We start from the raw sequence: 115,343 nt of genomic DNA, 5'->3' as shown, positions 1-115,343 counted from the left end.
CAATCGCTGGAATTCGTTTAGTAAGATAACCTACAATAACAATAGTTAAAATTGGAATACTGTAACTTCCGTTTACTTCCTGCAAATACCCAAAAAGCCCCTGGGGCGCATTGGCTATAAAAGGCGCAATAAGCATAGCTCCAATGGCCAGGAATATTCCAAAGCGTTTTCCTTGTTTTACTACTTTCGCTTCACTGGCTTCCTGGTTAAAATATTGTTTGTAAATATCTATTCCAAAAAGGGTAACCGAACTGTTTAATGCTGAATTGAAAGAACTCAAAATTGCACCGAAAAGTACAGCCGCAAAAAATCCTGTAAGCACCGGTGGTAGTACCGCATTTACCAAAGCAGGATATGCCTGGTCGGCATTCTCTAAATCGCCCTGAAACATATGCCAGGCAATAATACCCGGAAGAACTACGATAATTGGCCCGAGAATCTTTATAAAAGCAGCTAGCATTAGACCTTTTTGGCCTTCCCTAAGGTTTTTAGCCGCCAGAGCTCGCTGAATAATTGCCTGGTTGGTTCCCCAGTAAAATAATTGCACAAGCATCATTCCGGTAAATATTGTTGAAAAAGGAACCGAAGCTTCAGGCCCTCCAATAGAATTAAACTTCTCGGGATTAGAATCTACTAAAACTTCCAGCCCATTAATAATTCCGCCGTCTCCAATAGCCATAAGTCCAAAAATGGGAATTAACAAACCTCCTACGAGTAAACCTACAGCATTAATAGTATCTGAAACTGCTACAGCTTTTAACCCTCCAAAAATTGCGTAAATAGATCCTACGATCCCTATCCCCCATACCGTAAGCCATAAGGCGGTATTTGCACTAACTCCCAACATTTCAGGAATTCCGAACATCGTACTAATTGCTAATGCACCGGAATACAAAACAATAGGTAAGAAAATAATCATATACCCCGATAGGAATAGCGCCGAAACCAGGGTTTTGGTTCCTCTATCAAAACGTTTTTCTAAAAATTGTGGTACTGTGGTTAGCCCTCCTTTTAAATAACGTGGTAGTAAGAATAATGCGGTTATTACTATGGCTATGGCTGCAAGGGTTTCCCAGGCCATTACTAAAATTCCTTCACTAAAAGCCTGGCCATTTAAACCTACAATTTGTTCTGTAGATAAATTTGTGAGTAAAACCGAACCTGCAATAACTCCTGCAGTAAGGCTCCTTCCACCAAGAAAATATCCATCACTTGTACTTTCATCGGTTTTTCTGGTGGCTAAATAGGCAATTACAGCCACTAATAGGGTAAAACCAATGAATGATAAAATTCCAACCATAGCTTATTTAAAAATTTTGTTAAATATAAAATTATATATGAGTTTTGATCCTACTTAAGGCATAAACTTATTATTGACCGCTAACCGAGAAGTTATATGAGATCCAATTGTAGTACTGATCTCCCGGTTTTAAAACCGCTTCAGGAAAGTTTCTAAAATTAGGAGCATCAGGGAAATTTTGTGCCTCTAAACATAACGAAGGATATTCTTCAGCGATTTCGGTATGGTAATTCAAATCTTCCGGAAGGTTTTCTGGAGCATAAGCCACCAGTGCTTTTTGATTGGTTTTTACTTCCATCTTTATTCCGGTTAAAGGAGCAAAAAGCCTTGCCGCAACTTCATCTTTATCAGATTTTAAAACATAGGTATCATCCAGGCTCCTGTTTCCAATTAATTTACCTTCAATAAAGTTTTTAGGATGCTTTTTAAGTTTGGTTAAATTACCGGTAGGCAATAAGTTTTTATCTACTTCAAGGATTTTTTCAGCTTCAATCTTTAAAAAATGATCGCTTATACTGCCACCTCCATTAAGGTTAAAATAAGTATGATTGGTAAGATTAATCACAGTTTTTTTATCGGTTTTAGCCGAATATTCTATAAGCAATTCATCATTTTCAGTAAGCGTATATTTAACCTCAACCTGTAAATTCCCAGGATAATATTCTTCCCCGTCCTTGCTGAAATAAGTTAGTTTTACTGAAGGATTGGGCGCCACTTCCTCTTCTTCAATTTTCCATATTTTATACTGAAATCCATTCTCGCCGCCGTGAAGATGAACATTATTGGTTTCATTTAATTTATAGGTAGTATTATCCAACTGAAACTCCCCATTGGAAATTCTACCGGCATAACGCCCCACCGAAGCACCAAAACATTTATTATGCTCTTTATAGGCCGAAGTTATAAATTCTTCTGCCCGCGGGCTAACCACCACATTCACTTTATTCCCGGCCTTATCTTTTATTTTAAGGCTTATAACAGCAGCACCATAGTTAAGAACCTGGAGTTCACTCCCGTTATTATTAACAATAGCTACCGTTTTTAAATCTTCTTTTTGAGTTTTCAAATTATTTTTTTTAGTTGGTTTTACCGGAAATCCAGTTATCTACTTTTTCTTCCAGAATATTCAAAGGTAAAGCTCCATCTAATAGAATTACATCATGGAATTCCCTAATATCAAAATCATCACCTAGTTTTTGTTCTGCTTCTTCCCTTAACTCCAGTATTTTATTCATTCCTATTTTATAGGCTGTAGCCTGCCCCGGCATAACAATGTGTCGTTCTACCATTTTCACGCAGTCACTTTCTGCATTGGGCGTATTCGCTTTATAATATTCTATTCCTTCCTGCCTGGTCCATTTTTTAGCGTGAATTCCCGTATCTACCACTAGCCTGCAAGAACGCCAGAGTTCCATTGCCAATCTACCAAAATTAGAATAAGTGTCTTTGTAAAACCCTATTTCCTTTGGTAATAATTCGCTGTAGAGGCCCCAACCTTCCACATAAGCGGTGTAAAAACTAAACTTTCTAAACTGCGGAATATCCTCCAACTCCTGGGCTATGGCAATTTGCATATGGTGGCCTGGGATACCTTCGTGGTATGCCAAAGCTTCCATTTGGTAAGTAGGCATAGCAGCCATATCGTATAAATTAGCATAATAAGTTCCCGGCCTTGAACCATCTTTTGCAGGTTGTTGGTAAAATGCTTTCCCGGCACTTTTTTCTCTAAAAGGTTCTACCGCTTTTACTACCAGTTCTGCTTCAGGTTCTGTGAGAAAAAGTTCGACTAAATTCGCCTTCATTGTGTTTATAATTTCGGTAGCTTCAGCAAGATATTTTTGTTTACCAAGAGAATCGTTGGCGTAATAAAATTGCTCATTAGTACGCATAAACTCAAAGAAGTCCTGTAGTGTGCCTTCAAAGCCTACCTCTTCTTTTATTTTTTCCATTTCGCCGTGAATACGTGCTACTTCATCCAACCCTATTTGATGAATTTCCTGGGCCGAAAGATTAGTAGTTGTAGTTCTTTTAAGAGCATTGGCATAAAACTCGTCTCCTTTTGGAAATTTCCACGCGCCAGCATCATTATTTGCACGTTTTTGTTGAGTTTCCAGAAAAGAAATTAAATTTTCGTAAGCGGGTTTTACTTCTTTAACCAGAGCATTTTCAGCTTTTGAAATGAGTTCTTTTTCCTGCGCTTTTGTAATTTCCAGCTTAGATAGCTTAGATTTAAAGTCGTTGAGTAAGGCACTGTTTTCTACAGATTTGCCGAAGGGTTTGCCTTTAATTACATTTCTACTGGATTCCAAAACCCTGTCAAAAACAAAAACCGGCGGAACAATCCCATTTTGTTCCCTAATTTTTAGATTTCCAATAACCTCTTCCATAACCTTGGGAATCCCCTTTAGCCTGGATATATAAGCTTCGGCATCGCTTATAGAATCTATACGGTGCATATTAATTAAAAAAGCTGGCAGCTCGGCATGGCGCCCAAACATCTGGTTTACCGGATAATTATAAAACCGAAAATCATAATCGGCGACTTCATTTTCTAATTTCTGAAGGTATAAATCGTAACTCAAACGCGTTTGCTCGTTTAGGGCTGAAGCATCTACTTTCTTTAAATATTCTAAACGCTTTTTAGCTTTTTTTCGATCTTCGGCATATTTAAGGTGTGAAAAATCGTCCCACTTCCCATAATTGGTTTTTTGTCCCAATTGGGTTTGCATCATAGGCGATTCTTCCACGTCTTTTTGAAATTCTTTTTCAAAATATTCATTTAATTCTGCCGAATGTTCTGCTATTTCTTCTTCGGAATAATTTCCTTCTTTTTGACTACATGAAATACCTAAAAACAGGAAACTGATTAGAAGGATTTTATGAATAAATCTAATACTCATAGGCTATTCTTTTAATATTGAAAATTCTATTGCAGAATCTCCATAAATGGTGTGGGTTTGTTTCTGAAAATCTTCTTCTTCGGCTTCAAAAATATTTGGCACAAAAGTTTGAGGATTTCTGTCTATAAGCGGAAACCAGGTACTTTGCACCTGAATTTGTAATTTATGTCCTTTTTTAAAGGTATGGTTAATATCCTGCAGCGTAATATTTACCGGGGTCTTCTTGTTAGGCTCAAATGGCTCGGGATTTTCAAAACTGTTTCTAAATCTGCCTCGCATCACTTCACTACGCACCATCATATGGTAGTTGTCCATATCAAGATGGTCCATGGTTTCTTCGTAATCTTCTGAGTCGGCCGGGTAAACATCTATTACTTTTACCACCCAATCTGCCGCAGTTCCTGTGGTTGCCACGTTTAAACGTGCCAAAATCTCACCGGTAAGTTTCATATCTTCTTCCAGTACTTCGGTTTCAAAAACCAAAACATCTGGTCTCCTGGCGGCAAAACGCTGGTCGCCTGTCATATATTCTCTTGGAGTGAACACCGCTTTAATTTCATTATTATATGATACAGGTTTTGCAGGGTCACTTACAAAGCTTTCTTCATTATTGGTAGCTTCGTTGGTTAATTCCTGGTTATCTCCCAGGTAAAAAACTTTAGATTCTGCTTCTTTTGGAGGCCAGGCTTCATAAGAATTCCATTTTCGGGCTCCGGTATCGTAAACATAAGCTTCAGCTAGATCTACATCACCATCGCCGTCTTCTTTTAAAAAGTGGTTAAAGAATTTTGTTTCAATATTTCTTTGATAATTTTCAGAAATATTATCGCCAAAATAAACATTTCCTACAGCCTGCCTTTCGGTTTGTCTCGCCCAATCGCCGTGGCTCCACGGGCCAAAAACCATGATATTATAATTATCACTGGTTTCTTCAATTTTCTTGTAAGTATTAAAAGGACCGTAAAGATCTTCAGCATCAAACAATCCGCCCACAACCATTACGGCGGGTTCAATATCTTCTAAATGCTGAATAATCCCGCGACTCTGCCAAAATTCATCATAATTTGGATGCTCTTTTAGTTGTTGCCAAAATATATTGTCTTCTCCATAATATTCGTCCAGATTACTAAGTGGTCCCACATCTAAAAAAAACTGGTACTGATCCTGGGTACCAAGACCCGGCAATTCGTACCAGGCTTCGGTAGTAGGGCTGGTTTTGTCATATCCAAAAAGTGCGGTTGCTCTCCAGTAACTCAATAAATAAGCCCCATTGTGATGAAAATCGTCAAAAAAGAAATCACCTATTCCGGCTTGTGGAGATGAGGCTTTTAGAGCTGGGTGAGCATCTACTAAAGAAGCAACAGCGTAGTGACCGGGATACGAAATTCCCCAGGTTCCTACCCTACCATTATTATTATCTACATTCTCAATAAGCCATTCAATAGTATCATAAGTATCGCTGGATTCGTCAAATTCATTTCCAGATTTTTTCGGAATAATTGCCCGCATATTATCATACCTCCCTTCACTCATCCAGCGGCCCCGTACATCCTGGTAAACCACTATATTCCCTTCTTTCATCAGATATTCATTCGGGCTAATAAGCGAACGAAATTGATCTTTTCCATAAGGCCGGGAGCTATATGGAGTTCGTTGCATTAAAATAGGATATTCTTTAGTAGTATCTTTTGGGGAATAGATGGTAGTGTGTAACAAAGTTCCGTCCCGCATTGGGATATCTACTTCTGTTTTGTTATAATGTTCTTTTACATCATATTCTTCTTGTGAAATAAGATGAACGGGTAAAAAACTCAAAAACAGAAGAATAAAACTTAAACGGAGTAATTTCATAGTTAAGGGATATTTTAAGCCCCTAAGATAGAAATTACCCCGACAAACCTAAAGGAATTTTAGTCGATAATCGAGTTTTAAATGCGTCAAGGCCTGCTTCTAAATTAAAAACATTTTCCCTTTTATGCCTTCCTGGCTTAACCCGCTTTAGATTATTTTACCGCTGTCTCCTGGAATTTAGTAAGACCTTCTTGAAGCCAGGTAAGATATTCTGACTCGTTTGGCGTGTAACCAACAGGTTCGTTAAGAAGATTTACATCATTATCCAGCAACACATAAAATGGTTGGGAATTATTTTTAAAATTAAGGGTTTGAAAAGTTGCCCATTTATCACCAATAGTTTCAATAGGTTTTATTCCTCCTTTTGGTTTTAGATAATTAAACTGCGCTGCCTCGGGGAGTTCCTTTCTATCGTCTACATACAGGGAAATAAGAATATATTCTTCATTTAAAACGTCAAAAACTTCTGGATTACTCCAAACCTGCTCCTCCATTTTCCGGCAGTTTACACAGGCCCAACCGGTAAAATCCAGGATTATAGGTTTGTTTTGCTCCCGGGCGGCTTCAAGGCCTTTATCCCAGTCTTTGTATGCTTCCAGGCCTAAAGGTGCTTCGGTACCTTTGTCGTAAATGCTATAAAATAATGGTGGAGGAAAACCACTTAATAATTTAAGGTTGGCTGCAGAAGTATTGGTTAAACCGGGAATTAAATAAAGTACAAATAAGAAAGTAAGCACGCCCACACCAAATCTAACTTTACTGATTTTCTTTTTAGGCCCATCGTGAGGAAAACGAATAAATCCGAATAAATAAGCCATAAGTCCTAAACCTACAAGAATCCATATTCCAAGGAAAATTTCACGCTTTAGAAGTCCCCAATGTTCCACAAGATCGGCGTTAGAAAGGAATTTAAAGGCCAGTCCTAATTCTATAAAACCTAAGGTTACTTTTACCGTATTTAGCCAACCGCCACTTTTTGGCAAAGAATTAAGCCAGTTAGGAAATAGAGCGAAAAGTGCAAAAGGAAGCGCCAGCGCAAGACCAAAACCACCCATTCCCATAGAAAGCTGCATCGCACCACCATCACTGGTAAGCGATCCACCAAGGAGTGAACCTAAAATAGGGCCGGTACAGGAAAAAGAAACTAAAGCTAATGTAAGTGCCATAAAAAAGATGCCTACAAAACCTCCCACGCTAGAAGCTTTATCGTCCATCTTATTACTCCAGGAACTCGGTAAGGTGATCTCATAATAACCGAAAAAAGAGAACGCGAAAATGATGAAAATGATAAAGAAAATAATATTCAGCGTAACATTTGTGGAGATATTATTGAGAATTTCAGGATTTACACTGTCCAGTAAATGAAAAGGTAAGCTGAGCAAAACATAGATAATGAATATGAAAAAACCGTATAAAATCGCGTTAACCAATCCTTTTTGTCGGTTTTTAGCGCCCTTGGTAAAAAATGAAACCGTAAGCGGAATCATAGGAAAAACACAAGGTGTAAGCAAAGCGATTAAACCACCAATAAAACCAAGCAGAAAAATATTTAGAAAATTATTGCCCTCTTCCTCTTCAGGGGCAAATTTTTCCATTCCTGAAACATTAATGTTTAATGCTTCGGTAAGTTCTTTGTCTTTTTCAGAAATTTCCAGGTCGGTAAAACCTGCGGTTATTTCATTGTCTTCAAGAGAAATATTGAAACGTTCGGTTTCCGGAGGCAAACATTTTTCATCATCACAAACAGAGAAATAAATTTCGGCAATAATTTCAGGATCACTTTCAGGCTGTACTTTTATTTGTTGCCTAAAAACCGCTTCATCTTCAAAATAGGTGATATCGGCTTCAAAAACCTTGTCGTAAATAGGTTCTATATCTGGCTCTGTAGTTTCACCAATAAGTTCAAAATTTTCTTCAGTATTATTATAAGAGAAAGTCGTGGCGATAGGCGCAATATCAATATCGGCTTCCTTTTGCGAATATAAATGCCAGCCATCTTCAAGATTTGCAGTAAAAATAAGCGTGAAGATACTATCGTTTTCCTTTTCTACGGAAGCTTCCCAGCTTATGGGATCTGCCATTTGGGAATCTCCGCTCCCCTCGTCAAAATATTGTGCCTGTAATTGGATAAATGGAATAAAAAATAAGAGCAGACTCGCCAGATATTTCATAAACTGAAAGTGATTTTTATAATTTTTTGATCGGGTGAAGTAATTGAAAAACGCCTGTCGGCACGCTGATTAATCACCCAAACAATTTTTTCGCCAGAGCACAGCAACCAGCTGTTTTCTTTCTCGGGCAAAGATAATTTTTTGTCTTTAAAGAAGTCGCTTAACTTCTTCTTTCCTTTCATCCCAAAAGGATAAAATATATCGCCCTCCTGCCATTTTCTTACCATGAGCGGATAATCCAATTTTTCAGGATCTACATAAATACAATTTGAAGTTTTTTCTGTTATTTCTTTAACTTCTGAAAATGAAAAAGTTCCCATTGGCAACATTGCAAAATCTTCATTTTTCGCAATTTTATAAGTTTTATTTTCCGTTTTATCAATTTCGGTAAGCAGCAAATAATCCCGATCTTTTATTAACCTGTGTGATGCTGAAAAAACCATTTTTCCCGGTTGTGCATCTAATAAATTGTAAACATCGTTCCATTCGGTAAAGCCGAAAGATTTAAGCAATTGGTATAAAATGGCTGAAGTATTCGGTACTTTTTTAAGATAATTTATATCCAGGCTGTAACCGTATTTTGTTTTACCTATAATTTTTGGGTAGAGCAAACTCATATAATCCTCTACCAATTCCTCATTTTCTTTTAAATGAGATTGAGTTATTAAAAAAGTTTCTAAAAACTGCGGATTTATTTCTTCTAAAACAGGTACAAGCTCGTGCCTAATTTTATTCCGAAGGTATTTTGTAGAAGCATTCGTGCTATCTTCTCGCCAGGCAATATTATTATCTCTCGCGTAAGCTTCTATTTCTTTTCGGGAGAAATTAAGCAAAGGTCTTATTATCTTATTACTGTCAGCATTTATACCGCTTAAACCTTCCAGACCGGCACCTCGTAATAAATTAATAAAAAAAGTTTCTAAACTATCGTTCGCGTGATGAGCCGTGAGGGTATAATCAAATTGATGTTTTATTCTTAATTCTTCAAACCATTCATACCTAAGATCTCGTGCCGCCATTTGAATGGATAGGCCATTATCTTTAGCGTATTGCTCGGTATCAAAATTCTCTACAAAAAGCTTCACTTTTAACCTTTTTGCAAGGTCGGTTACAAAATCTTCATCGGCATCACTTTCTTCATCTCTAAGGTTAAAATTGCAATGTGCTAAAGCAAAATCAAGTTTAGCCGAATTACATAAATGGACCAGTACCACGCTATCTACCCCGCCGCTTACTGCAAGCAAAAGCCTGGTGTTACACAAGTACGGGAATTGAGATTTGATCTCATTTTTGAAAGCTTTTTCCATAGAAAATCAAAGATACGAAAAGCCCCTCCTAAATCCTCCCCGAAAGGGAGGACTTTAAAATACCTTTTTGGCCAAGATTATTTGAAATTCTTGAAAAATTTATTCTAAAGCATGCCGCATTGCGGCTGCCTTTAACAGGCATTCCTCATACTCTTTCTCCGGTTTAGAACCGGCAGTAATTGCGCCTCCAACCGAAAAAGACACATATTTTTTCGCCGAGTTATATAAAATACTGCGTATAACCACGTTAAAATCGAAATCGCCGTTTGGAGTAAAATAACCCACGGCACCACTGTAGAGTCCGCGTTTTGTTTCTTCCAGCTCTTCAATAATTTTCATTGCTGAAATCTTTGGCGCCCCCGTCATACTTCCCATAGGAAATGTTGCTCGTAAAGCTTCTACCGGCGGAATGCCGTCATCAAGTTCCGCAGAAACTGTAGAAATCATTTGATGCACTTGTTTAAAGGAATAAACCTTGCAAAGTTCATCTACATTTACACTGGCTATTTTCGCAATTTTAGAGAGGTCATTTCGCACCAGGTCTACGATCATCACATTTTCAGATTGCTCCTTCGGGTCTTTGGAAAGCTCCTCGGCAATTTTGATATCTTCTTCTGAATTCTGCGAGCGCCTGGCTGTGCCCTTTATAGGTTGGGAAATTAATTTTGATCCTGATTTCTTTAAATAGCGCTCTGGCGAAGCCGAAAGCAAATAATGTTCTTCCAGTTTGAGAAAAGTCGCAAATGGCGGGCCCGAGAGATCATTAAGGTCCTGAAAAACTTTAAAAGGCTCAATCTCTCTATTTTCAGCAAAAAATTCCTGGCAAAAATTTGCTTCATAAATATCGCCGCGCTGGATATAAGCGAGCATTTTTTCGACTTTTTGAAGATATTCTTCTTTAGAGATTCTAGCCTGTATTTTTGATTCCGGGTTTTCGGTTTCCGGTTTTCCGGTTTCAATCTGGTTTATTGATAGATTTGAAATCTCGGTAAAATCTTCTTCAATTTCATCGTCCAGCATATTTAAATAATGCATTTCCAACTGGTCTCCTTTCAGCAAGAATAGTTTTTGAGGCTGAAAAAAATAGAGATCCGGGAAATCCAATCCGTCGTGGTTTTTAGAAGAAAGTCTTTCCACGTCATTTTTAAGATCGTAAGACAGGTAACCGAAAATCCAATCTTTAGTGGTTTGCTGGTATTCCTGAAGTGTGGCAAAAGCCTGGTGGTAATCGGTTTTTATTGCGGTAAATGCGCCCACAGCCAGCAAAGCATCAAATTCGCCATGCTCCTGATGGTAATTATTGCTGTCCAGCCAGGCAATTTCTTCAAACTGCTTACTCCATTGCAAGAGTTGCTGTTTGAATTTTAACGGCTTTTCTAAAGTATAAGTTAGTTTAGTACGCACCTGGCTTCAATTTTGGGCGCAAAGGTAAGAACAATTTAACGTAGCACATATTTAAAATCTTTTGTGATTTTGCCAAAAATTTAATTGAAAACAAAGCCTTATTAAAGCAGAAAAAAAATTAACTAAAAATACTTTTGAAATCGCAGGAAAAAAGTTTAATATTAAGACAAGTCCTCCCAAGCGCAAAATTCAATATAAAGATCCAATATTTTCAATGTTTACAGATTCAGAAAAACTTACTTTAGCCGATATAGAAAACCTTGATTTCACTACTGTTATTTGGGTTGTGGCCCCACTTATGTTCTTTTTTGTTTTACTTGAATTCCTTATTGGTAGAAAAAAGTACAAAAATCTTTATTCGGGGAAAGATTTCCTGGCTTCTACAGCCATTGGGATTGGTAATTTAATCCTGAACGGGTTTATGAAAATAGGAGTCTTTATGGTGTTCCTTTTCTTTTTTAATCTGGCGCCGTTTAAAATTCCACATACCTGGTGGTCTTATGTATTATGTTTAATATTATTGGATTTTAGCAGGTATTGGGCACATAGATTTGCTCACGAACAACGTTTTTGGTGGTCTACACACGTGGTTCATCATTCTTCTGAACATTATAATTTATCAACTTCTTTTAGATTATCCTGGACGCAGAATTTAAAGATCATTTTCTTTTTACCGGTAGTATTGTTAGGCTTTCATCCCTTGGTGTTCTTTATTGTGCATCAACTGGAAGTACTTTATCAATTCTGGATTCATACCGAATTAATAAAAAAATTACCCCGGCCAATCGAGTATATCTTTACTACGCCCTCGCACCACCGGGTACACCATTCGGTAAATGAAAGATATCTGGATAAAAATTATGGTTCTACTTTTATATTCTGGGATCGTATTTTCGGAACTTTCCAGGAAGAAGATGAAAAACCCCGTTATGGTATTACCAAACCGGTAAACTCCTACAATCCTTTTTTCCTCGTTTTCCACGAATGGATTGAGGTTGGCAAGGATATCTGGAAGGCTAAATCACTAAAAGAAGCCTGGCTTATATTATTCGGAAGCCCGGTAGACAAACACAAGGAAGATATGGGACTTACAGGGAAATCTGAAACTGAATTGTCCAGTATTGGCAAGGCCAACGAAGAATTCAATATAAAAAAAGCGAGATAATTTTATTCTTCCAGTTGATGAGAAAAAGTGGTTAACACATCTTCTATTCCCATATCCAGTACTTCATTTAGCACCTTCCCGTCTTTAAAATTATCATTAAAGGAAGGTAAACTGAAGCTTTCTATCACCTCGCCGCCAAATCTTGGTAAAATCCCCTTAGTATATTCTAAAGCTGATGCGGCTCCACGTTTGCCGGGAGAAGTACTGATCAATAAAATCTTTTTTCCCTCAAGGAAATTACGGTCTAATCGGGAAAGCCAATCGATTATATTTTTAAAGTAAGCTGAAACATTGCCATTATGCTCATTCACCGCAATTACCAATGCGTCGTGGTCCTTAATAATATTATTAATTATGGTGGCGCCTATAGGCATACCCTTCTCCATTTCCCTATCGACGCTATAAATTGGTAATTCATACTGGGTAAAATCCTGAACTTTCACCTCGTGCCCCTGTATGCGATTAGCTACATGTGTTAATAACTGAAAATTAATGGAAGTACTACTATTGGAACCGGTAAAGGCAAGAATCTTTTTCATCTAAATGATTTTTATCAAAAATACCGAAATAAATGAAATGATTCCTTATTGATAGAATTGAAAAACTTGTGAGCTTTCATTTTATTCTAAGTTTGTAATTCCTCGTCACTCTGAACTAGGTTCAGAGCCTGCTCCGATTTCTATCGGAGGTCTTAGTTGAGTTTTACATTTATTCATCTTAGATGCTGAAACAAGTTCAGCAAGACGGTTTTTGAAAATAAAATAATTCAGAACTTTTATAGATTATTTCCCGTCCTGCCACGGGATTAGTTCAACTAACTAATTTAAAATTGCCAGGAGCAATTTTAAATTAGAGTTTCACTAACTTTGCCGGTTCATAAAAACTTCATTTAGTGACTTTTCAGGATTTAAATATTACCACTCCCCTGCGCAATGCGCTGGAAGATATTGGCATTAACACGCCTACACCTATTCAAGAGGAATCTTTTTCTACAATTATGTCTGGGAAAGATATGGTGGGCATCGCGCAAACCGGTACCGGGAAAACCTTTGCCTATATGCTTCCAATATTACGAATGCTTAAATATTCGGAACAAAAAAATCCGCGGGTACTGGTTTTGGTGCCTACGCGCGAACTTGTGGTGCAGGTAGTTGAAGAAATTGAAAAACTAACCGCTTATATGAATGTTCGTATCACCGGTATTTATGGTGGTGTAAATATGAACACGCAGCATCAATCGCTTTTACAGGGCCAGGATATTGTGGTAGCCACACCGGGAAGATTGTACGATCTTGTACTTAGACGCGCGCTTCAGTTAAAATCTATTCAAAAATTAGTGATAGATGAAGTAGATGTGATGTTAGACCTGGGTTTTAAATTTCAGATCAATAATATCTTTGAATTGCTTCCGCAGAACCGACAAAACATTATGTTTTCAGCAACAATTACTGAAAATGTTGAAAATCTAATCGAGGCTAATTTTAAAAGTCCGCAAACTATTTCTGTCGCTGCCAGTGGAACGCCCCTTGATAATATTAAACAAACCGGTTATAAAATCCCGAACTTCTATACTAAAGTAAATTTACTAAAACATCTTTTAGCCGATAAAGAAACCTACTCCAAGGTCTTGATCTTTGTGGCTTATAAAAGAATGGCCGACCGACTTTACCCGGAATTAGAACAGTATTTCCATGATGAATGCACGGTTATTCATTCCAATAAAACCCAAAATTATCGTTTGCGTAGTATCAAACAATTTGGCAGCGGATTTTGCCGAATTTTAGTTGCAACCGATGTTATGGCTCGTGGACTTGATATTGAATCGGTAAGCCACGTGATCAATTTTGATACGCCAAAATATCCTGAAAATTATATGCACCGAATTGGCCGTACCGGAAGGGCCGAAAAGGAAGGGAATTCGATATTAATGACTACGGAAGCTGAATTGGAATCACTTGAAAAAATTGAAGCTCTGATGAAAATGGAAGTTCCGCAGGAAGAATTACCTGCGGAAATTGAAATTTCTTCAGAATTAATTCCGGAAGAGCAACCTAAGGTTTTTGAAATTAATAACCCGGGGAAAAATAAGGACGAAAACGCTCCCGGCCCTGCTTTTCACGAGAAGAAAGAAAAAAACAGGAAAGAGAATCTTGGCGGATCTTACCGAAGAGAAATTGCCAAAAAGTATAAAAAGCCAAAAACTCGCGGGGATAAAAATGCGAACAGGAGAAAGAAAAAATAATTGTTGAAATGCACGAGTTACAGAACGAGTTCTTAAGTATTAACGTAAATTCCATTGGCGCAGAAATATCCAGCCTTAAAAACCTGGAAACCGGAATAGAACATTTATGGCAGGGAAATCCTGAATTTTGGGCAAGCCAGGCGCCTAATTTGTTTCCAGTAATTGGTGTCTTAAAAAACGGGGAATATATTTTTGACGGAAAAACTTATAAAATGCCTAAACACGGGTTTATTAGGTATAATGAAGAAATTAAATTCAAGGAAAAAACTTCAAATTCTTTAGCATTTCAACTGGAATATTCAGAAAAAACTTTAGAAATTTATCCATTTAAATTTAGGTTTGAAATCTCATTTATTCTGGATGAAAAAAGCCTGAAAATTAAACATCAAGTTTTCAATTTAGACGAAAAACCCCTTTATTTTTCACTGGGCGGGCATCCTGCGTTTAATACTCCTATTAGTAAAAATGAAGTTTACGAAGATTATTACCTGGAATTTGATCAAAAAATGGACTTACGAACCCATGTTTTAAGCAAAAATGGACTGGTAAGTTATAACACCGAGGGAATATTAGACAACGAAGATAAAATTAGACTACATAAAGAGCTTTTTGCCAAAGACGCACTGATTTTCAAAAATATTAGGTCTAAAAAAGTTGCATTAAAAAGTAAAAATTCTGGTGCAATTTTATCAGTAGAATATTCAGATTTTAAAAACCTGGGAATTTGGGCTAAACCGGGCGCACCCTATGTTTGCATTGAACCCTGGCTAGGAATTGCCGATATTGAGGGCACCGATCAAAACCTAAAAACCAAAGAAGGGATTGAAATTCTAGAAGCCAATAAAACTTTTGAAGCGTCCTATACGGTTAATATTCCTTAGCTTTTTTTTGCTGATGCATTTTTAAAAATTTTTTAACTTAACATACTGATTTTTAATCTCATTTTAGCATAAACTTCTGGGCATGAGTAAAAATGAGAAAAGAAAAAAGTACACTAAGAAAAGGTATGTCTTACCAGTTCTTATCGTCGTGCTATTGATTATTGGTAGGATTGCACTTCCCTATATTTTAGAAAATTATGTTACTAAAACCCTCAATAATATTCCGGGCTATGAAGGTAGTGTTTCAGATGTTGATCTTTCCCTTTGGCGTGGCGCTTACCAAATTGAAGGTTTAATCTTAATGGAAGAAAACTCCCAGGGAGAAAAACCGCTGTTAGACTTTCCTTATAGTGATATTTCAATAGATTGGCGCTCTTTGTTTAAAGGCAAAATTGTGAGTGAAATTGAGATGCAAGATCCTAATTTCAACTACATTTTTGAAAACCAGGAAAAGAAAGATGAAGCAGATGTTGAAGACTGGACTAAAGCTCTCACCAATTTAGTACCTATAGATATAAACCATTTTGTAGTACATAACGGAACTGCGAATTTTGTAGAAGTATCTACAGAGCCTCAAATTAGTTTGTTTTTAGAAAAAATTAGTTTAAAAGCACATAATCTCAGCAATGTTGTAGACAGGGAAAAAGAACTTCCTTCCCATTTATGGGCCAATGCTGTTTCTATGGGCGGTGGCGATGTAGGAATTCATGGAAATCTAAATTTACTAAAACAAATTCCCGATATGGATATGGAATTTAGTCTAAAAAAAGCTGAGGCTACATCGTTAAACGAAATTACCCGCCGCTACGCGGGAGTGGATTTTGAAAGTGGAACCTTTGAATTATACAGTGAACTTGCTATAGCCAATGGATTTCTGAAAGGTTATATAAAACCCATGTTGATTAACACTAAGCTTATTGAAAAAGATGATGATGGCGGAATTTTCAAGAAGTTATGGGAAGGTTTTGTCGGTTTTTTAAAGTTCGCTCTCAAAAACCAGGGCACTGATACTTTGGCCACCCGTGTTCCTTTAGAAGGAGACCTAAATAATGTTGAATCTGGCGTTTGGACAACAGTCTTAAATATCTTTAAGAATGCCTGGATTGAAGCTTTCAAAGGATCTATAGACGCCGATATTGAGTTTGAAGATGCAAAACAGGAAAGTGCAAAAGAATAACTCTTAATCGTTTTCCTGAAAAAATGAAATGCAAGACCTGCTCCATTGAATAATCTGGGCAGGTCTTATAAAATTTTGAACTAAATATAAAGTATTCTAAGGCCTCTACAATTTATCTTTATTTGCCGTTTTCTCTTTCTGGGTTTGATCCATAAACTCGCGCTCTTCACGGGCATTAGCTTTCCCGGTTTTTGTAGAATCTTCTTTATTCGGTTGCTTCTTGGATTTGCTTTTATCCCTATCGCGTTCTTTTTGCTTAAGATCACGGAATTCTTCCTGCTCCCGGTTTTTATCCTCCTTTTTTAAAGACTCCCAGTTCTCCTCCATTTTTTTAATATCTTCCTTCTTAGCCATTACAGTTTAATTTATTGGTTTTTGTAGATAAAAGATACAAATGGAATTTCATCAAACTCAGCTTACTGGCAGTTTTAACAAGAATTTATTTTTTAGGATAAATCCTTCAATTTTGTGGCATCAATATCCTGGTGAGAAGCATGGTGCACTACTTCTTCATTTTGCAGAATAATTAACTGCGGACTTTCGTGTCTCACACTCAACTCATCGGCCACCGCGTTAGAAACGTCACGATGCTTTCTTAGATCCAGAAAATAAAGTTTCGTATTTTCATTTTCTTCATATTCCCTTTCAAAATTCCTCAACACCATTTTACTAATTCCACAACTGGTGGAATGCTTAAAAATTCCTATCGTTCTTTCTTTAGATTCTTCCTTCGCAATGGTAATTTGGTCTTTATCGGTTAAATCTGTCCAGGGAAATTCAGCTTTTTCTTTCGCTTCATCCCCATCACTTTTAAAAATTTTATCTAGTAATCCCATAGTTATTTCTTTCGTATAAAATTAATTCTTAATAAATTTAATCTCCTTCTCAAATCAAAATTATTTTCAAAACTTTAACCCAAGTGTCAATTTGACGTTAATTTCTGAATAATAACAGCCATTTTGTCTTAATTTTTTAATGGTATATCAATTGCTTTATTCATTCAAAAAATAAACGACTATGAATTTTAATAATTTTACCATAAAATCCCAGGAGGCCATCCAGCAGGCACAACAACTTGCTCGGGAGTTAGGTCATCAGCAAATTGAAAATGAACACATTTTTAAAGCAATAAGTATTGTAGACGAAAATGTAGCGCCTTTTCTATTGAAAAAATTAAACATAAACGTCAACCTCTTCAACGAAATTTTAGATAAAACCTTACAGAGTTTTCCCAAAGTAAGCGGAGGCGATATTATTCTCTCACGCGAAGCAGGAAAAGCAGTTAACGAAGCTTCTACAATCGCTAAGAAGATGAATGACGAATATGTTTCTATTGAGCATCTTATTCTCGCAATTTTTAAATCTTCCAGTAAAGTAGCCCAGATCTTAAAAGACCAGGGCGCGACTGAGAAATCTTTAAAAGCAGCAATAGAAGAATTACGAAAAGGTGATCGTGTAACTTCACAAAGCGCAGAAGAAACCTATAATTCTTTAGATAAATACGCCAATAATTTAAACCGAATGGCCGAAGAAGGAAAACTGGATCCTGTAATTGGCCGTGACGAAGAAATTCGTAGAATTTTGCAAATCCTTTCCCGAAGAACTAAAAACAACCCAATGCTGGTTGGAGAGCCGGGAACCGGTAAAACGGCAATTGCCGAAGGTTTGGCACATAGAATTATTGCCGGCGATGTTCCAGATAACCTCAAAAATAAGGTGATTTATAACCTGGATATGGGAGCGCTTATAGCCGGGGCAAAATATAAAGGAGAGTTTGAAGAACGCCTTAAAGCAGTTATTAAAGAAGTAACTTCCAGTGATGGGAATATCGTGCTTTTTATAGATGAAATTCATACGCTTGTGGGTGCCGGTGGCGGCCAGGGCGCTATGGATGCCGCGAATATTTTAAAACCTGCTTTGGCTCGTGGAGAATTGCGTGCTATTGGTGCCACTACTTTAGATGAGTATCAAAAATATTTTGAAAAAGACAAAGCCCTGGAAAGAAGGTTTCAGAAAGTTATTGTAAATGAACCAGATACTGAAAGTGCAATTTCTATTTTACGCGGAATTAAAGAAAAATATGAAACTCACCACAAGGTTAGAATAAAAGACGAAGCAATTATTGCCGCGGTAGAATTATCTCAGCGTTATATTACCAACCGCTTCTTGCCCGATAAAGCCATTGATTTAATGGATGAAGCGGCATCAAAACTACGGATGGAGATTAATTCTAAACCCGAAGAACTCGATGTTCTGGATAGAAGAATTATGCAGCTGGAGATTGAAATTGAAGCAATAAAACGCGAAAAAGATGAAAATAAGCTAAAAATACTACGGGCTGAACTGGCAAACCTAAAAGAAGAGCGAAACGAGTTGCACGCGCGCTGGCAGAATGAAAAGGGCGTGGTAGATAATATTCAGAATTTAAAATCTGATATTGAAAACTTTAAAGTTGAAGCAGAACGTGCAGAGCGTGAAGGCGATTACGGGAAAGTAGCCGAAATTCGCTACGGAAAGATCAAAGAAGCCCAGGAGAAGCTGGAAGAATTGCAAAAAACCGTAACCGAGAATCAGAATGAAAAATCACTTATCCAGGAAGAAGTAACCAACGAAGATATTGCTGAAGTTGTGGCAAAATGGACCGGAATCCCGGTGACTAAAATGTTGCAAAGCGATCGTGAAAAGTTATTAAAACTTGAAGACGAATTACATAAACGTGTGGTTGGACAGGAAGAAGCCATAATTGCTGTAAGTGATGCGGTACGAAGAAGCCGGGCTGGTTTACAGGATCAAAAACGGCCAATTGGTTCTTTCTTGTTTCTTGGAACCACGGGAGTTGGAAAAACCGAGCTGGCTAAAGCGCTTGCAGAATACTTATTCGATGATGAATCTGCAATGACACGTATTGATATGAGTGAATACCAGGAAAGGCATTCTGTGAGTCGTTTGGTAGGAGCGCCTCCAGGGTATGTAGGTTATGACGAAGGTGGCCAGCTTACCGAGGCAGTGCGAAGAAAACCTTATTCCGTGGTGCTTTTAGATGAAATTGAAAAAGCCCACCCAGATACTTTCAATATCTTATTGCAAGTGCTGGATGAAGGAAGGCTAACCGATAATAAAGGACGCCTGGCCGATTTTAAAAACACCATTATTATTATGACTTCCAATATGGGAAGCCATATTATTCAGGATAAATATGAAAATATGAAAGACCTGGATACCGCAATGGAATCTGCAAAAACTGAAGTTCTGGCGTTATTGAAGCAAAACGTAAGACCAGAATTTATAAATAGGATAGACGATATTATAATGTTTAGTCCTTTAACGCAAAAAGATATCAGGAAAATTGTTTCACTTCAGCTTAAAGAGGTGAAGAAAATGCTTGAAAAACAGCACATTGTTCTTGATGCTACAGATGAAGCAATTAGTTTCCTTGCCAGTCGCGGTTTTGATCCACAGTTTGGCGCAAGGCCGGTAAAAAGAGTAGTTCAGCGGGAAGTTTTAAATAAGCTATCTAAAGAAATTCTCGCGGGAAATATTAAAACCGACAGTATTATTCTAATAGATGAGTTTAACGAGGAGTTGGTATTTAGAAATGAAACCAACCCGGTAGAAACCGAATAATTTTAGATGAAAATCAAAAAAAAAGGCTGGATAAAAATTTATCCAGCCTTTTCTCTTTTTCATAGTTGCAAATTACATACTATCAATTTCTCTTTTTAATTCTTCCTTAGTCTTACCAGTTTTTTCCTGTAAACGACCAAGCATTTCATCAAATTTTCCTTCAGAATAAGTGGTATCATCATCGGTCACATCACCATACTTTTGCTTAAACTGACCTCTAACTTGTTTCCACTTTCCTTCTAACTGATCATTATTCATAATATATGGTTTTAGGTGTTAATAATAATTTCAATTTACAATATGAAGCCAGCTTAAACTCTCAATAAACTCCCATATTTCTCTTAAGGATTTGTTATTTTTGAAGCTAAAATACCTTGATGAAAAGACTCCTTTTACTCCTGGTGGCTGTAAGCTTTTTTGGCTGCGCTACAACAAAAAATATTGACAATTCAAATATTAAATTGCGCTATTTAGACGATGTGGTACTCCCGCAAAATCTTGAAGTTGAAGGCACCATAGTGGGCGGACTTTCAGGTATAGATTTTCACAATGGCAGTTATTACCTTGTTTGCGACCAGGCTTCCAATCCGCGAGTTTATAAAGCTGAAATTCCCTTGTTGAACCGATCTATAGACACAGTTTTAATTACTGAAGTTATTAAATTGAATAGAAACCATGAGTTTTACAAACAACACACGCCCGATCTAGAAGGATTTAGATTTGATGCTGAAAAAAATGAATTAGTATTATCAGCCGAAGGTTCTATTCAAAATGGGAAAGATCCCTCCGTTTTTCATATTTCTACCAAGGGAGAATTTTTATCAGCTTACGAAATTCCGGAATATTTTAAAGCTTCGGGAGAACAAAAACCCAGAAATAATGGAGTTTTTGAAGGTTTAGCCCAAAGTTTTGATAAAAAAGCTTATTGGGTAGCAATGGAACTTCCACTGGAAAAAGATGGTCCTAAACCTAAAATCTATGCTACAAACTCGCCGGTAAGAATTACCAAATACAATAAAAATACGCAAAAGCCAGAACGACAATTCGCATATAAATTAGACGGAATTTCAAAGTTTCCAATTAACTGGTTTGCTGTAAATGGGGTTACCGAAATTTTGGAATATGCTGAAGATAAATTTCTTGTTCTGGAACGCGCTTATTCTGCCGGGTATGGCTCTAACGGGAATACGGTCAAGATTTTTGATGTAGATGCTTCAGAAGCTACCAATACTTTAGCACTGGAAAATCTTCGTAAATCTAATTACCAGTATGCTGAAAAAAGACTGGTTTTCGATTTTAAATCGGTTAAAAATTTCCTCACCGAGGAAACTATAGATAATATTGAAGGAATGACCTTTGGCCCCGATTTACTAAACGGAAAAAAATCTTTGTTGCTGGTTTCAGACGATAATTTTAGTAGCTTTAGTGATCAAATTACGCAGTTTATTCTTTTAGAACTGGAAATAAAATAAATATGAAACCATATCTTTTAGTTTTGAGTCTTATTTTTTTAACCTCCTGCAATTTTGAAGATAAAGAACCAGAGGAAATTATGGAAGCTGCCAAAGATCCTTCAGAAGCAATTACCACCTATTATTTTATTCGGCATGCTGAAAAGGATACCACAGATGCTCAAAACGAAGACCCCGAATTAACCGAAACAGGTGAAAAAAGAACCCAGGATTGGGTAAAAACCTTTAAGGATATAGATTTTGATCTTATATATAGTTCAGAATACAAAAGAACCTTAAATACCGCCCGGCCTATAGCTGAAGCTAAAAACAAAGAGGTTAAGTTCTACAATACAGAAAAATTAAACGATAAAGATTTTCAGAAAAACACAAAAAATAAAACAGTTTTGGTAGTTGGGCATAGCAACCTAAACCCCGAATGGGTAAATTACATCTTAGGAAGAAAAAAATACCAGGATATTGATGAAAAAGTTTACGGTAGTTTATTTATAGTAACCGTACATCCAGACGATTCAAGAACTTCACAAGTTTTATATGTGAATTAAAAAATGTAGTTTAAAAACTAAAAGCTTTCAAACTACATTTTTATATAATTATTACGAAAAATTATCCGTTTAGAATATTAATCGCTTTGGCGTTTACAAATTCTTTAAGTCCGAAGCCACCGTGTTCACGGCCGTAACCTGAATTTTTCACTCCGCCAAAAGGCATATTTGGTTGTGCAAGCCCGAATGAATTAATAAATACCATCCCGGTATCAAAGTGCTTACTGGCCAATTCTACGGCCTTATCTACATCTTCAGAGAAAATTCCCCCTCCAAGTCCAAAACGGCTATCATTAGCAATTCGCATTGCATCTTCATCATCTTTAGCTTTTATCAACGAAGCCACGGGTCCAAAAAGTTCATCGTCGTAAGCAGGTTGGCCCGGCTTTACGTTTGCCAAAACGGTAGCAGGATAATAAAAGCCATCACCATCGGGAATTTTACCGCCGCACAGTACTGCCGCTCCTTTCTTCACACTGTCTTCAACCTGTTCGTGCAATTCTTCGCGAAGATCTTCTCGTGCCATTGGCCCAAGGTCGCTCTCATCACTGGTTGGATCTCCAGCTTTTAAATTCTTCATCTTTTCTACAAAAGCTTCTTTAAATTCATCGTAGACTTTCTCGGTAACCACAAATCTTTTGGCAGCCACACAGGTTTCGCCATTATTATAAACTCTACCTTTTACGCACCATTCCACAGCTTTCTTAATATCGGCATCTTCAAGTACTAAATAAGCATCATTAGAACCGAGTTCCAAAACAGTTTTCTTAAGGTTAGCGCCTGCTTTTTCACCAATTATTTTCCCGGCTCCCGGGCTTCCGGTTAAGGTTACACCCCTCACAAGATCGTGTTCAATTATAGAATCTGACTGGTCGTGGTCTATTAAAAGCACTTTAAAAAGGTCTTTGGGCAAACCGGCTTCTTTAAATATTTTTTCGAGAAGTAATCCTGAACCGGTCACACTTTCAGCGTGTTTCAGTAAAACTCCATTTCCAGCCATAAGGTTGGCAATTGTATATCTAATTACCTGGTAAGCGGGGAAATTCCAGGGTTGGATTCCGTAGATTACTCCAATAGGTGAGTAAGTGATTATTCCGCGACCGCCATCTGGCAACTCACGTTCTTCATCTTTTAAATTTTCGGGACCATTGGCTGCTGTCCATTCACAAATTCCTGCACAAAGATCAATTTCCTGTTCTCCTTGCTTGAGTAATTTACCCATTTCGGCAGTCATTAATTTTACCAATTCGGCTTTGTATTCGGTTAGCTTCTCCCCTATTGCTTTAATTACCTCAGCTCTTTGTTTTGGAGATTTTTCACGCCATTTTAAAAATGCCTGGTGACATTCTTCCACGGCATCTTTTGCTTCCTGGTCTGTAAAATATTCGTAAGTGTCTAATTCTTTACCCGTGGCCGGGTTAATGGTTTTCAATGTTTTCTCTTTCATAACTATTTTTTTGGAAATTTAAAGTTATGAACTGAGGCAAAGAATGTGAACTAAGGCGTTGTTAAAGCTTTTAAAACAACACGTTAATTAGGAAGAATTAACAGGTGTGCGTAAGAATATTCTTCAGAATTTAATTCAAAAGATTGACTTCTATATTTCTGTTTTCAATTTTGGAGAGTAATTCCAGTTGCCGGGCTTCGTAAAGATCATCTAGTTCATTTAGAGGAGTATCCAAATCATCGGTTTTGTAATTCTCATAATCTACAAACCGAATGCCCTCTATAGTTCTGGGGTTGTAAGCCTTTCTAAATCGCAACCCGCCCTCATTAACTTCAAAACTATATGCAAGATAATCTACGTGGTAATTTTGGGTATTAATCCAATACATATAAACATCTTCGTGATCTGTACCACCACCTTCTGCATTAAAAGTAACCTTTATTTCATAATATTCTTTATCGTTAATGGTGTCTTTTCCTATTAATTCTTTATTTACTGCGGCATCATTTAAACCAAAAGGCAGCTGCACAAAATAATGAACCGAATTCACTGAATTTGCATAAACGTTTTTCATAGAATCTGAAAGTTGTACTGCGGTATCTTTGTAATAACGGGTAAAACCTTCATTCTTTACTACGTCCCGGTATTGGGTGCCGGTAGAATCGGCCAGGATGCGCTCTAATTCAAATTTCCCACCTTTTCTACTACTGCTATAGGAACCTTTTCTAAAATCGAAACTTATTTCGGCCTTTTTATAATTTTCTCCGCCTGCATTTTCAATGGCTTTATCTATAATTTGCTGCGCAGTTTCTTCATTAGAATTACATGCAAAAGTGAGTGCTATAATAAGTGCTCCTAAAAAGTATTTTTTCATCTTAAAAATTATAAAGATTACAGGCTGTTGAGATAACAAAATGGTTTGCAAAGGTAAATAAAATGATGAATTGACGGGTAACATTAGTCACACATAGCAGTTGTGATTTTCCTTATTTCATTTTCATTTTACTATTTTGCGGCTTCAAACTAAATACACCTATGAAAAAACAAATTTTACTTTTAGCATTTTTAATCTTTGGATTATTCACAGCCTGTGACACAGATGATGATTCACCAAATGAAACACCGCAAATTAATGAAGAATTACTGGGCATCTGGTATATAGACGCTCTAATTGTTGAAGGTGAAGAAACACCTTATAACGACCACGAAGATTGCGGTAAGGATTATGTTGAATTCAACGAAGACGGAACTTACAGACAGATTGATATATGGGGTTGTGAAGAAGACGTTGATGAGGAAGGAACATACACCGCGACTGGTAACACCATTAGTCTTACCGTTTCTGGAAATGATGTGGTTGTTATGGATATTGTTACCCTAAATTCTGAAACGCTCCTCGTAGAAGGAATGGATGATGTTGATGATGACGGGGAAGAAGAAGTGGTACAACAGAGGTTTACAAGGGAATAACGGCTAATCCAACGGAAATTCGATATAAAGTGTTACGAATTCTGTAAATACAGGTAATGTTTCTGTAAAGCTTCCTATTTTTGTTTCTTATGAAGAAGACCAGCAATACCATAAATATAAAAAATCGAAAGGCTCGGTTTGAATATGAAATCCTCGATAAATATGTGGCCGGGATAAAACTGGCCGGTACCGAGATAAAAGCCATTAGGCAGGGAAAAGCTTCTATAGCCGAAAGTTTTTGTGAATTTCAGAATCACGAATTATTCGTGATTAATATGCACGTTGAAGAATATTCTCACGCCACTCATTTTAACCATAATCCAAAAAGTGAGCGGAAACTCCTTTTGCAGCGCCGCGAATTACGAAAACTAGAAAAAGAAGTAAAGAATTCCGGACTTACCATTATTCCGCTGCGAGTTTTTATTAACGACCGCGGACTCGCGAAAATGCAAATAGCGCTTGCAAAAGGTAAAAAACTCTACGATAAAAGAGAGACTATTAAAGACCGCGAAAGCAAACGAAAATTAGACAGGATTAAGAAAGAATACAAATAAATCCTGGATGCAGCCGGCAAAACAGATTCTACCGCTAATCGTTTTTTCCCAGTTTTGCTGCACCTCGCTTTGGTTTGCCGGTAATGCGGTGATGCCTGAGCTTTACCTCAATTTTAATTTACAAGACGAAGCTTTAGGACATTTAACCTCTGCGGTACAATTCGGTTTTATTCTGGGCACGCTCTTCTTTGCTTTTCTTAGCCTTGCCGACCGGTTTCCACCTTCAAAACTCTTCTTTATCTCTGCGGTTTTTGGAGCAATTTTTAACCTAGGAATTGTTCTCGAAAACAACAATTTAAACTCCTTACTTTTACTGCGTTTTCTCACAGGATTTTCCCTGGCTGGAATTTATCCTGTAGGAATGAAGATCGCTGCAGATTATTATGACAAGAGCCTCGGGAAATCGCTCGGTTATTTGGTTGGAGCCCTGGTTTTAGGTACTGCTTTTCCGCATTTTTTAAAGACTTTCACCGGTACCGAAAACCTACCCTGGCGTTATGTTATTATTGCCACTTCCGGTTTCGCATTTCTGGGCGGATTTTTAATTTTTCTATTTGTTCCCAACGGTCCATTTAGAAAAGCAAAGGGCAAGTTTAAAGTTGATGCTGTTTTTAGCGTTTTTAAGAATAAAAATCTGCTTAGCGCTGCTTTTGGTTATTTCGGGCATATGTGGGAGCTCTACACTTTTTGGGCTTTTGTTCCAATTATTTTAGCGACTTATAAAATTTCGTTTCCCGAAAGTAATTTTGATATTCCGTTTTGGTCATTTATAATTATTGGAATTGGCGGACTTTCCTGTGTTTTGGGTGGTTATATTTCAGAAATTGCCGGGATAAAACGAACCGCTGCGACCGCTTTACTCCTATCGGGTTTATGTTGTATAATTTTTCCTTTCATTTTTCTACAGCCTTCAGCAACAATACTCATCTCATTTTTATGCTTTTGGGGAATTATGGTAGTCGCCGATTCACCTCTATTCTCAACATTGGTAGCTAGAAACGCCCCACCGGAAATTAAAGGCACAGCCCTTACCATTGTAAATTCCATAGGTTTTGCCATTACTATTGTGAGTATCCAGTTAATTACTTATTTGAATCAATTGGAACCGGTGTATAGTTTAAGTTTGCTTGCTATAGGACCTGCCCTGGGTTTGTGGGGATTATTTCAGAAAAAAGTACAGCTTTAGCAAACAGATAAATAGACTAAGCATAATTATTTTGCCTAATTTGGCCACTTCTTAAATTCATCATCATGCATCAAAAAATCATCATCATTTTTCTTATTCTTTCATATATTAACTTAACTGCCCAAATTACCGGCAAGGTTACCGATACGGAAAACGAAACGCTCCCCTATGTCAATATTTATACTGAAGATGGGAGATTTGGAACTACGACTAATGAAAATGGCGTTTATGAACTAAAAATAAATAGGCCGGGAGATTACAATTTAGTCTTTCAGTTTTTGGGTTATCAAACTCAGAAAAAAACTATTTCAATTGAAGAATTTCCCCACGAATTAGATATAAGCTTAATACCCGAAACTACCAGTCTGGATGAAGTAAATATTTCTTCAGGTGAAAATCCCGCAAACGCGATAATCAGAAAAGCGATAGATTTCAGAAAACGAAACGCCGAAAAACTTGAAGCTTATACCGCCGATTATTATTCCCGCGGATTATGGCGAATTAAAAATGCCCCGGAAAAAATACTGGGACAGGAAGTTGGCGATCTTGGCGGCGGACTCGACTCTACCCGAAGCGGTATCGTTTATTTAAGTGAAACAATTTCTGAAATTTCATACAAACGTCCCGATGATTTTAAGGAAAAGATTATTGCTTCTAAAGTGAGTGGCGACGATAATGGTTTCAGTTTAAACTCGGCGCAGGAATCTTATTTTTCATTTTATGAAAATACCATTGAGATTAATAGTGAAATGGTTTCTCCAATCGCAGAATATGCTTTTAACTATTACGATTATAAGTTAGATGGAATTTTTTATGATGAAAATGGGAACCTCATCAACAAGATAAAAGTAAGTCCGAAGCGTGAAAAAGACCGTGTTTTTTCAGGCCATATTTATATTGTTGAAGAGCTTTGGCAAATTTTTGGTGTAGAATTGCAAACCACCGGTCAGGCCATACAGGTGCCTCCCATTGAGACTTTAGATTTTAAACAGAACTACCGCTTTTCTAAAGAAAACGGGTTTTATGTTCAAATTTCACAAACGGTAGATTTTGAATTTGCCATGTTTGGAATTTCAGGAGATGGAAGATTTACAGCGGTTTACAGCGATTATAATTTTGACCCAGAATTCAATAAAAATGATTTTGGCAGCGAGATAATGTCTTTTGCCGAAGCTGCCAATAAAAAAGATTCGGCTTACTGGGAAAAATTGCGACCGGTGCCTTTAACAGATGAAGAAATTAACGATTATGTAAAGAAAGACAGCATTCAAACACTTAGAAATTCTAAGCCCTATTTAGATTCTATAGATAACGTGCGAAATAAATTCAATTTAACCGATCCTGTTTTCGGTTATTCCTGGCAAAATTCCCACAAAGACAGGTATTTTAATATAAGTTCCCCGCTTATGGGTACACACTTTAATACCGTGCAGGGCTGGAATACTTCTACCACCATTTCTTACCGCCAAAATGATAATGAAAATGAGAATTCCGGGGAATTCTGGCGTTTGTACTCTACACTTAATTATGGATTCAGTGATGACCGCTTTAGGATAAAAGGTGGGTTTCAGAAACAATTTAATAATTCCAGCAGGCCAGTTTTAAGTATTTCCGGCGGAATTGAAACCGCACAAATTAATGACAGAACTCCAATTTCTGAACGATTAAACGATATTACCACTATCTTTTTTGAAAGAAATTACCTGAAGCTTTACGAACGTTCCTTTGCTGAAATTGCTTATCAGCAGGAAATAATGAACGGGCTCTATTTTTTTGGAGACTTTAGTTATGAAAGCAGGAACCCATTAATCAACACTACCGATCAGGTAATCATTTATAATGACGATGTGCAATACACTTCAAACAATCCTCTGCAACCCGATAATTTGGGTTCGGTGCCATTTAGAGAACACGATATTTTTAAACTAAACCTTAATACCCGAATTAGGTTTGGACAAAAATATATGAGTTATCCAAGTGGGAAATTTAATATTAACAACGAGAAATATCCTACACTGTATTTAGGCTATGAAAAAGGTTTTGGTGCAAGTATAGAAGAATATAATTTCGATCAATTTAAAGCTTCGGTTACACAAACATTTAAACTGGGCAATAAAGGTGAATTTGGTTATAACTTAAATGGGGGAACGTTTTTAAATGCTGAAGATATGGCGTTTGTAGATTACCGCCATTTTATTGGCAATCAAACGCGGGTAAACAATGGATTCATCAATTTATCAAGGTTTAATCTTTTACCCTATTATGCGATGAGTACTAATAATACCTATGCTGAAGCTCACGCCGAACACGATTTTAAAGGCTGGATTTTAGGGAAAATTCCCTTTTTAAATCAGTTGAATTATAATTTAGTTGTTGGGGCGCACGCACTTTATACAGAAGACCAAAAACCTTATTCTGAATATTCTGTAGGTATAGATAATCTCGGTTTTGGAAAATACAGACTGCTAAGATTAGATTACGTGATCTCCAATATGGATGGCCAACGGGAAGGCGCTTTTATTTTTGGACTGAAGTTTTTGGGGGTATTGGACTAATTTTCTTAAAATTAAAGCCTTAATTTTTTGTTAAAAAAAGATGTATAGATATCTTCGCTATCACTAATCATCTTCAAAAAAAATGAAAAAATTATTATTAAGCTTTACACTTTTATGCTTTAGCCTATCATCTTATTCACAAAATTTTCAACCGGGATATTTTATCGATAATGAGGGAGAAAAAATAGAATGTTTAATTGATAATCCTGAAGCAATAAAAAATCCAGAAGGTTTTCAATATAAATTATCCCAAAATGATGAAATTAAAGACAAATCAATTGAGGAAGTAAAAGTCTTTGAAATATTAAATACACCCTATAAATTTGAAAGAGCCATCGTAAATTTAGATCTTTCTAAAGATGACCATAAAAATTTGGATGATAAGAGAGATCCTAACTACACTCTGGATACACTATTCCTGCAGGTTGCTATAGAAGGTAAAGCAAGTTTATATTCTTACAAATCTAAAAATCTCCCTGCAAGATTTTTCTATAGTATGGATAAGGGAAAAATCGAACCGCTAATTTTTAAAAAGTATTTAGTTGATGATACAAAAATAAGAACCAACAATAGATACAAACAGCAATTAATAAATAATCTGGAATGCCATTCTATAGATCCGGTACAATTCTCTAATTTAAAATATAAAGACAATTCATTAATTGAAATATTCACTAAATACAACAATTGTCAAGAAGAAAAATTCGTGAATTTTACCGATAAAAGAAGAAAAGGAGAATGGAACCTGGCCGTAAAAGCGGGAGTATATTATTCGGCTATAAAATTTGTACAAATGGGATCTTTTTCAAATGAACAAGATTCAGATTCATTCTTATCGCCACGATTAGGTGTAGAAATAGAATACATATTCCCCTTCCTTAATAATAAATTTTCTATTTTATCTTCTCCGTCTTTTCAATACAGCAAAACCTCAAATGAAACATTAATTTACAAAAAAGGATTTACACCCTCTAATCCAGACGCCTGGGCAGGAGAAAAGGAAGACTTATTTATAGATTATTCTCGTATAATAATTCCTTTGGGAATTAGGTATTATTATCATCTGGAAAAGGATATAAACCTATATCTTCAGGGTGCTGCTGTTGCCAATATCCTAACAGACCCTTCTGGAGCCTATAATTTGGAGAACTTTCAATCGAATTTTACATTTGAGAAAACTATTGCAGATCCTAATATAGATCTAGGGACTGGGATTAGGTACAAGAAAATGAGTTTAGAAATTATTTATTCAATAAATAATGTAATGAGAAATGAGGGCTTTAACGGTAAACTAAAAAATCCAATCACCTTAAATTTTGGTTATAATATTTTATAAAATAAAAACCTCACAGATTTTGAACCTCTGAGGTTTTTTTGAATGTCATAGAAATGAAAAATCTTTAAGAAGGTTGCTTCGTTCCTCGCAATGACGAGTGGAACATAGGTCGCCTATTCTTCTTCCCCGGAATTATCTTTATCGGCTGAATTTTCTTCTTCAGTGGTAGCAAAATCGGTAATGCCGTTTTTAATTAGAAGGTTATACCATTGAAAGATCTTTTTCATATCACTGGCATAAACCCGGTCTACATCATAATCCGGAAGAATTTCAGCGAAATAATTCTCCAATTCAGTTTTATTAGATTTATGGCTAATTGCTTCTCCTCCATCTTCCTTTTCTTTGATCTTTTCAAAGATTTCTGCAAGCGGAACTTCTTCCGTGTACGTATAAATAGCAATTTCGCTCAATAAACTTACGTTATGGCGAATGTTCACGGCCATTTTTTTTCCGTCAGGAATTGATTTTACAATAAATCCGCCACGACTTTGAGCGGTTAATTCATATAAACCGGGTTTTCCCGAAATCGCTAATATTTTATCTAATCCCATAAAGTGTGTGTTAAATTTTGGCTGGCAAATATCAGCTGCCAGAACTAATTATCAAAGTGATTACCGGCCTTTTTTCATTTCCGGAAAACGCATTTTATACTCTATTTTTATTTTCCCTTTTGAAATGCCGGCGAGTTTTCCTTTTAGCAAACGCTTTTTTAAGCTGGAAAGTTTATCGGTAAATAAAATTCCTTCAATATGGTCGTATTCGTGCTGAATTACCCGCGCTGCCAAACCGGTAAAAGTATCTCGATGTGAATTAAAATTCTCATCCTGGTACTCTATAGTAATCTTTGGCTTTCTAAATACGTCTTCTCTAATTTCAGGAATACTTAAACAACCTTCGTTAAAAGCCCATTCTTCCCCTTCTTCTTCCACGATCTTAGGATTAATAAAAACCTTTTTAAGTTTTTTGAGTTCTTCCCGTTCCTGCAGTTCCAGTTCTTCATCTTCTGCAAACGGACTTGAATCTACAAGGAATAACCGAATAGGGCGACCAATTTGTGGTGCTGCCAAACCTACTCCAAAAGCATTATACATGGTTTCCCACATATTATCTATTAACTCATCCAGTTTTGGATAATCTTCCGGAATTTCTTTACATTTTTTTCGTAAAACCGGATCTCCGTAAGCTACAATTGGTAAAATCATTTTTTTGATTTTATTTTTTTATAATAACCTTTTTAAAAAAGTCTTTTTAATGTTAAGCTGTCCCGAAACTTCAGGATGTTTCAGCTTCTAATTTATTATTTATCCTTATTTAATTATTCGTATAAATAAGTTTGCAGAATAATCGTCGCGCTTATTTCATCTATAAGTGCCTTATCTCTACGCTTTTTCTTTTTGAGTCCGCTGTCTATCATAGACTGAAATGCCATTTTTGAGGTGAACCGTTCATCTATTCTTTTTACCGGCATTTTCGGAAATTTTTTAGTAAAAACTTTTAAAAATTCCTGTATATACACCTCACTTTCAGAAGCTGAATCATCTTTTTGCTTGGGTTCTCCCACCAACACCAATTCAACATTTTCTGCAGTAAAATATTTCTCAAGAAATTCAAGCAATTCAGGAGTCTTTACTGTAGTAAGTCCCGAAGCAATCATTTTTAGTTCATCACTTACGGCAATACCGGTGCGTTTTGTCCCAAAATCAAGTGCCATAATTCGTGCCATCTGCAAAATTTGCGCAAAGGTAATGTTTATATTGCTTTACCACCAAAATTTAGCCTTAAGCTCTTATATTTGCTAAAAATCAAGAAAAATGGATCATTTAGAAGCTAAGATCAATGAAGCCTGGGAAAACCGGGATTTACTAAAAGAGACAGAAACCATAAAGGCCATTCGCGAAGTTGTATCTCTATTAGATGCAGGTAAATTAAGAACCGCCGAACCTACCAAAAACGGTTGGCAGGTAAACGAATGGGTGAAAAAGGGAGTGGTGCTTTATTTCCCTATCCAAAAAATGGAAACCTTAGAGGCCGGGATTTTTGAATACCATGATAAAATTCCATTAAAGAGAGGTTATAAAGAAAAGGGAATTCGAGTGGTTCCTAATGCTGTAGCACGACATGGAGCCTATATTTCCAGCGGAGTAATCATGATGCCGAGTTATGTAAATATTGGCGCTTATGTAGACGAAGGTACCATGGTAGATACCTGGGCTACCGTTGGTAGTTGCGCTCAAATTGGTAAAAACGTCCACCTTAGTGGTGGCGTTGGAATTGGTGGTGTTTTAGAGCCATTGCAAGCTGCACCGGTAATTATTGAAGATAATGCATTTTTAGGATCAAGAAGTATTGTGGTTGAAGGTGTTAAAGTTGAAAAAGAAGCCGTTTTAGGCGCGAATGTAGTGCTAACTGCTTCAACTAAAATTATTGATGTTACCGGCGATGAACCTAAAGAAATGAAAGGAATTGTACCGGCAAGATCGGTAGTTATTCCGGGTAGTTATACCAAGAAATTCCCTGCAGGAGAATATAATGTACCCTGCGCCCTTATTATTGGAAAACGAAAAGAGTCTACCAATAAAAAGACTTCGCTAAATGATGCTTTGCGCGAATATAATGTCGCGGTGTAATTTTAGCTATAGGAAAGCTACGAGTAGAATTGCCAATGAAAATACTTATAATTCAGCAAAAAATGATTGGGGATGTTCTTACATCCTCAATCTTATTTGAAGCCATTCGGAAGAAGTATCCGGAAGCTGAATTACATTATTTAATTTACCCGCATACTAAACCCGTAATAGAAAATAACCCTTTTATAGACAAGGTTATTTCGTTTCATCCACAGAAATACAAAAATCCATTTAATTTTCTCAAATTTCTTTTTAAGATTAGAAAAGAAAAGTACCAGGTGGTTATAGATGTTTACTCTAAAGCAAACTCAGCTATCATAACGGGTTTCACTAATGCTGAAATGAGGATTTCCTATAAAAAATGGTATACTTCATTTTTATATAACAGGGTATTTAATAGAAATATAAAGCCCGAAATAGAAGCTGGGGTGGCTATAGAAAAACGACTTCAGTTTTTAAAGCCTTTAAATTTAAGCCCAACTTTAGCTATAAAACCTAAAATATATTTAACTGAAGAAGAATCACTAAAGGCGAAAAGTATATTAGATGATAAAGGGCTTTTAGGTGAAACATCACTCTTTATGATTTCAGTACTGGGAAGTTCTTCAGAAAAGACCTATCCGGCTGAGTATTTGGCTGAATTATTAGATGTAATTGTACAGGAAACCTCTGGAAATCTTTTATTTAATTATATTCCTTCTCAAACAGAAAAAGCTTTAAAAGTTTATAATCATTGTTTGCCTGGAACGCAACAACATATTCATCTAAAGATTTTCGGAAAAAGTTTAAGGGAGTTTATGGCATTAACAAGCTATTGCGATGCAATGATAGGTAATGAAGGAGGTGCCATAAATATGGCAAAAGCAATTAATATTCCCACTTTCGCAATTTTTTCTCCTTCAATTAAAAGAATAAACTGGAATATTTATGAAGATGGACTAAAACAGGTGTCTACTCATCTTGAAGACTATTTTCCCGAAGAATTTAAAAACAAATCTAAACAACAGATACGCAAAAAAACTCCGGCACTTTACAAAAAATTTAAACCGCATTTTATTAAGCCTTATTTAATAAAATTTCTGGAAAGACTTAAATAATGAATTATAAATTCTTAATATATATAAGTTATAGCTATGCATTTCCCATTGGAGAGCCTTTAGAAAAGGAAATCCAAAAGCGGGGGTATGAGATAAAATGGTTTGCCGATGTAGAAGAAACCAAAGCAAAGTTTAGTAAAGAAAAAGTGGTTTTACAAAATATCCAGTCGGTTATAGATTACCAACCGCATATTATTTTAAGTATTACCAATAATATTGCCGATTTTCTGCCGGGTTTAAAAGTGCAGGTTTTTCATGGTATAGCTCCGAGTAAACGAAATTTTACCAAAGGGCATTTTAGAATTCGTGGTTTTTTTGATCTTTATACCACGCAAGGACCATTTACTACTAAACCCTTTAAATACCTACAAAAAAAACATCAGCATTTTGAAGTGGTGGAAACAGGTTGGCCAAAACTTGATCCTTTATTTCCGCTGGTAGAAGTGCCTCACGAGAAACCAACAATTTTAGTATCCTCCACTTTTAGCAAAAAGCTTAGCCTGGCTTATAACGACGAAGTGATTAAGGAAATAGAACGTATTTCTAAAAATGGAGAATGGCAATTTAAGGTTGTGCTTCATCCCAAATTACCACAGGAAAGGCTTGATAAATTTAGGGAAATTGAAAACGAAAACCTTAAGTATTATGACACCACAGATCTTATTCCGTTGTTCCAGGAAAGCGATGTGCTTTTAGCAGATTCAACCTCGGTGGTTACTGAATTTCTGCTTCAGGAAAAACCGGTAGTAACTTTTAGAAACAGCCAACCCGGACCCCATTTAATTAATATAACTGAAGTTAATAAAATTGAGAATGCCTTGCAAAATGCACTTGATCCTGATGTGAGTTTATTGGGAGAAATTCGAGAATTCAATGCAAACATGCATCCTTATAAGGATGGCAAATCCAGCGAACGACTTATTGAAGCTGCTATAGATTTCTTACACGCCGATAAAAGCTATTTAAAACCAAAACCATTAAATATTATTCGAAAACTAAAAGTGCGTAAAAACCTGGGCTTCTACCCCATAAAAACTTATCGCAAACCTCCTACCTATTAATTAAGGAGATATTTTTCAATGATTAAAATTCCGTAGATGAAATTTCGGTAGTAATTTAAACAGAAAATAACTTTATCCTGAAAATATTTAAATCCCAACTACTTATTTTTATAAACACCAATAAAGGCTTTAAAATCTTTGAAATATCTTTTACTTGTTAAGCTTAGCCTGTTTTTAAAGCTCAAAATTCTCCAGGAATTAAAGCTCACTAAATTCTCCATAATTTCTGCAGTTCGTTCTTTTGAAATATGGAATTCATAAAGTTTTTTAGGGTCTACATTTCCGTAGCCCGAAAATCTATTTACTTTATTTTTTGAGTGAATAATACTCAACCAGAGTCTTTGGTTTTTAATTCTGGTCATATTTTTTTCATATTTCCAGGAACCATGACGATTTCTAAACCAAACCGTTTTAAAATCTTCCTTTTTTTCTATGAGGCTAATAAAAGGGTTATTCAATTTTGTTAAAGCTCCTAAACGTGTGTTTTTTCCTGTTTCCAGGGTATAGCCATCAATGATATCAAGCGCCTGGTGATCTTGTTTTTTAAAATAGCTTTGCACTACATTGGTATAATTCTCATGAATACAATCATCATTATCTAGCCGGGAGGTAATTATATATTCCTGGGAATCGAGCTTATTAATATTATTTACAATTTCCGGTAAAAAATTATTCATTCCATCAATAAAAAATGGAAGAAAATTATCGTAAGATTTTCTATAATTTTCTACTTTTTCTTTATAAACTTCAGGAGTATTAATATCAAAGAAAACTAACCATTTAAAGTTTTGATTAGTTTGATTTTTAACCGATGTAAAACAAAAATTTTCAAATAAATCAAAGCGCTCTTCTAACCATTCTTCGGTGAGTACTTTTTCATTATTTTTTGTGGTAGTCCAGTCTTCAGCTCTTAAATTAAAGCGTGTAAGAATATAGTGTTGAAACATAATTGTAAATTAAAATTGACTCTCTAAAGTTTGAATTTTTTCTTAAATGCTTTTTTGCGAACAAAACTTTCCTGGAATTTTCTAATATAAAACCACATAGCCTCAAAAACCTCTTCTTCATTTTTATCAATTTGCTTCGCATATTCGTTGGCCATAATTCTCACCACCTCCTTTTCTTGCGTTAGCCTCGAGAAATTTTTCATTCGTTCTGAAAAATTAAGAGCTTTAAAATTCATTCTATTTAAATCTACCAGGAAAAATTTAGGATTCCCCTCATTTAACCTGATCAATGTATTGCCGGGTGAATTATCCAGAAACTCAATTTCTTTCTCGTGAAGTTCAAAAATAAACCGTGTAAATGCTCTTAAAATGGCTTCGTGACCGGATTTATTTAAATCAATCTCTCTGTATGTCAAATCATAACTCAGCTGCTCACTTAAATAAAAACTTCGTAAAAAAGAAAAAGCAGTGGTCTCTTCTACATAAGCAATAGGCTGAGGAGTACCTACTTTCTTACTCAATAAATATTCAGCATATTTAAAAGAACGTTCGGCTTTAGATTTTCTAACAAAGCGATAAGCTATTTTATTTACGGCATTGGGAATTTTAAAAGATTTCACGTTTACCTTAATTCCTTTTAATTCAAATAATTTCAGTTTATTACGCTTCCCGTCTACCAGCATGTCACCGGTTTCATTAAAATTGTGAATTAAATTTTCAATTTCAGCCTGGAGATGCCGGTGATTTTCTGAAGTTATAATTTTCATAGAAACTAATTAAGCTAAAATCGCTATAGCGGCAAATTTAGGATATAATATATCCAAAAGTATAAATAGCGACCAAATATTATGAATACAGCCGCGTTTTTGTTGAATTTGAATTCAAATAATGAATTAGGTTAAGCGAGATATGGTTTAGAATAATTAAACTACAAATTTAATATTATATTCGTCCCTAAAGTTAATATGACGAAATGAGCGCCGCAGTTGTGATTCCTGTTTACAAGCAAGAAATGTCTAAAATGGAAGAAATTTCATTGATGCAATGCTTAAAAATTCTTGGCGATTTTCCAGTATTTATTATTTGCCCAAAAAATTTTAATAAACAATCTTACGAAAAATTTAATCTAACTTTTGAAGAATTTGAAACTCATTATTTTAAAGGTATTTCTGGTTATAATAGCTTAATGTTAGCCTCTCACTTTTACGAACGCTTTCTAAATTATGACTATATTTTAATTCATCAATTAGATGCTTTTATCTTTAAAAATGAATTAGAAAATTGGTGTAGTAAATCTTACGATTATATTGGAGCACCCTGGTTGGCTACCAATAACCTTACTTCCAAAATCTTAAAACCTTTTCAATCTAAAAAGAAGAAAAAAAGGGCTCCTATTTTTTATAAGGTAGGAAATGGAGGGCTTTCCCTGCGTAAAACACAGGTTTTTTATCAAATTTCCAACGAACTTGCCCCTCTAATTAAAGAACAGCTTGAGAAAAAAGATGAAATTTATGCTATTGAAGATGTATTTTGGTCTTTAAAAGTACCTGAATATTTCCCAAATTTCAACATTCCCGACTATAAAATTGCTGCTGCATTTGCGCTGGATAGAAAACCTAAAATTGGTTTAAAAATAAATGCAGGCCAATTACCATTGGGTTGCCATGGATTTAATAAACCAAAAGTTGTTGATTTCTGGATGCCAATAATTAAAGCGCAATTTCAAAAGAAATAAGCTATAACAATTACTCTAACCCGGCCTTTGGCATTAAAATATTTGTAATTTTACCGTAGTTTTGTCCTTAATTTCAGTCCAAATAATCAATTATAAAATATGAATATTCTCCATCTTTCGGCTGTTAGAAACTGGGGCGGTGGGGAAAAACATATTGAGAATTTATGTTTGGAACTGGCTGAATCAAACCCGGAAGTAAACAATTTTGTTCTATGCAAAAAAGGTGATCTATTTGAAAAAAGCCTTCAAAATAATAACCTGCCGTATGCCGCTGCGCCTATTATAACCAATTTTGATTTTCGATATATTATTAAATTAATTAGCCTGGTTAAAACAAAGCAAATTAACCTTATTCATATTCACGATCCTACAGCATTGGCTTTTGCTGTATTCGCAGATAAGTTTACATCACTACCACCTTTTATCTTCAGCAAAAAAACCTCTTTTCCTATTAGAGATAGAAAACGTACTCTTTATAAATACAATTATCCAAAAATTAAAAAGATACTTTGTGTTTCCGAAAAGAGTAAAAAGATAATTGGAGAAAATATTAATGATTCTTCAAAACTTGTGAAAATCTATCACGGTTTTAGACTGGAAAGAGAGCAATTTAAGAGCAAGAGGGAAGACCTCTTAGCCGAATTGAATATTCCGAAAGAGAAAACCATTATAGGAAACATTGCTAACCATATTTGGCCAAAAGACCTGGAAACTTTTCTAAAAGTCGCGCACCATTTAATTTATACCGAAAACCGCACAGATCTTTACTTTGTACAAATTGGATTTTATTTTAGGGAAACCCCGCATTTGTTGAAACGACTGAAAGAACTAAGACTGGAAGACCACGTTAAATGCTACGGATTTAAAAATAATGCATCAAGATTCTTTAAAATTTTTGATTATTTCCTTTTAACCTCCCAGGTAGAAGGTCTCCCCAATGTAATCTACGAAGCTTTTTACCACAAAGTTCCTGTAATTGCTACAAATGTGGGTGGAATTCCCGAAATTGTGAGCCATTTAGAAAACGGATTTTTAGCCGATGCTTTGGATGCTGAAAAACTGGCTGAACATATCCTGTTTCTAGAAAAAAACCGGGAGTTAATTCCGCGTCTTACTGAAAATGCGCATAGAAAATTGGTAGAAAATTTTACTACTAAACAAATGGCAAAACAAACACTACAAGAATACAAAAACGTCCTTTATGGAAGATCTTAAAACCGAAATACAAAACGCCTTAGCCACTTTAAAGCGCGGCGGACTTATACTCTACCCTACCGATACGGTTTGGGGAATTGGTTGCGATGCCACCAATGCTGAAGCGGTAGAAAAAGTTTATAAACTTAAAAATCGACATGAAAGTCAGGCGCTTATTTGCCTGGTTTCAGATTATAAAATGCTCAATCAATTTGTAGAAGATGTGCCGGAAGTAGCTTACGATATCTTAAAATTTGCCAGAAAACCCACAACCATTATTTATGACGATCCAATTCGCGTAGCCGAAAATTTAATTGCCGATGATAATTCTTTGGCAATTAGGGTTTCAAAAGATAAATTCAGTAACGATTTGGCAAAAAGATTTAGAAAACCAATTGTTTCTACATCGGCCAACATAAGTGGTGAAAAAACACCCGGATCTTTCGCTGAAATAAGCCCCGAAATTTTAGAAGGTGTGGACTATATAGTAAATTTGCAGAAAAATAAAAAATCGGCTAAACCCTCGGCCATCATTAAATTAAGCAATGATGGGAAGGTAAAAGTGATTAGGAAATAAGTGCAATTAAATAACTTTTTTCCGTCAAGCTGAACTTGTTTCAGCTTCTAAGATCTTTTAACTATTAACAACTTAGATCCTGAAATAAATTCAGGATGACGTTTCCTAAGAATCCCCGCAAAAGAGTTCAAAATGAAAGGGCTTTAACGATTTAAAAGTTTACAAAGAAATTACAATAGTGAAGAATTATAAAGGAGCCTTAACCCACAATATTTTTAGAGTCATTACCCAGGCCTCAGAAGAACTCAATCTGGAAAGTTATGTTATAGGAGGCTTTGTTCGGGATCATATTTTGCAACGTGGTGAGCCTAAAGATATTGACATAGTTGCGGTGGGCAGTGGGATAGAATTAGCTAGAAAAGTAGCTAAACTCCTTCCGCATAAACCAAAAGTACAGGTTTTTAAAAATTACGGTACTGCGATGCTCCGCGCATATGATATGGAAATTGAATTTGTAGGCGCTCGCAAAGAAAGCTATCAAAAAGACAGTCGCAAACCCATCGTGGAAGACGGTACTTTAGAAGATGACCAAAATCGTAGAGATTTCACTATAAACGCTCTGGCGCTTGGTTTGAATGAAAATAACTTCGGAAATCTTTTAGATCCTTTTAATGGGTTTGAAGATTTGAAGTTTAAAATCATTAAAACTCCGTTAGATCCCGATATCACGTATTCTGATGATCCACTTCGAATGCTTCGTGCTATTCGTTTTGCCACGCAACTTAATTTTAAGATTGAAGAGGAATCTTTAGATGCGATTACCAGAAATAAGAAACGCATCAAGATTATTTCGAAAGAAAGAATTACCGAGGAGCTGCATAAAATAATGCTGGCCGAAAAACCTTCAAATGGTTTTTCGCTATTACATAAAACAGGATTACTTCATATTATAATGCCAGAATTAACCGCTTTGGAAGGCATAGACGAAATTGAAGGCCAAAAACACAAAGATAATTTCTGGCATACCCTGGAAGTAGTGGATAATATTTCAGAAAACACCGATGATCTTTGGCTTCGCTGGGCTGCTTTATTACACGATATTGGAAAAGCGCCGACTAAAAAATTCCATAAGAAAATCGGTTGGACCTTTCACGGGCACGAGTTTGTGGGCGCAAAAATGGTTTTCAAACTATTTAAACGACTTCGTCTTCCGCTTAACGATAAGATGAAATATGTTCAGAAATTGGTTTTAATGAGCTCCCGTCCTATTGCGATTGTGGATAACGACGTAACCGACTCTGCCGTTCGCCGACTTATTTTTGACGCAGGAGAAGATATTGAAGATTTAATGACACTTTGTGAGGCCGATATAACTACTAAGAATCCGAAGCGCTATAAACAGTACCACAATAATTTTAAGGTGGTTCGCACTAAGATGAAAGAGGTAGAAGAACGCGATCACGTTCGTCAATTTCAACCTCCGGTAAGTGGCGAAGAAATTATGAAAACTTTTAATATTAAACCTTCCCGGGAAATAGGTATAATAAAAGAAACCATTAAAGAAGCAATTCTGGAAGGAGAAATTCCCAACGAACACGAAGCGGCCAGGGAATTGATGCTAAAAAAGGGAAAAGAACTGGGCTTATCAGTAAACAGTGGGCAGTCTCAGTAGGCAGTTTGCACTAGAAATAAAGATTGAATAAAATGTATAGAAAATCGGTTAAAATTTCCCTTATCCTGGTTTACCTGGTAATTATTGCCGGTGCAGTGGTAAGAATGACAGGGTCAGGAATGGGTTGTCCAGACTGGCCAAAATGTTTCGGTTATTATATTCCACCTACAGAAGTTTCAGAATTGGAATTTCAGGCCAATCGAGAATATGAAAAAGGACAGGTGATAATTGTGGATGAGACTTTGAAAGTAGCCGCAACCGATTTTACTTCTGAAGAAAAATATTCCGAAGAAAACTGGGAAACTTACACCAAACACGATTACGCTATTTTTAATCCTGCGCATACCTGGGTGGAATATATAAATAGGCTCGCGGGTGCTTTAGCCGGTTTTGCCGTGCTAATTATGGCAGTACTTTCCTTCAAAAAATGGAAAAAAAGAAAACGAATCACTCTCCTCTCCTGGCTTAGCGTTTTTCTTATGGGATTCCAGGCGTGGCTGGGTGCCACCGTAGTGTATTCTGTTTTATCGCCGGTTAGAATCACCATTCATATGGTTATGGCCCTGGTAATTGTGGCCCTTCTTCTCTATTTATTATTTATTGCCGAAGAAAAAGTAAAAAACAAAGTTCCGAATAGAACATTTAGAAATTTAATGATTCTCGCCGTGGGATTAACACTAATCCAGGTGGTTTTAGGAACCCAGGTAAGACAGCTGGTTGATGAACAGGTTAAAATACTTGGATACGATGCAAAAGAATTATGGTTAGCTAATCCCGACCTTAACTTCTATGTACACCGCAGTTTTTCAATTCTTGTTCTTTTTGTAAACCTTGTTCTATGGTGGAAAAACCGAAAACTTCAGCTTCAATTTGGAAAGATAAACTGGGTCTTAATACTACTATTATTAGAAATCGCTACCGGAATTGCGATGTATAATTTTGATTTTCCATTTCTTTCGCAACCGCTCCATTTAGTAATTGCCTCAATATTGTTCGGATTTCAGTTTTATTTATTATTGGAAAGCTTTGCGGCGGGCAGAAAGTTGAAAACTTTGTAACTTTGCCCCTTAAAATTTGATATTATGGTTTACCGATTTAGAGTAATTCTTGATGCTGAAGAAGATGTATTTAGGGATATAGAAATACTACAGGAAAGTAGCCTGGAAGACCTTCATAACACCATTTTACAGTCGTTTGGCTTTGATGGCACAGAAATGGCTTCCTTCTATTTAAGCGATGAAAAATGGGAACAGGGAGAAGAATTCTCTCAGTTTGATATGGGCGGTGAAGTACGATTAATGAACGAAACCAGCCTCGAGTCTATTTTAGATGAAGACAATAGAAATATAATCTATATTTACGATTTTCTAAAGATGTGGACTTTCTTAATTGAACTTGCCCAGATTGGTGAAATTGAAGCTGGTAGAGATTACCCAAACCTTATGTTTGTTCACGGCCAATTGCCTGATAGTGCACCGGATAAAGATTTTGTAGGCGAAGACGATGAAGACGCCGGTGGTGGAGATATGTTTGACCAGGGATTTAACACCAACGATTACGACGATCTTTCTTTTGATGAAAACTGGAATTAATTGCGAAGCAATTATACCGGACTTGTTTCGGGATCTTGGTTTACCATTATCCTGTCCCGAGGCGTCGGGATTATTTCAGGATCTAAGTCGTTCCTATTTCATTAAGAATCGTAATTAAGAATGGAGTGAAGTAATCCGCAATGACGAATTGATGTTAAATTTAATTCGTCATACCTTACTAATAAAATAAGATTTCCGCTGCAGTTTATCCCGATATTTATTGGGACGGAGATGATTAAAATAGATTTCCGACTTCTCGGAAATGACAAAAATTATATACTGAATGATCAACCTTTTTAATGCGCAAATTGAATCCCTTTCTATTCACAGGGTTGGGAACAAAAGCCGAAACGAGAATATTTTTCTCTCTGCGGCTCCTTATCAATTAAACGATGAAATAACTCCTTTGATAAAGGAATATTTTCTAAAACCTTTTAGAGAAAAAGAGGAAAATTATTTCAATTTTTCTCACGAAACCGATCTTGAATTCAACGAATTATATAACCTGGCGAATGCAGTTTTTGACGATCCGGGAAATATTCACGAAGCTTCAAAAAAGATCACTACTTTATTGTTTGAGCAATCTTCTCACCCGCACATAAAAAGCGGTGAAGTTTATGTGGTTTATTTTGAAAACCTGCAAATAGATAATGAAAAGGTTTCCGGAATCGGGATTTTTAAATCTGAATTAAAGCACGATTTTCTTCAGTTTGAAGAAAATGGCAGTATTTTGGAGATGATTGTTCAACAAGGAATAAATCTCAACAAACTCGATAAAGGCGCACTAATTTTCAATAAAAACCGTGAAGAAGGTTATAAAATCCTTTCAGTAGATTCTAATAAATACGATACCAAATACTGGCTGGAAAACTTTTTAGGGGTAGATGTAATGCGCGATGAGAATTACAATACCAAAAGTTATCTAAACTTCTGCAAGAACTTCGCTAAAGATGTAGTTTTACCTGCCGAAGATAAAAAAGAAGAGGTGATGTTTATGAACCGAAGTATGGATTACTTCGCGAAAAACGATGATTTTGAAGAAAGTAATTTCCTGAATTCGGTAATAGATAATCCCGAATTATTACCTGAATTTCAGCATTATAAAACCGAAAAAGCACCAAAATACAAAATTGAAGATCTTACCAATTTCCCTATCGCCAACAAAGCAGTAACCGATGCGAGAAAGAAAATTAAAAGCGTAATTAATCTTGATACGCATATTCAGATTAAAATGGACTTTGTAAACGCAGAGTCTGCCGATAAGTTTGTGGAAAAAGGCTGGGACGAAGAAAAGCAAATGTATTACTACCTTGTTTATTTTAATAAGGAAGAGAAAAGTTAAGAAAATTTTCTAAAAAAATAGCCACGAATCCACCAATAATTTTTGTAGATTTAGAGAGATAACCGGCCCTCACAGATTTTTGATACCTGTGAGGGCTTTTTTATTCCTACGAACTTTCCAGCAAACGTTTCATATTTACATCTTCATAATTGCGGCGTACAAAATCTAGCGCCGTTCTAAGAATCTGGCCCATAGTACTGGCACGCTTAAACTTAATATCCTTGGTATATTTATAGAGGTCGCTTCTTAAGGTTTTTACATTCGCCTGGGTAGAAACGTGATCGTTAATCATACAACGCAGCAATTCTTTGTATCGCGGGCGGGTATTAATAATCCTTTTTGCCAGCAGGGAACGCTCTTCTTTTCTATACTGTTCTATTGAAGATTCCTGGAGTTTGTCCTGCACCAACTCCACCATTTTTAAATTCTCTTTAAAAAACTGCGGACGATAAACTTTTAAATTCCCTTCAAAACATTGCTGGTCAAAATCTATTGCCCTAATTTGATATTCTACATGGTCAAAATCGTGCGTGGGAATCACCACGTAATTATAAGAACGCATATCGCCCAAAAGCCTTACGGTGCAACGTTCATTAAACTTTACAAATTGTTTTGCAATTTGCGTTTGTGCCCTATTATCACAACTCGGCAAATGATCTTCAATAAATACATCACCCGGAATTCCGGCAATATGTTCTTCAATTAAAGTGTCTTTATAAACCAGAAAATTTATTCGGTGTGGAGAAAGCAAATGTTCAAATTCGAGTCCATAGATCCTGGAAGCATCAGCTTTTTTTACATAGAAATAAGTAAAACTATCATTCAAAATATTTCGCACTTTTATACGAAAAGGTTTTGAATTTCCGAAGGTGCAATAATCTATAGCATCAACATTTAAGAATTCCAGCGAGTCGTCACTCCCATCTGAATGCATAATGGTGTACACCTGTTTCAGGCTGTTATCTATTTCTTCCCGTTCAAAATCTGGATAATAGCAGCGTACCCAAAATGTATCTTCTTCGTGCTGATCGTACACCACCACCGATCCGGAAAAGCGCAATAAATCATCATAGAAAACCGGAATTTTAGTGTTTCGGTTATGTTTGGCCAGATATCGGTTCAACCTTTCATTTACGGCAAATGAAGGTTTCTTTTTAGACATCAGCTTTTCTTCCATATTATGTATGCTTTTTCTCAAAAATAAGCTTTCTCAAGCGAAATCTGTAACAATTCCATAACTTCGTCGTCATACTTTAAACTTTTCTTCAATTTTGGAAACAATTCTAAGTCTCAAAGACCTTACTAAAAAATATGGCGCACTTACCGCGGTAGACAAACTGTCTTTTACCATAGAAAAAGGCAATGTTTACGGTATTTTAGGGCCTAACGGAAGTGGAAAATCTACTACGCTTGGGATGGTACTTAACGTAGTCAATAAAACTTCTGGCGAATTTGCCTGGTTTAACGGAAACACAGATACGCACGAAGCTTTAAAGAAAGTGGGCGCCATTATAGAACATCCCAATTTTTACCCTTATATGACAGCTGCGCAAAACCTGGCTTTGGTGTGTAAGATTAAAGATGTTCCAAAAGATAAAATTGACGAAAAACTGGAAATTGTTGGATTGCTGGATAGAAAAGACAGTAAATTTAGAACCTTTTCTTTGGGGATGAAGCAGCGCCTGGCCATTGCTTCTGCCCTGCTTAATGATCCGAAAATTCTAATTTTAGACGAACCTACAAATGGATTGGATCCACAGGGAATTCATCAAATTCGGGAGATTATCCGGAAAATTGCAGCTGGAGGAACTACCATTTTACTCGCTTCCCATTTACTTGACGAAGTTGAAAAAGTTTGCTCTCACGTAGTTATTATAAGAAATGGGAAGAAACTTTACAGCGGCCCTGTAGATGCTATAAATGCCAGCCACGGTTTCTTTGAACTGCAGGCAAAAAATATGAAACTTCTTCAGGAATTACTTATTGCGCATCCCGGAATAGAAAATGTTTCAGAAAAAGAAAATATTGTTACGGCTATTCTGAAGGAACCTATGGATGCTGAAACTATTAACGAATATTTGTTTGAAAAAGGACTTTCACTTTCTTACCTGGTAAAACGTAAAGAAAGCCTGGAAGAACAATTCCTTACATTAACCAATCAAACTCCATCTGCATAATGCTACGACTTTTAGAGATAGAATATCATAAATTACGCTATAGCCGCTCGGCAAAAATACTGGTTTTCACCTATTTTATTTTAATAACTTTTATCGCTTTAATTGCTTCTATTGAATTCAATCTAGGTGCAATAAACTTTCGCGTTGCCGATCAGGGGATTTTTAATTTCCCATATATCTGGCATTTTAATTCCTATATCGCGGCTTTGTTAAAACTATTCCTGGCCATCGTAATCGTCTCGATGATGTCTAATGAATACAGCAACCGGACTTTAAAACAAAACCTGATAGACGGCCTGAGCAAAAAGGAGTTCATCGCTTCAAAATTCTTAACTGTCACGGTGTTTTCTTTAATTTCGACCTTATTTCTATTCATCGTTTCGTTGATTTTAGGACTTTCATTCTCAGATTTTACAGAAGCTTCCATCATCTTTTCAGATATGGAATATATGATCGCCTATTTCGTGAAACTTACCGGCTTTTTTGCCTTTTGTATGTTTCTTGGAATTCTTATTAAACGTTCTGCTTTCGCACTTGGTTTTCTTTTTATCTGGTGGATTCTGGAAAGTATTGTCTATGGAGTTTTAAAATGGCAGATTTTTAGGGATTCCGAAATTGCCGATAATATCGCACGATTTTTTCCGCTGGAATCTATGAGTAATCTCATTAAAGAACCGTTCTCCAGGTTATCTGCGGTGCAAACCGCCGCCACCCAATTAGGATCTGAATTTGATAAAGATTATGGAATCCATTGGGATCAGCTATTAATTGTTATCTTCTGGACTACTATCTTTGTTTTTCTTTCATACCGTTTACTTAAAAAGCGCGATTTGTAGTTCAAAAAATATGACATTTTAGCAATATCAGTTTTGGTTTCTAAAGCTTTCGCAATAAAAACGTTAAGGAAAAGTTTATCAGTTTGAATAGGCAGGATTATTGATTAGCTTCGTGAGAATAAGCGAGGAACACGAATGAAGTTTAAGATAGAATCAGATTACAAACCCACCGGCGACCAGCCAAAAGCGATAGAACAACTGGTAACCGGAATAAATAATAATGACCAATACCAAACCCTGCTGGGAGTGACGGGTTCTGGTAAAACTTTCTCTGTAGCCAATGTTATTCAGGAAGTCCAAAAACCTACCCTGGTTTTGGCACATAACAAAACACTTGCTGCTCAGCTTTATTCAGAATTCAAACAATTCTTTCCGAATAATGCGGTGGAATATTTTGTAAGTTATTACGATTATTATCAGCCCGAAGCTTTTATTCCTACTTCGGGAACTTATATTGAAAAGGACCTTTCGATTAATGAAGAAATTGAAAAATTACGACTCAGTACTACTTCTTCGCTGTTAAGTGGAAGAAGGGATGTGATTGTCGTGGCTTCGGTTTCCTGCCTATATGGCATTGGTAACCCGGTTGAGTTTCGTAAAAATGTAGTTTCTATTGAAAGGGATATGCAAATTTCCCGCACCAAATTCTTACATCAACTGGTTCAAAGTTTGTATTCCCGTACCGAAGCTGAATTCTCCCACGGTAATTTCAGGATTAAAGGGGATACCGTAGATGTGTTCCCTAGTTATGCCGATAATGCTTTCCGCGTACATTTTTTTGGAGATGAAATTGAAGAAATTGAAGCTTTTGATCCCGGCACCAACGATATTATCGAGAAATACGAACGCCTGAATATCTATCCTGCCAATATGTTCGTGACATCGCCTGATGTGATGCAAAATGCGATTCACCACATTCAGGACGATCTTGTAAAACAAGTTGATTATTTCAGGGATATTGGTAAACACCTGGAGGCAAAACGCCTGGACGAAAGAACCAATTTTGATCTGGAAATGATTCGGGAACTGGGCTATTGCTCAGGTATTGAAAACTATTCTCGCTATCTTGACGGCAGGCAACCCGGTACACGACCCTTCTGTCTTTTAGATTATTTCCCAGATGATTTTTTAATGGTAGTTGACGAAAGTCACGTAACCATTCCGCAGGTACACGCTATGTATGGTGGCGATAGGTCCAGGAAAGAGACTTTAGTTGAATATGGATTTAGGCTGCCGGCCGCAATGGACAACCGACCCTTAAAATTTGAAGAATTTGAGGCGCTACAAAACCAGGTGATTTATGTGAGTGCAACCCCTGCCGATTACGAATTACAGAAATCTGAAGGTGTTTACGTAGAACAGGTAATTAGACCCACAGGACTTCTAGATCCTGTTATTGAAGTACGTCCCAGCTTAAATCAAATTGACGATCTCATTGAAGAAATTCACACCAGGAACGAGAAAGATCAAAGAACGCTAGTCACTACGCTTACTAAAAGAATGGCAGAGGAACTCACCAAATATCTTACCCGTATTAATATTAGGTGCCGTTACATTCATTCAGACGTTGATACTCTGGAACGAGTAGAAATTATGCAGGATTTACGCCGGGGATTGTTTGATGTTCTTATTGGAGTAAACCTGCTAAGAGAAGGTCTGGATCTTCCGGAAGTTTCTCTGGTAGCGGTTATTGATGCTGACAAGGAAGGATTTCTTAGAAGCAACCGGTCCCTTACCCAAACTATTGGTCGTGCCGCACGTCACGTAGAAGGAAAAGCGATTTTGTATGCCGACAAAATTACCGACAGTATGCAAAAAACCATAGATCAAACCGAATATCGAAGAAACAAGCAGATAAATTATAATAAAGAAAATAACATTCGTCCAACGGCATTGGTTAAACGATTAGAGAACAGTACACTAATTAAAGAAAAACTGGATGTTTATGACGCTGAAAAACCATTAACTACTAAAGCTGCCGAAGCCGAAGTAGCCTATATGACCAAACCAGATTTGGAAAAAAGAATTAGGGAAAAAAGAAAAGCAATGGAAAAGGCAGCAAAAGATCTGGACTTTATGGCGGCGGCAAAACACAGAGACGAAATAAAAATGCTTCAGAATAAAATTAAAGAAACGCAGAGCTAGGGAAATCCCTTATTATTAGTTGAAGCCGTAAAATTTTTTTTCAGAAAGTATATTTAAAAATCCAAAACACCCCTAACTAAAAAACACCTTAGTCTTAACCGGTATTTTTAGTAGGATGAAAAAAATTATACTTTTCTATTTTTTAATTTTAGCCACCACAGCTTTCTCCCAGGTAGGAATTGGAACTACCGAACCGGGAGCTCAATTAGATATAGTTGCTTCAGATAAGGGCAGCCCGTCCAGCATAGACGGAATATTAATTCCCCGTCTAAAAAAATTTACCGCTCAAAATCCCGGAAGTGCACAACACGGAATGCTAATTTTTCTTAGTGAGAATTTTAATAATTCACCATCAGGATTTTACTACTGGCATCATCGGGAAAATATCTGGAAATCTATAGTTGATGATGCTAAAGCAGCAAATTTTTATAAACCTAATTCTACCGAAAGTCCGGGCAATATTGTAGATAATATCTTCAGGGAAGGAAATATTGGTATCGGGACTGAAGAGATTGAAAGCAAACTTCAAATTGCCATAAATCCAGATGATTCCCAGGATATTAAAAAAGGCCTTGAAATAGATAATAATAATTCTGCTGAAACCAGAAATACTTATGGAATTGAAATAAGGAATCGTAGTAAAACCAATGCTATAAAGTATGGCATAAAATTAAATATTTCCGGTGAGGGAGAGGGTGAGCGATATGGTCTTCATCTTAACACCAATAAAACAACCGGTAGCAGTGATATTTTTGGGATTTACAATAAAGTAGGACGAACAGAAGGTGCAAACAGCAATAATTACGGAATTTTAACTGAAATTGGAACTTCCACCGGAAGAGGAAATATCTACGGAATTTACGCTCGTGCCGAAGGCAATTCTAGCTCGAGGGTTTTTGCCGGATATTTCGCTGGCCGTATAGGAATAGGTCGAACTCAGGCTGAAGAATATATTTTTCCGGATTCCCGGGGAGCAGAAAATCAGATTTTAGTTTCAGATAATTCAGGTAATCTCAATTGGAAACACAACCACACCAGAAATTTTATAAGTACAGGAAGTCAAACTGGAACTTACACCATTGGGGAAGAAGTTTATTTCTTAAGGATTAACCCGAATATTTCATCAATTACATTTCCTGATGCCTCGTCCAATAAAGGTCGGGAACTGGTATTAATAGGTAAGGGAAGTAGTACCACGCCGCTTAATTTCGTAAATGGAGATAAACTGGACGATATGCAGGATAATAGTATAACCAGTATATCAAATGGTAAAATCCTTACTATAATAAGTATAGGAACACGTTGGTTGTTAATTGATAGATCTAATTAAATAAAAAAGCAGTAAAACTACCTCGGAGCAAGCCCACGGGGCATTCAGTGAACACTATTGTTTAAATTTCGCGGTATGCCTCGGAGCATTTAAATCTCGATTATCTAGTAAAATTGATTTTACTGCTTTTTAATAACTTAATCTCCAGCCTTATCTCCTTCCCATTCCATAAAGCCGCCTTCAAGATTGTAGGTATTAGCAAAACCCATCTGATCTAAAATTGTGCAAGCCTGTGCACTACGCTTTCCAGAACGGCAATAGATATAGTAATTCTTATCTTTATCAAGTTTTTCAACCTCATTTACAAATTCCTGGCCTTTATAGATATCGAGGTTTTTAGCTTTAGGGATATACCCATCCTCTACTTCTTCTTCGGTTCTTACATCTAAAATCACCGCGTTTTCATCTTTTTTCAGCTGTGACTGCCATTCATCCTGACTAAGTTCTTTCATAAATTTTATTTTTTATTAATCCCCTAAACAAAGGTGATCTGTGATTCCTAATATATTTTTCAGTGTAAAGATATTGAAAGTTTTAAAAAACAGCGCCTCCATTTGCCTTCGATTCCGGCCGAAAAAAATTAACATTTATTTTAGAATTAAATTACAAAACTAGCTTATATTTGTACATACAAATGTTGTTTAGACAAATGAAGATAGAAGATCAATTAAAAACGAACAATTTACCACCGGCCAGGAAGCTAAGTCTTAGCATTTTGGTTACTGCAAATCTTATAGACGAGCAAGTAGCTACTGCCCTTAAGCCTTTTGATATTTCTATACAGCAATTTAATGTGCTTCGAATATTGAGAGGGCAAAAAGGAAAACCGGCAAATCTTAGCACTATACAGGAAAGAATGGTGAGTAAGATGAGTAATACCACCAGGTTGGTAGACAAACTTATCACCAAAGGCCTTACTGAAAGGGTTATTTGCGAAGCTAACCGTAGAAAAGTGGAAATAAGTATTACTGAAAAAGGTTTAGAGCTTTTGAAAGAAATTGACCCAAAAGTTGATGCAGTAGAAAAAGAGCTAATTCAGGATATTAGCGAAGAAGAAATTGAAATTGTTACTGATTGTTTAAATAAAATAAGAAAATAACTATGGAAAATTATATAGAAAATTTAAACTGGCGTTATGCCACCAAGAAGTTTGATGCAGAAAAATCTTTAAATCAGGAAGACGTAGAGAAACTTCAAAAAAGCATTCAGCTTTCTGCTTCTTCATACGGACTTCAGCCTTACGAGGTATTTGTGATTTCCGACAGGGAAACCAAAGAGAAATTAAAAGCGGCTGCCTGGAACCAGTCTCAACTTACTGATGCTTCACACGTATTTGTCTTCGCAGGACTTAAGAAATTGAATGAGGCTTATATTGATGCTTATCTGGAGAATATTAGTAAAATTCGAGAAGTTCAGGTGCAGGATCTAAGCGGATTAAAAGATATGTTAACCTCTAATATTTTAGGTAAGACCGAAGAACAACAATCTGTTTGGGCGCAGAAACAAGCTTATATCGCGCTTGGAAATTTACTTTCTGCAGCAGCAAATTTAAAAATTGACACCTGCCCTATGGAAGGTTTTGACGCGCAAAAGTTCGATGAAATACTGGGAATTTCAGGAACAAATTTAACTACTGCAGTGATCGCTACAGCCGGGTACCGAAGTGAAGAAGACCAATTGCAACACGCAAAAAAAGTTAGAAAACAAGAAGAAGAATTATTCCATTTAATATAAACCAAAATCAAATTAATTTAAATTAAAAATTGCTATGAAAAAGAATCTTTTAAAAACTGTATTTGCATCTGCATTTCTTGTATCATTTTTATCGTTTACAACAGTGAATGCTCAGGATAAAAAAATTGATGTAAAAGAAAGCAACATTAACTGGGAAGGTGAAAAAGTAACCGGCTCTCACTACGGAACCATAGACCTTAAAAACGGACATTTTACTATGGAAAATGGTGAACTTACCGGAGGGGAATTCGTAATAGACATGAGCTCTATCACCGTTACCGATCTTACTGGTGAAGATAAAGGAAAATTAGAAGGTCACTTAAAATCTGATGACTTCTTTGGAGTAAAAAACCATCCAACTTCAAAACTGGTTATTACAAGCGTTGCTAAAAAGAGCAATGGAACTTACGGGGTGGTAGCCAATCTTACTATTAAAGATAAAACGAATCCCGTGACGTTCGATTTAGATTGGGAAGATAATTCAGCTTCTACAGAGCTAACTATAGACCGTTCTAAATACGATGTTCGTTATGGTTCAGGGAGTTTCTTTGATAACCTTGGTGACCAAACCATCTACGATAATTTTGAACTTGAGGTAGAATTAAAATTCTAATTCTAAAGGGAAATTAATTGCTATAAAGAAAATTGAAAAAGAAAAAGAAAAATTAATAATTATTATGGAAAAACAAATCAATACCCAGGCTAGTAATATCGCCTGGAAAGGAAAAAAAGTTTTAGGATCACACTCAGGAACTATAGATCTTAAAGAAGGTAAATTAACATTGGAAAATGACGAAATTACAGGAGGTGAATTTGTAATGGATATGACCACAATTACCGTAACCGATCTTAAAGGAGACGATAAAGCAGGTTTGGAAGGTCACTTAAATTCAGATGATTTCTTTGGAGTAGATAATCATCCAACATCAAAACTGGTAATTACCAGCGTAGCTAAAAAAGACGATGGCACATATGGTGTGGTTGGAGATCTTACTATTAAAGAAAACACCCATCCGGTAACTTTCGATTTGGATAAAAACGGAAATACTGCGACTACTAAATTGAGTATAGACCGTTCTAAATACAATGTGAAATACAATTCCGGTAGCTTTTTTAGCGGACTTGGAGATCAAACGATTTACGATAATTTCGATTTAAATATTGAGTTGAAATTCTAATAATTAGATTGCACAATTCCAGCCGGAAAAGTTAAATTTACTTTTCCGGCTTTTCTTTTTATAAAATCTCCTTGTTTATTTAAAAGAGCTTTCTATCTTTGAAGCAATGAAAGCCAATAATTGGCATTTATTATATTTTATGAAAACAATTACAACAAATACCTGGTGGTGGAAAAATTTACGTCAAACGTCGTGAAGTAACATCGCTATAGTATAATCTCATACAAAAGGCTTGTCTCACGACAAGCCTTTTTTTATATAAGAAATTTGAAAATTAACCTCCGCCTTAACGGGAGCGACAGAAATAAATAATTTATGTATCAACTAAAGACCACCTATAAAAAACTTCTTGCCGATACCATTACACCGGTAAGTGTTTATTTAAAAGTTCGGGACAAATATCCTAACAGTCTCCTACTGGAAAGTAGTGACTATCACGCCAACGATAATAGTTTCTCGTATATATGCTGCAATCCTATCGCTTCTATTAAGATTCAAAACGAAGTGATTACCGAAGTTTTTCCTGACGGAAGCAAAAAAGCAACAGAGATCACTCCTGGAGTTAACGTACCGCAACAAATCCAGGAATTTTCAAAGCAATTCGAAACTGAAGATTCTGATTTTAAATTTATCAACAACGGTCTTTTTGGCTATATCGCTTATGATGGAGTTCGGTATTTTGAAGATTTAGAGATTAAAAAGCGAAATGGTGATCTTAAACTTCCGGATATTTATTACGCAGTTTATCAAAATATTATCGCTATAAATCATTTTAATAATGAAGCTTATATTTTTGATCACAGTTACGATACCGATTCAAAGATCGCTGAAATCGAGCAACTGATAAAAGTCAAAAATTTCGCGACTTATAATTTTGAACGTCAGCAGGAACCAATTTCAAACCTTACAGACGAAGAATTCAGGGAAAATGTACGACTGGGAAAAAAGCACTGCTATCGTGGTGACGTTTTTCAAATTGTACTGTCGCGCAGGTTTTCTCAGAAGTTTAAGGGAGATGAATTTAATGTTTATCGGGCTTTACGTAGCGTAAACCCTTCACCCTACCTTTTCTATTTTGATTATGGAAACTTTAAAATCTTCGGAAGTTCCCCTGAAGCACAATTGGTTGTTCAGGATGGGCAGGCAGAAATCCATCCTATAGCCGGAACTTTTAAACGTACCGGAAACGATGAAGAAGACGCTGAACTAGCCAAAAAACTAGCCGCCGACGAAAAAGAAAATGCTGAACACGTGATGTTGGTTGATCTGGCTCGTAACGACTTAAGCCGACACGGAAGTAATGTGAAGGTTGAAAAATATAGAGAAATTCAGTTTTTCTCTCACGTCATACATTTGGTAAGCAAAGTAACCGGCACCAAAGACCCTAAAACGCCTACAATGCAGGTGGTAGCCGATACTTTCCCGGCGGGAACTTTAAGCGGTGCCCCAAAACATAGCGCGATGAAACTCATAGAGAAATACGAAAATGTAAATCGTGATGCCTATGGAGGTGCTATTGGCTTTATGGATTTCCACGGAAATTTTAACCACGCGATTATTATTAGATCTTTTGTAAGTAAAGATCACCAATTGCATTATCAAGCCGGCGCAGGCGTGGTTTCAGAGTCTGTAGAAGAAAACGAATTACAGGAGGTTTACAATAAACTAGGGGCATTAACCAAGGCATTGGATATCGCTGAAGATATATAAAGGAATTAAAAATAGAATTTTACACCAGGTAGAATGAAAAAAATATTAGTTATAGATAATTACGATTCTTTTGTGTACAACCTTGTACATTATTTAGAAGAATTAGATTGCGAGGTCACCGTAATAAGAAACGACCAGTTAGAGCTGGAAGACGTGGAGGAATATGATAAGATCCTGCTTTCTCCCGGCCCGGGAATTCCAAGTGAAGCCGGATTATTAAAACCAATTATAGAAAAATATGCTTCAACTAAAAGCATTTTAGGTGTGTGCCTCGGGCAACAAGCCATAGGCGAAGTTTTTGGCGGGACGTTGGGCAATCTGGAATCGGTTTATCACGGCATTGCTACCACGATGGATCTTTGTGTAGACGATGAACCACTTTTTAAAGATCTTCCAAAAAGAATGAACGTAGGCCGTTACCATTCCTGGGTAGTTTTAAAAGAGCTTCCCGATTCCCTGGAAGCAACTTCCTACGATGAAAAAGGACAAATCATGTCCCTTCGTCACCGTGAGTTTGATGTGCGTGGAGTGCAGTTTCACCCAGAATCGGTATTGACTCCAGATGGAAAAAAAATGATTCAGAATTGGGTAGAATCATAGGCATTTCCGAGCAGGCGGAAATCTCTAAGAAGTGATAGTAATGCTTAAGAAGACTCCCGCTTTCGCGGGAGTTACAAATTCCAATTAAACAGATTCCCGTCTTTACGGGAATGACAAAATTAGATATGAAAGAACTACTAAACAGGTTAATTAATCACGAAACCATCTCCAAAGATGAAGCGAAGCAGGCGCTTTTCAGTATTTCTAATGGAGAATATAACGAAAGTCAGATCGCTGCATTTCTCACGGTTTATATGATGCGAAGCATTACTATAGAAGAACTGGAGGGATTTCGGGATGCGCTTTTAGAACTTTGTGTAGCCATAGATTTAAGTGACTATAACCCGATAGATCTGTGCGGAACCGGTGGTGATGGGAAAAATACATTTAATATTTCTACCACTTCCTCTTTTGTAACGGCAGGAGCGGGAGTAAATGTGGCAAAACACGGAAACTACGGAGTTTCTTCGGTAAGTGGTAGTTCTAATGTTATGGAAAGCCTGGGAATTAAATTTAGTAATGATGCCGGATTTCTTGAAAAATGTATCGCCGAAGCCGGGATATGTGTGTTACACGCTCCCCTATTCCACCCAGCGATGAAAAACGTGGCGCCAATCAGGAAGTCGCTTGCGGTAAAGACTTTTTTCAATATGCTTGGGCCAATGGTAAATCCTGCTTTTCCGCAAAATCAGCTTGTAGGAGTTTTTAACCTGGAACTAGCCAGAATGTATGGTTACCTATATCAAAACACCGATAAGAATTTCACTATTTTGCATGCTTTAGATGGTTATGATGAAATTTCCCTTACCGGAAATACCAAAACAATTTCCAATAATTCTGAAGGAATGCTGAGTCCGGAAGATTTTGGGGTAGAAACCTTAAATCAGGAAGAAATTGCCGGTGGCGGTTCCATTGAAAGTTCTGCAGAAATTTTCGTGAATATATTAAAAGGAAAAGGTACCCAGGCCCAAAATAACGTGGTTTGCGCTAACGCCGGAATGGCAATCGCAACTGCTAAACAAATTAGTGTTAAAGAAGGTTTTGAAACCGCCCGGGAATCTATAAATTCAGGGAAAGCTTTAAAAGTATTGGAGAAGTTACAGGAATTGAGCAATTAAAATACTTCGGAGCAAGCTCACGAAGCATTATTATTGAAAAATATAATTTGATTTCGACGTAAGCCTTAGAGCATTCAATCTCGATTATCGAGTAAAGAAGTTAGCATTAAAAAGAGGTAGAAAGTCTTACGACCGTCAAGCTGAACTTGTTTCAGCTTCTAACATGTTTTGATTATTAATCAACTTAGATCCTGAAACGAGTTCAGGATGACGTATTAAAAAACTTTATAGAACAAAGATTATAAAAATGAACATTCTAGATAGAATAATTGCCGACAAACATAAAGAACTGGTCTTAAAAAAACTGGTAGTTCCCGTGTCACAATTGGAACAATCGGCGCTTTTTGAGCGCGAAACAATTTCTCTGGCAGAAAAATTAAGAACCAGTAAAACCGGGATTATTGCTGAACATAAAAGACGTTCCCCTTCAAAATCGGTAATTAATCAGGATCTGAATGTTGAAGATGTAGCTAAAGGCTATGAAGATGCAGGAATTTCCGGAATGTCTGTATTAACCGATGGCAAATATTTTGGCGGATCTTTAGACGATTTGCTTTATGCCCGTGCGGCGGTTAAAATGCCTTTATTGCGAAAGGAATTTATTATTGATGAATATCAACTTTTGGAAGCCAGAGCTCACGGTGCCGATGTGATTTTACTTATCGCTGCGGTGCTGGAACGGGAAGAAATTAAAAGACTTTCAGAATTTGCAAAAAGTATAGGTCTGGAAGTATTGCTGGAAGTGCATAACGAAGAAGAATTGCAAAAGTCTATTATGCCTAGTTTAGATATGTTGGGTGTAAATAATAGGAATTTAAAGACTTTTGAAGTATCTACCGATATTAGCAAAAAGCTTTCAGAAAAGATCCCCGATGATTTTGTAAAAGTTTCTGAAAGCGGAATTAGCTCAGTTGACGCAATCAAAGATTTGCAGCAATTTGCTTACAAAGGATTTTTGATCGGTGAGAATTTTATGAAAACTGATGATCCGGGAAAAGCTGCGGCTGAGTTTGTGAGAGAATTGAGCAAATAATAAAATAGTTGGGCTATCCTAAAGTCTGGTTTTCGTCAAGCTGAACTTGTTTCAGACTTTATCCCGAATTTACTTCGGGATTCTAACAAATTTGGATTATCAATAACTTAGATCCTGAAATAAATTCAGGATGACGTTTAATAGACTTTCAGTAATTCCGAAGCTAAGGTGGAGAATAAAAGAACGCTAAAAATGAAAAACATAAAACTCAAAATATGTGGGATGAAGCATCCCGAAAACATCAGCAAAGTTGCAAAACTTCAGCCTGATTATATGGGGTTTATTTTTTACGAAAAAACTCCCAGGTATTTCGAGGCTAAGATGCCTAAAATTCCTTCAGCAGTTAAAAAAACCGGCGTTTTTGTTGATGAAGAGATCAATATTATCCTTGAGAGAATTAAAGAGCATGATCTAAATGCTATTCAGTTACACGGTGAGGAAAGCGCTGCTTTTTGCGCTGAACTAAAAACGCTTTTGATCGAAACTGAAGTGGAATTTATAAAGGTGTTTTCTATTAAAGACGATTTCGATTTTGAGCGTTTAAAGGAATATGAAACTGTTGTAGATTATTTCCTTTTTGATACTAAAGGGAAAAATAAAGGCGGAAACGGAATTACTTTTAATTGGGAGGTTTTAAAAGATTATCCTTCAACAAAACCTTTTTTTTTAAGTGGAGGAATTGGACCGGAAGAAGTTGAAGCAATTCAAGAGCTTAAAGCCTATTTTGTAGAAAATGGTAAAGAAAATTTGCTTTACGCCATAGATGTAAATAGTAAATTTGAAGAGAAAGCTGGTTTTAAGAATGTTGAAAAATTAAAAGAATTTAAAAAGCGGTTTTAATAATAACTACGTCATTGCAATCCCGATGGGGAGAAGCAATCTATTGTTTAAAATTATAAAGATTGCCACGGGCGCTGCCCTCGCAATAACTAGATAGAAATTAGTGCATTCGAAGCACTCAAATAAAAAAAATAAAAATGAGCTATCAGGCTAACGAAAAAGGATATTACGGCGATTTTGGCGGAGCTTTTATTCCCGAAATGCTCTATCCCAATGTAGAGGAGTTGCGTTCGCAATACCTGGATATTATGAAAGAGGAATCTTTTCAGAAAGAGTTTAAAGATTTGTTGCACGATTATGTAGGGCGCCCAACACCGCTTTATTATGCAGAGCGTTTCAGTAAGAAATACGGCACAAAAATTTATCTGAAACGGGAAGATCTATGCCATACCGGTGCGCATAAGGTCAATAACACCGTAGGACAAATTTTAATGGCAAAACGCCTTGGAAAAGACCGCATAATCGCTGAAACCGGTGCTGGCCAGCACGGTGTAGCTACGGCTACTGTTTGTGCGCTTATGGGCATTGAATGTATTGTCTATATGGGCGAAATTGATATTGAACGACAAGCGCCAAACGTGGCCAGAATGAAGATGCTTGGAGCCAAAGTAGTTCCGGCAAAATCGGGAAGTCGAACCTTAAAAGATGCCACGAACGAGGCGATTCGAGACTGGATCAACAACCCGCTGGATACTCATTACATCATTGGTTCCGTGGTTGGGCCTCATCCCTACCCCGATATGGTAGCGAGATTTCAGGCGGTGATTTCTGAGGAAATTAAAGTTCAGCTGAAAGAAAAAGAAAATCGGGAAAATCCTGATTATGTAGTGGCCTGTGTAGGTGGAGGAAGTAATGCAGCCGGAATTTACTATCATTATTTAGACAATCCGGAAGTTGGGATTATTGCGGTGGAAGCTGCCGGAAAAGGTATACAAAGCGGTGAAAGTGCTGCAACCTCAGCTTTAGGAAAAGAAGGTATTATTCACGGCAGTAAAACGCTGCTGATGCAAACCGATGACGGACAAATTACTGAGCCGTATTCTATTTCTGCCGGCCTCGATTATCCGGGTGTGGGACCAATGCACGCCAATTTGTTTAGAAGTGGCCGTGGAGAGTTTATTTCCATAACCGATAAAGCGGCTATGAATGCCGGCCAGGAACTGGCAAAACTGGAAGGGATTATTCCTGCTATTGAGACTTCTCACGCCCTGGCGATTTTTGAAAACCGAAAATTTAAAGAAGATGATGTAGTAGTAATCAATCTTTCGGGTCGTGGCGATAAAGATTTGAGTACCTATATTGATTATTTCGATTTGTAAAAAGATTGCCACGGGCGCTGCCCTCGCAACGACATAATAGGGATGAGTGTATTCGTGGCGAAAAAATTGAAAACAAATTAGATTCTGAAATATCCCGAAGTTTCGGGACAGAATGACGATTTATAAGAATATTGAAAATGAACAGAATAAATAAAAAACTTCAGGAAGAGCAAAAGATGCTTTCTATCTATTTTACCGCCGGTTATCCTGAACTCGAAGATACAGTTTCCATTATTCAGGATTTAGAAAAGAACGGGGTGGATTTTATTGAAATCGGTTTGCCTTTTAGCGATCCCCTGGCCGATGGCCCAACTATTCAGGAGAGTTCTACCAAGGCGCTGAAAAGCGGAATGACTACCAATAGACTCTTTGAACAGCTTAAAGGAATTAGGGACTCTGTTGAAATTCCACTGGTTATTATGGGATATTTTAATCCAATTCTTCAGTATGGTGTAGAGAAATTCTGCAAAAAATGCGCTGAAACCGGAATTGACGGACTTATAATTCCGGATCTACCCGTTGATGTGTATAATGAAGAATACAAGTCGATTTTTGAAGAAAACGGGCTTCAGAATATTTTCCTGATCACGCCGCAAACTTCTGAAGAGCGTATTCGGTTTATTGATTCTGTTTCTAACGGATTTATCTATATGGTAAGTACTGCGAGTGTTACGGGTTCTACTTCCGGATTTAGTGAGGAGACCAGAGATTATTTTAAAAGAATTTCAGCAATGAAACTTCAAAATCCGCAAATTGTAGGCTTTGGAATTAGCGACGAAGAGACCTTCAACCAAGCTACGGAATATGCAAAAGGCGCTATTATTGGTTCGGCATTTATCAAACATCTTAATGCTAATGGGAAAAATAATATAGGCGATTTTGTGAAAAACATCAGACCGGTTTAACCAAATTCTAACATGGTCTTGGCAGGTTTTAAGATTCTGAATTATTATCTTAGTAAGTGAATCAAAAAAACAACAATTATGGGCGGTCCAATTGAAGATAATAAAAGAAAAAGAGAGAAAGGTCAGGAAAATCCAACCAACCCAACGGGGAAAACTGATAAACAGACCAATAAGGTTGATATTGATGAAAAAACCATAAAAGACCAACAGAATAAAAAGTAATTTATGGGACGTGGAGACAAAAAAACGAAACGCGGAAAAATTGCGATCGGTACTCATGGAAAATTAAGACCTAAACGTAAAAAATTTAGGGTAAAACCAACCACCATGGCCGAACAGGAAAAGAAAGAATTACAGTAGTTGTAAGTTGACTACGTCTGAAAACCCTGAATTTGAAAGTTTATACTTTTAGATTCAGGGTTTTTGTTTTTACTAAGATTATTTTTTAAACGAAATTTATAAGTTCTTCTCTCTAAATCATTTCAAAGTCTCACTCAATCTTTCATTCAGGGTAAAAGTAGGTAGAATTTCAATTTAGATCCTGAAACGAGTTCAGGATGACGTATCATTCGTCACCCCGAATTTATTTTGGAGCTTGACGTGTGGCTCGCTCGCGATGATGGTAATGAAACTGCCCCACGAATTCCGAATATTTTGGATCGTCATTGCGATTGAGACGCAGGCGCCATGGCAATCTCTTCTTGATAAAATAGTTTTTTTGAATCCTCACTCAAAATAAAAGATCGCCGTGCTTCGTGCCTTCGCTCGCGATGACGAATATTAAATACTTTAAAACCACTCTCTGTACTGCATCACTCTAAAATCTATCGTATTAAAATCTTCATTCTTTTGTTTCAGTTGTTTATAAAGCTCCATACTACCAATAGCTCGATTGGCCGAACCCGATGGTGCCGTTAAAGAAACCGTTTTTATAAGTCGGCCCTTTAGCACAAACTGGTGAATCCTGGGCACCTCGTTAGAAATCACTTTTAACCTAATATCACTTTCAACTTCCTTTAGATGTCTTCTAAAAAAATACTCAGGACCATTTTTGGAATTTCCACCGGTAAAGAGCAGGGTTTCTATTTTTGGGTGTTTTTCTAAAATTCCCACCATATTTCTAAGTTCCACCTTTTGCATCCCGAGATCGGAAGCATCTACCTTTTCTCTCCTACTGCTTTCTACCATATCGCAGATACCAATTCCTCTTTTTTCAAGAAATTCTTTGCGTTGCTTTATAGCTGCCTTCGTAGTTTCAAATTTTAGATCGAGATCAAAAATATTATCCAAAACAATCCATAAAAGTCCGTCCCGACTGCCGTAACAGAAGTTCACGTCTCCTTCCTTAAATTCCCCTTTCGTAAATCTTGGGGGCGGTAATGTGCCTACAATTAGTTTTGTAGCGTTTTCCGGAATAAAAGGTTTATAAGGATGTGTGTGGTGAAACATTCTGCTTCGTTTTTTACGTTGGTTTCTTGTTATTTTTTAATCTTCCGTGACAAAAGCTGTGTTTGGTTGTATCTGCCCTTCATTTCTTTTGCTCGTCCAAAAGAAACGAAGCAAAGAAAAAGACGCCATTTGCAAGGAATTTTTTGGCAAAAATGCCAAAAACCGTAGCCAAAACCTCGCGAAAATCCGATAAAAAATCGGACTTTCTGAATCTCGAGGTTTTGGCTACATATTCTGCGAAAAGGATTTTAATTGAATATAAATTCAACCTATTCTTTCAGCTTAATAACCAAATCATCGGCAAAGACCATGGTACCTTCTTTGTGTATTATTTCGTCTATTTCGCCTTCTTTATTCGCCGTGATGGTGGTTTCCATTTTCATGGCTTCAATCACAAATAAAGGTTCGTTCTTTTTGACTTTCTGTCCTTTTTCGACTAAAATTGAGGAAATTGAACCCTGAATTGGAGCGCCTACTTCTTTATCATTAGACTTATCGATCTTTTGGTGAACCACTTTTTCAACCTTAACCGATTTATCCTGAATTTTCACCGTTCTGGTCTGGCCGTTTACCTTAAAAAACGCATCTACGAGTCCATCTTCATCTGCAGTTCCCACCGATAAGAATTCGATAAGCAAGGTTTTTCCTTTATCCATTTCTACGGTAATCTCTTCACCGGGTTGCATTCCGTAGAAAAAATTTGGCGTCGGAATATTCATTACTTCTCCAAATTTTCGGTAATGATTAAAATATTCGGTAAATACTTTTGGATATAATTTATACGAAAGGAAATCGGTCATTTCCAGTTTTCGACCCATTCCTTCCTTGAAAATATCGCAGAATTCCTTAAATTCTTTTTCAAAATCTATAGATTCTAAATGTGCATTCGGTCTATCGGTATAAGGTTTTTGATCTTTTAGAATGATCTTTTGCACCTCAGCAGGAAAACCGCCGTGAGGTTGCCCTAAATCACCTTTAAAGAAATTTACCACCGACTGCGGGAAAGAAAGGTTTTCACCCTTCTCCATCACATCTTCTATACTCAAATTATTACTCACCAGGTACTGCGCCATATCGCCCACAACCTTACTACTTGGCGTAACTTTAATAATATCGCCAAAAAGCTTATTCACCTTAGAATACATCGCGGTGATTTCGTGAAACCTTGAAGCCAGGCCTAAAGATTCGGCTTGAGGTTTAAGATTAGAATATTGTCCGCCGGGAATTTCGTGTTTATAAACATCGGCAGTACCAGCTTTAAGTCCGCTTTCAAATGGGAAATAATACTTTCTTACCGCTTCCCAATAATGCGAATATTCATTGAGTTTTTCCATATTGAAATCAGCTTTACGCTCGCCAGATTTCGTCATTTCCACCAGGGAATTAAAATTAGGCTGTGAGGTAAGCCCCGAAAGTCCACCCAGCGCAACGTCTACCACATCTACCCCGGCCTCTATGGCCTTCAGATAAGTAGCCGCCTGTATAGACGAAGTATCGTGGGTATGCAAATGCACCGGAATATTGATCTCAGCTTTTAATGCGGAAACCAGTTCGCCGGCAGCGTAAGGTTTTAATAGTCCGGCCATATCTTTTATCGCTAAAATATGTGCCCCGGCATTTTCAATGTCTTTTGCCAGCTGAAGATAATACTCCAAATTATACTTACTGTTTTTGTTAAGTATATCGCCGGTATAACAGATTGAAGCTTCCGCAAGGCCTGAAGTGTTTTTGCGTACATATTCAATACAGGGCGCGATAGATTTCATCCAATTCAGGGAATCAAAAATCCTAAAAATATCTACCCCATTTTCCCAGGCTTCAGCTACAAATTTTTCGATTAAATTATCGGGATAAGCGGTATAGCCAACACCGTTTGAACCTCGCATTAGCATTTGCAGCAAGATATTCGGCATCGCCTTTCGCAGTAATTGCAAACGTTCCCACGGATTTTCTTTTAAAAATCTAAGACAAACATCAAAAGTAGCGCCTCCCCAAACTTCCATACTAAATGTTTCGGGATGATTTTTAGCAAAACCTTCAGCCACTTTTAGCATATCTGTACTTCGCATCCTGGTGGCCAGTAAGCTTTGATGGGCATCTCTAAAAGTTGTATCGGTAAAATGAATTTTCTTTTCATTCTTTAACCATTCGGCAAACTTATCGGGGCCTAACTCGGTAAGCAAATCTTTGGTTCCTTTTGGATACGCCACGTTGTGATCAAAAGCAGGAACATCGGCTTTTATTAGTTTTGGTGTTTCTATTATTTCCTTTACATCGGGATTTCCATTCACCACTACATCACCTAGAAATTCAACCATCCTGGTAGCGCGGTTTCGGGTTTCTTTCAGTTTAAATAGATCGGGGTTATTGGCGATAAAATTTACCGTTACGCTTCCCTCTCTAAATTTTTCATGCTGAAGAATATTATCTAAAAACGGAATATTGGTCTTTACGCCCCTAATTCTAAATTCAGCTAAAGCCCGACGCATTTTACGGCAGGCACCGTCTAAAGTTCTACCGCTGGCAGAAACTTTTACCAGCATAGAATCAAAAAAAGGCGAAATAGTCACGCCCTGATACAAACTCCCGGCATCCAGCCTAATTCCAAATCCAGAGGCACTTCTATAGGTGGTAATGGTACCATAATCGGGTTGAAAATCGTTGGCGGGATCTTCGGTAGTAATTCTGCATTGCAGGGCAAATCCGTTTGTGCTAAGCGATTCCTGATCTTTAATTTTTATCTGCTCGTCACTTAGTTTATATCCACCGGCAATAAACAACTGCGCTTTAACCAGGTCTATACCGGTAACGACTTCGGTAACGGTATGTTCTACCTGAATTCGTGGATTCACCTCGATAAAGTAAATACTGCCATCGTGATCGACCAGGAATTCTACTGTACCAATATTATTATAATTCACCGCTTTACAAATATTCACGGCATACTCATAAAGTTTCTCCTTGGTAGTTTGGTCAAGGTTATAGGAAGGTGCGAATTCAATCACCTTTTGGTAACGGCGTTGCACAGAGCAATCCCGCTCAAAAAGGTGCACCATATTCCCGTGGTTGTCTCCCACGATCTGGATCTCAATATGCTTCGGATTTTCAATAAATTTTTCAATAAAAACAGTATCATCTCCAAAGGCATTCAGTGCCTCGCGTTTAGATTCTGAAAAAGCTTTTCTCAATTCAGCTTCTTCCCTAAGCACTCGCATTCCGCGGCCTCCACCACCGCTGGCGGCTTTCAGCATAATGGGATAGCCGATACGGTTGGCTTCTTCAATAGCAATATCCAGACTTTCCAGATCTTTTTCGTTGCTCTGAATCACCGGCACATTGTTTTTTACCGCTACTGTTTTGGCGGTGACTTTATCGCCCAGGCTTTTTAATACCGAAACCTCTGGCCCAATAAAAATAATATTGTTGTCTTTACAGGCTTGAGCAAAATCGGCGTTTTCTGAGAGAAATCCGTAACCGGGATGAATAGCATCAGCCCCCACCTCTTTGGCGGTATTGATTATCGCATCTATATCCAGGTAAGGTTTTAAGGGCTCTTTATCGGGGCCTATTTGGTAAGATTCATCGGCCTTATAGCGGTGCAGGGAGTAGCGATCTTCAAAGGTAAAGATACCTACCGTTCTTATTCCTATTTCGGTGCAGGCTCTAAAAATTCGAATCGCGATTTCCCCACGATTGGCTACTAATACTTTTTGAATCATCATGTTTTTGGCTGAGTTAATTAGCAATAGTTAGTTATTGCCGTAAACTATTAAAACATTCAGAAGTATGGGATATTTTTATGCTAAATTTTATATAAAAGTTTTTTCGGTTTTCGGTTGTGGGTTCCCGGTTGGCAGTTGTGAGTTTTGAGTTTTCGGTTATCGGTTGTGAGTTCTTGGTTCTTGTATGTTTGTTGTTGAGGGTTTATTATTTTGGGTTGCGCATCATTGCGAGAATGCAGTAGCGGGAAGCGGCAATCTATTCTGTGTCTTGAATTAGTAGTTGGTAATGTTGATTTCAGAATTTAACCCCTACTCTCTTTTTTCTAGCTTTTTTCTCTTATCCTTTACTCTTAACTTTTCTCTCTTACCTTTTCACTTTTAACTATTCACTATTCACTCTTCACTCTTAACTTTTAACTTTTAACTAAAAAAGATCGCCGCGCTCAATCTTCGCTTGCGATGACGTTTAATATTAAAATTTAGAAAAACCTCACCGGATTAGGAACCCTGTGAGGTTTTCCTGAGTTTTTAAAAAATATAATTCAGTTGAACACCTCCAAAATAGTTTCTGGGATTCCCGGGATAATAATAACGTGGAGCGGCACCCCCAAAGCCAACGGCATTGGTTAATACACTCGCGGCATAATGCTCATCCAGGGCGTTATTTACACCGCCGTATAAATTTAAATTTAGTTCCTGAAAAATATTGAAAGTATAACCAGCTTTTAAGTTTACTAAACTGTATTCATCTGTGTAACCTGAATTGGCATCATCCAGAGGAATTTCTCCTACGTTTCTAAAATTTCCAAAAAATTCAAAACCTGATTCGCTCTGAACATCGACTCCAAGGTTTATTGTATATTTTGGTACACCGGGCAGTTCATTTCCGGAGAAATCTTCATCATTATTTACAAATTCATCAAATTCGAAAAAGTTTATGGCTCCGTTTACATAAGGTTTAATTGAAATACCAGGACCAACTAAAAAACGGTAGTTAGTAAGAAACTCAATTCCGTTATGATTGGTTTTTCCTGCGTTTATACCCACATATTGATCTTCTGCCACGCGTTGCGCAACCTGCAAATTCTCTATCTGAATGGAGTACACAGAAATTTCTGTATATAATTTATTTTGAAGCCAATTTCCTTTAAATCCGGCTTCATAATTGATTCCGGTTTCGGGTTCCAGACTGGTGTTTATCTGCCCTTCAGGAGTTAAGGTTTCAGCAACGGTGGGTGTTGAGAATCCGTGGCTTATGGACGCGTAGATATTCTTTCCGGCGCCAACTTCATAACTTGTTCCAAGTCTTGGCGAAAAAACAGGATCAAAACCGTAATCCCCGGTTTGGTCTACTTCGTCTTGCGTATAAAGATCGGTTAAACTATAATTTGTGGTGTTTAAATTAAAACCTGCTTCTAGGTTCCATTTATCAGTAAATTCAAAATTAATTTGAGCGAAAAAGTTAGCATAATTTCTGTCCTGTTCATTGTTGCTTTCACGCTCACCTAAAACACTTCCTTCGCCGGGAAAATCTTCGTATAAATTAGCAAAAGTTCCGGTTTCATACCACTCATTATAATATTCGGCACCAAAACTAATTTCTGAAGGAAATTCAAAAACCTGGGTATTTAAATTGAACTTAGTTCGAACCCCCGCCGAAACACGCTCTTCCTTTAAAATGTCAAATGGTCGCGGCTCGTAGGCATTTCTAAAACTCAGAAATATACTTGTGGTATTCTTTAAATTATCAAAAAGTGAATGTGTATAAGAACCTCCCAGCATGCCACGATCGTAAGATTCATATCCCTGCGATTGGCCCCAGGTAAATGCCGCGGGTCCCGGATTGTTTAAAAAATCTTCTTCATTAATAGAACTCGGAATAAAAGCTTTTAAGCGGGTGAAATTTGCGAGATAAGATAAACTTCCATTTTCGTTGGTTTTAAGACTTCCGTTTACTAAAGCCGACTTCCGATCGTAATTTCCATTGTCGCGGTAGCCATCGCTGGTTAAATTACTAAAAGTTGCAAATAAACCAGAATTAGCGGTTGTATTTGAAGCCTGATAAACCTGTTTGCGGGTATTAAAACTTCCATACTGCGTTTTTAACCCTAAGCGGGCTTCTTCTTTTCCTAACTGTTTGGAGTATAGATTTATGGAACCGCCCAATCCAGCGCCGTAAATACTGGAAGTAGGACCTTTTATCACTTCTATTCGATCTAAACTTTCCTGGTCAAAATCGTCTAAGGTGAGCTCTCCTTCTGCAGTTGTTAACGGTATACCATCAAAATACGCCTGAATTCTATTGGTACTGTATTGCGAACGCGCACCAATACCACGAATATTGATCTTATTGGTATTTAAAGCTCCCTGATTTACAAACATTCCGGGGACATTATTAAAAGTTTCCAGAACGTTGGTAGCATCGGTTCTATTAAAATCTGTTTGTGTTACAAGATTCACCGAAGCCGGAACTTCTCTAAGTGATTTCGGAATTACGGTACTACGCACCACAACTTCTGAAAGCGTTTCGGAAGTCGGACTCAAATATATTTCCTGCGGAGTGCTTGAGGTAAGTTCAACTTCTAGGGTTTCAAAACCAAGGGCGGAAATCTGAAAATCCCCAGGTAATTCCCCTGAAGTAAAGCTGAAATTCCCATCTTCATCTGTAACAGCAACCAGCGATGAAGCCTTGTAAATTGAAACATCTTCTATAGGTTCGTTATTATTCGCATTCAGTATTTTAAATTGATTTTCCTGAGAAAACAGGTTTCCTATCCAAAGTAGGCACAAAAGTGCCAGTAATTTTTTTTCCAATATTTTATATTTTATTCAGCTGAAACTTTCCAGATTACATTTGCATCGTCATCATTTACCAAAAGAGCTCCGTCTGGAGTAACTGTAACTCCTACAGGTCTCCCGTGGACTTTACTTTCTGCTTCATCAGCTATAAATCCGGTAAGAAAATCTTCGGGCTGGCCTGGTTTTCCATTTTCATCAAAAGGCACAAAAATAATTTTGTAACCGGAGAAAACGGCCCGGTTCCAGGAACCATGCTGCCCTACAAAAGCACCGTTTTTATATTTTTCAGGGAATTTATCTTTGGTGTAAAATGCCAATCCTAAAGATGCGGTATGTGGTCCCACGGGTACATCTGGTACAATAGTTTTTTTCACCAACTCCATATGTGGATCATCGGCCCAGCGAGGATCCTGAATTTGCCCAAAATAAGAATAAGGCCAGCCATACCAGCCGCCTTCTTTTACGCTAGTAATATAATCTGGCACTAGATTATTTCCAATTTTGTCTCGTTCATTTACGGCAGCCCAAAGTTCCCCAGTTACCGGGTTCCAGTCCATTCCAACAGGATTTCTTAATCCTGAAGCATAAATTTTCTCCCCACTTCCGTCGGTATTAATTTCCAGAATTGCGGCACGTCTTTCTTCTTTATCCATTCCGTATTCACCCACGTTACTGGCAGAACCTACGGACACATAAATTTTACTTCCATCTTCATTAGCGAGTAAATTACGCGTCCAGTGATTATTATACCCACCTGCAGGAAGACTAAGAATTTTCTCTCCTTCAGCTTCAATTTTCATATCCCCTTCAGTATATGGATATCGGTAAAGTCCGTCGGTATTGGCAACGTAGAAATAATTATCTAAAACTAACATTCCGTAAGGTTGATTTAAGTCATCCAAAAATACATCCTGATAATCTGGATTACCATCACTATCTTTATCACGAATTAAGATAATCCTGTCGGCGCTGTTTTTTGTATTAGATTCAACAACAAAAATATCACCGTTAGGTGCGATATAAGTTCTACGCGGATGCTTTAAGTTTTCTGCAAACATCGTCACTTTAAATCCCGCGGGCGCCTGTGGTTTTTTATCTCCCCAGCCAATAACTTCACTCTCTTTAGTAACAGATTCTGAAGAAAAAGGTGGCACTAACCTAAGTTCGCCAATTGCAGTTTCTACTACGTCTGCAGGTTGTTGCGACAGTTCTTTTTTCTTCTCTTCACTAAGGTCTGTATTTACCTGAGCCTGGGCCGGAATGGCTAAGCAGCAGGAAAGAGAAAGGCCTATAATTGTAGTAAGCTTTTTCATAATTTCAGCATTTTAGTTTAAAATTAGCTTTTAATATTTCGGCTGAAAAGTTTTTAAAGCAGATTAGGTTTACTTTAACAAACGCCAATTAGTCCAAGTTTTTTGGTGGCTAGGCACGTTTTAGTTAAGTTTATACTTTCAATTGCAAAGGATACTATGAAAAAAATTCTCGTTTTGAGTGTGGGGCTACTTTCGCTGATTTCCTGCGATTTAGAAAAATATCAATTAGTTACCGATTATGATCTTGAAACCCGTTTTGAAAAAAGTGGTGGTAAAGAAACCGGTACGTATGACGAAATTATTGATTTTTACACCCAACTTGCTGAAAGCTCTGGCAAAATAAGCCTGGAAGAATTCGGAAAAACTGACAATGGCGAACCGCTTCATCTTGCCATTTACAGCCCAAATGAAGATTTTGATTTTGAAGAATTAAGAGAAGAAAATAGTATAATTCTAATAAATAATGGAATTCACCCGGGGGAAAGTGATGGGATAGATGCAACGATGATGCTCTTTAGGGATCTGGCGGGAGATTCTATTAAAACTCCAACAAATACCGTTTTAGCAACAATTCCTGTTTATAATATAGGTGGCGCTTTAAACCGAAATTCTACCAGCCGAACCAATCAAAATGGTCCTGCTGAATACGGTTTTAGAGGAAATGCGAGAAACTACGACCTAAACCGGGATTTTATAAAAGCCGATACCCGAAACACCCGAAGCTTTTACGAGATTTTTCACCACGTAAAACCCGATATCTTTATTGACAATCATGTAAGTAATGGCGCCGATTATCAATACACCCTCACCCATCTTTTTACTCAACATAATAAACTTGGCGGCGAGCTTGGTGCTTATTTAGATGAACAAATTATGCCTGCGTTAGAGGATTCATTAGCTAAAAAAGACTGGGATATTACGCCTTATGTGAATGTTTTTAATGAAGTACCTGAAGAAGGATTCTCGCAGTTCAACGATCATCCTCGTTATTCTACAGGTTATACCACGCTTTGGAACACCATTGGAATGATGGTAGAAACACATATGCTAAAACCTTATCCAAAACGTGTAAGAGGAACATATGAGCTGATTCGCAGTATGATTGGCATTGCTGAAAATGACAGGGAACGCATGAAAGATATTCGCAACCGGGCCTCCAGGAAATATCTCACAGATCGCTGGTATCCTATAAATTTTAAACCTGATACGGAAAATCCCAGCCGGCGCAGTTTTAAAGGTTACGAAGGTGAAATGATTGCCAGTAAAGTTACCGGTGGCGAACGTTTAAAGTATGACAGCAAAAAACCTTTTACCAAAGAAATAGACTACTATAATAATTTTATTGCTGAAGACACTATTGAAATTCCCCGGGCTTATATTGTTCCGCAAGGATGGTGGCAACTCACCGATCTTTTAAAGCTGAACAAAATTAAACTGGAACCACTACAAAGCGATACCACTTTATATGTTGAAACTTATAAAATAGAAGATTTTAAAACCAGAGATCAGGCTTATGAAGGCCATTATATGCATAGTGAAACCAAAGTTTCTAAAAAGATGGATTCAGTAAGGTTTAGAAAAGGAGATTTTGTGGTTAAAACCTTTCAGGAAGGTGCGCGCTATTTAATTGAAACTTTAGAGCCAGAAGCGCCGGATTCTTTCTTTAACTGGAATTTCTTTGATACCGTTCTGCAGCAAAAAGAAGGGTTTTCACCTTATGTTTTTGAAGATATCGCTAAAAAAATGCTTGATAAAAATCCCGACTTAAAAGAACGTTTTGAAGAAAAGAAACGTAATGACGCAGAATTTTCAAACAACTCTTACTACCAATTAGACTGGTTGCATAAACAATCTAAACATTATGAAACGGCGCATTTACGCTACCCTATCTTCAGAATGCCTCGTTAAATATTTTTCAGAAAAAAGAAGTTTAATATTTGCATAAGATTTTTGAAGGGCCTTTTGGCTTTTCTTCAAATCTTTCCATTTTGCTTTTTCAATTCCTTCTTTGGTTTCGGGCCTCAATTCTCCATCATAAGAAGTACGCATCTCGTACCAATGGGTAACTTTAAGCCTGTAACGTCCTTTTCGTTTAAATATATGGTAAGTTTTCTGTAGAAATTTAGTCACTTTTAAACCTTCAACCCCCGTTTCTTCTTCCACTTCTCTTATCGCAGAAGCTTCTATAGTTTCGTTTTTTTCAGTCTTACCTTTTGGAAGATCCCAACGTTTTTTTCGGTAGATAAAAAGAATTTCATCTTTATCGTTTAAAACCATTCCGCCGGCGGCGGTAACCACGCGTAACTTTTTAAACAAATGCTTTAATAGTTTTTCTTCTTTTTCGTGGTAAAGATTCACATAAAGCAGTTCACCTTTAGTAATCTTTTTAATTATCCGCTTAATTCTAACCTTCTTAATTGGCAGTGATACATAGTTTTCACCTAAATCTTTCTTTGTTGAGAGAATTAAGGGAATATCATTTACAAAAACTTTATACATTTGCAGTATGATTTTAAATAAAGAAACAGCCAGAACAACTGCTGAACTGTTATTGCAAATTAAAGCAATAAAATTAGATGCACAAGAACCATTTACATGGGCCAGCGGTTGGAAATCGCCAATATACTGCGATAACCGAATAGTTCTCTCCTATCCGCCAATTAGAAATCACATAAGGGAACAGTTTGCACGCCAAATTGAAGAGCTTTATGGAAAACCTGATGTTATTGCAGCGGTAGCAACAGGCGCCATTGGTATTGGGATGTTGGTAGCCGAGATTTTAAGTCTTCCGTTTATCTATGTTCGCCCAGAAGCTAAAAGCCACGGACGAAAAAACCAGATTGAAGGAAATCTCTCTGAGGGCCAAACCGTGGTGGTAATTGAAGACTTAATTAGTACCGGAAACAGTAGTTTAAACGCGGTAAAAGCTCTAAAAGAAGCCAAAGCTAATGTAAAAGGTATGCTTGCCATTTTTACTTACGGTTTTAAAACTGCCGATGAAAATTTTGAAAAAGAAGGAATAGAATTACATACGCTTAGCGATTATGATTTTTTATTGGAAACTGCACAACGCACCAATTATATTAATGCAACTGAAGCCGGTATTTTAAGAGAATGGCGTCAGGATCCCGCAAACTGGAAAAATAAATAATGGATATAGAAAGCCCAAAAGTTACTGCAGATAAAAGTCAGCAGGAAATGTTCAATTTTTTGACCAAGGTTGAGAATTATGAACAATTAATGCCTGAGAGCAAGGAAGTATTTGAAGTTAGAGATGAGAAAACTTTTGTTTTTGGCCTTAAAGGAATGCCCGTTATAAAATTAGAAATCCAGGAAACCATAGAGCCAGAATTGGTTGTATTAGGTTCTACATCAGATAAATTTGATTTTAAATTAAAAGCGCATATCGAAGCTTTAAACGAAAATCAAAGTGAAGTGAAGATGGAATTTAATGGTGAATTTAATGCGATGATGGCGATGATGGTGAAAAAACCATTAACCAAATTCATAAATACTTTAGCTGAAAATATTGGGAAGCTATAAATTTTAAAAGGCTGTTTGAATGTTTTTTTATTCGACTTAGAACCTGAAACAAGTTCAGGTTGATGGAAATAAAGCCTTCAAACAGTTTTTTTAATACATCAGTTTAATTTCTTTTAAATCAAAGGTTTTAAAAACCGAATCTTCTATTTCCAAATTCAACCTACCTGAAGTGGTGACACCGCGAATAATTCCCGTGAGATAAGTGTCATCTGGCAGTTGAAAGGTAGATACCAAATCCCGCCTAAACATATTCCTGGCATATTTTTCTAAAATTGAGGCTTCAGTATCAGCATTAATTTGAGTTAATTTATCTTCAAATTCATCGGTAATTCTTTTTAATAATTCATCCAGGTTAAAATTATTCCCAGTGACTAATTTTAAGGAAGAAGCCTGTGGAAGGCCGGGAAATTCAGTTTGATTCACATTTAATCCAACTCCAATTATAGAAGCTACTATTTCATTATTTTTCAGGATGTTTTCAATAAGAATTCCGCTAATTTTATAGCGTGCTGACATTATGTCGTTAGGCCATTTTACCTTTAAGGCAGGCACATTAAATTTGTTTAACACTTCAATAATTGCCAGTGAAACGGTGGCGCTCATTAAAAACTGATGGTTTACCCCAACTTTTATTTTTGGATATAAAACGCTAAAAGTAAGGTTTTCCCCTGCATTTGAAACCCAACCAGACCCGCGTTGGCCGCGGCCTTTGGTTTGCTCCTGGGCCACTACACATATAGGCTCAAAAGAGGTATTGCCCCGGTAGAGCTCCCGGGCAAATTCGTTAGTAGAATTGGTGGCATTAACTTTGATTATACGCATAGTAATAGTAAGAAATGAAACGGGCGTTAAATGTTATGTAAACTAAGCCTATAAACAGCTAAAAAGTAATAACTTTGCGAAAATAATTAATTTTAATGGCAAAAAAAGAAGCGAACAACGATCAACTTATTGCGCATATAATTAAAGGAATTGAAGAAGTAAAAGGTAACGACATTGATATTCTTGACCTTAGGCAAATAGAAAATACCGTATGTGATTATTTTATAATTTGCAACGGGACTTCCAACACACAGGTAAACGCCATTGTGAATTCCATCCAAAAAACTGTAAGTAAGGCTCTTAAAGACAAACCCTGGCACGTAGAAGGCGGAGAAAATGCAGAGTGGGTACTTTTAGATTATGTAAACGTGGTTGTTCACGTTTTCCAGAAGCATATTAGAGAGTTTTACGATATTGAAAGTCTTTGGGGTGATGCTAAAATCACTTCCATAGAAACCAATTACTAATTATTTAATTTAGAATTACCAAGAATGGCGAAACAGCAACCCAAAAAAAATACAGATCCCAAGAAGCCCAAGTTTAATGCTTACTGGATCTATGCCGCTATAATTATTATATTTATAGGAATCAATTTCTTTAGTGGAGGCGGTTTTAGTGAACCAGCGCAAACCAATCCGGCTGAATTTCTATCTTACCTTAGAGACGGTGATGTAAAAAAGGTAGAGATTGTAAACCGAAAACAAGCTAAGGTTTATCTAACCGAAGAGGCAGCACAAAAAGATATACATAGGCAAGCTAACGATCCCGAACTTTTTAACACCGGTGGTGAAACTCCGGCTTATAGTTTTGAGTTTGGTGATTTGCAAAACCTTGAAGACGATATCAAGGAAATAAAAGCTGAAAATAATTTAGATACCACTGTTGTTTACGATACGCAAAGTAACGTAATGAGCGAGATTTTCTGGGCATTATTACCCTTTATCCTCATTATTGGTGTTTGGATTTTTATAATGAAAAAAATGAGCTCTGGTGCCGGTGGCGGTGCGGGAGGCCAGATTTTCAATATTGGTAAATCAAAAGCAAAATTATTTGACCAAAATACCGATGTAAAAACTTCTTTTAAAGATGTTGCCGGGTTGGAAGGCGCAAAAGAAGAAGTTCAGGAGATAGTAGATTTCCTTAAACATCCAGAGAAATATACTTCGCTAGGTGGTAAAATTCCTAAAGGAGCTCTACTTGTAGGACCTCCGGGAACCGGTAAAACCTTGTTGGCAAAAGCAGTTGCAGGAGAAGCTAAAGTGCCTTTTTTCTCACTTTCTGGATCAGATTTCGTAGAAATGTTTGTAGGAGTTGGTGCTTCAAGGGTTCGTGACTTATTTAAGCAAGCCAAGGAGAAATCACCTTCCATCATTTTTATTGATGAAATTGATGCTATTGGACGTGCCAGAGGAAAAAGTAATTTCTCGGGTTCTAACGATGAACGTGAAAATACCTTAAACCAGCTATTAACAGAAATGGATGGTTTTGGAACCAATACTAACGTTATTGTAGTTGCCGCAACCAACCGTGCCGATGTTCTGGATAAAGCGCTAATGCGTGCTGGAAGATTTGACCGACAAATTTATGTTGATCTTCCAGATTTAAATGAAAGAAAAGAAATTTTTGAAGTTCACTTAAAGCCACTTAAAAAAGTAGCCGAAGAACTTGATACTGAATTTTTAGCAAAACAAACTCCGGGATTCTCTGGAGCTGATATTGCCAATGTTTGTAACGAAGCTGCACTTATCGCTGCACGTAAAGGCAATAAAGCGGTAGGAAAACAGGATTTTCTTGATGCGGTAGACCGTATAGTGGGAGGACTTGAGAAAAAGAATAAAATAATTACTCCAGACGAGAAGAAAGCAATTGCCTACCACGAAGCCGGTCACGCGACTGTAAGCTGGATGTTAGAGCATGCTGCGCCACTGGTAAAGGTAACTATTGTTCCGCGTGGACAATCACTTGGTGCCGCCTGGTATTTGCCTGAAGAACGTCTTATTGTAAGACCAGAGCAAATGCTGGATGAAATGTGTGCTGCCCTGGGTGGACGTGCCGCAGAGAAAGTGGTTTTTGATAAAATTTCAACCGGAGCTTTAAGTGATCTTGAAAAAGTAACTAAACAAGCTAAAGCAATGGTTACTATTTATGGGTTGAACGATAAAGTTGGAAACCTTACTTATTACGATTCTTCTGGCCAGAGTGAATATAATTTCACCAAGCCATATAGTGAAAGTACATCTGAGCTTATTGATAAAGAGATTTCAAATTTAATTGAAACCCAATATCAGCGAGCCATAGATCTACTTACCAAACATAAAGATAAACTGGGACAGTTAGCCGATATTCTTCTTGATAAAGAGGTAATCTTTAAAGATGATTTGGAAACTATCTTCGGAAAAAGACCTTATGATAAGGACAAGGAAAAAACTGAAGTTTTAGGAAAGAAAGAAGAAACTCCTAAAATCGAAGAAAAAGCCGCTGAAACCGAAGAACAAAATCCCACCCCCGGAAGTGATTCTGAAGAGAACACGATAACTGAAAATAATTCAGTTAATAAATAGTTCACAATCACGGTTTAAAAAATCTTAATTTATCTAAGTGTTAAATTAAGATTTTTTACCTTTGGTTAAAATGACGTTGAGAACCACACCCAAAACTCTATGAGTCTATTTAGAAGATTTCTTAACCCTAAATCTAAATCAGACAAAAAACAGGAATCTCCTGAAAAAGCTGAGCGGGGAAAATACATGCCAGAGGTAAAACTCCCTACTGATGAGCGCTTTATGCTCAATTTTAAAAATAATGGGGGTAAATTTCTCTATTGTGAAGACAATAAAGAGATGCAAGAAGCTTTTGATAATATTTTACTGGAAAACGATTGGTACGAAAAAGAATGTTTTTGTCTTGATCCCAATCTTCAGGATAAATTTAAAGGTTTCAACCTTAGTTTTACCAGGTCTGGTTCGGCTCCATTCTTTCTTTCTACCTGTGAGTACCTGGTAGCAAACGATGGTTCTATACTTATTTCTTCTAACCAGATTAAAGAATGCAAACTCAACGATTTACCCGATAATTTTGTTATTATTTCTTCTACAAGCCAGTTAATAGATACAATTGGCGAAGGCCTTCGCGGCATTAAATTTAGAAACAAACAGCGAATTCCTTCTAATATTACTACCATCAAAAATTTTGAAACGCAGAAAGAAGGTGATTTTATGAGCTATGGAAGTAGTACAAAAAACCTATATTTGCTCCTGCTGGAAGATTTATAACACATGAGGGAAGCTATTATTAGAACTATTTCAGGATTGTTGTACGTATCCATATTGGTGGCTTCTATACTTTCTTCAGAATTAATTTTTATCAGCTTATTTTATCTTTTAGGACTAGTTTGTCTTATAGAAATGCAAAAACTTCTGCATTTAAAAAGCTATGCACTTTATGGTGTACAAGCTTTACTTTTTTATCTTTTCAGCTATTTAAAATTTAATCAGGATGCTACAATCCTGTTGCTCTTTATTACCATATTCGTAAACTTATTTCTTGTAAAAGATTTACTGGTAGTAAGAAAAATACCTGTTTTTGAAAAGAAGAAGTATATCATTATTATTTTTTACCTAATTTCTTCGGTAATTTTTCTCACGCTAATTCCAACCATAGAAGGCGTTTTTATTCCAAAATTGGTAGTAGGTATTTTTATCCTGATTTGGACTAATGATACTTTTGCTTATATTGTTGGTAAGAATTTTGGAAGCAAAAAACTCTTTGAACGTATTTCTCCCAATAAAACTGTAGAAGGTTTTCTGGGCGGAGTTATTTTTAGTGGTGTAGCCAGTTTTTTTATATTTTATTACACCCAGTTCCTCACCTTCCCTATCTGGCTGGGAATGGCCATAATACTTAGTGTTTTTGGAACTCTTGGAGATCTTATTCAATCAAAATTTAAACGGCAGGCCGGTGTGAAAGATAGCGGCACCTTAATGCCAGGACACGGCGGCTTGTTTGACAGATTAGACAGTATTATTTTTTCGAGTCCATTTGTATATGCTTATCTATATATTCTAGATTATGTTTCATAAAGAAGGTTATAAAATAATGGCGTGGGCAGCTTTGCTGCTTATTGCAATAAACGTGGTATCTTATTCGTTAATAAATACATACTGGATAAAATTTGCTATCCTGGTAGCCACCATAATACTGTTTTTTCTAATTATTCAATTTTTTAGAAACCCAAAACGGAATACACTTTTAAACGATGCTCACGTCGTTGCTCCGGTAGACGGAAAAGTAGTGGCCATTGAAGAAGTAGAAGAGAAAGAATACTTTAAAGACAAACGTTTGCAGGTTTCTATTTTTATGTCACCAATAAATGTGCACGTAACCAGGCATCCAATTGGTGGAAAAGTAAAATACAGTAAATATCACCCCGGGAAATTTTTAGTGGCCTGGCATCCAAAATCCAGTGAAGAGAATGAGAGAACAACGGTAGTGGTTGAAAATGATATTGCCGGCGAAGTTTTATACCGGCAAATTGCCGGAGCAATGGCAAAAAGAATTGTAAACTATGCTGAAGTTGGAAATGAAGTAATCCAGGGCAGTGACAGCGGATTTATAAAATTCGGTTCTCGGGTAGATGTGTTTCTACCTTTAAACACACCAATTTCGGTGAAACTTAACCAGAAGGTAAAAGGTGGGCTAAGTGTAATAGCCAAAATTGATGAATAAGCAGTACGTTATGCCTGAAACAACAGATGAAAAATTTTTAAAAGCCTATGATATGGCCAGCAAAACCACGCAAAAATTTGCGCCAGATGTTATGCTTCATTTCTACGCCTATTACAAGAAAGCCACTCAGGTAAACGGATTTTACGTCCCGCCTACCAACGAAGGGGATCTTAGAAATGCTTTTAAAATAAACGCTTTATTACAGGTGAAAAATTTAAGCAAGCAGGAAGCTCGCGAAAAATATGTAGAACTTGTAGAAGAACATATTGGCGAAGTAACCCCATAGCTACCTCGCCAAAATCTCCCTTAATTTTATTTTAAACTTTTTAAGCTGGCTTTAATCGCTTCAATTTTAGCTTCAGCATCTGCCTTTTTCGCTTTTTCTATAGCAACCACTTTTTCCGGGGCGTTATTTACAAAACGCTCATTAGAAAGTTTCTTTTCCACGGAATTCAAAAAGCCTTGATTGTATTTTAATTCTTCTTCCAGTTTTTCAATTTCAGCTTCCACATCTATTGAACCGGCAATTGGAATAAAATATTCATTAGATTTTACACGGAATGAAAGTGCACCTTCAACCTGCTTATCTACATAGCTAAAAGCATCTATATTTCCCATTTTCAAGATTACGGGATCAAATAATTCTGAAGCTTTTTCATTATTCATCACCATAAGATCTATGGTATTTTTGAATGAAATATTCTTCTCTTTCCTTATTTTTCTAATTCCCGCAATAACTTCTGAAGCCAAAGTAAACTCATTGATTATTTCTTCATTGAAATCTTTAAGCTCAGGCCATTTTGCGATAATTAAAGCTTCAGATGCTTTTCTTTCGGTAATTTCATGCCAAATCTCTTCGGTTACAAACGGCATAAAAGGATGAAGAATCTTTAAATTATCTTCTAAAATTTCTATTACCGCTTTATATGTTTTTACATCTATAGGCTGCCCGTAAGCGGGTTTTACCATTTCAAGAAACCAGGAACAGTAATCGTCCCAAATTAATTTGTAAGTGCTCATTAAAGCATCACTCATTCTGTATTTAGAGTAATGGTCTTCAATTTCTACAAGCGTTTTTCTAAACCTGGCTGTGTACCAGTCTATCGCGATTTTAGATGTTTCGTCCTGCTCTTTTTCTTCGGAAACTTCCCAGCCTTTTACCAGCCTGAAGGCATTCCATATCTTATTTGAAAAAGCACTTCCTTGCTTACATAGGTCTTCCTCGAACATTAAATCGTTCCCGGCAGGAGAACTCAATAGCATTCCTACCCTAACGCCATCGGCGCCATATTGTTCAATTAGTCCCAGCGGATCTGGTGAATTCCCCAGCGACTTAGACATTTTTCTACGTTGCTTGTCCCGTACAATTCCCGTGAGATAGACATTTTTAAAAGGACGCTCACCTCTATATTCATAGCCTGCCATAATCATACGTGCTACCCAGAAAAATAAAATTTCGGGGGCGGTAACAAGATCGTTGGTAGGGTAGTAATATTTAATTTCTTCATTTTCTGGCTCCAGAATACCGTTAAAAACGCTCATTGGCCATAACCAGGAAGAAAACCAGGTATCCAGTGCATCTTTATCCCGAATTAATTCTTCAGCCTTTAGATCAGCATTCTCTGACTTTTCTCTTGCTTTTTCCAGGGCTTCTTCAGCAGTTTCAGCAACTACAAAATCTTCTTTTCCACTTCCGTAGAAATAAGCGGGAATCTGTTGCCCCCACAAAAGCTGACGTGAGATATTCCAGTCCCGCACATTTTCCATCCAGTGCTTGTAGGTATTCAGAAATTTATCTGGCACCAGGTTAATTTCATCGCCAACCACGGCATCAATTGCCGGTTTAGCCAGCTCCTTCATTTTTAAAAACCATTGATCGCTAAGTTTTGGTTCTATTACCGCACCGGTACGCTCGCTGGTTCCTACTTTATTAATGTGCTCTTCAGTTTTGGTAAGCACACCCATTTCTTTTAATTCTTCTACAATTTCTTTTCTGGCCTGGAACCTGTCTTTGCCTTCATAATGCATTCCGTGGGCATTTAGGCTGGCATCATCATTAAGAATATCAATTACCTCCAGGTTATGCTTATCTCCAAGCATTTTATCGTTCTCATCGTGTGCCGGCGTTACTTTTAAACACCCGGTACCAAATTCCACATCTACATATTCATCTTCAATAATTGGAATTACACGGTTGCAAATTGGCACTATTGCTTTTTTCCCTTTTAAATGTGTAAAACGTTCATCGTTTGGATTGATACAAATCGCAGTATCACCAAGAATAGTTTCAGGACGTGTGGTAGCAATAGTTAAAACATCATCACTGCCTTCTACTTTATAATTTAAATAATAAAGATTTCCCTGCTTTTCAATATGAATCACTTCTTCGTCAGAAAGTGTGGTTTTCGCTACGGGATCCCAGTTTACCATTCGGTAACCGCGGTAGATAAGACCTTTTTCATATAGATCTACAAAAACCTTAATTACAGAGGCTGACATATTATCATCCATCGTAAACTTGGTTCGGTCCCAATCACAGGATGCGCCCAGCTTTTTTAACTGCTCTAGGATAATACCACCGTGCTTATGCGTCCAATCCCACGCGTGTTGTAGAAATTCCTCACGGCTAAGATCGTTTTTATCAATTCCTTCAGCCTTTAATTTTGCTACTACTTTAGCTTCAGTTGCAATAGAAGCGTGATCTGTTCCCGGCACCCAGCAAGCGTTGAAGCCCTTTAACCTGGCGCGTCTCACCAAAACATCCTGAATGGTATTATTCAGCATATGGCCCATGTGTAAAACCCCGGTCACGTTTGGCGGCGGTATTACAATGGTGTAAGGCTCACGCTCATCTACTTCAGAATGAAAATACTTGTTTTCCATCCAGTAGTTATACCATTTATCTTCTACTTTTTTTGAATCGTATTGGGAAGCAATCGCCATATTTGGTCTGGTTTTTGAAAAATAAAGGCAAAAGTAATTATAACTTAAGGATTATAAAAGAAGTTGATTTGAATATAATTTTGAGTGTACGTCATTTCAACTTATCTTTACCTTTCGTTTATTAAAAACCAGAAATTATGAAAAAGTTAATCGCAATTGCCATTTTTGTTGTTGCCGGGTTAGGCACAGCAATGGCGCAGGAAACAGCCAAAATAGAATTCAAGAGTGAAACTATTGATTATGGCGAAATAAAAAAAGGAAGTGACGGTGTTCGCGTTTTTGAATTCACCAATACGGGGAATGTTCCATTGGTTATTGCCAATGTAACTTCAAGTTGTGGGTGTACAATTCCAAAGAAACCAGAAGAACCAATTCAACCGGGAGAAACCGGCGAAATCCAGGTAAAATATAACACTCAACTTGTGGGCCCAATTAGAAAAACGGTTACCGTTTATTCTAATGCCGAAGAAGCCACAAAATCGCTTAAAATTAAAGGTAGAGTTATCGAGGACGATAGCAGCCGTTAATTTTAAGATGAAGAAATAAAAAGCCGTTTGAAATGTTTTTATAAAGTCATCCTGAGTTTATTTCAGGATCTAAAATCTTAGAAGCTGAAACCATCCTAAATCGATGGGAACAGCCTGACAGAAATAAGACTTTTCAAACGGCTTTTTTACGCTCATAATTGTACATTTCATCTTAAAAATGTACATATTTTTTTCAGGCCGATTATAACATAAATAGGCCTAAAATTTTAAAGGAATTTTGCATTTTTGCACAGTATTAAAAACAATCTCATGCCAAGTATTTCAAACAAAGGGCGCAATATGCCCGAATCTCCCATAAGAAAACTAGTTCCTTTTGCTGAAGCAGCAGTAAAAAAAGGAAAAAAAATCTACCAGTTAAATATTGGGCAACCAGATATTGAAACACCTAAAGCAGCATTAGACGCGGTTAAGAATAATGATATAGATGTTCTTTCTTATAGCCATTCTGCGGGTTTTGTATCTTATAGAACCAAATTAGCGAAATACTATCGTAAGAATGATATCCCGGTAGATGCTGAAGATATTATTATAACCACCGGAGGTTCAGAAGCTTTATTATTTGCTATGGGAAGCATTACCGATCCCGGCGATGAAGTTATAATTCCCGAGCCTTTTTATGCAAATTACAACGGATTTGCTACAGCTTCAGGAGTTGATATCGTGCCTATAAAAGGATCTATTGAAGATAATTTTTCGCTTCCTGCTATTTCAGAGTTTGAGAAATTAATTACCAATAAAACTAAAGCGATCTTGCTTTGTAACCCTGGAAACCCAACCGGGTATCTTTATACGCGTGATGAAATTCAGCAGTTGGCAGATTTAGCAATAAAACACGATTTGTTTATTGTTGCAGATGAAGTTTATCGTGAATTCGCTTACGATGGGGTTAAGCATCATTCAATTATGAGCATTCCCGGCCTTGATCAAAACGCTATTATGGTAGATTCTGTTTCTAAACGTTACAGCATGTGTGGTGCAAGAATTGGCTGCCTGGTTTCAAAAAATAAGGAAGTTATGATTGCCGCAATGAAATTTGCTCAGGCAAGATTAAGCCCGCCTACATTTGCTCAAATTGCCGCTGAAGCCGCATTAGATACTCCAGATGAATATTTTGAAGAAGTAAATAAGGAATATACCGAGCGAAGAAACCTTTTAATTGAAGGTTTAGAGCAAATTCCCGGGGTAAAAGTAGCAAAACCCAAAGGTGCATTTTACTGCATCGCAGAATTGCCCATTGAAAACGCCGATAAATTTGCTCAGTGGTTACTTGAAGATTTTCAGTATAACGGGGAAACAGTAATGGTAGCTCCTGCTAACGGCTTCTACTCTACTCCAAATACCGGTATGAACCAGGTGCGAATTGCCTATGTTTTGAAAAAAGAAAACCTGGAAAAAGCCATAGAAATTCTAAAAATAGCCCTGGAAGAATATAATAAATAGGCTATGCAGGTTGCTGAAAATTTTTCACTGAAAGAACACAATACTTTTGGAGTAGATGTAAATGCCCGGAAATTCGTCTCGGTGCATTCTACTGATGAATTGCGTGATGTTTTACAGCAAACCTATGCCTCAGAAATTTTTGTACTTGGCGGCGGCAGCAATATGTTGCTTACCCAGGATATAGATAAAACAGTGGTTCATATTGGCATTAAGGGAATAGAACTTATTTCTGAAAGTCGGGATGAAGTAGTTTTAAAAGTTGGTGCCGGTGAAAACTGGCATCAATTTGTGCTTTATTGTATAGAAAAGGCTTACGGCGGATTAGAAAACCTTTCCCTAATACCTGGAAATGTGGGCACAGCACCCGTTCAAAATATAGGAGCGTATGGCGTGGAACTCAAAGATACATTTGAATCTTGCGAGGCTATGCGAATACAAACCCTGGAAATTGAAACTTTTAACCTGCAACAATGTGAATTTGATTATCGTAATTCAGTATTTAAAAATAAGCTGAAGGGAGAATATATTATCACATCGGTTAATTTTAGATTAAGCAAAAAAGATCATCAATTAAGAACCGAATATGGTGCCATCCAGGCTGAATTAGATAAGAAGCAAATTAAAAAACCTAACATTAAAGATGTATCTGATGCTGTTATAAGCATTAGGCAGCAAAAATTACCCGATCCCAGGGAATTAGGAAACAGCGGTAGTTTTTTTAAAAATCCGGTGATAAAAGAGGCTGAATTTAAAAAACTTCAAAAAAAATTCCCAGAAATGCCTTTTTATGCCTTGCAGGCAAATAACATAAAAATTCCCGCAGGTTGGTTAATAGACCAGGCTGGCTTAAAGGGTTACAGACAGGGAGATGCTGGAGTTCATCAAAACCAGGCGTTGGTATTGGTTAATTATGGAAACGCTACCGGGGAAGAAATTTTAGCACTTTCCAGGGAAATTCAGGATAAAATTTATAAAAATTACAATGTCAAACTTGAACCTGAAGTTAATGTATTTTAAATATTTGTAGGAAAAAAATTAACGCTTCCCCTACAAAACCACTTCCTTAATTAACTTACAATTAGCAGTTTACATTCAAAAATAATCTTATATTTATAAAATCAATATCGGGGTGCTTAGGCTGAGATATACCCGTAAAACCTGATCTGGTTAATCCCAGCGTAGGAAATATTGAATCTGTAAAGACTTTATTGTCTTTTAAGAGAGAGCTTCATTTTCCGCAAAGAAAATGAAGCTTTTCTTTTTTAAAATAATTCCAAAAAAAATCCACCGGTAAAATATTACCAGTGGATTTTATTCAAAATCAATCTTTTTATCTAACTAAGATTCTTTTTTCTTCATTACCACCCCATCTATTAGGTGCACCATTCCGTTAGAGGCTTCAATATCTGTAGCAATAATAGTTGCTTTGTTTCCATTTTCATCTTGCAAAACAATATTGTCTCCTTCCCTCATTACCTTAAGTTCAACACCATCCAAGGTAGAAATACTTGCTTCTCCTTCGCCATCTTCAATCATTTGGCTTAGATCTGAAGCTGTTATTTCATCATCTATCACATGGTATTTTAAGACAGTAGCTAATTGGTCTTGATTTTCACTCTTCATCAATTCATCCATTGTAGCCTCGTCAACTTTTTCAAAAGCGCTATTGGTGGGAGCAAAAACCGTATATGGGCCTTCATCTTCGGTAAAAGTATCAGCTAAATCAGCATTTTGTAATGCACTTACAAGAGTGCTTAAAGAATCGGTCTCCATTGCTTTTGCAGCAATACTGTTAGACTCCATTTCCATCCGTTCTTCTTCTGCAGCCATTTCAGCCTGGCGTTCGGCTTCCTGCTGCTCCATTTTAGCTTTTTCTTCTTCTTTCTTTTTGGTATCTTCACAAGAAGTAAAACTGAAAGCAAAAACTGCCAGAAGAATTATTAAAATTTTAGTTTTCATAAATTTAGTTTTTAGTAGTTTAATCGAACTAATTTATTCTCTAATCTCGACATTTTTAGGGTTTTACGATTAAATTTTAGTTAAAGTATGTAAAGCTTATACTAATATGCGCTCTAATTTTCCCAAACGTCATTTTATTGTTATTTTTGCATTAGTAATACGCCCGATAATTTTCGGGAATTATTAAAATAAAAATCTGCTCTAAAAAAGCGATTTTAGAAAAATATAGCTATGAAATTATTATTAATAACAATAGTACTTTTAGGACTGGCCTTTGCCGGAATTGCCATAAAAATATGGGGAAAGAAGGACGGTAAATTTGCAGGAACCTGCGCAAGCCAAAGTCCGTTTTTAAATAAAGAAGGTGAAGCCTGCAGTTTTTGCGGTAAATTACCCGATGAAATGTCTGATTGCTCTGGAGAAAAAAAAGCGGCTAATTAGATTAAATGGCAACACTTTTACTGGGATTCTTCTTATTATTTTCCTTAATTATCCTGGCCTATTACCTGGCCTTTTTCGCATTTGCCAACAACACCCCCAAAAAGCCCGGGAAATTGAACCTGCCTGTTTCGGTAATAGTTTGTGCAAAAAACGAAGCAGAAAATCTTAGAAACTTCCTTCCTCCTATCCTGGATCAGGATTATCCCGATTTTGAAGTTATCGTGATTAATGATGCTTCCCACGATGAAACTTTAGAAGTTATTGAAAATTTCCAGGCCCTGGATGGCCGAGTGAAACTGGTAGATGTTCAGAATAACGAAGCTTTTTGGGCTAATAAAAAGTATGCACTGACGCTTGGAATTAAAAAAGCGAAAAATCCTTATTTAATATTTACCGATGCCGATTGCGCGCCACAAAGCGGAAACTGGATTACCCATATGGCTGCCGGATTTGTGGAAGAAAAAAGTATTGTTTTAGGTTACGGTGGTTATTTTAAAAACAGTAAATCTTTACTTAACAAGCTTATTCGGTTTGAAACTTTACTCACCGCTATTCAATATTTTTCTTATGCAAAATTAGGAAATCCGTATATGGGTGTAGGCAGAAATCTCGCTTATACCTCCAGACAGTTTTATGACCAAAAAGGCTTTGCTAATCATTTGCACTTACGTTCCGGGGACGATGATCTTTTTGTAAATGAAGGAGGCAACGAAGAGAATACTTTTATTTGTCATCATCCCGAAGCAAGCACACGAAGTGTCCCAACAACCGATTTAAAATCCTGGTTTAAACAAAAAAGAAGGCACGCCTCAGTAGCCGGTTTTTACAAAACAAAAGATAAAGTTTTACTGGGTTTATTTTACGCTTCCAGATTCTTTTTCTGGATCTTATTAGCTGCATTATTAATAATTCAATTTCAATGGCAACTTGTTTTAGGAGTTGCAGTATTCATATTACTGGTACAGGCGGTGGTCTACGCTAAATCGGCAAAAAAACTTGAGGAGACAGATGTGGTTTGGTTATTTCCGTTTTTAGAAGTATTTTTAATATTTACCCAATTTGGCATATTTATAGCAAACAGCGTTTCAAAACCTACGCATTGGAAATAAATCACGAATTGCTACTTACCAAAATTAAAGCTGCCAAAAAAGGGAGTCAATCAGCGTTTAATTATTTGCTTGATACCTTTTGGGATAACGTGTACGGTTTTCAGTTAAAAAAAACCGGCAACGCGTACGAATCTGAAGATATTACCATTCAAACTTTTTCCAAGGCATTTAATAAAATTCACACCTTTGATGAAGATTATTCTTTTAGCACCTGGCTTATTGCCATTTCAAAGAATATTCATGTAGATATGCTTAGAAAGCAAAAGTCTTCTATAAGGTCTCAAACCACTTCAGATCAAAATGACAAGGTGTACCGTATTGCTGATGAAACACCTACTATTGAAGATAAATTAATTAGCGAGCAACATTTAGCGCAACTGCTTACCGATATTAAACAACTGAAGCCTCATTACCAGGAAGTGATCAATCTTAGATATTTTCAGGAGAAATCTTATAAAGAAATAGCCCAGAGCCTTGACGAACCTATGAACAATGTGAAAATTAAACTCCTGAGAGCTAAAAAGTTACTCGCTGAAATTATTGAAGCCCGAAAATCGGTGTAAGTTATTACCGACTTAACGTTCTAATTTATGCAGTTCGGTAGATTATTGTATCTTTGAAACCTAGATTTTTGCTATGAGTACAGACACTATAAGCCCAGTAAAAGAAAAGCCAAAAGCCAAACCAAAATGGTTAAGGGTAAAACTTCCAACCGGAAAAAAATACACCGAACTTCGCAGCCTGGTAGACAAATACGATTTGCACACCATTTGTACGTCGGGTAGTTGCCCAAATATGGGGGAATGCTGGAGTGAAGGTACCGCTACTTTTATGATTTTAGGAAATGTTTGTACCCGTTCCTGCGGATTTTGTGGTGTAAAAACCGGCCGCCCTGAAACAGTAGATTGGGACGAACCAGAAAAAGTAGCCCGGTCTATTAAAATTATGGGTATTAAGCACGCCGTGGTAACCAGTGTAGACCGCGACGATCTTAAAGATATGGGTTCTATTATTTGGGCAGAAACCGTAAAGGCGATTCGCCGGATGAATCCTGAAACCACACTTGAAACCCTTGTCCCAGATTTCCAGGGAAATGAGCGTAATTTAGATAGAATTGTAGAAGTAATGCCAGAAGTTGTATCTCATAACATGGAGACCGTAAAAAGATTAACCCGTGAAGTGAGGATCCAGGCAAAATACGATCGCAGTCTTGAAGTGCTTAGATATTTAAAGCAACAGGGAGTTAATAGAACTAAATCTGGAATTATGCTCGGTCTCGGCGAACAGGAAGATGAAGTTATTCAAACCCTGCACGATCTTAGAAGTGTAGATGTAGATGTGGTTACTATAGGCCAGTACCTGCAGCCCAGTAAAAAACATTTACCGGTAAAGCAATTTATTACACCAGACCAGTTTAAGAAATACGAAGCTATTGGTCTTGATCTGGGATTTCGGCATGTAGAAAGTAGCGCCTTGGTTCGCTCTTCTTACAAAGCACACAAACATATCGACTAAGTTTTTTTCTGAAATAAATGAACAAAAGCATCAATATTGCCATAAACGGTTTTGGCCGTATTGGACGTAGCCTTTTTAGACTTTTAATCGAAAATAAGAGCATCAATGTGGTTGCAATAAACGACCTCACCGATGCTAAAACCCTTGCTCATTTATTAAAATACGATAGTATTCACGGTGTTTCTCCCGCGGAAATTTCTTCAGAAGGAAATAATATAATTGTTAATGGGCAATCAATTCCACTTTTAAATTATGCTCATCCACAAGACATAGATTGGAGTGCATATTATAAGGTTGATACAGTAGTAGAATCTACAGGAAAGTTTAAAACCGCTAAAGATCTTCAGCATCACATTGAAAATGGAGCGAAAAAAGTGATTCTATCGGTTCCACCAGAAGACGAAGAAATTAAAATGGTGGTTTTAGGAGTAAATGAACATATCCTGGACGGCACTGAAAAAATAATATCTAATGCCAGCTGTACCACGAATAACGCAGCGCCAATGTTGAAGTTAATTCACGAAAATTTTAAAGTCCAACAGGCTTATATCACCACGATACATTCGTATACTTCAGACCAAAGTTTACACGATAAACCTCATCGCGACTTAAGAAGAAGCCGGGCCGCCGCTCAATCTATAATCCCAACAACCACGGGAGCAGCAAAAGCCTTAACTGGCATTTTTCCTGATATTAGTGATGTTATTGGTGGCTGCGGAATTAGAGTTCCCGTACCTAATGGCTCTCTAACCGATATGACGATTAATGTAAGCAAACAGACCAATATTGAAGAAATCAATAAAATCTTCAAAAAAGCGTCAGACAGTTCGTTAAAGGGAATTCTTAATTATACCGAAGATCCAATAGTATCTATTGATATTAATAATAATCCGCATTCCTGTATTTTTGATGCTCAAATGACGTCGGTAATTGATGGGAAATTAATTAAGATAATTGGCTGGTATGATAATGAAATCGGGTATTCCAGTCGTCTTATCGATTTAATTTCTATCGTTAATGATAAATAACTATATTTATCTCAATTAAGCTTTTAGCTGAATTTCCCGAATGAAGAACTTTACTCTTATACTACTTCTCGCATGTTGGTGCTCGTTCGCTTATGCAATTCAGCAAGATGAAACCGAAGATTCTCAAATAACTAACGAGAGAATTCAACAATTACTTAACGATGCCGAAGTTTCGGTAAATATGCTAGATTTTGATAATGCTATTGAGCAGTTAAATTCTTCCCTGGAACTTTCAAAATCTATTAACGATAAACGTGCTATTGCACTCTCCAGCAGTATTCTCGCCAAACTTTATTACTTAAGGCACGATTTTGATAAAGCCATTACCGAGCTGCAACGAGCAATTTCGATTCAAAGAGATATTGAAGACCAAAATGGTTTGGCATATAGTTATGTGAATTTTGCCAAGATTTTAATGGGGCAAAAAGATAAGGAAAGAGCCAATCGCTACCTGAATCTTGCTGAAGAAATATATCTAAAACTAGATAACGAAGTATACCTTGGTATTGTAAATTTAAACCGTGCCATCATAATCCTTAATACTGAAAATGAACCAGCAAAAGCATTAAATCTTCTTCAGCAGGCAAGGACCACCCTTTCAGAGACCGATAAGAAATATGAACTTTCTCGCCTCTATTATTATACTGCCCGGGCTCATTTAGAATTAAAAAATTATGCATTAGCCAAAGAAAATAATAAACGTGTTTTAGAGATTGCCTATGCTCAAAATTTTGGCGGGATGATTATGTCTGCCAATAAACTAATGAGTAAGCTATACGAAGAAACCGGAGACTTTGAATCTTCATTAGTTTTTTTACAAAAAAGTTTTGCCCGTAAGGACTCTATAATCGCTATGAATAATGCAGTACTGGCCGAACAGGTTAATGCCAGGTACGGTGTAGATGCGTTACAAAGTAGCCTAAATGAATTAAGTCTTCAAAACGCAGAACAGGAAAGAAATTTAAAAGTGAATAAGCTAACCACAATTTTAAGTGTGGCTCTTATCACTATTTTATCACTTTTAACTCTTTCCCTATATAAGAATAATAATTTAAGAGCCCGCGCTAATGAGTTGCTGCAAAAGAAAAATGCTGAACTTACAAAAGCCAAGGAAAATGCCGAAAAAGCTTCGCTGGCTAAGGCGCAATTTCTCTCTACAATTACCCACGAGTTAAGAACTCCTTTATATGCAGTAACGGGCCTCACCCATTTATTGTTAGAAGAAAGCCCTACCGAAAATCAAAAAGAACATCTTAATTCGCTAAAATTTTCTGGGGAATACCTGCTTTCACTTATCAATAATATATTAGATCTAAACAAATTAGAAGCGAACAAAGTGGAGATTATGGAAGCTTCTTTTGATCTTAAAAAACGAATTTCGGATGTTTTGGTAGCTCTAAAAAATTCGGCTGATGAAAAAAATACCAAAATCCATTTTAATTACGATGATTCTATTCCGCATGAATTAAAAGGCGATCCGCTAAAAATTTCCCAGATTCTTATAAATCTTATCGGGAACTCCATAAAATTTACTGAAGACGGTGATATTTGGATTAATGTTTCTAAAAACAGTCGGGAAGGGAACTTTGTGCTGCTGGATTTTGAAATAAAAGATAATGGGGAAGGCATAAGTAAGGAGAAACAGAAAGCTATTTTTGAAAATTTCACCCAGGGCTCTACTCAAATTAACCGCAAGTTTGGAGGAACAGGTTTAGGTCTTTCTATTGTGAAAAACTTACTAAGTTTACTGGGTAGTGAGATAGAATTAAAAAGCGATTTAGGCGAAGGATCTACTTTTGCTTTTCAGTTAAAATTTGAAGCAAAAGAGGTTGAAAATCAACTTAATAACAGCCCAAGAATTGAAGCCGAGCCCCTAGAAGATAAATTAGATGGAAAAAATATTCTTATTGTGGAAGACAATAAGATAAACCAAATGATTACCCGCAAGATTTTAGAAAAGCAAGGGGTAACTTGTGAGGTGGCAGATAATGGAACTATCGCGATAGAAAAAACAAAAGAAAAAGACTACGATCTTATTTTAATGGATATCCATATGCCGGGAATTAGTGGGATTGAAGCTACAAAAGAGATCAGGAAATTTAATTCTGAAATTCCTATCGTTGCGCTAACCGCAGTAACTTTAGATGAAAACCTTGATGAATTTTTCTTAAATGGCTTTAGTGATATTATCCCAAAACCCTATAAAACTGAAGAATTCTTCCTTAAAATTAACAGACAATTAGCAATTAGGGAAAGTGCTGTTTAATCCTTTGGCACGCGCTTTGTAAATTCAGGCTTAATTGAATTATATATCAAAGAAAAACATATATAGTTTGAATTAGCCAAAATAAAAAATGAGGTGTGAACTCACCTCATTTTTTATGTGCAAAACTCAAAATTTCCTGTTTAAAAACTTCTTCTTTATTAAAAAATGAAGTTTTTACTGGTAAATAAAATAGCTGTCCATTTTCGAAATTCTCGCGTAGTCTAACATAATCTTTCTCGGTGGTTAAAAGCAGTGATTCCTTTTGTAAACGCACTATTTCGGTATTGGTGAAATTATGATGATCGTTAAAAGCGAGGTGTTTAAAATCAAGTTCTTGTGCTTCCAGGTAATCTGTGAGAGGTTTAGGGTTCGCTATTCCGGTAACGAGGGTGAAATTTTTATCCTTTAAACTGCTTAAGGGAGCTATTGTAGTTTCAGAAATAATTTCTTCCCCATAATCAATAAAACTGAAATAAAGCTGCTGATAATTCTGTAATTTAAGCCTAACTCTAATCGATTCCATTTCAGTCTTGGTGAGATTTGGAGGGCACTTGGTAACAACTACTATTTTTGCGCGTTCTGCACCTACTGTAGGTTCGCGTAAATATCCGGTGGGCAGCATAAAATCGTTTACATAGAGATCGCCGTAAGCGGTGAGTAAAATATTGAGTCCAGCCTGTACTTTTCTATGCTGAAAAGCATCGTCCAGTAGAACAATTTCAGCATTTTCTTGCTGAAGCTTTTCAATCCCATTCCGCCTGTCGGCATCTACCGCAATAAGTGCATTTTTAAACTTTCTTTTAAATTGTAAAGGCTCATCCCCTGCTTCTGTGGCAGTTTCCGTTCCGCTTAATAATCTATAACCTTTGCTGCTTCGTTTATATCCACGGCTTAACGTAGCCACTTTAAATTCAGGTAGTAAAAGCTTCAGCAAATATTCTATCATTGGAGATTTTCCGGTTCCTCCTGCATTAAGATTTCCCACACATATCACTGGAAATTTATAAGATTTAGATTTTAGAATTCCAGAGTTATAAAAGAAATTTCTGCTCCAGGTTACAAATCCGTACAACAAAGCAAAAGGAAGTAGCATTTTTCGTAAAATCTTCATACAGGGCAGGCTATAATAATTATATTTGAAGTTGGGCTGAAATTAACTACTACGAAATTAATAAAAAGCAACTCTGCTAAGTCTATAAAAACCAAAAAACAAGATGCTTGTAAAAGAAGTTATTGATATAATTGAAGATTTTGCGCCTACGACGTACGCCGAAGATTTTGATAATGTAGGTCTTTTGGTGGGCGATAAAAATGCTGATGTAACCGGCGCGCTTATCACTTTAGACACCTTGGAGACAGTGGTAGATGAAGCTATTGAAAAAAAATGCAACCTTATTATTAGCTTTCATCCTATTATTTTTTCGGGTTTAAAAAAGCTTACGGGGAAAGACTATGTAGAAAAAACAGTAATTAAGGCCATTAAAAACGATATTGCTATTTATGCCATTCACACCGCGCTGGACAACCAATACAAGGGTGTGAACGATATGATTTGCGAAAAAGTGGGGCTAAAAAACCGGAAAATTTTAATTCCGCGGAAAGACAGCATTAAAAAACTTACCACTTTTGTTCCCAATAAACAGGCTTCAGCAGTAAGAAAAGCGCTTTTTGAAGCTGGGGGAGGAAATATTGGAAATTATGATAATTGCAGCTTTAATTTAAAAGGAGAAGGCAGCTTTAAGCCTAATGAAGAAGCCAATCCGGTAATAGGAAAACGTGGGGAAGTTCATTTGGAAGAAGAAACACAAATTAGTCTTATTTATCCATCTATTATTGAGAAAAAGCTGCTTCAGGCACTTTTTAGCGCTCACCCATATGAAGAAGTAGCTTATGAAGTAAGTGCTTTAGATAACGAAAATCAGCATTTGGGAATGGGAATGTTTGGGGAATTAGCAAGCCCTGAAGATGAAAAAAGCTTTTTAGAACGCATAAAAAACGAATTTAATTGTGGCTGTATAAAGCATTCTCAATTACGCGGAAAACCAATTAAAAAAGTAGCAGTTTTGGGCGGTAGCGGAAGTTTTGCTATAAGTAAAGCAAAAGCTGCAGGAGCCGATATTTACCTTACTGCAGATTTAAAATATCACGACTTTTATAAAGGTGATAAGGACTTCATTTTAGCCGATATTGGACACTACGAAAGTGAGCAATACACAAAAGATTTATTACATTCTTATCTTACAAAAAAAATTAGTAATTTTGCACTTATTTTAGGAGAGACAAACACCAATCCAATCAAGTATATATAACTATGGCAAAAAAGAACGATGTTACTGTAGAAGACAAGTTAAGAGCGTTGTACGACCTTCAACTGGTTGATTCCAGAATTGACGAAATAAGAAACGTACGCGGTGAGCTTCCGCTGGAGGTTGAAGATTTGGAGGATGAAGTAGCCGGATTGAGCAAGCGTTTGGATAAAATGGATGCCGATATTGAGGTAATAGAGAACGATATAAAGAGCAAGAAGAATCTTATTGATGAGTCTAGAGTGACCATGAAGAAGTATGCTGAGCAGCAAAAAAACGTGCGTAACAACCGCGAATTTAATGCGCTTAGCAAAGAGGTCGAATTCCAGGAATTGGAAATAGAACTTGCCGAAAAACACATCAAAGAATACCGCGCTCAAATTGAGCAGAAAAAAGAGGTTATCGAGCAAACTAAGGAACGCCTTGATGAAAGGAAAAAACACCTTGAGCACAAGAAAAGCGAACTTAACGAGATTCTTGCCGAAACTGAAAAAGAAGAGCAAGCACTAATCAAGAAATCTGCAGAATTCGAGAAGAATATTGAAGATCGTTTAGTAAATGCCTATAAAAGAATTAGAAGCAACGTTAAAAACGGACTTGCTATTGTGCCTGTAGAACGTGGTGCTTCTGGAGGTTCTTATTTTACCATTCCGCCACAGGTAATTATGGAAATTGCCGGTAGAAAGAAAATTATTACCGATGAACACAGCGGTAGAATCCTGGTAGACGAAGAACTTGCAAAAGAAGAGCAGGAAAAAATGCAAAATCTTTTCGCTAAAGTTTAATTAGCAGAAAAGAAATACAATAAAAAAAGCCTCCAATTTTGAGGCTTTTTTTATGGTTAATAATTGCTGAGCTGAATTTATTTTAATCGTGACAGTCTATCGCGCAAGATTCAATTGATGTAAACCAACCTTTACCGTTAGTTAAAGCAACTGTAGGAAAACCATTGGTATTAGCACAAACCTGTAAAGCAGCCCTACAATTTTTTAATTGTTCTTGCTGTGAGTATTCTATCATAGCGCCTATCACCGGAGGAGTAACACCTATAGCGGGTTCATCGTGCCATTTGTTTGGCGAGCCGTTAGCGTTACCCGGTTTATACATTAATGATCTAAGCACTTCCCCGGTACTTAATTCTGCATCAAATTTCACGAAACCGTTTTTTAATTCTTCAAAATGTGAAAAAATTAAATACTCATCGGTTTCAGGATTCGTTATTTTAAGTCCTTCTACAGCGTGTTTGTTTTGACTAGCTTCAAAAGATAACTCATTTACGAATTTGAAATTAAAATCCCTATCCTGGCTAATAAATTTAGCGGTTTCACCGGTGTTCTTAAAAATATAAGTAGCCGATTGGATCTTAAGAACGCCGTCATTTTCTAAAGCCAACTCCTTTTCCAATTCCTGATTGGCAGCCGGATTTTCTTCAGAATCTGTACTGCAGGAATGCAGGATAATGCTAAGTACTAAAATACTTAAAAGAGATTGTGTAATTTTTTTCATTTCGATTTTGGTGTTAATTAGTTATTCTATTTTAAATCAGTTAATTTTCGCTAGATCACTGCTTTTCTAACTTAAAAATTTTAGAAGTTACAGGCTGGGTAATGCTATACTTCTAATGTAATTCATTTTTAAACAGTCTCTATAAATTTCCAGCTATAAGCAATTGATTATTATGTAAATCTATTAAAATTTGTTAATTTATTTGAAATTCATTTAATAAATTATTCTAGTTAAATTTTATAATAAGCTGCACCTCTTAAATTACCCAAAATTCAAGGTTTTATATTGATTAACAAGCTTTTCACATTTTTAATCTATTTTAAAGCTACCTTTATTTCTACTAACTAAAACCCTTAATTATGAGATATTATGCAAGCCTACTTTGCCTAATTTTAGTGTTAGTATCCTGTAAAAACCAAGATAAAAACCCGGAAAGTGATCCTGATTTTAAAACGGAACAAACTGAAAATAAAACCACTACAGAGGTAAATACTGAAAATTCTACTTCAGCCAATTCAAATTATAATAAAAGTGAAAAGGAAACCTTAGAAGCGTCAGATACTAATAACAACGAAACCGAAGCATCTTCTTCTATATTAATTGATCCCGGCGCTACTTATATAAAAGTAGATGAAAGCGATGCAAATTGTAGCTGCTACTGTCTGGAATTAGATATGAATAATAATACAGAATTATGCCTGGCTGAAAATGAAATGTTTATCAATGCCAGGTATGCAAAAACAGGGAATTCAGTTAATATATTTTATGTGAGCCCGTCTAACAAAAACACTAATAAAGATCTACCCTGGGAAGATTTTGATACCAATACCCCTATTGCCGTTTTAAGTCCCGCTAAAAATGGTAATATAGAATTGGACTGGAAAGGTTTTTACATAGATGGTGAACTTGCGGTAGATTACGCCATTTATGGCAAAAAAACACTTGAAGGAACTTATAAAAAACAATAATTAATGAAACGATTTTTCTTACCTACATTTATATTCCTTTTGATTTCCTGCGGAAATAACGCCCAGCAAAAAACAGTTACCAAACCCGAAATTGCTAACGCCGATCCTGTGGAAGTACCGGCAGAAAATGGATATGAAAAAGCCTATTTTGCCAGCGGATGTTTTTGGTGTGTTGAGGCAGTTTACGAAAGTATTGAAGGCGTGAAGGAAGCTGTTTCCGGTTATGCCGGAGGGCATACAAAAAACCCAACTTACGAATCCAGCAATACCGGCAAAACCGGTCACGCTGAAGCTGTAGAAGTTATTTACGATCCTGAAATTGTGAATTTTGAAACTTTAGTAGAGGTTTATTTTGGTTCGCAAGATCCTACGCAGGTAAACGGCCAGGGACCCGATATTGGTTCACAGTACCGTTCCATTATTTTTTATCAAAATAAGGAGCAAAAAGATATTATAAACAAGGTGAAAACTGAAGTAGCAAAAGATTATGAGCAACCCATTGCTGCTGAAGTTTTACCATTTCAAAAATTTTGGGTAGCAGAAGATTATCATCAAAATTACGAAAAGAATAATCCTAACAATCCCTATATTCAAAAGGTTTCTATTCCAAGATTAAACCGCTTTAAAGAAAAGTTTCCCGAAATCCTGAAAGATAATTCGCATTAATTTTCGTTTTAAATTTTCTAAACGCTTTTTAATAATAAATATATTCGGCTTTATTTAATAGGGCCGAATATGTATTTTTACAACAGAAAATAGTTTTAGGAAAAACCAGGAAACCTTTCGGCTACAAAACTTCGGTTCACTGATGTATTTTAAATACCACCAACTGATTAAAACAACAGCTAAACAATGAGCATAACAATAGAAAACATTCTCTTAATAGGCTCTCTGTTGTTATTTATTAGTATCCTGGCCGGGAAAACATCTTATCGTTTTGGCGTACCTACCTTAGTACTTTTTCTTGCAGTTGGAATCCTCTCAGGATCAGAGGGAATTGGTGGAATTTATTTTAACGACCCACAACTCGCTCAATTTATAGGAATTGTTGCCCTTAATTTTATTTTATTTTCCGGGGGACTTGATACTAGCTGGAAAACTATAAAACCGGTAATGTGGCAGGGAATTTCTCTTTCCATTCTAGGAGTTTTATTTACAGCGGTAAGTGTTGGCGCCTTTGTTTGGTACATAACAGATTTTACTATTTACGAAGGTTTATTGCTTGGCGCCATTGTTTCTTCTACAGATGCCGCCGCGGTATTTTCCATTTTAAGGGCTAAAAACCTTGCCTTAAAATCTAATTTAAGACCAACCCTGGAGCTTGAAAGTGGTAGTAACGATCCTATGGCCTATTTTCTTACCATTGCCTTTTTAGGTTTGGTGGTGAACCAGGATCAAAGTATTTATAGTATTATTCCGCTTTTTCTTCAGCAAATTTTAATTGGTGCCGCTCTCGGATTTATCTTCGGAAAGTTGAGTAAATTGGTAATTAACCGTATAAAATTAGATTTTGAAGGTTTATATCCCGTTCTCGCTATCGCGCTAATGTTTATTGTATTTTCTGCTACTGATGCACTTGGTGGCAACGGATTTTTAGCGGTTTACTTAAGCGGAGTTTACCTTGGGAACCACAACATTATTCACAAAAAGACAATCATGCGAATGTTTGATGGGCTTGCGTGGTTAATGCAAATTGTACTATTCCTTACTTTAGGATTGCTGGTTTATCCGTCGCACATTGTTCCGGTTATAGGCGTGGGTATTTTTATTTCTGTGTTTTTAATATTTATAGCCAGGCCTCTGGGCGTTTTTTTAAGTCTAATATTCTTTAAAATGAAAATGCGCCGCCGTTGGTATATCTCCTGGGTGGGGCTTAGAGGGGCTGTACCTATTGTATTTGCCACTTATCCGCTACTTGCGGGAATTGAAAAAGCCGATATGATCTTTAACATCGTATTTTTTGTATCGCTAACTTCGGTATTAATCCAGGGAACTACATTATCTGTGGTGGCACGTTGGTTGCACGTGGCTTTACCAATGAAGGCCAAACAAAAATCACCGGTAGATGCATTTATGGCCGATGGGGCTAAATCTTTTTTAAGAGAAATTAATATTCCCGAACAAAACCATTCGGTAGGCAAAAGGATTGTAGAATTACAATTTCCAAAGAAAGCGATAATCGCCATGATTTCAAGAGACGATCAATTTATTACTCCAAACGGAAATACGGTTATTGAAGCAGATGATATGCTGGTTGTTTTAACCGAAGATCACAGAACCATGGAAGGTGTTTATGAAAGCCTGAATATAGAACCAGATTTTGAAGAAAAATTAGAATGAAAAAGCCGGTTTGTTATCCAGTAGGTTAAGAATTTTATTTTCAACTTCAATAGAATCCCATTTATTTTCAATCCCTGAAATCTCCATCACCTCATCCATAATTTTACGTTGATAATCCCCAATTGCCAGAGCTTCAGCATAAGGTTTATCAGAAAAAGTAACCCGGGAATATAACGGTACCCAGGTGTTGGGATGTTTGTTAGAAAACCAGTTTTCAATCTTCTTCCGCAGTAGAAAATCGGGATCTGCAGTTTTGCTGCTCATTTCAATAAAATTACGGTAGCTAAGTTCTGCAATGGCATCTGTATTGGGTTTTCGGGCTTTTTGGTATTCTTCAAAAATACTTTCCCAATCGTCCCCATATTTTTTCATTTTTTGGTTTAATACCAGAATATCCTCAAAACCCGCATTCATTCCCTGCCCATAAAATGGTACAATTGCGTGCGCTGAATCTCCAACCAAAGTCACTTTTTCCCAATAAGACCAGGGATAACATTTTATGGTAACCATACTGCTGGTAGGGTTTTTAAAGAAATCCTTTTTTAAATTTTCAATTTCCTGGTTAATATCTGGAAAATGCTTCTGAAAAAATAGCTCGGCATCGGTTTCGGTCTTGATGCTTTCAAAAGAATTTTCGCCCTCAAAAGGCATAAATAAAGTACAGGTAAAACTACCATCTAAATTAGGCATTGCAATAAGCATAAATTCCCCACGAGGCCAAATATGAAAAGAGGCATTATCCAGTTTATGGCTTCCATCTGGGTTGGGCGCAATGCTCAATTCTTTATAACCAACATTTATAAAATGTTGCGAATAATTAAACCTGCTTTGCCGTTGCATTTTATGTCTAACCCGGGAGAAAGCTCCATCGGCACCAAAAATAAGATCAAATTTATATTCTTTCCACTCCCCTTTTTCACTCTCACCGGTATACAATTTAGCTTCCGCCATATCTATATCCCAAACTTTTTCTTCAAACCTAAAAGTGGTCCCAGCATCTTCGGCCAGGGTGATCATTTTTCGATTTAAAACCCCACGGGAAATAGAATAAATAGCTTCTTCCTCTTTTCCGTATTTCTGAAAATAAAGCGGTTTATCGTTAACGTGCATCGCCCTTTTATCTAAAGGAAGCGCCAGTTTTTTAATTTCATCTTCTATGCCGGCAGCCCTTAAAGATTTCCAGCCGCGGTTAGACATGGCTAAATTTATAGACCTACCGGAAAATTCTACATTTCTAATATCCTTTCTGCGGTCAAATACCTCAACTTCATGGCCGGCTTTTCTAAGAAAAATAGCGAGTAAAGATCCAACCAGGCCTGAGCCAACAATGGCGATTTTTTTGGGTGTTTGCATAAATTCTTGCTGTACATTTTCCAGAAAACGGTTATTAGAAAATGCAATTTTAAGTTACGAATTTACTTATTTCTACTCAATTTAAGGCTCTCTCAGCTATTTAAGAAAAACCTATTTACCATTTAATTAACAGCACTTACTATATGCTTCCCTTAAATTTAATATTAAAATTTATTTAATATGCATAGTACTCAAGCCTTACTAAAATCGGTTACTATTGGAGACCTGGAATTAAAAAACCGGGTTATTATGGCTCCAATGACACGTAATCGCGCTGATAATAAAGATAATGCACCTACCCAGTTACACGCCGAATATTATGCGCAACGCGCCGGTGCCGGACTTATAATCTCTGAAGGTTCTCAAATTTCTGATGCCGCAGTGGGTTATATAAATACCCCGGGAATTTATACCGAAAACCAGGTAAAAGGCTGGGAAAAAGTAACTGAAGCTGTTCACAAAAATGAAGGAAAGATATTTTTACAATTATGGCATTGCGGCCGTATTTCTCACCCTAAATTTCACGATGGAGAAAAACCATTGGCGCCAAGCGCCGTGAATCCAAATACGCAAGCCTATACCCCAGATGGCTTTGAAGACACTGTAGAACCACAGGCGATGAGTGTAGCCAATATAAAACAAACCGTCCTGGATTTTAAACACGCCGCAGAAAATGCCAATCGTGCCGGTTTTGATGGGGTAGAGATTCACGGCTCTAATGGTTATTTAATTCATCAATTTCTCAATAAAAATGCAAATATTAGAACCGATGATTACGGTGGAAGTATCGAGAACCGGGCACGTTTCTTTTTTGAAATTCTTGAAGCGATAAGTGAAGTTTGGCCAGAAAATAGAATTGGAGTAAGGTTTAATCCTTCGCTAAACGACGCCTTTGGAATTACAGCTTCAGAAGAATCAATTGCAACCTTTGATCACCTAATTGAAAAATTAAATGCTTACGATTTAGCGTATTTACACCTCTCTGAACCTTTTACAGATGTTAGCCAGATAGATTACCTGGAAAAAAACATTGCGAAACATTACCGCCCTATTTATAAAGGAAAATTAATGATTAACGCAGACTTTGATCAAGAATCAGGAAATAAAGTTATTGACGAAGGTAATGCTGATATGGTTTCATTCGCTAAACTTTTTATTTCTAATCCCGATTTACCAGAGCGCTTTTCTAAGAATGCACCTTTGGCCGAATGGGATGAAGATACTTTTTATACGCCAGGCCCAAAAGGTTACACAGATTATCCCGAATACGATTCTGAAAAACCTAAATAGGAAATTCTTAATTTTAGATTAAATGTCCTTAAAAGCAGGTTAATTGCAGGAAACGTCTAACCAGAAAAAAGTAAATTTAATATTCAACCCTATAAAACTTAAAATATGGATGAGTCGAAAATTGAACAAATGAGGTCCACTTTGAATAAGCTGGAAGACATTAAAAACAGCCAGGAAAGTATTATTGATAAGATAAATCACGTGATTACCGATTTGTTTCAACATCCCGATAAAGAATTGGAGAAAGCAATGAACAGTGCGCACCAAAAATCTTCAGATAACGTAGATGCGGTTCGTGAGGCTATGGAAGAATATGAAATGAGAATTAATAAACTGGAAAATCAAGGCTAATCAACTTTTAAAGAAAAGCTAATGATTCCAGTCTTAAGATGACTAAAGCATAAATTTGCCGATAACAGGTATTTTTATTTTTAGTCATCTTTTTTATTAAACAGATTCTTATGCAACATATTACTTCAGCAGAAATAGGGGAAATGGAAAAACTTTTCCGTCTCAATCTAATTAATAGTGTAACCGGTTATAAATCGGCTAATCTTATCGCTACAAAATCAGAGGAAAAAGGTGTAAATGTGGCGGTTTTTAGTTCGGTTACTCATTTGGGAAGCAACCCTGCATTACTTGGTTTTATTACCCGGCCAACTAAAGAGGTAGCCCGGAATACCTATAAAAATATTAAAGAGAATAAATATTTTACGGTAAATCATATTCAAAAGGATATGATAGAAAGCGCCCATCAAACCGCTGCTAAATATGATGAAGAAATTTCTGAATTCCAGCAAACCGGCCTGGAAGAAGAATATCTGGACAATTTTTTTGCACCCTATGTTAAGCAGTCTAATATAAAATTAGGATGCGAATACGTGAATGAATACTACATTAAAGAAAATGAAACGGTAATGCTTATTGGCGCTATTAAGCATATTTATTTTGATGAAAGTATACAGGCGCCAGATGGCTGGTTGAGGTTGGACGATGCAGAGACTGTGGCTATAAATGGTTTAGATGGTTATGCCCTTCCTAATCTTTTAGATCGCTTTCATTACGCCAGGCCGGGCCAGGAGATCAAGTCGTTTTTTAGGAAAGAAGACTAACCAATTCTAATTAAACTCACTGCACAGATTACCTATATATCTATATTATTCAAAAATTTTAACATTTGAGTTAAACACTAGTTAAAAGCTATTCTTTCAAGTAACATATTCTATAAATTCGTTCATAGCTAATTATTAAAACTATAATATGAGGGATTTAATTTGGCTTATTGTAGTTATCCTTATCATAGGATGGCTTATAGGATATTTTGGATTTGGGGAAGCCGTAGGAAACCTAATCCATATTTTATTAGTCCTGGCCATAATTGGTATTTTATATCGTTTGGCGACCGGTAGAAGACTGTAAACCAAAAATTTATATTTTTCAGTCTTTTTAAAACACGAATTTATTTATTAACTTGTATAAACAATTAACCAACGTAGCATAGCTACACAAAACCAACCAGTATGAGAGATTTAATATGGCTTATCGTAGTATTATTAGTAATAGGATGGCTTATTGGCTATTTTGCATTTCCAGATTTGGGAAGCATAATCCACATTCTAATTGTTATAGCCGTTATCCTAATTTTGTATAAATTATTAACCGGGCGCCGCCTGTAAGTAAGAATTTTTTCGAATCTTATAAACCCTTTGAGAACATCAAAGGGTTTTTTTTGTTAATCATCTAATCCTAAAAGCTTTCCCATATCCTATTTACCAGCTAAACCTTATCTTCGAAATTAAAAACTAATATGTGGAACTTAAATAATAAATATGCCCTGATTACCGGTGGCACTAAAGGAATAGGTAAAGCTGCAGTTCTGGAATTCCTGGAATTGGGAGCAGAAGTACTCTTTATTTCCAGGACACAAAAGGATATTGACCTTGTTTTAGAGGAATTAAAAGAATACGATAAAAAAATCTACGGAATGGTAGCTGACGTTACCGTAGCAGAAGACCGGCAAAAAATGCACAATTTTATTGATAAAGTCTGGGGCAAATTGGATATTCTGGTAAATAATGCCGGGATAAATATCAGGAAAAAAGCAAATGATTATTCTGAAGAAGAGTTTAGAAAAGTAATGGAAATAAACCTTAACGCTCCTTTTCAACTAAGCCGAAAACTTCACTCCCTACTTCAAAAAAGTGGCAGTGCAAAGATTGTAAATGTCGCCTCTTCTGCAGCGCTGCAGGATGTTGGTACTGGTACGCCTTATGCAATGTCTAAAGCTGGATTATTACAGCAAACAAGAAGTCTTGCAGTAGAATGGGCCGCAGATGGAATTCGGGTAAACGCAGTATCACCCTGGTTTACGGTTACGCCACTCACCCAGGGACTTTTAAGCGAGAGCGATAGAATGGATCCTATTATTAGAAGAACTCCTTTAAAACGAGTTGCAGAAGCTGGCGAAATTGCTTCGATTATTGCTTTCCTGGCAACGGACAAATCGTCTTATATCACCGGGCAAAATATTATCGCAGATGGTGGAATGAGCATTAATGCAATATAAACCCAGTTTTTTGTATCTTTAATGGAAAACCAACACCATGAAAAAACTACTACTTGTTACTTTTCTATTTTCAGTATTTATAAGCTGTAAAAATAACGAAACCAAAATAGGACAGGAAGTTGATACTGAAGCCGAAAAAAGCATTGAGCAACAAATAGCCGAAGCACACGGATTAAATAATTTTGAAGAAGTTGAGGAAATTCAATTTACTTTTAATGTAAAGGTTGGGGATTCACTTAGAACCAGCCGGGAATGGACCTGGAAACCCAAAACCGACGAGATTAGACTTACCGAAGGTGATATTAGCCGCACTTACACCAAAACCGGCGATATTGCTGAAGAGGATAAAGATATAGACCAGAAGTTTATCAATGATTCTTACTGGTTTCTCTTTCCATTCCAAATGGTGTGGAGTGACGCTGAAATTTCTGAAGAAAAAACCGGCCTTGCACCAATTAGTAAAAAAGAGATGAAATATCTCGAGGTTTCTTATAAAGGTGAAGGCGGCTATACTCCTGGTGACACTTATGTAGTTTATTACGAAGACGATTATTTATTAGAGGAATGGATCTACAAATCTGCAGATGGGCAACGGGAAATGCCTACTACCTGGGAAGATTTTGAAGATTTTCAGGGCTTAAAAATTTCTAAATCCCATAAATCTCCCGATGGTAGCTTTGAATTGTTCTTTACCGATATTGTAGTAAAATAAAGATTGAAATAAAAAAGCCACGAACTCATTAATCGCTGAATTCGTGGCTTTTTATTTTTTCTAAAAAGAGGTTTTAATATTTTAAACCGCTCAAAATTTCTCCGGCTCCTTCTGCCGGTTTCCAGTTAGAATCGGGTTCAAAATAGTTCCATAATAAATTTGAAATCTCCCTTTGTAATTGCCAGGCTTCGTTATCGTCATCCCAGGATTCATCTTCATTATTCTTTGTGGCTATATAACACACATAATCTCCAGAAGGCCCATTAACCATAAAAAGTTCAGACCTGGATTTATTGACCATTCCTTGTTTTGCCGCCACCTGTATATAAGGCGGCACTTGTGATAAAGCATAATCCTGGTAAAAAGAATTACCGAGCAACCTATACATTTCGTCACTTGCTGCAGCACTTACCAATTCTCGTTTTCTAATTTGTTCTAGAATTGAAGCCATTTCTCGCGGAGTAGTTTGTCCCCAGCCATATTTTTCCCAGTCTTTATCACGACCTTCTGTTCTTGAGTTTACCCGGGTGTGCTCTAGGCCAAGTTCGGTCATTAATTTATTAATAGCTTCTCCACCACCGGCAAGTTCCTGGTTCCATAAAGAAGTTACATTATCACTGTAACTAATCATTAAGGCCACCAAAGTTCTAAGATCGGTTGTAGTGCTATCTTTATAGAACTGCATCAAACCCGAACCGCCATAAATTCTATCTTCTGAATAAACCAGTGAATCTCTATAGCTTAATTCTCCCCCCTCAATTTTATCAAAAATCTTTACCAGGATAGGCACTTTTACTATACTGGCGGTAGGGAAAATACTATCGGCGTTTATGGCAGCTTCTTTTCCCGTTTTTAAGTGTTTCACATAAACACCAACATCACCTTTAAATGATGCTGTTAATTCTTCTAATTTCTGCTCAAGAATTGAATCAACTTCAACCTGTTGAGCGATATTTTCAGCAATAAAAAAAATCGCTATAAGAGTAGTAAGTATTAGCTTTCTCATTTTGCAATGAATTATTTTAAATCCAGGTTAATTTATTTCAATTTAAAACATTTTTAATCTCTTTTCGAAACTCTATCTTCTTTGGTCTTTTTAAGAATTCCATTCTTCAAAATTTGCCCAAGTTGGTACATATCTTCAAAAGAACAATAAAATGGTGCTGGAGCCAGCCTGATTACATTCGGTTCTCGCCAGTCAGTTATTACGCCGTTTTCCATTAAATAATTAAATAATTCCCTTCCTTCCCCGTGTAAAAATACCGAAAGCTGGGTACCGCGCTCTTCCTTATTCGAAGGAGTAATTATTTCAAAACTACTCTCCACTTCCTTGTCAATTTCGTGTAAAACAAATTCAAGGTACGCAACGATCTTATTTCGTTTTTCTATTAAAGCCGGCATTCCCACTTCATCAAACATTTCTAACGAAGCCAAATATGGTGCAAGTGCCAAAACCGGGGCATTAGAAATTTGCCAGGCATCGGCACCGTTTTCGGGTTGAAATTCTGGTTCCATTAAAAAGCGACGTTCTTTGTTATGTCCCCACCAGCCTTCAAAACGCGGAATGTCTTTTTGGTTGTGATATTTTTCATTTATAAAACATCCGGAAGCATTTCCCGGACCACTATTCATATATTTATAACTGCACCAGGCAGCAAAATCAACCTTCCACTCACTAAGTTTAAGCTCAATATTTCCGGCGGCGTGGGCAAGATCCCAACCTACAAAAGCGCCAACTTCGTGTCCCGCTTTTGTGATTTTTTCCATCTCTAAAACCTGTCCAGTATAGTAATTTACACCCCCAATTAAAACCAAAGCGCACTCCTCTCCTACTTCATTGATCTTTGCTATAATATCTTCAGTTCTAAAATTATTTTCACCATCGCGCCTTCTAATTTCAACAATAGCGTCTTTGGGATCATACTCGTGAAAACGCACCTGGCTCGAGATCATATACTGGTCACTGGGAAAAGCTTTTTCTTCACATATAATTTTATAGCGTTTTCCTTCAGGTCTATAAAAGGAAACCATTAGTAAATGCAGGTTTACCGTAAGGGTATTCATTACCGTAACCTCAGCTGGTTTAGCACCAACAACTTTAGCTAGTTTTTCTGAAAACCTTTCGTGATAGTCCCACCAGGGTTTTTCGGCATAGAAATGACCTTCTACGGCAAGATTTGCCCAATCGGTCATTATTTCGTCTACATATTTTTTTGCTGATTTTGGTTGAAGACCAAGTGAATTTCCGGTGAAATAAATCACATTTTTCCCTTCGTGCTGTGGGAAAATAAATTGGTCACGATATGATGCTATTTTATCCTGGGAATCCAGTTCCCGGGCATATTCAAGTGTATTTTGAAATTGCATGTGTGGTTTTAGTTTGAAGTAAAAATACAATTTATTGGCAGAAATCACCCGAAGTGAAAACCAATTGGTATTTGTGTAGAAAGCTATTATTTTAAAAACATTAAATTCTCTAAATTTGGTAAAAATTGAATCTTATGCATTTTCTTCCTGAAGCCATAGACCAGTATATTTTAGAACATTCGGCTAAAGAACCTGAGTTTTTGGCAAAGCTTAATCGCGAAACCAATCAAAAAGTTTTGCAACCACGAATGTTAAGCGGAAATTATCAGGGAAGAATTTTAAGCCTTATTTCAAAAATAATAGCTCCAAAAACTATCCTGGAAATTGGTACTTACACGGGTTATTCCGCTTTATGCCTGGCTGAAGGTTTACCCAAAGAGGGAATTTTGCATACCATAGATATCAATGAAGAATTATACGATTTTCAGCAGAAATATTTCCAGGCTTCAGAATACAAAAATCAGATTAAGCAATATATTGGAGATGCTCAGGAAATAATTCCGCAAATTGAGGAGAAATTTGATTTAGTTTTTATTGATGCCGATAAGCCTAACTATCCCGCATATTTCGATTTAATTATTGAGAAAATGAATCCCGGCGGAGTAATATTATCTGACAATGTTCTATGGAGCGGTAAAGTTGTAGAACCGGTTAAAGCTGAAGATGAATCTACACAAGCCCTTTTAAAATATAATAAAATGCTGGCGGAAGATGAACGCGTAGAAACGGTGATTTTGCCTATTCGCGACGGATTAACTTTAACGCGCGTTAAATAAAGCGTTTTCCTGAACGTTGGTAGAGCATAAAGAAAATAATTGCGAAAATAATTCCTACAGCCGCACCTACTAATACATCACCGGGATAGTGAACGCCTACATAAATTCGACTCAACATAAATAATAACGGCCAGATAAGTACTACCCAAATCCAGGGGTATTTATCTTTTAGTGAAAGGATGAAAAATAGGGCCGCAGCGGCAGAAACCGCAGAATGCCCGGAGAAAAAACTATAGTTATCTGGAGTTTGCAGGATTCTAATAACATCAGCAATTTCGGGTTGATTGTTAGGCCTAAGACGTAAAAAAAAGTTTTTAACAACGTTGGTAAAACCATAAGTTGAAAGCGCCGTTGCAAGAATAAAAAAAGTGGTAAAAAGTGCCTTTTTCCAGTGAAAAGCCACAAAATAAAGAATAAAAAAAGTGATATAAAGCGGGATCCAGTTTTGGATAGTAGTTACGGTGATCCAAAAATTATCGTAAGTTTCAATTCCCAGTCCGTTGAGATAAACAAACAGCTCACGGTCCCATTGTTTTAGCTGTTCTAACATAAATAGTAATTAAAATCTACGTTTTACTGAACCGGTAATCTCGTCAATATCTTCTTTCACTTTATCTATCTCTCCTCTCACATCTTTAGAAATATCGGTATCAATGCCTTGCTTTTCGGCACTTTTCTGAATTTCTGTTTTAATGTCGTTAGAGGCATTACGAAGCATTTTCATCCCTTTACCCATACCACGGGCAATGTCGGGAATCTTATCGGCACCAAAAACCATTACCAGAATAAACAGGATAAAGGCAATTTCGGCACCACTAATAAAAAGAGGTATGATGTTCATAGCAAAACAAATATAGCCACAAATTTAAGTATAAAAAAAGCCGACTCGTTAAAGTCGGCTAAATTTATTTTAGATTTTAGTTTCCAAGGCTCTCCTTGAATTCTTCAAATTTACTGGTAGTTTCTTCTTTAGGCCAGGTATTGTTGTTTACATCAACATCGGCGGTTTCTAAATTTGGATCTACCACCATTTTTACGATTTCCTTATTGGTAGCAATAGCTTTTGTAGCTACCTCATCGTTCATTCTCCAAAGCTGTACGGGATATCTTTTCATTTCGGTAGAACCATCGGCGTAAGTGAATTCTACTATTAAAGGCATTGGGATTCCACCCGGTTTTTCAAAAATTACCTGGTAGAAATATTTAGGATCTTTTAATTTCCTTCGTTCTTCTTCAGAAAAATTATCCATCACATACTCTTTTAAAGTAGATGAATTCTCTAAAGCAGATTTTCCCTTTAAGTTTTCATCAAACTCTTCACTATCTTCTTCTACTACATAAATTGCATCAATTTCTTCAGGATCTGCGCCGTAACGTTTCAGGAATTCTTTTCCTTCTTTCGTAGCATTATCTGTAACATAAAGCTTCTTCACTTCTTTAATTCCCATATCTACATTATGGGTAGTATAAAACCATCCTCTCCAAAACCAGTCTAAATCTACGGCTGAAGCATCTTCCATTGTTCTAAAGAAATCTTCAGGGGTGGGGTGTTTAAACATCCAACGATGAGCAAATGTTTTGTAGGCGTGGTCAAAAAGCTCGTGTCCCATTACAGTTTCTCGCAAAATATTTAGCGCGGTTGCCGGCTTACCGTAAGCGTTATTTCCTAACTGGTAAACATTCTCTGGATTAGACATAATTGGTGCGATATACTTTTGATTCCCTTTCATATAAGGAACAATTTTCGCCGGAATTCCTCTTCGAGATGGATATTGCTCTAAAGGAGTAATAGCTTCGGGATATTTTTCTCCAAATTCCTGCTCGGCAAGATACTGGCTAAAGGTGTTTAAACCTTCGTCCATCCAACCCCACTGGCGTTCATCACTGTTTACAATCATTGGGAAGAAGTTATGTCCAATTTCGTGAATAATTACACTTATCATCCCAAATTTAACTCTATCGGAATACGTTCCATCCTCATCGGGACGACCATAATTCCAGCAAATCATTGGATATTCCATTCCCTGGTTTCTAGCGTGAACCGAAACCGCTTTATGATATGGATATTGAAAAGTTTGCTTAGAATAAGATTTTAAAGTGCTGGCTACTGCCTTTGTAGACCATTCTTCCCAAAGAGGATTTCCTTCTTTAGGATATAAAGAAACTGCCATTACATCTTTACCACCAACATCTGTAGCCATCATATCAAGAATAAATTTTCTTGAAGTAGAGAATCCAAAATCTCTAACCATTTCGGCCTTATATTTCCAGGTTTTGGTTTTATTAGAAAAAGACTTTTCGGCTTCTTCGGCTTCAGCTTGAGTTCTAACTATTACAGGCTTATCGTAAGATTTCTTTGCCTTTTCATAACGGCTCATCATTTCTTTGGTATAAACATCCTTGCGGTTTTGAAGTTCTCCTGTAGCCTCCATAATATGATCTGCAGGAACGGTAATATTCACTTCGTAATCACCAAAAGGAAGGGCAAACTCACCACTGCCCCAAAATTGCATATTCTGCCAGCCTTCAACATCGTTATAAACCGCCATTCTTGGGAAGAATTGTGCAATTACATAAGCATTGTTACCATCTTTAGGAAAATGCTCATAACCACTTCTAGCCCTATCGGTAATATGGTTATTGATGTTGTACCACCATTTCATTTCAAACTCAAAAGATTCACCGGGCTCTAAAGCCTCTTCCAAATCTATTCTTAACATCGTTTGATTTATGGTGTAATTTAATTTATCGCCATCGTGAGTTAAACCTACAATATTGAAACCGCCGTCAAACGACTCTTCCATATGCTGACTTACAAAACGTTGTGGAGTAGCCACGGGACTCATTCCACTAGGATTTCGCTCTAAAGCCGGTGCATCTTTCTTACGTACGTTTTGGTCTAATTGCACCCACAAATACTCTAGTTTATCGGGAGAATTATTATAATAAGTAACCTCGGCCTCACCATCTAAACGGGTATTTTTATCGTCCAAAACGATATCCATTTTATAGTCGGCCTGGTTTTGATAATAAGCTTCTCCGGGAGCTCCGGCACCGGTTCGGTATTGATTGGGAGTTGCGAAAGTCTCGTAAAGTTGTTTAAACTTATTGTTATTCTCGTGACCTTCCTGTTTTGGTTGCTGCTCTTCGGCTTCCGATTCCTGGGCCTGAAGACCGCTTACAAAAAGCATCACTAAAGCGAAACTTAAGAGTCTTAATTTGTTCATCAATTATGTTTTAATTTAAAGATTGCTAAAAATAAATATTTTAATCAGGTTTTCCTTAAGGAAATGTGAGTTTTTCTGTCTCTTGCTGCCGCATAAGTAATAAACTTTTGGTTTTGTTATTTACTTTTACGTGCACCACATTTTTCTGGTCATCAAACAAATCGGTTAAAATCTCGTTGGTGACTTCAATTTCATCAAAAGCAGCTACGTTTTCCACTTCAATATAAAGCACCAGTTGATCGGCATCGTATTCTTTTCCCAAATAATTAAGCTGAAGCTCTTCGCCATCTATTTTCAACCTTAATTTCTGATTAAGATATTTAGAGATATGTTCAGTTACGGCGCCTTCTTCTGCTTCTTGAGAAAGCTGAATATCGGCATCAAAACGTTCGTTTAAAACATTCTGAAAATCGTCTATAAAAACCCTGGTAATAATTTGTAAACTTTGCTCCTCGTTATTGTATTCAATCTCTGTAACACTTAGGTAAAACTCGTGAGCGCCAGATTTAAATGCTGAAAGCAAAAAAAAGCTGGCCAGGATTAGGCTTATTTTTCTCATTAATCTTTTTCTCTTCTATAACAAATATTAATCCAAAGCACCTAAAGCTTTAAATTCAACTGATTTGGATTGAAAAAATTCATATAATTCTAAAGGATTTCCAAGAAGAATTTCCAAATCATAATTTTCTGCACAATAATACACAAAATTCATCACCGCACTTTTCGCTATTCCGAAGTCTTCAATTAGCGTATTTTCAGGAATTAAATAAATGGCTTTTTCAATAGTAAATTTAAATTCGTCATTTGTTTTTCTCTTCTTTAACCACGCCGTTCTACCACTAATCCCGTTTATAACCGGGTCTAAAGGTATCGTTCCGGTTAATACCCCCAAAATACTAAGCCTGGTGCCACCGGGACCTGTTGTAGCGGTATATAATTGCCTTTCTACCTGAGATGGAGGCGGTTTTCTGCGCATTGGTGCATTTAAATCGAATTTATTAAAAGTTTCAATTTCTGAAATATCTTTCGCCAGACTTCCTGAGAGCTTATGAAGTTTTACTTCATCTAATTCAGTAAGATCTTCCTCCAGTTTAATTGTAAAATTGTTCTGCTGAAGTTTTTCACGATCTATTACAATCGTTTTCTTTTTGTATTGAACCGAAGAAAAAACTAAAGAATCACCTTTGTTTACCGCTACAGAAAAATGACCTGAAAGTTCACTAACTCCACCTTTTTGCCGGGTAATGTTAATTATGTGAACCGGAGATAAAAGTGGTTCTTCGGTAATTATTTGGCCTGAAAAAATAGTTTCTTGCTGGGAAAACCCAGCAAAAGGTAGCAACAGTATAAAGAAAAAATTAATGCTTTTAATCCTTGATAAACTCATTATATTCTGGAAGCTTTTCTTTAAGAAATTCCATTAGAACCAGGGGATCATTTTTTTTGACTAATTCTTCAAAATTTGGTTTTAAGCTACAATAGTAGAGAAAATCCATAATTTTATTCAAGGGTAAAAGCAAGGTTTCAGTAAAGTACTCATCAGGCACAAATTCCCTGGCCTTATAAACCAGTGCACTTACTCTGTTATTTTCTATAGCTTTTTTAAGTTTTTCCCTTTCTCCAGAAAGCGCTCCAAAAATGAGACCAACAGGATCCATAGGACTGCTCATTGCAACCAATTTGCGCTCTTCAATACTTAGTGGTTCTCTATCAGAAAGGGCAAAACCAATGATTCGTGGATCAAAGGTTTTAATTTCTTCAATATCACTTGCCAGGTTTCCGCTTAATTGGTGCAACCTAACTTCGTCTAATTCTGTAAGGTCTTTTTGCAATTCAACTTTTAAAACTTTGGAAGATAAAATTTCAGCAGTAATTAAAATTTCTTTTTTCTGAAATTGTACTGATGAAAATAATAGCAAATCATTTTCTCTTACTTCTATAGAAAATTCACCGTTTGCTTCGGTTACCGTGCCTTTTTCAGCAGTAATATTTATAATATGAATTGGTGCTTCAATAGAATCAGCAAGAATTTCCCCTTTTAGTAGTACACGATCCTGGGAAAATAAATGAGCTGAAAAAATAAGTAGAAATACAAGAAAGAAACTGCTTTTCATCTATTCAGCTATAAGTTTGCGGTAAGATTCACTTTTATTTTCCAGAAACACCACAAGTTCTAAAGCGTGTTCTTTTTTTAAAAATTTTTCCTGAAAACCATTTTCAAAAATATAGGTTAGAAAGTTCATTATATGAGGGGTATCAATTTTTAAATGATTATTAAAGAAATAATCGTCAAACCTGTTACGCAGATTATTTACAATCTCTTTTTCCCTTTTAGCAGGTGATTTAGATTTGGCTCCTATTATGCCAAAATTTGGTTTTCCTATTATTAATCCCAGCAACCCTAAAATATTCGCTCCCGCCGGTGCATGGGTTTGGCTGGCATTAAATGCTGCGTTAGGCGTACCTCGTGGAATCACGCTAGTAGGGGAAGGCGGCACATTAATAACCGGCATATTTATTACCTTAATATTGGCAATATCTTCTTCCAGGTTTCCACTAAGATTATGAACCCTTACCTGTTCGAGTTCGGTTAGGGCAGGAAGTAATTTTATATTTAGTGTTTCTTCATTAAGAATTTTAGAAGTAATCTTTATTTCTTTTCGCTGAAATTGCACCGAAGAAATTAACAGCAAATCGTTTTCTGAAACTTCTATCTTAAAATTTCCCGCTTTATCGCTTACACTGCCCTTTTCTTGTGTTATGTTAATGATGTGAATAGGAGCTTCAATACTATCGGCTTTAATTTTACCGGTGAGCTGTATTTTTTCCTGGGCACTTACTGCAAGTACAAAAAAACACGATAAAATAGATAAAAAATATTTCATTGATTGATGTTGATGATGAATAATGATGATTGATGAAGGTTTTTAAGTATTATTCCCGAGCGTGAAATGCTTTATATTCTTTACTTTTTTCTATTAGAAATTCAATTAGGTTTAATTCGTTTCCGTCTT

Annotated in this window: 111 protein-coding genes and 1 riboswitch (2 of these 112 only partly in view); of the genes, 70 read left to right on the top strand and 41 right to left on the bottom strand. The window is 36.7% G+C overall.

Annotation, left to right across the window (positions count from 1 at the left end):
- From B4F31_RS12780 to pabB, 7 genes are all read right to left on the bottom strand, one after another.
- Nucleotides 1-1,300: the 5' portion of a solute:sodium symporter family transporter gene (locus B4F31_RS12780; protein ID WP_286761432.1), read on the bottom strand. It extends 290 nt beyond the left edge of the window; 1,300 of the gene's 1,590 nt are visible here — the first part of the coding sequence; it begins with the start codon at nt 1,298-1,300; its stop codon lies beyond the left edge, outside the window.
- 70 nt (nt 1,301-1,370) lie between these two features.
- Nucleotides 1,371-2,366, bottom strand: coding sequence for an aldose epimerase family protein (locus B4F31_RS12775; RefSeq protein ID WP_083634161.1), 996 nt, complete (start codon nt 2,364-2,366; stop codon nt 1,371-1,373).
- 10 nt (nt 2,367-2,376) lie between these two features.
- Nucleotides 2,377-4,200 (bottom strand): DUF885 domain-containing protein, encoded by a 1,824-nt coding sequence (locus tag B4F31_RS12770; protein ID WP_286761431.1) that lies wholly within the window; start codon nt 4,198-4,200, stop codon nt 2,377-2,379.
- A 3-nt stretch (nt 4,201-4,203) separates the two neighbouring features.
- Complete coding sequence (locus tag B4F31_RS12765; protein WP_093302037.1) at nt 4,204-6,051, bottom strand: CocE/NonD family hydrolase; 1,848 nt, start codon at nt 6,049-6,051, stop codon at nt 4,204-4,206.
- 152 nt (nt 6,052-6,203) lie between these two features.
- Nucleotides 6,204-8,222 (bottom strand): protein-disulfide reductase DsbD family protein, encoded by a 2,019-nt coding sequence (locus tag B4F31_RS12760; protein ID WP_286761430.1) that lies wholly within the window; start codon nt 8,220-8,222, stop codon nt 6,204-6,206.
- Nucleotides 8,219-9,529 carry a tRNA lysidine(34) synthetase TilS gene (gene tilS, locus B4F31_RS12755; protein ID WP_075326290.1) on the bottom strand — a complete coding sequence of 437 codons (1,311 nt, stop codon included), beginning with the start codon at nt 9,527-9,529 and terminating at the stop codon, nt 8,219-8,221. The genes B4F31_RS12760 and tilS overlap by 4 nt, the downstream gene beginning before the upstream one ends.
- 99 nt (nt 9,530-9,628) lie before the next feature.
- Nucleotides 9,629-10,933: an aminodeoxychorismate synthase component I gene (gene pabB, locus B4F31_RS12750; RefSeq protein ID WP_075326289.1), complete on the bottom strand. Its 1,305-nt coding sequence runs from the start codon at nt 10,931-10,933 to the stop codon at nt 9,629-9,631.
- Nucleotides 10,934-11,147: 214 nt separating this feature from the next.
- Here pabB and B4F31_RS12745 point away from each other — a divergent pair, with 214 nt between their 5' ends.
- Nucleotides 11,148-12,098 carry a sterol desaturase family protein gene (locus tag B4F31_RS12745; RefSeq protein WP_075326288.1) on the top strand — a complete coding sequence of 317 codons (951 nt, stop codon included), beginning with the start codon at nt 11,148-11,150 and terminating at the stop codon, nt 12,096-12,098.
- Between the two features lie 2 nt (nt 12,099-12,100).
- Here the strand turns inward: B4F31_RS12745 and B4F31_RS12740 are convergent, their stop codons facing one another.
- A complete protein-coding gene (locus B4F31_RS12740; protein WP_093302033.1) occupies nt 12,101-12,637 on the bottom strand; it encodes an NADPH-dependent FMN reductase in 537 nt (178 codons plus the stop codon).
- A gap of 353 nt (nt 12,638-12,990) precedes the next feature.
- Here B4F31_RS12740 and B4F31_RS12735 point away from each other — a divergent pair, with 353 nt between their 5' ends.
- The 3 genes from B4F31_RS12735 to B4F31_RS12725 all read left to right on the top strand — a co-directional run bounded on the left by B4F31_RS12735 (nt 12,991) and on the right by B4F31_RS12725 (nt 16,398).
- Entirely contained in the window at nt 12,991-14,340 is a 1,350-nt protein-coding gene (locus B4F31_RS12735; RefSeq protein ID WP_075326286.1) for a DEAD/DEAH box helicase, read from the top strand.
- A gap of 8 nt (nt 14,341-14,348) precedes the next feature.
- Nucleotides 14,349-15,221, top strand: coding sequence for an aldose 1-epimerase family protein (locus tag B4F31_RS12730; protein ID WP_075326285.1), 873 nt, complete (start codon nt 14,349-14,351; stop codon nt 15,219-15,221).
- Nucleotides 15,222-15,303: 82 nt separating this feature from the next.
- Entirely contained in the window at nt 15,304-16,398 is a 1,095-nt protein-coding gene (locus tag B4F31_RS12725; RefSeq protein WP_093302030.1) for a DUF748 domain-containing protein, read from the top strand.
- Between the two features lie 105 nt (nt 16,399-16,503).
- Here B4F31_RS12725 and B4F31_RS12720 read toward each other — a convergent pair whose 3' ends face one another.
- Together B4F31_RS12720 and ytxJ are read right to left on the bottom strand one after the other, a co-directional pair.
- Entirely contained in the window at nt 16,504-16,752 is a 249-nt protein-coding gene (locus B4F31_RS12720; protein ID WP_093302028.1) for a hypothetical protein, read from the bottom strand.
- Nucleotides 16,753-16,844: 92 nt separating this feature from the next.
- The gene (gene ytxJ, locus B4F31_RS12715; RefSeq protein WP_075326283.1) at nt 16,845-17,234 is read right to left on the bottom strand and encodes a bacillithiol system redox-active protein YtxJ; all 390 of its coding nucleotides are present in this window, start codon (nt 17,232-17,234) and stop codon (nt 16,845-16,847) included.
- 181 nt (nt 17,235-17,415) lie between these two features.
- On the opposite strand from ytxJ, the gene clpB reads away from it, so the two are divergent.
- Nucleotides 17,416-20,022, top strand: a complete 2,607-nt coding sequence (clpB, locus tag B4F31_RS12710; protein ID WP_286761429.1) for an ATP-dependent chaperone ClpB — start codon at nt 17,416-17,418, stop codon at nt 20,020-20,022.
- Nucleotides 20,023-20,094: 72 nt separating this feature from the next.
- Here clpB and B4F31_RS12705 read toward each other — a convergent pair whose 3' ends face one another.
- Complete coding sequence (locus tag B4F31_RS12705; protein WP_075326281.1) at nt 20,095-20,280, bottom strand: CsbD family protein; 186 nt, start codon at nt 20,278-20,280, stop codon at nt 20,095-20,097.
- Nucleotides 20,281-20,399: 119 nt separating this feature from the next.
- On the opposite strand from B4F31_RS12705, the gene B4F31_RS12700 reads away from it, so the two are divergent.
- Together B4F31_RS12700 and B4F31_RS12695 are read left to right on the top strand one after the other, a co-directional pair.
- The gene (locus B4F31_RS12700; protein WP_286761428.1) at nt 20,400-21,494 is read left to right on the top strand and encodes an esterase-like activity of phytase family protein; all 1,095 of its coding nucleotides are present in this window, start codon (nt 20,400-20,402) and stop codon (nt 21,492-21,494) included.
- Between the two features lie 2 nt (nt 21,495-21,496).
- Nucleotides 21,497-22,039, top strand: coding sequence for a SixA phosphatase family protein (locus B4F31_RS12695; RefSeq protein ID WP_075326279.1), 543 nt, complete (start codon nt 21,497-21,499; stop codon nt 22,037-22,039).
- A gap of 61 nt (nt 22,040-22,100) precedes the next feature.
- On the opposite strand, the gene B4F31_RS12690 is transcribed toward B4F31_RS12695, so the two are convergent.
- Both B4F31_RS12690 and B4F31_RS12685 read right to left on the bottom strand, forming a co-directional pair.
- Entirely contained in the window at nt 22,101-23,486 is a 1,386-nt protein-coding gene (locus B4F31_RS12690) for an NAD-dependent succinate-semialdehyde dehydrogenase (RefSeq protein ID WP_075326278.1), read from the bottom strand.
- Between the two features lie 130 nt (nt 23,487-23,616).
- Entirely contained in the window at nt 23,617-24,360 is a 744-nt protein-coding gene (locus B4F31_RS12685) for a DUF6503 family protein (RefSeq protein WP_208224965.1), read from the bottom strand.
- A gap of 161 nt (nt 24,361-24,521) precedes the next feature.
- Between B4F31_RS12685 and B4F31_RS12680 the strand changes: the two genes are divergently transcribed.
- From B4F31_RS12680 to B4F31_RS12660, 5 genes are all read left to right on the top strand, one after another.
- Complete coding sequence (locus B4F31_RS12680) at nt 24,522-24,956, top strand: lipocalin family protein (protein ID WP_286761427.1); 435 nt, start codon at nt 24,522-24,524, stop codon at nt 24,954-24,956.
- A gap of 89 nt (nt 24,957-25,045) precedes the next feature.
- Complete coding sequence (gene smpB / locus B4F31_RS12675) at nt 25,046-25,510, top strand: SsrA-binding protein SmpB (protein ID WP_075326275.1); 465 nt, start codon at nt 25,046-25,048, stop codon at nt 25,508-25,510.
- Nucleotides 25,511-25,517: 7 nt separating this feature from the next.
- Nucleotides 25,518-26,696 carry an MFS transporter gene (locus tag B4F31_RS12670; protein ID WP_286761426.1) on the top strand — a complete coding sequence of 393 codons (1,179 nt, stop codon included), beginning with the start codon at nt 25,518-25,520 and terminating at the stop codon, nt 26,694-26,696.
- A gap of 65 nt (nt 26,697-26,761) precedes the next feature.
- Nucleotides 26,762-29,251 carry a DUF5686 and carboxypeptidase regulatory-like domain-containing protein gene (locus B4F31_RS12665; RefSeq protein ID WP_286761425.1) on the top strand — a complete coding sequence of 830 codons (2,490 nt, stop codon included), beginning with the start codon at nt 26,762-26,764 and terminating at the stop codon, nt 29,249-29,251.
- Nucleotides 29,252-29,333: 82 nt separating this feature from the next.
- Nucleotides 29,334-30,587 carry a hypothetical protein gene (locus tag B4F31_RS12660; protein ID WP_075326272.1) on the top strand — a complete coding sequence of 418 codons (1,254 nt, stop codon included), beginning with the start codon at nt 29,334-29,336 and terminating at the stop codon, nt 30,585-30,587.
- Nucleotides 30,588-30,700: 113 nt separating this feature from the next.
- Here the strand turns inward: B4F31_RS12660 and B4F31_RS12655 are convergent, their stop codons facing one another.
- From B4F31_RS12655 to ruvX, 3 genes are all read right to left on the bottom strand, one after another.
- On the bottom strand, nt 30,701-31,138 hold the full coding sequence (locus B4F31_RS12655) for a DUF5606 domain-containing protein (protein ID WP_075326271.1): 438 nt from the start codon (nt 31,136-31,138) through the stop codon (nt 30,701-30,703).
- Nucleotides 31,139-31,198: 60 nt separating this feature from the next.
- Nucleotides 31,199-31,789, bottom strand: coding sequence for a peptide deformylase (gene def, locus B4F31_RS12650; RefSeq protein ID WP_075326270.1), 591 nt, complete (start codon nt 31,787-31,789; stop codon nt 31,199-31,201).
- A gap of 113 nt (nt 31,790-31,902) precedes the next feature.
- Nucleotides 31,903-32,310: a Holliday junction resolvase RuvX gene (gene ruvX, locus B4F31_RS12645; RefSeq protein WP_075326269.1), complete on the bottom strand. Its 408-nt coding sequence runs from the start codon at nt 32,308-32,310 to the stop codon at nt 31,903-31,905.
- 88 nt (nt 32,311-32,398) lie between these two features.
- Here ruvX and B4F31_RS12640 point away from each other — a divergent pair, with 88 nt between their 5' ends.
- Genes B4F31_RS12640 through B4F31_RS12630 form a run of 3 tightly spaced genes read left to right on the top strand, consistent with a single transcriptional unit; the run spans nt 32,399 to nt 35,372 of the window.
- Nucleotides 32,399-33,214 (top strand): 2,3,4,5-tetrahydropyridine-2,6-dicarboxylate N-succinyltransferase, encoded by an 816-nt coding sequence (locus tag B4F31_RS12640; RefSeq protein ID WP_075326268.1) that lies wholly within the window; start codon nt 32,399-32,401, stop codon nt 33,212-33,214.
- 35 nt (nt 33,215-33,249) lie between these two features.
- Complete coding sequence (locus B4F31_RS12635; RefSeq protein WP_075326267.1) at nt 33,250-34,311, top strand: glycosyltransferase family 9 protein; 1,062 nt, start codon at nt 33,250-33,252, stop codon at nt 34,309-34,311.
- Nucleotides 34,311-35,372: a CDP-glycerol glycerophosphotransferase family protein gene (locus B4F31_RS12630; protein ID WP_286761424.1), complete on the top strand. Its 1,062-nt coding sequence runs from the start codon at nt 34,311-34,313 to the stop codon at nt 35,370-35,372. The genes B4F31_RS12635 and B4F31_RS12630 overlap by 1 nt, the downstream gene beginning before the upstream one ends.
- A 98-nt stretch (nt 35,373-35,470) precedes the next feature.
- On the opposite strand, the gene B4F31_RS12625 is transcribed toward B4F31_RS12630, so the two are convergent.
- Nucleotides 35,471-36,319 carry a glycosyltransferase gene (locus B4F31_RS12625; protein ID WP_286761423.1) on the bottom strand — a complete coding sequence of 283 codons (849 nt, stop codon included), beginning with the start codon at nt 36,317-36,319 and terminating at the stop codon, nt 35,471-35,473.
- A gap of 23 nt (nt 36,320-36,342) precedes the next feature.
- On the bottom strand, nt 36,343-37,086 hold the full coding sequence (locus tag B4F31_RS12620) for a lipopolysaccharide kinase InaA family protein (RefSeq protein WP_075326264.1): 744 nt from the start codon (nt 37,084-37,086) through the stop codon (nt 36,343-36,345).
- Between the two features lie 206 nt (nt 37,087-37,292).
- Between B4F31_RS12620 and B4F31_RS12615 the strand changes: the two genes are divergently transcribed.
- The 7 genes from B4F31_RS12615 to B4F31_RS12585 all read left to right on the top strand — a co-directional run bounded on the left by B4F31_RS12615 (nt 37,293) and on the right by B4F31_RS12585 (nt 44,371).
- Entirely contained in the window at nt 37,293-38,054 is a 762-nt protein-coding gene (locus B4F31_RS12615) for a DUF5672 family protein (RefSeq protein WP_075326263.1), read from the top strand.
- Between the two features lie 99 nt (nt 38,055-38,153).
- A complete protein-coding gene (locus B4F31_RS12610) occupies nt 38,154-39,269 on the top strand; it encodes a glycosyltransferase family 4 protein (protein ID WP_286761422.1) in 1,116 nt (371 codons plus the stop codon).
- A complete protein-coding gene (locus B4F31_RS12605; protein WP_075326261.1) occupies nt 39,256-39,825 on the top strand; it encodes an L-threonylcarbamoyladenylate synthase in 570 nt (189 codons plus the stop codon). The genes B4F31_RS12610 and B4F31_RS12605 overlap by 14 nt, the downstream gene beginning before the upstream one ends.
- Nucleotides 39,826-40,003: 178 nt before the next feature.
- The gene (locus B4F31_RS12600) at nt 40,004-41,437 is read left to right on the top strand and encodes a CCA tRNA nucleotidyltransferase (RefSeq protein ID WP_075326260.1); all 1,434 of its coding nucleotides are present in this window, start codon (nt 40,004-40,006) and stop codon (nt 41,435-41,437) included.
- A gap of 32 nt (nt 41,438-41,469) precedes the next feature.
- Nucleotides 41,470-42,495: a COX15/CtaA family protein gene (locus B4F31_RS12595; RefSeq protein ID WP_093302004.1), complete on the top strand. Its 1,026-nt coding sequence runs from the start codon at nt 41,470-41,472 to the stop codon at nt 42,493-42,495.
- A 24-nt stretch (nt 42,496-42,519) separates the two neighbouring features.
- Nucleotides 42,520-43,029, top strand: a complete 510-nt coding sequence (locus B4F31_RS12590; protein ID WP_075326258.1) for an IS1096 element passenger TnpR family protein — start codon at nt 42,520-42,522, stop codon at nt 43,027-43,029.
- Between the two features lie 283 nt (nt 43,030-43,312).
- Nucleotides 43,313-44,371, top strand: a complete 1,059-nt coding sequence (locus B4F31_RS12585; RefSeq protein ID WP_075326257.1) for a nucleoid-associated protein — start codon at nt 43,313-43,315, stop codon at nt 44,369-44,371.
- A gap of 106 nt (nt 44,372-44,477) precedes the next feature.
- Here the strand turns inward: B4F31_RS12585 and B4F31_RS12580 are convergent, their stop codons facing one another.
- Entirely contained in the window at nt 44,478-45,548 is a 1,071-nt protein-coding gene (locus tag B4F31_RS12580) for a hypothetical protein (protein ID WP_075326256.1), read from the bottom strand.
- Nucleotides 45,549-45,642: 94 nt separating this feature from the next.
- Here B4F31_RS12580 and B4F31_RS12575 point away from each other — a divergent pair, with 94 nt between their 5' ends.
- The 4 genes from B4F31_RS12575 (at nt 45,643) to B4F31_RS12560 (ending at nt 50,859) form a co-directional block, all read left to right on the top strand.
- On the top strand, nt 45,643-46,548 hold the full coding sequence (locus B4F31_RS12575) for an ABC transporter ATP-binding protein (RefSeq protein WP_075326255.1): 906 nt from the start codon (nt 45,643-45,645) through the stop codon (nt 46,546-46,548).
- Nucleotides 46,548-47,384, top strand: a complete 837-nt coding sequence (locus tag B4F31_RS12570) for an ABC transporter permease (protein WP_075326254.1) — start codon at nt 46,548-46,550, stop codon at nt 47,382-47,384. The genes B4F31_RS12575 and B4F31_RS12570 overlap by 1 nt, the downstream gene beginning before the upstream one ends.
- Before the next feature lie 135 nt (nt 47,385-47,519).
- Nucleotides 47,520-49,529 carry an excinuclease ABC subunit UvrB gene (uvrB, locus tag B4F31_RS12565; protein ID WP_075326253.1) on the top strand — a complete coding sequence of 670 codons (2,010 nt, stop codon included), beginning with the start codon at nt 47,520-47,522 and terminating at the stop codon, nt 49,527-49,529.
- Nucleotides 49,530-49,644: 115 nt separating this feature from the next.
- Complete coding sequence (locus B4F31_RS12560; RefSeq protein ID WP_286761421.1) at nt 49,645-50,859, top strand: hypothetical protein; 1,215 nt, start codon at nt 49,645-49,647, stop codon at nt 50,857-50,859.
- A gap of 137 nt (nt 50,860-50,996) precedes the next feature.
- Here B4F31_RS12560 and B4F31_RS12555 read toward each other — a convergent pair whose 3' ends face one another.
- A complete protein-coding gene (locus B4F31_RS12555; protein ID WP_075326251.1) occupies nt 50,997-51,311 on the bottom strand; it encodes a rhodanese-like domain-containing protein in 315 nt (104 codons plus the stop codon).
- 197 nt (nt 51,312-51,508) lie between these two features.
- Here B4F31_RS12555 and B4F31_RS12550 point away from each other — a divergent pair, with 197 nt between their 5' ends.
- The 13 genes from B4F31_RS12550 to B4F31_RS12490 all read left to right on the top strand — a co-directional run bounded on the left by B4F31_RS12550 (nt 51,509) and on the right by B4F31_RS12490 (nt 61,656).
- The gene (locus B4F31_RS12550; protein ID WP_075326250.1) at nt 51,509-51,958 is read left to right on the top strand and encodes a MarR family winged helix-turn-helix transcriptional regulator; all 450 of its coding nucleotides are present in this window, start codon (nt 51,509-51,511) and stop codon (nt 51,956-51,958) included.
- Nucleotides 51,959-51,960: 2 nt separating this feature from the next.
- The gene (locus B4F31_RS12545; RefSeq protein WP_075326249.1) at nt 51,961-52,593 is read left to right on the top strand and encodes an NAD(P)H-dependent oxidoreductase; all 633 of its coding nucleotides are present in this window, start codon (nt 51,961-51,963) and stop codon (nt 52,591-52,593) included.
- A 34-nt stretch (nt 52,594-52,627) separates the two neighbouring features.
- Nucleotides 52,628-53,206: a YceI family protein gene (locus B4F31_RS12540; RefSeq protein WP_093301996.1), complete on the top strand. Its 579-nt coding sequence runs from the start codon at nt 52,628-52,630 to the stop codon at nt 53,204-53,206.
- A 64-nt stretch (nt 53,207-53,270) separates the two neighbouring features.
- On the top strand, nt 53,271-53,771 hold the full coding sequence (locus B4F31_RS12535) for a YceI family protein (RefSeq protein WP_093301993.1): 501 nt from the start codon (nt 53,271-53,273) through the stop codon (nt 53,769-53,771).
- A 315-nt stretch (nt 53,772-54,086) separates the two neighbouring features.
- Entirely contained in the window at nt 54,087-55,481 is a 1,395-nt protein-coding gene (locus B4F31_RS12530; protein ID WP_075326246.1) for an anthranilate synthase component I family protein, read from the top strand.
- A gap of 33 nt (nt 55,482-55,514) precedes the next feature.
- Nucleotides 55,515-56,081 carry an anthranilate synthase component II gene (locus B4F31_RS12525; RefSeq protein ID WP_075326245.1) on the top strand — a complete coding sequence of 189 codons (567 nt, stop codon included), beginning with the start codon at nt 55,515-55,517 and terminating at the stop codon, nt 56,079-56,081.
- A 125-nt stretch (nt 56,082-56,206) separates the two neighbouring features.
- Nucleotides 56,207-57,199: an anthranilate phosphoribosyltransferase gene (gene trpD / locus B4F31_RS12520; protein ID WP_075327940.1), complete on the top strand. Its 993-nt coding sequence runs from the start codon at nt 56,207-56,209 to the stop codon at nt 57,197-57,199.
- A gap of 247 nt (nt 57,200-57,446) precedes the next feature.
- Nucleotides 57,447-58,232 (top strand): indole-3-glycerol phosphate synthase TrpC, encoded by a 786-nt coding sequence (trpC, locus tag B4F31_RS12515; RefSeq protein ID WP_075326244.1) that lies wholly within the window; start codon nt 57,447-57,449, stop codon nt 58,230-58,232.
- 192 nt (nt 58,233-58,424) lie between these two features.
- Nucleotides 58,425-59,072 carry a phosphoribosylanthranilate isomerase gene (locus tag B4F31_RS12510; RefSeq protein ID WP_286761420.1) on the top strand — a complete coding sequence of 216 codons (648 nt, stop codon included), beginning with the start codon at nt 58,425-58,427 and terminating at the stop codon, nt 59,070-59,072.
- Nucleotides 59,073-59,209: 137 nt separating this feature from the next.
- Nucleotides 59,210-60,391, top strand: a complete 1,182-nt coding sequence (gene trpB, locus B4F31_RS12505) for a tryptophan synthase subunit beta (protein WP_075326243.1) — start codon at nt 59,210-59,212, stop codon at nt 60,389-60,391.
- A gap of 137 nt (nt 60,392-60,528) precedes the next feature.
- Nucleotides 60,529-61,296, top strand: a complete 768-nt coding sequence (gene trpA / locus B4F31_RS12500) for a tryptophan synthase subunit alpha (RefSeq protein ID WP_075326242.1) — start codon at nt 60,529-60,531, stop codon at nt 61,294-61,296.
- 78 nt (nt 61,297-61,374) lie between these two features.
- Nucleotides 61,375-61,518 (top strand): hypothetical protein, encoded by a 144-nt coding sequence (locus B4F31_RS12495; protein ID WP_177195633.1) that lies wholly within the window; start codon nt 61,375-61,377, stop codon nt 61,516-61,518.
- A gap of 3 nt (nt 61,519-61,521) precedes the next feature.
- Nucleotides 61,522-61,656 (top strand): 30S ribosomal protein THX, encoded by a 135-nt coding sequence (locus tag B4F31_RS12490; RefSeq protein ID WP_286761419.1) that lies wholly within the window; start codon nt 61,522-61,524, stop codon nt 61,654-61,656.
- Between the two features lie 429 nt (nt 61,657-62,085).
- Here B4F31_RS12490 and B4F31_RS12485 read toward each other — a convergent pair whose 3' ends face one another.
- From B4F31_RS12485 to B4F31_RS12470, 4 genes are all read right to left on the bottom strand, one after another.
- Nucleotides 62,086-62,745 carry a uracil-DNA glycosylase family protein gene (locus B4F31_RS12485; protein ID WP_075326241.1) on the bottom strand — a complete coding sequence of 220 codons (660 nt, stop codon included), beginning with the start codon at nt 62,743-62,745 and terminating at the stop codon, nt 62,086-62,088.
- 269 nt (nt 62,746-63,014) lie between these two features.
- Complete coding sequence (locus tag B4F31_RS12480; protein WP_286761418.1) at nt 63,015-66,467, bottom strand: pyruvate carboxylase; 3,453 nt, start codon at nt 66,465-66,467, stop codon at nt 63,015-63,017.
- 528 nt (nt 66,468-66,995) lie between these two features.
- Nucleotides 66,996-69,281: a TonB-dependent receptor gene (locus B4F31_RS12475; RefSeq protein WP_286761417.1), complete on the bottom strand. Its 2,286-nt coding sequence runs from the start codon at nt 69,279-69,281 to the stop codon at nt 66,996-66,998.
- 11 nt (nt 69,282-69,292) lie between these two features.
- Nucleotides 69,293-70,579, bottom strand: coding sequence for a PQQ-dependent sugar dehydrogenase (locus B4F31_RS12470; protein ID WP_075326237.1), 1,287 nt, complete (start codon nt 70,577-70,579; stop codon nt 69,293-69,295).
- Nucleotides 70,580-70,735: 156 nt separating this feature from the next.
- On the opposite strand from B4F31_RS12470, the gene B4F31_RS12465 reads away from it, so the two are divergent.
- The gene (locus B4F31_RS12465) at nt 70,736-72,487 is read left to right on the top strand and encodes a M14 family metallopeptidase (RefSeq protein WP_286761416.1); all 1,752 of its coding nucleotides are present in this window, start codon (nt 70,736-70,738) and stop codon (nt 72,485-72,487) included.
- Here B4F31_RS12465 and B4F31_RS12460 read toward each other — a convergent pair.
- Nucleotides 72,455-73,078 (bottom strand): NUDIX hydrolase, encoded by a 624-nt coding sequence (locus tag B4F31_RS12460; RefSeq protein ID WP_075326235.1) that lies wholly within the window; start codon nt 73,076-73,078, stop codon nt 72,455-72,457. The genes B4F31_RS12465 and B4F31_RS12460 overlap by 33 nt on opposite strands.
- 7 nt (nt 73,079-73,085) lie before the next feature.
- Between B4F31_RS12460 and pyrE the strand changes: the two genes are divergently transcribed.
- Together pyrE and B4F31_RS12450 are read left to right on the top strand one after the other, a co-directional pair.
- A complete protein-coding gene (gene pyrE, locus B4F31_RS12455; RefSeq protein WP_075326234.1) occupies nt 73,086-73,730 on the top strand; it encodes an orotate phosphoribosyltransferase in 645 nt (214 codons plus the stop codon).
- Nucleotides 73,730-74,122, top strand: coding sequence for an SRPBCC family protein (locus tag B4F31_RS12450; protein WP_075326233.1), 393 nt, complete (start codon nt 73,730-73,732; stop codon nt 74,120-74,122). Before pyrE ends, B4F31_RS12450 begins: the two co-directional genes overlap by 1 nt.
- A gap of 90 nt (nt 74,123-74,212) precedes the next feature.
- Here B4F31_RS12450 and B4F31_RS12445 read toward each other — a convergent pair whose 3' ends face one another.
- Complete coding sequence (locus B4F31_RS12445) at nt 74,213-74,944, bottom strand: biotin--[acetyl-CoA-carboxylase] ligase (protein WP_286761415.1); 732 nt, start codon at nt 74,942-74,944, stop codon at nt 74,213-74,215.
- A 95-nt stretch (nt 74,945-75,039) separates the two neighbouring features.
- Between B4F31_RS12445 and rsfS the strand changes: the two genes are divergently transcribed.
- The 6 genes from rsfS to B4F31_RS12415 all read left to right on the top strand — a co-directional run bounded on the left by rsfS (nt 75,040) and on the right by B4F31_RS12415 (nt 79,955).
- Nucleotides 75,040-75,411, top strand: coding sequence for a ribosome silencing factor (rsfS, locus tag B4F31_RS12440; protein WP_075326231.1), 372 nt, complete (start codon nt 75,040-75,042; stop codon nt 75,409-75,411).
- A 24-nt stretch (nt 75,412-75,435) separates the two neighbouring features.
- Nucleotides 75,436-77,505: an ATP-dependent zinc metalloprotease FtsH gene (gene ftsH / locus B4F31_RS12435; protein WP_075326230.1), complete on the top strand. Its 2,070-nt coding sequence runs from the start codon at nt 75,436-75,438 to the stop codon at nt 77,503-77,505.
- Between the two features lie 99 nt (nt 77,506-77,604).
- Nucleotides 77,605-78,216 carry an LUD domain-containing protein gene (locus tag B4F31_RS12430; protein ID WP_075326229.1) on the top strand — a complete coding sequence of 204 codons (612 nt, stop codon included), beginning with the start codon at nt 77,605-77,607 and terminating at the stop codon, nt 78,214-78,216.
- 3 nt (nt 78,217-78,219) lie between these two features.
- The gene (locus B4F31_RS12425) at nt 78,220-79,023 is read left to right on the top strand and encodes a phosphatidate cytidylyltransferase (protein ID WP_075326228.1); all 804 of its coding nucleotides are present in this window, start codon (nt 78,220-78,222) and stop codon (nt 79,021-79,023) included.
- On the top strand, nt 79,013-79,669 hold the full coding sequence (locus B4F31_RS12420) for a phosphatidylserine decarboxylase family protein (protein ID WP_075326227.1): 657 nt from the start codon (nt 79,013-79,015) through the stop codon (nt 79,667-79,669). Before B4F31_RS12425 ends, B4F31_RS12420 begins: the two co-directional genes overlap by 11 nt.
- Nucleotides 79,662-79,955: an acyl-CoA-binding protein gene (locus tag B4F31_RS12415; RefSeq protein WP_232228816.1), complete on the top strand. Its 294-nt coding sequence runs from the start codon at nt 79,662-79,664 to the stop codon at nt 79,953-79,955. The genes B4F31_RS12420 and B4F31_RS12415 overlap by 8 nt, the downstream gene beginning before the upstream one ends.
- 26 nt (nt 79,956-79,981) lie before the next feature.
- On the opposite strand, the gene B4F31_RS12410 is transcribed toward B4F31_RS12415, so the two are convergent.
- Nucleotides 79,982-82,612: a valine--tRNA ligase gene (locus tag B4F31_RS12410; RefSeq protein ID WP_286761414.1), complete on the bottom strand. Its 2,631-nt coding sequence runs from the start codon at nt 82,610-82,612 to the stop codon at nt 79,982-79,984.
- A gap of 137 nt (nt 82,613-82,749) precedes the next feature.
- Here B4F31_RS12410 and B4F31_RS12405 point away from each other — a divergent pair, with 137 nt between their 5' ends.
- The 3 genes from B4F31_RS12405 (at nt 82,750) to murB (ending at nt 85,617) form a co-directional block, all read left to right on the top strand.
- Entirely contained in the window at nt 82,750-83,139 is a 390-nt protein-coding gene (locus B4F31_RS12405) for a DUF1573 domain-containing protein (protein ID WP_075326224.1), read from the top strand.
- Nucleotides 83,140-83,409: 270 nt separating this feature from the next.
- Nucleotides 83,410-84,600, top strand: coding sequence for a pyridoxal phosphate-dependent aminotransferase (locus B4F31_RS12400; protein WP_075326223.1), 1,191 nt, complete (start codon nt 83,410-83,412; stop codon nt 84,598-84,600).
- Between the two features lie 3 nt (nt 84,601-84,603).
- The gene (gene murB / locus B4F31_RS12395) at nt 84,604-85,617 is read left to right on the top strand and encodes a UDP-N-acetylmuramate dehydrogenase (RefSeq protein WP_286761413.1); all 1,014 of its coding nucleotides are present in this window, start codon (nt 84,604-84,606) and stop codon (nt 85,615-85,617) included.
- A 98-nt stretch (nt 85,618-85,715) separates the two neighbouring features.
- A riboswitch (TPP riboswitch) is annotated at nt 85,716-85,802 on the top strand.
- A 136-nt stretch (nt 85,803-85,938) separates the two neighbouring features.
- Here murB and B4F31_RS12390 read toward each other — a convergent pair.
- Nucleotides 85,939-86,559: a fasciclin domain-containing protein gene (locus B4F31_RS12390; protein ID WP_286761412.1), complete on the bottom strand. Its 621-nt coding sequence runs from the start codon at nt 86,557-86,559 to the stop codon at nt 85,939-85,941.
- Nucleotides 86,560-86,790: 231 nt separating this feature from the next.
- On the opposite strand from B4F31_RS12390, the gene B4F31_RS12385 reads away from it, so the two are divergent.
- From B4F31_RS12385 to B4F31_RS12360, 6 genes are all read left to right on the top strand, one after another.
- Entirely contained in the window at nt 86,791-87,000 is a 210-nt protein-coding gene (locus B4F31_RS12385) for a membrane or secreted protein (protein ID WP_075326220.1), read from the top strand.
- 5 nt (nt 87,001-87,005) lie between these two features.
- Nucleotides 87,006-88,109 (top strand): glycosyltransferase, encoded by a 1,104-nt coding sequence (locus B4F31_RS12380; RefSeq protein ID WP_286761411.1) that lies wholly within the window; start codon nt 87,006-87,008, stop codon nt 88,107-88,109.
- Nucleotides 88,100-88,672, top strand: coding sequence for an RNA polymerase sigma factor (locus tag B4F31_RS12375; protein ID WP_083634160.1), 573 nt, complete (start codon nt 88,100-88,102; stop codon nt 88,670-88,672). The genes B4F31_RS12380 and B4F31_RS12375 overlap by 10 nt, the downstream gene beginning before the upstream one ends.
- Nucleotides 88,673-88,745: 73 nt before the next feature.
- On the top strand, nt 88,746-89,624 hold the full coding sequence (gene lipA, locus B4F31_RS12370; protein WP_075326218.1) for a lipoyl synthase: 879 nt from the start codon (nt 88,746-88,748) through the stop codon (nt 89,622-89,624).
- A 17-nt stretch (nt 89,625-89,641) separates the two neighbouring features.
- Nucleotides 89,642-90,652 (top strand): type I glyceraldehyde-3-phosphate dehydrogenase, encoded by a 1,011-nt coding sequence (gene gap / locus B4F31_RS12365; RefSeq protein ID WP_286761410.1) that lies wholly within the window; start codon nt 89,642-89,644, stop codon nt 90,650-90,652.
- A 40-nt stretch (nt 90,653-90,692) separates the two neighbouring features.
- Nucleotides 90,693-92,918: a tetratricopeptide repeat-containing hybrid sensor histidine kinase/response regulator gene (locus B4F31_RS12360; RefSeq protein WP_286761409.1), complete on the top strand. Its 2,226-nt coding sequence runs from the start codon at nt 90,693-90,695 to the stop codon at nt 92,916-92,918.
- Between the two features lie 106 nt (nt 92,919-93,024).
- Here the strand turns inward: B4F31_RS12360 and lpxK are convergent, their stop codons facing one another.
- Nucleotides 93,025-94,029 (bottom strand): tetraacyldisaccharide 4'-kinase, encoded by a 1,005-nt coding sequence (gene lpxK, locus B4F31_RS12355; protein WP_286761408.1) that lies wholly within the window; start codon nt 94,027-94,029, stop codon nt 93,025-93,027.
- Nucleotides 94,030-94,132: 103 nt separating this feature from the next.
- On the opposite strand from lpxK, the gene B4F31_RS12350 reads away from it, so the two are divergent.
- Nucleotides 94,133-95,227, top strand: a complete 1,095-nt coding sequence (locus tag B4F31_RS12350) for a Nif3-like dinuclear metal center hexameric protein (protein WP_075326214.1) — start codon at nt 94,133-94,135, stop codon at nt 95,225-95,227.
- Between the two features lie 2 nt (nt 95,228-95,229).
- The gene (locus tag B4F31_RS12345; protein ID WP_075326213.1) at nt 95,230-96,009 is read left to right on the top strand and encodes a zinc ribbon domain-containing protein; all 780 of its coding nucleotides are present in this window, start codon (nt 95,230-95,232) and stop codon (nt 96,007-96,009) included.
- Nucleotides 96,010-96,091: 82 nt separating this feature from the next.
- Here B4F31_RS12345 and B4F31_RS12340 read toward each other — a convergent pair whose 3' ends face one another.
- Nucleotides 96,092-96,730 (bottom strand): hypothetical protein, encoded by a 639-nt coding sequence (locus B4F31_RS12340; protein ID WP_286761407.1) that lies wholly within the window; start codon nt 96,728-96,730, stop codon nt 96,092-96,094.
- Between the two features lie 359 nt (nt 96,731-97,089).
- Between B4F31_RS12340 and B4F31_RS12335 the strand changes: the two genes are divergently transcribed.
- From B4F31_RS12335 to B4F31_RS12325, 3 genes are all read left to right on the top strand, one after another.
- Entirely contained in the window at nt 97,090-97,698 is a 609-nt protein-coding gene (locus B4F31_RS12335; RefSeq protein WP_075326211.1) for a hypothetical protein, read from the top strand.
- A gap of 3 nt (nt 97,699-97,701) precedes the next feature.
- A complete protein-coding gene (msrA, locus tag B4F31_RS12330) occupies nt 97,702-98,364 on the top strand; it encodes a peptide-methionine (S)-S-oxide reductase MsrA (protein ID WP_286761406.1) in 663 nt (220 codons plus the stop codon).
- Nucleotides 98,365-98,550: 186 nt separating this feature from the next.
- A complete protein-coding gene (locus tag B4F31_RS12325; protein WP_075326209.1) occupies nt 98,551-100,038 on the top strand; it encodes a potassium/proton antiporter in 1,488 nt (495 codons plus the stop codon).
- On the opposite strand, the gene B4F31_RS12320 is transcribed toward B4F31_RS12325, so the two are convergent.
- On the bottom strand, nt 100,030-101,391 hold the full coding sequence (locus B4F31_RS12320; protein WP_286761405.1) for an FAD-dependent oxidoreductase: 1,362 nt from the start codon (nt 101,389-101,391) through the stop codon (nt 100,030-100,032). The two genes, B4F31_RS12325 and B4F31_RS12320, sit on opposite strands and share 9 nt — an antisense overlap.
- Before the next feature lie 180 nt (nt 101,392-101,571).
- Between B4F31_RS12320 and B4F31_RS12315 the strand changes: the two genes are divergently transcribed.
- From B4F31_RS12315 to B4F31_RS12285, 7 genes are all read left to right on the top strand, one after another.
- The gene (locus B4F31_RS12315) at nt 101,572-102,681 is read left to right on the top strand and encodes an alkene reductase (protein ID WP_286761404.1); all 1,110 of its coding nucleotides are present in this window, start codon (nt 101,572-101,574) and stop codon (nt 102,679-102,681) included.
- Between the two features lie 105 nt (nt 102,682-102,786).
- Nucleotides 102,787-103,032: a hypothetical protein gene (locus tag B4F31_RS12310; RefSeq protein WP_075326206.1), complete on the top strand. Its 246-nt coding sequence runs from the start codon at nt 102,787-102,789 to the stop codon at nt 103,030-103,032.
- Between the two features lie 110 nt (nt 103,033-103,142).
- Nucleotides 103,143-103,793 (top strand): flavin reductase family protein, encoded by a 651-nt coding sequence (locus B4F31_RS12305; protein WP_075326205.1) that lies wholly within the window; start codon nt 103,143-103,145, stop codon nt 103,791-103,793.
- Between the two features lie 148 nt (nt 103,794-103,941).
- Nucleotides 103,942-104,100, top strand: a complete 159-nt coding sequence (locus B4F31_RS12300) for a lmo0937 family membrane protein (protein WP_143083605.1) — start codon at nt 103,942-103,944, stop codon at nt 104,098-104,100.
- Nucleotides 104,101-104,201: 101 nt separating this feature from the next.
- Complete coding sequence (locus tag B4F31_RS12295) at nt 104,202-104,357, top strand: lmo0937 family membrane protein (protein WP_106197114.1); 156 nt, start codon at nt 104,202-104,204, stop codon at nt 104,355-104,357.
- Nucleotides 104,358-104,488: 131 nt separating this feature from the next.
- The gene (locus B4F31_RS12290) at nt 104,489-105,247 is read left to right on the top strand and encodes an SDR family oxidoreductase (RefSeq protein WP_286761403.1); all 759 of its coding nucleotides are present in this window, start codon (nt 104,489-104,491) and stop codon (nt 105,245-105,247) included.
- Between the two features lie 37 nt (nt 105,248-105,284).
- The gene (locus B4F31_RS12285; RefSeq protein WP_075326203.1) at nt 105,285-105,959 is read left to right on the top strand and encodes a hypothetical protein; all 675 of its coding nucleotides are present in this window, start codon (nt 105,285-105,287) and stop codon (nt 105,957-105,959) included.
- Nucleotides 105,960-106,032: 73 nt separating this feature from the next.
- On the opposite strand, the gene B4F31_RS12280 is transcribed toward B4F31_RS12285, so the two are convergent.
- Together B4F31_RS12280 and kynU are read right to left on the bottom strand one after the other, a co-directional pair.
- Nucleotides 106,033-106,965 carry a serine hydrolase gene (locus B4F31_RS12280; RefSeq protein WP_286761402.1) on the bottom strand — a complete coding sequence of 311 codons (933 nt, stop codon included), beginning with the start codon at nt 106,963-106,965 and terminating at the stop codon, nt 106,033-106,035.
- Nucleotides 106,966-107,018: 53 nt separating this feature from the next.
- Nucleotides 107,019-108,326: a kynureninase gene (gene kynU / locus B4F31_RS12275; protein ID WP_286761401.1), complete on the bottom strand. Its 1,308-nt coding sequence runs from the start codon at nt 108,324-108,326 to the stop codon at nt 107,019-107,021.
- A 134-nt stretch (nt 108,327-108,460) separates the two neighbouring features.
- Between kynU and B4F31_RS12270 the strand changes: the two genes are divergently transcribed.
- Nucleotides 108,461-109,102 (top strand): O-methyltransferase, encoded by a 642-nt coding sequence (locus tag B4F31_RS12270; protein ID WP_075326200.1) that lies wholly within the window; start codon nt 108,461-108,463, stop codon nt 109,100-109,102.
- Here B4F31_RS12270 and B4F31_RS12265 read toward each other — a convergent pair.
- The 8 genes from B4F31_RS12265 to B4F31_RS12230 all read right to left on the bottom strand — a co-directional run.
- The gene (locus tag B4F31_RS12265; protein WP_075326199.1) at nt 109,095-109,652 is read right to left on the bottom strand and encodes a phosphatase PAP2 family protein; all 558 of its coding nucleotides are present in this window, start codon (nt 109,650-109,652) and stop codon (nt 109,095-109,097) included. The genes B4F31_RS12270 and B4F31_RS12265 overlap by 8 nt on opposite strands.
- 9 nt (nt 109,653-109,661) lie before the next feature.
- The gene (locus B4F31_RS12260; RefSeq protein ID WP_075326198.1) at nt 109,662-109,943 is read right to left on the bottom strand and encodes a Sec-independent protein translocase subunit TatA/TatB; all 282 of its coding nucleotides are present in this window, start codon (nt 109,941-109,943) and stop codon (nt 109,662-109,664) included.
- A gap of 76 nt (nt 109,944-110,019) precedes the next feature.
- Nucleotides 110,020-112,329 carry a M1 family metallopeptidase gene (locus B4F31_RS12255; protein ID WP_286761400.1) on the bottom strand — a complete coding sequence of 770 codons (2,310 nt, stop codon included), beginning with the start codon at nt 112,327-112,329 and terminating at the stop codon, nt 110,020-110,022.
- Between the two features lie 55 nt (nt 112,330-112,384).
- A complete protein-coding gene (locus tag B4F31_RS12250; RefSeq protein ID WP_075326196.1) occupies nt 112,385-112,888 on the bottom strand; it encodes a DUF6702 family protein in 504 nt (167 codons plus the stop codon).
- Between the two features lie 27 nt (nt 112,889-112,915).
- Nucleotides 112,916-113,716 (bottom strand): carboxypeptidase-like regulatory domain-containing protein, encoded by an 801-nt coding sequence (locus tag B4F31_RS12245; protein ID WP_075326195.1) that lies wholly within the window; start codon nt 113,714-113,716, stop codon nt 112,916-112,918.
- A complete protein-coding gene (locus tag B4F31_RS12240; RefSeq protein WP_075326194.1) occupies nt 113,697-114,443 on the bottom strand; it encodes a carboxypeptidase-like regulatory domain-containing protein in 747 nt (248 codons plus the stop codon). Before B4F31_RS12240 ends, B4F31_RS12245 begins: the two co-directional genes overlap by 20 nt.
- Nucleotides 114,444-115,214: a carboxypeptidase-like regulatory domain-containing protein gene (locus B4F31_RS12235; protein WP_286761399.1), complete on the bottom strand. Its 771-nt coding sequence runs from the start codon at nt 115,212-115,214 to the stop codon at nt 114,444-114,446. It abuts the gene before it with no gap.
- Nucleotides 115,215-115,263: 49 nt separating this feature from the next.
- Nucleotides 115,264-115,343: the 3' portion of a hypothetical protein gene (locus tag B4F31_RS12230; RefSeq protein WP_075326192.1), read on the bottom strand. Its footprint extends 718 nt past the window's final position; 80 of the gene's 798 nt are visible here — the last part of the coding sequence; the start codon falls outside the window, past its right edge; the stop codon is at nt 115,264-115,266.

The sequence above is a fragment of the Salegentibacter sp. UBA1130 genome (genome assembly GCF_002311535.1).
In the GTDB taxonomy this organism is placed as follows: domain Bacteria; phylum Bacteroidota; class Bacteroidia; order Flavobacteriales; family Flavobacteriaceae; genus Salegentibacter; species Salegentibacter agarivorans.
The sequence above is the reverse complement of the archived record's forward strand: the minus strand, read 5'-3'. Positions and strand labels throughout refer to the sequence as shown.

Coding starts and splice junctions, on each gene's coding strand:
- B4F31_RS12490 (WP_286761419.1), top strand. CDS start 61,522: ATGGGACGTGGAGACAAAAAAACGAAACGCGGAAAAATTGCGATCGGT.
- B4F31_RS12425 (WP_075326228.1), top strand. CDS start 78,220: ATGAGGGAAGCTATTATTAGAACTATTTCAGGATTGTTGTACGTATCC.
- B4F31_RS12570 (WP_075326254.1), top strand. CDS start 46,548: ATGCTACGACTTTTAGAGATAGAATATCATAAATTACGCTATAGCCGC.
- B4F31_RS12260 (WP_075326198.1), bottom strand. CDS start 109,943: ATGAACATCATACCTCTTTTTATTAGTGGTGCCGAAATTGCCTTTATC.
- B4F31_RS12730 (WP_075326285.1), top strand. CDS start 14,349: ATGCACGAGTTACAGAACGAGTTCTTAAGTATTAACGTAAATTCCATT.
- B4F31_RS12265 (WP_075326199.1), bottom strand. CDS start 109,652: ATGTTAGAACAGCTAAAACAATGGGACCGTGAGCTGTTTGTTTATCTC.
- B4F31_RS12745 (WP_075326288.1), top strand. CDS start 11,148: ATGTTTACAGATTCAGAAAAACTTACTTTAGCCGATATAGAAAACCTT.
- B4F31_RS12765 (WP_093302037.1), bottom strand. CDS start 6,051: ATGAAATTACTCCGTTTAAGTTTTATTCTTCTGTTTTTGAGTTTTTTA.
- B4F31_RS12690 (WP_075326278.1), bottom strand. CDS start 23,486: ATGAAAGAGAAAACATTGAAAACCATTAACCCGGCCACGGGTAAAGAA.
- B4F31_RS12235 (WP_286761399.1), bottom strand. CDS start 115,214: ATGAAATATTTTTTATCTATTTTATCGTGTTTTTTTGTACTTGCAGTA.
- B4F31_RS12270 (WP_075326200.1), top strand. CDS start 108,461: ATGCATTTTCTTCCTGAAGCCATAGACCAGTATATTTTAGAACATTCG.
- B4F31_RS12350 (WP_075326214.1), top strand. CDS start 94,133: ATGCTTGTAAAAGAAGTTATTGATATAATTGAAGATTTTGCGCCTACG.
- uvrB (WP_075326253.1), top strand. CDS start 47,520: ATGAAGTTTAAGATAGAATCAGATTACAAACCCACCGGCGACCAGCCA.
- B4F31_RS12605 (WP_075326261.1), top strand. CDS start 39,256: ATGGAAGATCTTAAAACCGAAATACAAAACGCCTTAGCCACTTTAAAG.
- msrA (WP_286761406.1), top strand. CDS start 97,702: ATGAAACGATTTTTCTTACCTACATTTATATTCCTTTTGATTTCCTGC.
- B4F31_RS12595 (WP_093302004.1), top strand. CDS start 41,470: ATGTATAGAAAATCGGTTAAAATTTCCCTTATCCTGGTTTACCTGGTA.
- rsfS (WP_075326231.1), top strand. CDS start 75,040: ATGGCAAAAAAAGAAGCGAACAACGATCAACTTATTGCGCATATAATT.
- B4F31_RS12445 (WP_286761415.1), bottom strand. CDS start 74,944: ATGCGTATAATCAAAGTTAATGCCACCAATTCTACTAACGAATTTGCC.
- B4F31_RS12585 (WP_075326257.1), top strand. CDS start 43,313: ATGATCAACCTTTTTAATGCGCAAATTGAATCCCTTTCTATTCACAGG.
- lipA (WP_075326218.1), top strand. CDS start 88,746: ATGAGTACAGACACTATAAGCCCAGTAAAAGAAAAGCCAAAAGCCAAA.
- B4F31_RS12295 (WP_106197114.1), top strand. CDS start 104,202: ATGAGAGATTTAATATGGCTTATCGTAGTATTATTAGTAATAGGATGG.
- B4F31_RS12740 (WP_093302033.1), bottom strand. CDS start 12,637: ATGAAAAAGATTCTTGCCTTTACCGGTTCCAATAGTAGTACTTCCATT.
- B4F31_RS12680 (WP_286761427.1), top strand. CDS start 24,522: ATGAAAAAACAAATTTTACTTTTAGCATTTTTAATCTTTGGATTATTC.
- B4F31_RS12720 (WP_093302028.1), bottom strand. CDS start 16,752: ATGGCTAAGAAGGAAGATATTAAAAAAATGGAGGAGAACTGGGAGTCT.
- B4F31_RS12400 (WP_075326223.1), top strand. CDS start 83,410: ATGCCAAGTATTTCAAACAAAGGGCGCAATATGCCCGAATCTCCCATA.
- B4F31_RS12770 (WP_286761431.1), bottom strand. CDS start 4,200: ATGAGTATTAGATTTATTCATAAAATCCTTCTAATCAGTTTCCTGTTT.
- murB (WP_286761413.1), top strand. CDS start 84,604: ATGCAGGTTGCTGAAAATTTTTCACTGAAAGAACACAATACTTTTGGA.
- B4F31_RS12470 (WP_075326237.1), bottom strand. CDS start 70,579: ATGAAAAAGCTTACTACAATTATAGGCCTTTCTCTTTCCTGCTGCTTA.
- B4F31_RS12635 (WP_075326267.1), top strand. CDS start 33,250: ATGAAAATACTTATAATTCAGCAAAAAATGATTGGGGATGTTCTTACA.
- B4F31_RS12560 (WP_286761421.1), top strand. CDS start 49,645: ATGAAAAAAATTATACTTTTCTATTTTTTAATTTTAGCCACCACAGCT.
- B4F31_RS12705 (WP_075326281.1), bottom strand. CDS start 20,280: ATGAATAATGATCAGTTAGAAGGAAAGTGGAAACAAGTTAGAGGTCAG.
- B4F31_RS12360 (WP_286761409.1), top strand. CDS start 90,693: ATGAAGAACTTTACTCTTATACTACTTCTCGCATGTTGGTGCTCGTTC.
- B4F31_RS12485 (WP_075326241.1), bottom strand. CDS start 62,745: ATGTTTCACCACACACATCCTTATAAACCTTTTATTCCGGAAAACGCT.
- B4F31_RS12510 (WP_286761420.1), top strand. CDS start 58,425: ATGAAAAACATAAAACTCAAAATATGTGGGATGAAGCATCCCGAAAAC.
- B4F31_RS12310 (WP_075326206.1), top strand. CDS start 102,787: ATGGATGAGTCGAAAATTGAACAAATGAGGTCCACTTTGAATAAGCTG.
- B4F31_RS12420 (WP_075326227.1), top strand. CDS start 79,013: ATGTTTCATAAAGAAGGTTATAAAATAATGGCGTGGGCAGCTTTGCTG.
- ruvX (WP_075326269.1), bottom strand. CDS start 32,310: ATGGCACGAATTATGGCACTTGATTTTGGGACAAAACGCACCGGTATT.
- B4F31_RS12380 (WP_286761411.1), top strand. CDS start 87,006: ATGGCAACACTTTTACTGGGATTCTTCTTATTATTTTCCTTAATTATC.
- lpxK (WP_286761408.1), bottom strand. CDS start 94,029: ATGAAGATTTTACGAAAAATGCTACTTCCTTTTGCTTTGTTGTACGGA.
- trpD (WP_075327940.1), top strand. CDS start 56,207: ATGAAAGAACTACTAAACAGGTTAATTAATCACGAAACCATCTCCAAA.
- B4F31_RS12300 (WP_143083605.1), top strand. CDS start 103,942: ATGAGGGATTTAATTTGGCTTATTGTAGTTATCCTTATCATAGGATGG.
- B4F31_RS12625 (WP_286761423.1), bottom strand. CDS start 36,319: ATGTTTCAACACTATATTCTTACACGCTTTAATTTAAGAGCTGAAGAC.
- B4F31_RS12610 (WP_286761422.1), top strand. CDS start 38,154: ATGAATATTCTCCATCTTTCGGCTGTTAGAAACTGGGGCGGTGGGGAA.
- B4F31_RS12525 (WP_075326245.1), top strand. CDS start 55,515: ATGAAAAAAATATTAGTTATAGATAATTACGATTCTTTTGTGTACAAC.
- tilS (WP_075326290.1), bottom strand. CDS start 9,529: ATGGAAAAAGCTTTCAAAAATGAGATCAAATCTCAATTCCCGTACTTG.
- B4F31_RS12495 (WP_177195633.1), top strand. CDS start 61,375: ATGGGCGGTCCAATTGAAGATAATAAAAGAAAAAGAGAGAAAGGTCAG.
- ytxJ (WP_075326283.1), bottom strand. CDS start 17,234: ATGGGATTACTAGATAAAATTTTTAAAAGTGATGGGGATGAAGCGAAA.
- B4F31_RS12280 (WP_286761402.1), bottom strand. CDS start 106,965: ATGAGAAAGCTAATACTTACTACTCTTATAGCGATTTTTTTTATTGCT.
- B4F31_RS12590 (WP_075326258.1), top strand. CDS start 42,520: ATGGTTTACCGATTTAGAGTAATTCTTGATGCTGAAGAAGATGTATTT.
- B4F31_RS12390 (WP_286761412.1), bottom strand. CDS start 86,559: ATGAAAACTAAAATTTTAATAATTCTTCTGGCAGTTTTTGCTTTCAGT.
- pyrE (WP_075326234.1), top strand. CDS start 73,086: ATGATTTTAAATAAAGAAACAGCCAGAACAACTGCTGAACTGTTATTG.
- gap (WP_286761410.1), top strand. CDS start 89,642: ATGAACAAAAGCATCAATATTGCCATAAACGGTTTTGGCCGTATTGGA.
- clpB (WP_286761429.1), top strand. CDS start 17,416: ATGAATTTTAATAATTTTACCATAAAATCCCAGGAGGCCATCCAGCAG.
- B4F31_RS12540 (WP_093301996.1), top strand. CDS start 52,628: ATGAAAAAGAATCTTTTAAAAACTGTATTTGCATCTGCATTTCTTGTA.
- B4F31_RS12695 (WP_075326279.1), top strand. CDS start 21,497: ATGAAACCATATCTTTTAGTTTTGAGTCTTATTTTTTTAACCTCCTGC.
- B4F31_RS12385 (WP_075326220.1), top strand. CDS start 86,791: ATGAAATTATTATTAATAACAATAGTACTTTTAGGACTGGCCTTTGCC.
- B4F31_RS12315 (WP_286761404.1), top strand. CDS start 101,572: ATGCATAGTACTCAAGCCTTACTAAAATCGGTTACTATTGGAGACCTG.
- B4F31_RS12450 (WP_075326233.1), top strand. CDS start 73,730: ATGGATATAGAAAGCCCAAAAGTTACTGCAGATAAAAGTCAGCAGGAA.
- B4F31_RS12640 (WP_075326268.1), top strand. CDS start 32,399: ATGGATCATTTAGAAGCTAAGATCAATGAAGCCTGGGAAAACCGGGAT.
- B4F31_RS12630 (WP_286761424.1), top strand. CDS start 34,311: ATGAATTATAAATTCTTAATATATATAAGTTATAGCTATGCATTTCCC.
- B4F31_RS12430 (WP_075326229.1), top strand. CDS start 77,605: ATGAGTCTATTTAGAAGATTTCTTAACCCTAAATCTAAATCAGACAAA.
- B4F31_RS12320 (WP_286761405.1), bottom strand. CDS start 101,391: ATGCAAACACCCAAAAAAATCGCCATTGTTGGCTCAGGCCTGGTTGGA.
- B4F31_RS12550 (WP_075326250.1), top strand. CDS start 51,509: ATGAAGATAGAAGATCAATTAAAAACGAACAATTTACCACCGGCCAGG.
- trpA (WP_075326242.1), top strand. CDS start 60,529: ATGAACAGAATAAATAAAAAACTTCAGGAAGAGCAAAAGATGCTTTCT.
- smpB (WP_075326275.1), top strand. CDS start 25,046: ATGAAGAAGACCAGCAATACCATAAATATAAAAAATCGAAAGGCTCGG.
- B4F31_RS12460 (WP_075326235.1), bottom strand. CDS start 73,078: ATGTATAAAGTTTTTGTAAATGATATTCCCTTAATTCTCTCAACAAAG.
- trpC (WP_075326244.1), top strand. CDS start 57,447: ATGAACATTCTAGATAGAATAATTGCCGACAAACATAAAGAACTGGTC.
- B4F31_RS12305 (WP_075326205.1), top strand. CDS start 103,143: ATGCAACATATTACTTCAGCAGAAATAGGGGAAATGGAAAAACTTTTC.
- B4F31_RS12480 (WP_286761418.1), bottom strand. CDS start 66,467: ATGATGATTCAAAAAGTATTAGTAGCCAATCGTGGGGAAATCGCGATT.
- B4F31_RS12660 (WP_075326272.1), top strand. CDS start 29,334: ATGAAAAAATTATTATTAAGCTTTACACTTTTATGCTTTAGCCTATCA.
- B4F31_RS12580 (WP_075326256.1), bottom strand. CDS start 45,548: ATGGAAGAAAAGCTGATGTCTAAAAAGAAACCTTCATTTGCCGTAAAT.
- B4F31_RS12655 (WP_075326271.1), bottom strand. CDS start 31,138: ATGGGATTAGATAAAATATTAGCGATTTCGGGAAAACCCGGTTTATAT.
- B4F31_RS12405 (WP_075326224.1), top strand. CDS start 82,750: ATGAAAAAGTTAATCGCAATTGCCATTTTTGTTGTTGCCGGGTTAGGC.
- B4F31_RS12555 (WP_075326251.1), bottom strand. CDS start 51,311: ATGAAAGAACTTAGTCAGGATGAATGGCAGTCACAGCTGAAAAAAGAT.
- B4F31_RS12335 (WP_075326211.1), top strand. CDS start 97,090: ATGAGATATTATGCAAGCCTACTTTGCCTAATTTTAGTGTTAGTATCC.
- B4F31_RS12530 (WP_075326246.1), top strand. CDS start 54,087: ATGTATCAACTAAAGACCACCTATAAAAAACTTCTTGCCGATACCATT.
- kynU (WP_286761401.1), bottom strand. CDS start 108,326: ATGCAATTTCAAAATACACTTGAATATGCCCGGGAACTGGATTCCCAG.
- B4F31_RS12465 (WP_286761416.1), top strand. CDS start 70,736: ATGAAAAAAATTCTCGTTTTGAGTGTGGGGCTACTTTCGCTGATTTCC.
- def (WP_075326270.1), bottom strand. CDS start 31,789: ATGATTTTACCAATTGTAGCTTACGGAGATCCGGTTTTACGAAAAAAA.
- B4F31_RS12290 (WP_286761403.1), top strand. CDS start 104,489: ATGTGGAACTTAAATAATAAATATGCCCTGATTACCGGTGGCACTAAA.
- B4F31_RS12250 (WP_075326196.1), bottom strand. CDS start 112,888: ATGAGAAAAATAAGCCTAATCCTGGCCAGCTTTTTTTTGCTTTCAGCA.
- B4F31_RS12415 (WP_232228816.1), top strand. CDS start 79,662: ATGAATAAGCAGTACGTTATGCCTGAAACAACAGATGAAAAATTTTTA.
- B4F31_RS12325 (WP_075326209.1), top strand. CDS start 98,551: ATGAGCATAACAATAGAAAACATTCTCTTAATAGGCTCTCTGTTGTTA.
- B4F31_RS12725 (WP_093302030.1), top strand. CDS start 15,304: ATGAGTAAAAATGAGAAAAGAAAAAAGTACACTAAGAAAAGGTATGTC.
- B4F31_RS12545 (WP_075326249.1), top strand. CDS start 51,961: ATGGAAAATTATATAGAAAATTTAAACTGGCGTTATGCCACCAAGAAG.
- B4F31_RS12760 (WP_286761430.1), bottom strand. CDS start 8,222: ATGAAATATCTGGCGAGTCTGCTCTTATTTTTTATTCCATTTATCCAA.
- B4F31_RS12340 (WP_286761407.1), bottom strand. CDS start 96,730: ATGAAAAAAATTACACAATCTCTTTTAAGTATTTTAGTACTTAGCATT.
- B4F31_RS12240 (WP_075326194.1), bottom strand. CDS start 114,443: ATGAAAAGCAGTTTCTTTCTTGTATTTCTACTTATTTTTTCAGCTCAT.
- B4F31_RS12670 (WP_286761426.1), top strand. CDS start 25,518: ATGCAGCCGGCAAAACAGATTCTACCGCTAATCGTTTTTTCCCAGTTT.
- B4F31_RS12665 (WP_286761425.1), top strand. CDS start 26,762: ATGCATCAAAAAATCATCATCATTTTTCTTATTCTTTCATATATTAAC.
- B4F31_RS12345 (WP_075326213.1), top strand. CDS start 95,230: ATGGCAAAAAAGAACGATGTTACTGTAGAAGACAAGTTAAGAGCGTTG.
- B4F31_RS12255 (WP_286761400.1), bottom strand. CDS start 112,329: ATGAACAAATTAAGACTCTTAAGTTTCGCTTTAGTGATGCTTTTTGTA.
- B4F31_RS12535 (WP_093301993.1), top strand. CDS start 53,271: ATGGAAAAACAAATCAATACCCAGGCTAGTAATATCGCCTGGAAAGGA.
- ftsH (WP_075326230.1), top strand. CDS start 75,436: ATGGCGAAACAGCAACCCAAAAAAAATACAGATCCCAAGAAGCCCAAG.
- trpB (WP_075326243.1), top strand. CDS start 59,210: ATGAGCTATCAGGCTAACGAAAAAGGATATTACGGCGATTTTGGCGGA.
- B4F31_RS12410 (WP_286761414.1), bottom strand. CDS start 82,612: ATGGCGATTGCTTCCCAATACGATTCAAAAAAAGTAGAAGATAAATGG.
- B4F31_RS12685 (WP_208224965.1), bottom strand. CDS start 24,360: ATGAAAAAATACTTTTTAGGAGCACTTATTATAGCACTCACTTTTGCA.
- B4F31_RS12285 (WP_075326203.1), top strand. CDS start 105,285: ATGAAAAAACTACTACTTGTTACTTTTCTATTTTCAGTATTTATAAGC.
- B4F31_RS12700 (WP_286761428.1), top strand. CDS start 20,400: ATGAAAAGACTCCTTTTACTCCTGGTGGCTGTAAGCTTTTTTGGCTGC.
- B4F31_RS12615 (WP_075326263.1), top strand. CDS start 37,293: ATGAGCGCCGCAGTTGTGATTCCTGTTTACAAGCAAGAAATGTCTAAA.
- B4F31_RS12620 (WP_075326264.1), bottom strand. CDS start 37,086: ATGAAAATTATAACTTCAGAAAATCACCGGCATCTCCAGGCTGAAATT.
- B4F31_RS12245 (WP_075326195.1), bottom strand. CDS start 113,716: ATGAGTTTATCAAGGATTAAAAGCATTAATTTTTTCTTTATACTGTTG.